This is a genomic window from Bifidobacterium merycicum DSM 6492 (assembly GCF_900129045.1).
GTDB lineage: Bacteria > Actinomycetota > Actinomycetes > Actinomycetales > Bifidobacteriaceae > Bifidobacterium > Bifidobacterium merycicum.
In genome coordinates, this window is the sequence record NZ_FQTX01000004.1 from 57,672 (window position 1) to 173,014 (window position 115,343).

At 60.3% G+C, this 115,343-nt stretch carries 93 protein-coding genes, 3 tRNA genes and 1 pseudogene (2 of these 97 cut by a window edge); 66 read left to right on the top strand and 31 right to left on the bottom strand.

From position 1 onward, the window contains the following. Positions 1–94: the final stretch of a DNA polymerase III subunit delta' gene (locus tag BUB29_RS06940; protein ID WP_033523293.1), read on the top strand. It extends 1,058 nt beyond the left edge of the window; the window shows 94 of its 1,152 coding nt (coding positions 1,059–1,152); its start codon lies off the left edge, out of view; it ends in the stop codon at positions 92–94. Positions 95–141: 47 nt separating this feature from the next. On the opposite strand, the gene BUB29_RS06945 is transcribed toward BUB29_RS06940, so the two are convergent. After that, positions 142–1,155, bottom strand: a complete 1,014-nt coding sequence (locus tag BUB29_RS06945) for a LacI family DNA-binding transcriptional regulator (protein ID WP_033523274.1) — start codon at positions 1,153–1,155, stop codon at positions 142–144. Positions 1,156–1,343: 188 nt separating this feature from the next. Then, entirely contained in the window at positions 1,344–1,604 is a 261-nt protein-coding gene (locus tag BUB29_RS06950) for an HPr family phosphocarrier protein (RefSeq protein WP_003827635.1), read from the bottom strand. Positions 1,605–1,891: 287 nt separating this feature from the next. On the opposite strand from BUB29_RS06950, the gene ptsP reads away from it, so the two are divergent. The 4 genes from ptsP (at position 1,892) to BUB29_RS06970 (ending at position 7,488) form a co-directional block, all read left to right on the top strand. Further along, positions 1,892–3,541, top strand: a complete 1,650-nt coding sequence (ptsP, locus tag BUB29_RS06955) for a phosphoenolpyruvate--protein phosphotransferase (RefSeq protein ID WP_033523273.1) — start codon at positions 1,892–1,894, stop codon at positions 3,539–3,541. 153 nt (positions 3,542–3,694) lie between these two features. Continuing rightward, positions 3,695–4,249, top strand: a complete 555-nt coding sequence (locus tag BUB29_RS06960; RefSeq protein ID WP_033523272.1) for a YbhB/YbcL family Raf kinase inhibitor-like protein — start codon at positions 3,695–3,697, stop codon at positions 4,247–4,249. Between the two features lie 78 nt (positions 4,250–4,327). After that, a complete protein-coding gene (locus BUB29_RS06965) occupies positions 4,328–5,920 on the top strand; it encodes a C69 family dipeptidase (protein WP_033523271.1) in 1,593 nt (530 codons plus the stop codon). A gap of 50 nt (positions 5,921–5,970) precedes the next feature. After that, positions 5,971–7,488: a formate--tetrahydrofolate ligase gene (locus tag BUB29_RS06970; RefSeq protein ID WP_033523270.1), complete on the top strand. Its 1,518-nt coding sequence runs from the start codon at positions 5,971–5,973 to the stop codon at positions 7,486–7,488. A gap of 496 nt (positions 7,489–7,984) precedes the next feature. Here BUB29_RS06970 and BUB29_RS06975 read toward each other — a convergent pair whose 3' ends face one another. Then, complete coding sequence (locus tag BUB29_RS06975; protein WP_033523269.1) at positions 7,985–8,332, bottom strand: phenylpyruvate tautomerase MIF-related protein; 348 nt, start codon at positions 8,330–8,332, stop codon at positions 7,985–7,987. Between the two features lie 165 nt (positions 8,333–8,497). Between BUB29_RS06975 and BUB29_RS06980 the strand changes: the two genes are divergently transcribed. Then, positions 8,498–9,034: a GtrA family protein gene (locus BUB29_RS06980; protein ID WP_033523292.1), complete on the top strand. Its 537-nt coding sequence runs from the start codon at positions 8,498–8,500 to the stop codon at positions 9,032–9,034. A gap of 139 nt (positions 9,035–9,173) precedes the next feature. Here BUB29_RS06980 and BUB29_RS06985 read toward each other — a convergent pair whose 3' ends face one another. After that, the gene (locus BUB29_RS06985; RefSeq protein WP_033523268.1) at positions 9,174–10,598 is read right to left on the bottom strand and encodes an MFS transporter; all 1,425 of its coding nucleotides are present in this window, start codon (positions 10,596–10,598) and stop codon (positions 9,174–9,176) included. Between the two features lie 254 nt (positions 10,599–10,852). Here BUB29_RS06985 and BUB29_RS06990 point away from each other — a divergent pair, with 254 nt between their 5' ends. Together BUB29_RS06990 and BUB29_RS06995 are read left to right on the top strand one after the other, a co-directional pair. After that, the gene (locus BUB29_RS06990) at positions 10,853–11,512 is read left to right on the top strand and encodes a histidine phosphatase family protein (RefSeq protein WP_033523267.1); all 660 of its coding nucleotides are present in this window, start codon (positions 10,853–10,855) and stop codon (positions 11,510–11,512) included. Between the two features lie 80 nt (positions 11,513–11,592). Beyond that, positions 11,593–12,429, top strand: a complete 837-nt coding sequence (locus BUB29_RS06995; protein ID WP_033523266.1) for a hypothetical protein — start codon at positions 11,593–11,595, stop codon at positions 12,427–12,429. Positions 12,430–12,627: 198 nt separating this feature from the next. Here the strand turns inward: BUB29_RS06995 and BUB29_RS07000 are convergent, their stop codons facing one another. Further along, a complete protein-coding gene (locus tag BUB29_RS07000) occupies positions 12,628–13,749 on the bottom strand; it encodes a DUF805 domain-containing protein (protein ID WP_052109191.1) in 1,122 nt (373 codons plus the stop codon). A 245-nt stretch (positions 13,750–13,994) separates the two neighbouring features. Between BUB29_RS07000 and gltX the strand changes: the two genes are divergently transcribed. The 4 genes from gltX to BUB29_RS07020 all read left to right on the top strand — a co-directional run bounded on the left by gltX (position 13,995) and on the right by BUB29_RS07020 (position 17,401). Then, positions 13,995–15,515 (top strand): glutamate--tRNA ligase, encoded by a 1,521-nt coding sequence (gene gltX / locus BUB29_RS07005; RefSeq protein ID WP_033523265.1) that lies wholly within the window; start codon positions 13,995–13,997, stop codon positions 15,513–15,515. Positions 15,516–15,832: 317 nt separating this feature from the next. Further along, a tRNA-Glu gene (locus tag BUB29_RS07010) sits at positions 15,833–15,905 on the top strand. Between the two features lie 38 nt (positions 15,906–15,943). Next, positions 15,944–16,018 (top strand) — tRNA-Gln (locus BUB29_RS07015). A gap of 87 nt (positions 16,019–16,105) precedes the next feature. After that, a complete protein-coding gene (locus tag BUB29_RS07020) occupies positions 16,106–17,401 on the top strand; it encodes a metallophosphoesterase family protein (protein WP_033523264.1) in 1,296 nt (431 codons plus the stop codon). Positions 17,402–17,530: 129 nt separating this feature from the next. On the opposite strand, the gene BUB29_RS07025 is transcribed toward BUB29_RS07020, so the two are convergent. Further along, a complete protein-coding gene (locus BUB29_RS07025; RefSeq protein ID WP_033523263.1) occupies positions 17,531–18,340 on the bottom strand; it encodes an IclR family transcriptional regulator in 810 nt (269 codons plus the stop codon). A 184-nt stretch (positions 18,341–18,524) separates the two neighbouring features. Between BUB29_RS07025 and leuC the strand changes: the two genes are divergently transcribed. The 15 genes from leuC to BUB29_RS07100 all read left to right on the top strand — a co-directional run bounded on the left by leuC (position 18,525) and on the right by BUB29_RS07100 (position 39,040). Further along, complete coding sequence (gene leuC, locus BUB29_RS07030; RefSeq protein ID WP_033523262.1) at positions 18,525–19,928, top strand: 3-isopropylmalate dehydratase large subunit; 1,404 nt, start codon at positions 18,525–18,527, stop codon at positions 19,926–19,928. Between the two features lie 45 nt (positions 19,929–19,973). After that, positions 19,974–20,663 (top strand): 3-isopropylmalate dehydratase small subunit, encoded by a 690-nt coding sequence (leuD, locus tag BUB29_RS07035; protein ID WP_003827660.1) that lies wholly within the window; start codon positions 19,974–19,976, stop codon positions 20,661–20,663. A gap of 325 nt (positions 20,664–20,988) precedes the next feature. Continuing rightward, on the top strand, positions 20,989–22,122 hold the full coding sequence (locus BUB29_RS07040; protein WP_033523261.1) for a beta/alpha barrel domain-containing protein: 1,134 nt from the start codon (positions 20,989–20,991) through the stop codon (positions 22,120–22,122). Between the two features lie 382 nt (positions 22,123–22,504). Continuing rightward, positions 22,505–22,774 carry a 30S ribosomal protein S15 gene (gene rpsO, locus BUB29_RS07045; RefSeq protein ID WP_003827663.1) on the top strand — a complete coding sequence of 90 codons (270 nt, stop codon included), beginning with the start codon at positions 22,505–22,507 and terminating at the stop codon, positions 22,772–22,774. A 244-nt stretch (positions 22,775–23,018) separates the two neighbouring features. Then, positions 23,019–25,715 (top strand): polyribonucleotide nucleotidyltransferase, encoded by a 2,697-nt coding sequence (locus BUB29_RS07050; RefSeq protein ID WP_034249561.1) that lies wholly within the window; start codon positions 23,019–23,021, stop codon positions 25,713–25,715. A gap of 320 nt (positions 25,716–26,035) precedes the next feature. Beyond that, positions 26,036–26,605, top strand: coding sequence for a LemA family protein (locus BUB29_RS07055; protein ID WP_033523244.1), 570 nt, complete (start codon positions 26,036–26,038; stop codon positions 26,603–26,605). Positions 26,606–26,796: 191 nt separating this feature from the next. After that, positions 26,797–28,989 (top strand): DUF2207 domain-containing protein, encoded by a 2,193-nt coding sequence (locus BUB29_RS07060; protein WP_033523243.1) that lies wholly within the window; start codon positions 26,797–26,799, stop codon positions 28,987–28,989. A gap of 231 nt (positions 28,990–29,220) precedes the next feature. Continuing rightward, complete coding sequence (locus tag BUB29_RS07065; RefSeq protein WP_033523242.1) at positions 29,221–30,084, top strand: aldo/keto reductase; 864 nt, start codon at positions 29,221–29,223, stop codon at positions 30,082–30,084. A gap of 108 nt (positions 30,085–30,192) precedes the next feature. Beyond that, the gene (locus BUB29_RS07070; RefSeq protein ID WP_033523241.1) at positions 30,193–31,767 is read left to right on the top strand and encodes a peptidase U32 family protein; all 1,575 of its coding nucleotides are present in this window, start codon (positions 30,193–30,195) and stop codon (positions 31,765–31,767) included. 68 nt (positions 31,768–31,835) lie between these two features. After that, the gene (locus BUB29_RS07075; RefSeq protein ID WP_033523240.1) at positions 31,836–32,834 is read left to right on the top strand and encodes a purine nucleoside phosphorylase YfiH/LACC1 family protein; all 999 of its coding nucleotides are present in this window, start codon (positions 31,836–31,838) and stop codon (positions 32,832–32,834) included. A gap of 120 nt (positions 32,835–32,954) precedes the next feature. Beyond that, positions 32,955–33,767, top strand: coding sequence for an IspD/TarI family cytidylyltransferase (locus BUB29_RS07080; protein ID WP_033523239.1), 813 nt, complete (start codon positions 32,955–32,957; stop codon positions 33,765–33,767). A 52-nt stretch (positions 33,768–33,819) separates the two neighbouring features. Beyond that, positions 33,820–34,476 carry a pyroglutamyl-peptidase I gene (locus BUB29_RS07085; RefSeq protein ID WP_033523237.1) on the top strand — a complete coding sequence of 219 codons (657 nt, stop codon included), beginning with the start codon at positions 33,820–33,822 and terminating at the stop codon, positions 34,474–34,476. Between the two features lie 148 nt (positions 34,477–34,624). Further along, positions 34,625–35,998, top strand: a complete 1,374-nt coding sequence (locus tag BUB29_RS07090) for a cell division protein (protein WP_033523236.1) — start codon at positions 34,625–34,627, stop codon at positions 35,996–35,998. Positions 35,999–36,226: 228 nt separating this feature from the next. Beyond that, on the top strand, positions 36,227–37,561 hold the full coding sequence (locus tag BUB29_RS07095; RefSeq protein ID WP_033523235.1) for a C1 family peptidase: 1,335 nt from the start codon (positions 36,227–36,229) through the stop codon (positions 37,559–37,561). A 339-nt stretch (positions 37,562–37,900) separates the two neighbouring features. Next, positions 37,901–39,040 carry a 3-deoxy-7-phosphoheptulonate synthase gene (locus BUB29_RS07100; RefSeq protein ID WP_033523234.1) on the top strand — a complete coding sequence of 380 codons (1,140 nt, stop codon included), beginning with the start codon at positions 37,901–37,903 and terminating at the stop codon, positions 39,038–39,040. A 159-nt stretch (positions 39,041–39,199) separates the two neighbouring features. On the opposite strand, the gene BUB29_RS07105 is transcribed toward BUB29_RS07100, so the two are convergent. Further along, positions 39,200–40,081: a glycosyltransferase family 2 protein gene (locus tag BUB29_RS07105; RefSeq protein WP_033523232.1), complete on the bottom strand. Its 882-nt coding sequence runs from the start codon at positions 40,079–40,081 to the stop codon at positions 39,200–39,202. Positions 40,082–40,169: 88 nt separating this feature from the next. Between BUB29_RS07105 and BUB29_RS07110 the strand changes: the two genes are divergently transcribed. The 11 genes from BUB29_RS07110 to BUB29_RS07160 all read left to right on the top strand — a co-directional run bounded on the left by BUB29_RS07110 (position 40,170) and on the right by BUB29_RS07160 (position 53,635). After that, positions 40,170–41,762, top strand: coding sequence for an AI-2E family transporter (locus BUB29_RS07110; protein WP_033523231.1), 1,593 nt, complete (start codon positions 40,170–40,172; stop codon positions 41,760–41,762). Further along, the gene (locus BUB29_RS07115; protein ID WP_033523258.1) at positions 41,762–42,985 is read left to right on the top strand and encodes a glycosyltransferase family 2 protein; all 1,224 of its coding nucleotides are present in this window, start codon (positions 41,762–41,764) and stop codon (positions 42,983–42,985) included. Before BUB29_RS07110 ends, BUB29_RS07115 begins: the two co-directional genes overlap by 1 nt. 108 nt (positions 42,986–43,093) lie before the next feature. Then, positions 43,094–43,888, top strand: coding sequence for an ABC transporter ATP-binding protein (locus BUB29_RS07120; protein WP_407640921.1), 795 nt, complete (start codon positions 43,094–43,096; stop codon positions 43,886–43,888). Further along, the gene (locus BUB29_RS07125; protein WP_033523229.1) at positions 43,885–45,507 is read left to right on the top strand and encodes a hypothetical protein; all 1,623 of its coding nucleotides are present in this window, start codon (positions 43,885–43,887) and stop codon (positions 45,505–45,507) included. Before BUB29_RS07120 ends, BUB29_RS07125 begins: the two co-directional genes overlap by 4 nt. A gap of 31 nt (positions 45,508–45,538) precedes the next feature. Continuing rightward, the gene (locus tag BUB29_RS07130; RefSeq protein WP_033523228.1) at positions 45,539–46,969 is read left to right on the top strand and encodes a D-alanyl-D-alanine carboxypeptidase; all 1,431 of its coding nucleotides are present in this window, start codon (positions 45,539–45,541) and stop codon (positions 46,967–46,969) included. Between the two features lie 77 nt (positions 46,970–47,046). Then, positions 47,047–47,610, top strand: a complete 564-nt coding sequence (gene hpt / locus BUB29_RS07135; protein WP_033523227.1) for a hypoxanthine phosphoribosyltransferase — start codon at positions 47,047–47,049, stop codon at positions 47,608–47,610. Next, a complete protein-coding gene (ftsH, locus tag BUB29_RS07140; protein WP_033523225.1) occupies positions 47,607–49,685 on the top strand; it encodes an ATP-dependent zinc metalloprotease FtsH in 2,079 nt (692 codons plus the stop codon). The genes hpt and ftsH overlap by 4 nt, the downstream gene beginning before the upstream one ends. 4 nt (positions 49,686–49,689) lie before the next feature. After that, positions 49,690–50,289 (top strand): GTP cyclohydrolase I FolE, encoded by a 600-nt coding sequence (folE, locus tag BUB29_RS07145; RefSeq protein ID WP_051914941.1) that lies wholly within the window; start codon positions 49,690–49,692, stop codon positions 50,287–50,289. 139 nt (positions 50,290–50,428) lie between these two features. Then, complete coding sequence (gene folP, locus BUB29_RS07150) at positions 50,429–51,301, top strand: dihydropteroate synthase (protein ID WP_033523224.1); 873 nt, start codon at positions 50,429–50,431, stop codon at positions 51,299–51,301. Between the two features lie 126 nt (positions 51,302–51,427). After that, positions 51,428–53,020, top strand: a complete 1,593-nt coding sequence (folK, locus tag BUB29_RS07155; protein WP_033523222.1) for a 2-amino-4-hydroxy-6-hydroxymethyldihydropteridine diphosphokinase — start codon at positions 51,428–51,430, stop codon at positions 53,018–53,020. A 78-nt stretch (positions 53,021–53,098) separates the two neighbouring features. Further along, positions 53,099–53,635 carry a DUF3180 domain-containing protein gene (locus BUB29_RS07160; RefSeq protein WP_033523221.1) on the top strand — a complete coding sequence of 179 codons (537 nt, stop codon included), beginning with the start codon at positions 53,099–53,101 and terminating at the stop codon, positions 53,633–53,635. A gap of 106 nt (positions 53,636–53,741) precedes the next feature. Here the strand turns inward: BUB29_RS07160 and BUB29_RS07165 are convergent, their stop codons facing one another. From BUB29_RS07165 to BUB29_RS07180, 4 genes are all read right to left on the bottom strand, one after another. Further along, a complete protein-coding gene (locus BUB29_RS07165) occupies positions 53,742–54,644 on the bottom strand; it encodes an acyl-CoA thioesterase (protein WP_033523220.1) in 903 nt (300 codons plus the stop codon). A 204-nt stretch (positions 54,645–54,848) separates the two neighbouring features. Continuing rightward, positions 54,849–56,528 (bottom strand): energy-dependent translational throttle protein EttA, encoded by a 1,680-nt coding sequence (ettA, locus tag BUB29_RS07170; protein ID WP_033523219.1) that lies wholly within the window; start codon positions 56,526–56,528, stop codon positions 54,849–54,851. Positions 56,529–56,800: 272 nt separating this feature from the next. Further along, a complete protein-coding gene (locus BUB29_RS07175) occupies positions 56,801–57,226 on the bottom strand; it encodes a peptide deformylase (protein ID WP_033523255.1) in 426 nt (141 codons plus the stop codon). A gap of 110 nt (positions 57,227–57,336) precedes the next feature. Continuing rightward, complete coding sequence (locus BUB29_RS07180; RefSeq protein ID WP_033523217.1) at positions 57,337–58,605, bottom strand: ATP-binding protein; 1,269 nt, start codon at positions 58,603–58,605, stop codon at positions 57,337–57,339. Positions 58,606–58,825: 220 nt separating this feature from the next. On the opposite strand from BUB29_RS07180, the gene BUB29_RS07185 reads away from it, so the two are divergent. Further along, the gene (locus BUB29_RS07185; protein WP_081888380.1) at positions 58,826–60,277 is read left to right on the top strand and encodes an amidohydrolase; all 1,452 of its coding nucleotides are present in this window, start codon (positions 58,826–58,828) and stop codon (positions 60,275–60,277) included. Between the two features lie 597 nt (positions 60,278–60,874). Here BUB29_RS07185 and BUB29_RS07190 read toward each other — a convergent pair. Next, on the bottom strand, positions 60,875–62,158 hold the full coding sequence (locus BUB29_RS07190) for an O-acetylhomoserine aminocarboxypropyltransferase/cysteine synthase family protein (protein WP_033523215.1): 1,284 nt from the start codon (positions 62,156–62,158) through the stop codon (positions 60,875–60,877). A gap of 228 nt (positions 62,159–62,386) precedes the next feature. On the opposite strand from BUB29_RS07190, the gene xylA reads away from it, so the two are divergent. Further along, positions 62,387–63,733: a xylose isomerase gene (gene xylA / locus BUB29_RS07195; protein ID WP_033523214.1), complete on the top strand. Its 1,347-nt coding sequence runs from the start codon at positions 62,387–62,389 to the stop codon at positions 63,731–63,733. 333 nt (positions 63,734–64,066) lie between these two features. Next, positions 64,067–65,764 (top strand): glycoside hydrolase family 43 protein, encoded by a 1,698-nt coding sequence (locus tag BUB29_RS07200; protein WP_033523213.1) that lies wholly within the window; start codon positions 64,067–64,069, stop codon positions 65,762–65,764. A gap of 131 nt (positions 65,765–65,895) precedes the next feature. Here BUB29_RS07200 and BUB29_RS07205 read toward each other — a convergent pair whose 3' ends face one another. Next, complete coding sequence (locus BUB29_RS07205) at positions 65,896–66,912, bottom strand: LacI family DNA-binding transcriptional regulator (protein ID WP_033523212.1); 1,017 nt, start codon at positions 66,910–66,912, stop codon at positions 65,896–65,898. Between the two features lie 357 nt (positions 66,913–67,269). Between BUB29_RS07205 and BUB29_RS07215 the strand changes: the two genes are divergently transcribed. From BUB29_RS07215 to BUB29_RS07235, 5 genes are all read left to right on the top strand, one after another. After that, positions 67,270–68,544 carry an ABC transporter substrate-binding protein gene (locus BUB29_RS07215; protein ID WP_033523211.1) on the top strand — a complete coding sequence of 425 codons (1,275 nt, stop codon included), beginning with the start codon at positions 67,270–67,272 and terminating at the stop codon, positions 68,542–68,544. Positions 68,545–68,644: 100 nt separating this feature from the next. Next, positions 68,645–69,688: a carbohydrate ABC transporter permease gene (locus BUB29_RS07220; RefSeq protein WP_033523210.1), complete on the top strand. Its 1,044-nt coding sequence runs from the start codon at positions 68,645–68,647 to the stop codon at positions 69,686–69,688. Further along, positions 69,688–70,581 (top strand): carbohydrate ABC transporter permease, encoded by an 894-nt coding sequence (locus tag BUB29_RS07225; RefSeq protein WP_033523209.1) that lies wholly within the window; start codon positions 69,688–69,690, stop codon positions 70,579–70,581. Before BUB29_RS07220 ends, BUB29_RS07225 begins: the two co-directional genes overlap by 1 nt. A 76-nt stretch (positions 70,582–70,657) precedes the next feature. Continuing rightward, positions 70,658–72,289, top strand: a complete 1,632-nt coding sequence (locus BUB29_RS07230) for a glycoside hydrolase family 43 protein (RefSeq protein ID WP_033523208.1) — start codon at positions 70,658–70,660, stop codon at positions 72,287–72,289. 86 nt (positions 72,290–72,375) lie between these two features. Continuing rightward, on the top strand, positions 72,376–73,296 hold the full coding sequence (locus BUB29_RS07235; RefSeq protein WP_234945707.1) for a hypothetical protein: 921 nt from the start codon (positions 72,376–72,378) through the stop codon (positions 73,294–73,296). A gap of 76 nt (positions 73,297–73,372) precedes the next feature. Here BUB29_RS07235 and BUB29_RS07240 read toward each other — a convergent pair whose 3' ends face one another. From BUB29_RS07240 to tet(W), 6 genes are all read right to left on the bottom strand, one after another. After that, positions 73,373–73,681, bottom strand: a complete 309-nt coding sequence (locus BUB29_RS07240) for a DUF4368 domain-containing protein (RefSeq protein ID WP_441138325.1) — start codon at positions 73,679–73,681, stop codon at positions 73,373–73,375. 24 nt (positions 73,682–73,705) lie between these two features. Next, positions 73,706–73,930 (bottom strand): plasmid mobilization protein, encoded by a 225-nt coding sequence (locus tag BUB29_RS09560; protein WP_456318596.1) that lies wholly within the window; start codon positions 73,928–73,930, stop codon positions 73,706–73,708. Between the two features lie 523 nt (positions 73,931–74,453). Beyond that, positions 74,454–74,639: a helix-turn-helix domain-containing protein gene (locus BUB29_RS07255; RefSeq protein ID WP_033523206.1), complete on the bottom strand. Its 186-nt coding sequence runs from the start codon at positions 74,637–74,639 to the stop codon at positions 74,454–74,456. A 20-nt stretch (positions 74,640–74,659) separates the two neighbouring features. Then, positions 74,660–75,082, bottom strand: coding sequence for a sigma-70 RNA polymerase sigma factor region 4 domain-containing protein (locus BUB29_RS07260; protein ID WP_002586616.1), 423 nt, complete (start codon positions 75,080–75,082; stop codon positions 74,660–74,662). A gap of 170 nt (positions 75,083–75,252) precedes the next feature. Continuing rightward, the gene (locus tag BUB29_RS07265; RefSeq protein WP_456318597.1) at positions 75,253–75,897 is read right to left on the bottom strand and encodes a class I SAM-dependent methyltransferase; all 645 of its coding nucleotides are present in this window, start codon (positions 75,895–75,897) and stop codon (positions 75,253–75,255) included. Positions 75,898–76,071: 174 nt separating this feature from the next. Then, entirely contained in the window at positions 76,072–77,991 is a 1,920-nt protein-coding gene (tet(W), locus tag BUB29_RS07270) for a tetracycline resistance ribosomal protection protein Tet(W) (RefSeq protein ID WP_033523205.1), read from the bottom strand. A gap of 671 nt (positions 77,992–78,662) precedes the next feature. Here tet(W) and BUB29_RS07280 point away from each other — a divergent pair. Both BUB29_RS07280 and BUB29_RS07285 read left to right on the top strand, forming a co-directional pair. Next, entirely contained in the window at positions 78,663–79,706 is a 1,044-nt protein-coding gene (locus BUB29_RS07280) for a sialate O-acetylesterase (protein ID WP_234945708.1), read from the top strand. A gap of 118 nt (positions 79,707–79,824) precedes the next feature. After that, positions 79,825–80,175: pseudogene (locus BUB29_RS07285) on the top strand (sugar O-acetyltransferase); the annotation flags it as partial. Positions 80,176–80,387: 212 nt separating this feature from the next. Here BUB29_RS07285 and BUB29_RS07290 read toward each other — a convergent pair. Next, on the bottom strand, positions 80,388–81,908 hold the full coding sequence (locus BUB29_RS07290) for a xylulokinase (RefSeq protein ID WP_033523203.1): 1,521 nt from the start codon (positions 81,906–81,908) through the stop codon (positions 80,388–80,390). A gap of 167 nt (positions 81,909–82,075) precedes the next feature. Between BUB29_RS07290 and BUB29_RS07295 the strand changes: the two genes are divergently transcribed. Then, positions 82,076–83,308, top strand: coding sequence for an ROK family transcriptional regulator (locus tag BUB29_RS07295; protein ID WP_033523202.1), 1,233 nt, complete (start codon positions 82,076–82,078; stop codon positions 83,306–83,308). A 172-nt stretch (positions 83,309–83,480) separates the two neighbouring features. On the opposite strand, the gene BUB29_RS10120 is transcribed toward BUB29_RS07295, so the two are convergent. From BUB29_RS10120 to BUB29_RS07305, 3 genes are all read right to left on the bottom strand, one after another. Beyond that, entirely contained in the window at positions 83,481–84,125 is a 645-nt protein-coding gene (locus BUB29_RS10120) for an EAL domain-containing protein (RefSeq protein ID WP_234945709.1), read from the bottom strand. A 14-nt stretch (positions 84,126–84,139) separates the two neighbouring features. Continuing rightward, a complete protein-coding gene (locus BUB29_RS10125; protein WP_234945710.1) occupies positions 84,140–85,798 on the bottom strand; it encodes a diguanylate cyclase domain-containing protein in 1,659 nt (552 codons plus the stop codon). Positions 85,799–86,019: 221 nt separating this feature from the next. Beyond that, positions 86,020–87,321, bottom strand: a complete 1,302-nt coding sequence (locus BUB29_RS07305; RefSeq protein WP_033523201.1) for a chitinase — start codon at positions 87,319–87,321, stop codon at positions 86,020–86,022. A 270-nt stretch (positions 87,322–87,591) separates the two neighbouring features. On the opposite strand from BUB29_RS07305, the gene BUB29_RS07310 reads away from it, so the two are divergent. Next, the gene (locus tag BUB29_RS07310) at positions 87,592–89,850 is read left to right on the top strand and encodes a glycosyltransferase family 2 protein (protein ID WP_143155179.1); all 2,259 of its coding nucleotides are present in this window, start codon (positions 87,592–87,594) and stop codon (positions 89,848–89,850) included. Positions 89,851–90,403: 553 nt separating this feature from the next. On the opposite strand, the gene BUB29_RS07315 is transcribed toward BUB29_RS07310, so the two are convergent. After that, positions 90,404–92,707 (bottom strand): InlB B-repeat-containing protein, encoded by a 2,304-nt coding sequence (locus BUB29_RS07315; protein WP_234945711.1) that lies wholly within the window; start codon positions 92,705–92,707, stop codon positions 90,404–90,406. After that, positions 92,632–93,123 (bottom strand): hypothetical protein, encoded by a 492-nt coding sequence (locus BUB29_RS10130; RefSeq protein WP_052109189.1) that lies wholly within the window; start codon positions 93,121–93,123, stop codon positions 92,632–92,634. The genes BUB29_RS07315 and BUB29_RS10130 overlap by 76 nt, the downstream gene beginning before the upstream one ends. Before the next feature lie 366 nt (positions 93,124–93,489). On the opposite strand from BUB29_RS10130, the gene BUB29_RS07325 reads away from it, so the two are divergent. Further along, positions 93,490–94,401, top strand: a complete 912-nt coding sequence (locus tag BUB29_RS07325; RefSeq protein WP_033523199.1) for an ROK family protein — start codon at positions 93,490–93,492, stop codon at positions 94,399–94,401. A 54-nt stretch (positions 94,402–94,455) separates the two neighbouring features. Here the strand turns inward: BUB29_RS07325 and BUB29_RS07330 are convergent, their stop codons facing one another. After that, positions 94,456–94,836 carry a hypothetical protein gene (locus BUB29_RS07330; RefSeq protein ID WP_033523198.1) on the bottom strand — a complete coding sequence of 127 codons (381 nt, stop codon included), beginning with the start codon at positions 94,834–94,836 and terminating at the stop codon, positions 94,456–94,458. Between the two features lie 138 nt (positions 94,837–94,974). On the opposite strand from BUB29_RS07330, the gene BUB29_RS07335 reads away from it, so the two are divergent. Both BUB29_RS07335 and BUB29_RS07340 read left to right on the top strand, forming a co-directional pair. Further along, positions 94,975–95,622, top strand: coding sequence for a response regulator transcription factor (locus tag BUB29_RS07335; RefSeq protein ID WP_081888381.1), 648 nt, complete (start codon positions 94,975–94,977; stop codon positions 95,620–95,622). An 86-nt stretch (positions 95,623–95,708) separates the two neighbouring features. Further along, positions 95,709–96,779 carry a sensor histidine kinase gene (locus BUB29_RS07340; protein WP_143155180.1) on the top strand — a complete coding sequence of 357 codons (1,071 nt, stop codon included), beginning with the start codon at positions 95,709–95,711 and terminating at the stop codon, positions 96,777–96,779. 18 nt (positions 96,780–96,797) lie between these two features. Here the strand turns inward: BUB29_RS07340 and BUB29_RS07345 are convergent, their stop codons facing one another. The 4 genes from BUB29_RS07345 to BUB29_RS07355 form a co-directional block, all read right to left on the bottom strand. Further along, positions 96,798–97,607, bottom strand: coding sequence for a TetR/AcrR family transcriptional regulator (locus tag BUB29_RS07345; RefSeq protein WP_033523195.1), 810 nt, complete (start codon positions 97,605–97,607; stop codon positions 96,798–96,800). Between the two features lie 111 nt (positions 97,608–97,718). Next, a complete protein-coding gene (locus BUB29_RS07350) occupies positions 97,719–98,537 on the bottom strand; it encodes an alpha/beta hydrolase (RefSeq protein WP_033523193.1) in 819 nt (272 codons plus the stop codon). Between the two features lie 152 nt (positions 98,538–98,689). Continuing rightward, positions 98,690–98,932 (bottom strand): hypothetical protein, encoded by a 243-nt coding sequence (locus BUB29_RS10135; protein WP_234356115.1) that lies wholly within the window; start codon positions 98,930–98,932, stop codon positions 98,690–98,692. After that, positions 98,889–101,192, bottom strand: coding sequence for a GH36-type glycosyl hydrolase domain-containing protein (locus BUB29_RS07355; RefSeq protein WP_456318598.1), 2,304 nt, complete (start codon positions 101,190–101,192; stop codon positions 98,889–98,891). Before BUB29_RS07355 ends, BUB29_RS10135 begins: the two co-directional genes overlap by 44 nt. Before the next feature lie 187 nt (positions 101,193–101,379). Between BUB29_RS07355 and BUB29_RS07360 the strand changes: the two genes are divergently transcribed. Then, a tRNA-Ile gene (locus BUB29_RS07360) sits at positions 101,380–101,453 on the top strand. 193 nt (positions 101,454–101,646) lie between these two features. Then, positions 101,647–102,003: a DUF2335 domain-containing protein gene (locus BUB29_RS09960; RefSeq protein ID WP_073117614.1), complete on the top strand. Its 357-nt coding sequence runs from the start codon at positions 101,647–101,649 to the stop codon at positions 102,001–102,003. Between the two features lie 335 nt (positions 102,004–102,338). On the opposite strand, the gene BUB29_RS07375 is transcribed toward BUB29_RS09960, so the two are convergent. Next, positions 102,339–103,934: a PucR family transcriptional regulator gene (locus BUB29_RS07375; protein ID WP_033523188.1), complete on the bottom strand. Its 1,596-nt coding sequence runs from the start codon at positions 103,932–103,934 to the stop codon at positions 102,339–102,341. Between the two features lie 145 nt (positions 103,935–104,079). Between BUB29_RS07375 and BUB29_RS07380 the strand changes: the two genes are divergently transcribed. The 11 genes from BUB29_RS07380 to BUB29_RS07430 all read left to right on the top strand — a co-directional run. Beyond that, positions 104,080–104,970, top strand: coding sequence for a carbon-nitrogen hydrolase family protein (locus BUB29_RS07380; RefSeq protein ID WP_173552823.1), 891 nt, complete (start codon positions 104,080–104,082; stop codon positions 104,968–104,970). 46 nt (positions 104,971–105,016) lie between these two features. Beyond that, a complete protein-coding gene (locus BUB29_RS07385) occupies positions 105,017–106,417 on the top strand; it encodes an APC family permease (protein WP_081888379.1) in 1,401 nt (466 codons plus the stop codon). Between the two features lie 100 nt (positions 106,418–106,517). Beyond that, positions 106,518–107,852, top strand: coding sequence for a 4-aminobutyrate--2-oxoglutarate transaminase (gene gabT / locus BUB29_RS07390; RefSeq protein ID WP_033523187.1), 1,335 nt, complete (start codon positions 106,518–106,520; stop codon positions 107,850–107,852). 95 nt (positions 107,853–107,947) lie between these two features. Continuing rightward, positions 107,948–109,087, top strand: coding sequence for a 4-hydroxybutyrate dehydrogenase (locus BUB29_RS07395; RefSeq protein ID WP_033523186.1), 1,140 nt, complete (start codon positions 107,948–107,950; stop codon positions 109,085–109,087). Positions 109,088–109,369: 282 nt separating this feature from the next. Beyond that, on the top strand, positions 109,370–109,582 hold the full coding sequence (rpmE, locus tag BUB29_RS07400; protein WP_003827752.1) for a 50S ribosomal protein L31: 213 nt from the start codon (positions 109,370–109,372) through the stop codon (positions 109,580–109,582). 188 nt (positions 109,583–109,770) lie between these two features. After that, on the top strand, positions 109,771–110,859 hold the full coding sequence (prfA, locus tag BUB29_RS07405) for a peptide chain release factor 1 (protein ID WP_033523185.1): 1,089 nt from the start codon (positions 109,771–109,773) through the stop codon (positions 110,857–110,859). A gap of 122 nt (positions 110,860–110,981) precedes the next feature. After that, positions 110,982–111,863, top strand: coding sequence for a peptide chain release factor N(5)-glutamine methyltransferase (gene prmC, locus BUB29_RS07410; RefSeq protein WP_033523247.1), 882 nt, complete (start codon positions 110,982–110,984; stop codon positions 111,861–111,863). A 176-nt stretch (positions 111,864–112,039) separates the two neighbouring features. Continuing rightward, complete coding sequence (locus BUB29_RS07415; RefSeq protein ID WP_033523184.1) at positions 112,040–113,236, top strand: ABC transporter substrate-binding protein; 1,197 nt, start codon at positions 112,040–112,042, stop codon at positions 113,234–113,236. A 60-nt stretch (positions 113,237–113,296) separates the two neighbouring features. After that, entirely contained in the window at positions 113,297–114,223 is a 927-nt protein-coding gene (locus BUB29_RS07420) for a branched-chain amino acid ABC transporter permease (protein WP_143155181.1), read from the top strand. 4 nt (positions 114,224–114,227) lie between these two features. Next, positions 114,228–115,295 carry a branched-chain amino acid ABC transporter permease gene (locus tag BUB29_RS07425; RefSeq protein ID WP_033523182.1) on the top strand — a complete coding sequence of 356 codons (1,068 nt, stop codon included), beginning with the start codon at positions 114,228–114,230 and terminating at the stop codon, positions 115,293–115,295. Next, positions 115,288–115,343, top strand: the 5' portion of a protein-coding gene (locus BUB29_RS07430) for an ABC transporter ATP-binding protein (protein WP_033523181.1). 739 nt of this gene lie beyond the right edge of the window; the window shows 56 of its 795 coding nt (coding positions 1–56); it begins with the start codon at positions 115,288–115,290; its stop codon lies off the right edge, out of view. Before BUB29_RS07425 ends, BUB29_RS07430 begins: the two co-directional genes overlap by 8 nt.

Genomic DNA, 115,343 nt, shown 5'->3' on the forward strand with positions numbered 1-115,343 from the left:
GCTCGATCAGGTCGCTCTTGCCCGCAAGCGCCTCAATGGCAATGGCAATCCGCTGCTCGTGTTCGAATCGTTGTTCTGCGCGTTGCTGCCCTGAATAGGGAAGGGCCGATCCGGTGCCGGGGTGAGGCGTGGGCTGCGGGGTCAGACCTTGGCGTACCCGGTGGATTCTCGTATCATGAGCTGCGGCGGCAGGGAGATATGGGCGGGCATGCCGGTTTCCGAGGCGATCAGGCGTAGGGATTCCGAAACGATCTGCTCGAAGGGCGGATGCACGGAGGTAAGCGTCGGCATGGTCGTGGCGGCGAGCGGGGAATCGTCGAAGCCGACGATGCGGACATCCTCCGGGACCCTCAGCCCTAAAGTGTGCAACGCTACCATTGCGCCGAACGCCACGGCATCGTCCGCACACACCAGCGCGTCGGGGCGGTTGTCCTTCGAGAACAGGCGCATCGAGCAGTCGTATCCCCGTTGCACCGTACGTTCCCCGAATTGGTTCCAATCCGTATGCGAGACAAGCCGGTACGAGCGTACCTGGGTGTGGAACATGGTGAACAGTTCGGCGGATTCGAAGGAGACTTCCTTGCCGGCCATGTAGGCCACGGCGTGCGATCCGCGTTCGACGAGATGCCGCATGATGAGTTCCATCGAGGCGCTTTCGTCGATGGAGACCATGGAGGTTTTGAACGACTGCTGATGGCCGCCGATCTGCACGATCGGCAGGGAGTCGGCGTGGCGGTCAAGCGTTTCGGTGAGGTCTGTTTCGGTGCCGGGTACGACGATGAGACCGTCCACATGGCGCGACAGTAGGGATTCGATGCGGTCGGTCTGTGCGGAGCGGTCGGCTCCGATGCCGATCAGGAGCTGCTGCGCGTCGGCGTCGATCGCGTATTCGAGTTCATCGAGCAGCTGTGCGCTGAACGATTCCGTGGCACTGGGGATGACCAATCCAATGGAGTTGGTCACGTCGCTGCGCAGCGAGCTGGCCGCGTAGTTGACGGAATAGTTGAGCTGTTCCGCCGCGGCGCGTACGCGTCTGGCGATGTCGTCGTTCTTGCCGCGCTTGCCGGACAGTACGCGCGACACGGTGGCGATGGACACGTTGGCCAACGCGGCGACGTTCGTGATGGAACTGCTGCGTTCGTTCTTGCCGGCCATGCTCTCCTCCGTGTACGTGATCTATACCGTGAATGGTGTGGGATTGTGGTTCCGCGGGATGCGTGATAGCGGACAAGGCGTGTGAAACAATTCGTGAAACGCTCGAACGCCAATGGAAACCACATCAAGAATAGAACAGCCGCCCGTCGAAAGGGCGGGCGGCTGGAGAAATCGTCGAAAAAACGGGGTCACTCGGCGTTGACGAGGATGTTGACCAGGTTGTCGGCGACGGTTTCGTCATCGGCGCCCTGCACGTCGATCACGACGGCGTCGCCCTGCTTGATGCCCAGACCCATGACGGACAGGATGGAGCCGGCCGGGACGGCGTTGCCGCCTTCCTTGGCGATGGTCACGGTGCAGCCGGAGGCGGTGACGGCCTGGGCGAACTGGGCGGCCGGGCGGGCGTGGATGCCGACGGGATCGTTGATGGTGATGGTGCGGGTTGCCATGATGACACTCCTTTGAGTCGATTCGATTCTGTTATTCGTAACAATCATGCGGCGACAGGTGTGCCGCTGAAAGTCAGTGTAACACTTTTTCACAAAACGTGGAAAACGTTTACCGTTTTTGTGTCGCGGGTTAAGAGGTGTATACTGGCATGAGGCTGAAAATGATTTACCGGCAACGACGGTGGGGGTCATTGCAGTAACCGTAACGCGTTGGTCACGTTATCCATCAGGTTTTTGCCAACCTCGCAGCAGGTGGTTGGAAGTAAATAAAGGAAAGGGAGTTCCTTATGATTATCAAGGGTGTCGGCATTGGCCGTGGGGTCGCCGTGGGCAAGGTCATCCGTATGGCCCCGCCGCTGGAAGAGCCGGCGGACGTCAGCCGTGACGCCTCCATCAGCGCGGTGGAGGAGAACGATCGCGTCGCCAAGGCCATGGCCAAGGTGAACGCCGAACTGAACCGCAAGGCCGAACAGGCCGCCAATGGCGACGAAGGTGCCAAGCAGGCCGCGCCGATCCTGCAGGCCATCGCCATGTTCGCCTCCGATCCCTCCCTCGCCGAGAGCATCAAGAACCTCGTCAACGGTGGCAAGACCGGCGAACGCGCCGTGCTCGAAGGCTTCGCGCAGGTCGAGGAGATGTTCAAGATGATCGGCGGCTATCAGGCGGAACGCGCCGCGGACCTGCATGATGTCGGCCAGCGCGTGATCGCCGAACTGCGCGGCGTGGCCGCCCCCGGTGTTCCGGAATCCGACGAGCCCTTCGTGCTCGTGGCCGAAGATCTTTCCCCCGCCGACACCTCCACGCTCGACCTGAACAAGACCCTCGCCATCGTCACCTCCCAGGGTGGCCCGACCTCCCACACCGCCATTCTGGCCCGCGCGCGCGGCATCGTGTCCGTGGTGTCCGCAGCCGAGGCGGAAAGCCTGAAGGACGGCGAGAACGTGATCGTCAACGCCGCCAAGGGCGAGGTCGTCACCGAGCCGACCGGCGAGGAGATCAAGGAAGCGGAAGCCGCCAAGGAACACGCCGCCAGGGCCAAGGAGCTGCGCGGTCAGGCCGGTGGCACCAAGGACGGCCACCATGTGCCGCTGCTCGCCAACCTCGGCAAGCCCGCCGACGCGAAGACCGCCATCGAATACGGCGCCGAAGGCGTGGGCCTGTTCCGTTCCGAATTCCTGTTCATCGGCAACTCCGAGCCACCGAGCGTCGAAGAGCAGACCAAAGCCTACACCGAGCTGCTGAGCCAGTTCCCTGGCAAGAAAGTTGTCATCCGTATGCTCGACGCCGGCGCCGATAAGCCGCTGCCGTTCCTGACCCCGGAAGACGAGCCGAACCCGGCTCTGGGCCTGCGCGGCCTGCGCACCCTGCGCGAGCACAAGGAAGTCCTGGAAGGCCAGCTGAAGGCCCTGGCCGCCGCCGACGCCCAGACCGACGCCGACCTGTGGGTCATGGCCCCGATGGTCGCCGACGAGCATGAGGCCGACTACTTCGTCAAGCTCGGCAAGAGCTTTGGCCTGAAGAAGGTCGGCGCGATGGCCGAGGTTCCGTCCATCGCCCTCATGGCCGACAAGGTCGCCGAAGTCGCCGACTTCGTGTCCATCGGCACCAACGATCTGACCCAGTACACCATGGCCGCCGACCGTACCCTCGGTTCCGTCGCCGGCTATCAGACCGCATGGCACCCGGCGGTGCTGCGTGCCATCAAGCTCATCTGCGACGCGGGCAACGCCAAGGGCATGCCGGTCGGCGTGTGCGGCGAGGCCGCAGCCGATCCGGATCTGGCCGTCGTGCTCACCGGTCTGGGTGTGAACTCCCTGTCGATGACCCCGGTGGCCCTCGACGACGTGCGTGCCCAGCTGGCCGAAGTCACCTTCGAGGAAGCCCAGGCCAAGGCCAAGGCCGCGCTGAACGGCGACTTCTACACGCCCGCCAACTGATTCGGCGCATAAACCGGCATCGCCGTCAACCCAAGGTCCCGCCAGTCCTTCCACGGATCGACGGGACCTTCCGCATTCCGCTCCCATTCGCTCCCGCCCGCGGAAATGAGCCGTAAGCGGGGGCGAACCACGGGGAGAGCTACACTGAAGCGTATGAAGATCTCCGCTGATTTCACAGTCGTGCCCGACGACTACGCCAAGGCCGCGGCATCGGAATACCGGGTGGAAGGCGTGCCGTCCATCTCCTTCCCCTTCTACATCGACGAGGTTGACCCCGAAGCACGGTATCTGCACTGGGCGTTCACCGATCCCGACTCCATCCCCGTCTGCGGATTCGAATGGATCCATTGGACGGTCGCGAACCTGCCCATCGATGCGTTGATGTTCGATTTCAACGATTCCCACGCGCTGGCCATTCCGCCGGACTTCTCCCGCCAAATGCCCGCCATGATCCCCGAGGCCGTGCAGGGCCGCAACTCCTCGGCATCGCATTTCGTCGGTCGTAACGCCGATCCCGCGCTCACGATGCGGTACAACGGTCCCCAGCCGCCCGACAAGGATCATGACTACTGCCTGCACGTGTGGGCCACGAAGCAGCCGCTGCCCGGATTGAACCAGGGCTTCTGGCTGAACGAGCTGCTCCGCGGACTGCGCGAGTCGGGGGAGAACCCCGATCAGGGCGTCATGTTCGTCACGGGTCGCGCCTGAACGGTTCCGCCGACGCCCAGACGCATAGATACTTCGCTCCCGCGGGGAGCGCATCATCCAAGAACAAGAAAGGAAACCATGGCCTGTACCACGATTCTGGTAGGCAAGGATGCGAGCTATGACGGCTCCACCATTATCGCCCGCAACGAGGATTCCGCGAACGGCGAATTCTGCCCCAAGCGATTCGTCGTCGTCAAGCCGGAGGACCAGCCGCGCACGTACCAGGCGGTCATCTCCCACGTCCGTATCGAACTGCCGGACGATCCCATGCAATACACCAGCGTCCCCAACGCCGATCTCAAGGAAGGACTGTGGGGCGAAGCCGGCGTGAACGAGGCCAACGTGGCCATGAGCGCCACCGAAACTTTGAGCACCAACGAGCGCGTGCTCGGCGCCGACCCCTTCGTGGAACTCGTCCCGACCAAGGGCAAGGAAGGCGAGGAGGGCTATGAGCCCGAAGTCGCCGGCGGTATCGGCGAAGAGGATTTCCTCACCATCGTTCTGCCGTACGTCAAAACCGCGCGTGAAGGCGTGGAACGCTTGGGCGCTCTGCTTGAGGAATACGGCACTTATGAGATGAACGGCGTCGCGTTCTCCGACGTGAACGAGATCTGGTGGATGGAAACCGTCGGCGGTCATCATTGGATCGCCAAGCGCGTGCCGGACGCCGCGTACGTGACCATGCCGAACCAGCTGGGCATCGACGAGTTCGACTTGGACGATGCGCTGGGCGACCAGATCGAGCACATGTGCTCCGCCGACCTGGGCGAGTTCATCGAACGCAACCATCTCGATCTGGCCGTCGAAGCCACCTCGCCGTTCAACCCGCGCGACGCCTTCGGCTCCCACTCCGATTCCGACCACGTGTACAACACGCCGCGCGCATGGTGGATGCAGCGTTTCCTGAACCCCTACGACGAGGTGTGGGACGGCCCGGACGCCGACCATCGCCCCGAAAACAACGACATCCCGTGGGCTCGCCAGCCGGAACGCAAGGTGACTATCGAAGACATCAAGTACGTGCTGTCCGGCCATTATCAGGGCACCCCGTACGATCCGTACGGCAAGCTCGGCGATGAGCATACGCGCCACATGTACCGTCCGATCGGCATCAACCGCCAGAGCCAGCTCGCCGTGCTGCAGCTGCGCCCGTACCGCCCGCAGGCGTACCGCGCGATCCAGTGGATGGCCTACGGTTCCAACCCGTTCAACACGTTGGTGCCGTTCTACGCCAACGTCGACGTCACGCCCGCATACATGGCCGACACCACCACGCGCGTGACCAGCGAGAACTTCTACTGGGAGAACCGCATCATCGCCGCGCTGTGCGACGGCGCCTTCGCCGACACCGCCAACGCGGTCGAACGCTACCAGGAGAAGACCGGCGCGATGGGCCACCGCATGGTCGCCGCCACCGACGAGCAGGCCGCGCGCTTGGATTCCGCCGTGCAGGGCGAATTCGACGCCGACAACATCGAAGGCGACGTCGAACCGATGGAACCGGAGGCGATCATCGCCGCCGTGCGCAACGGTGAGGTGCGCGACGTGCTCGCCGCGGCCAACCAGACCATGGCCGACCAGCTGAAGGAGGAAACCGACAAGCTTCTCGACTCCGTGCTGTACACGCGCAGCATGGCGATGAAGAACGGTTTCCACATGTCCGATTTCTAATTTTTCACCGCGCCAACCGCGAGAGGGAACACACAGAAAGGTATCAACGAATGACTTCCATCGAGGACTTCACCAGACAGTACGGTCTGGTTCAGAAGATCGACGCCTTCGGCTATCTCGATTATCTGAAGAACAACCCCGACGCCCCGCGCAAGCACGGCAAGGTCGTGCTCGTCACCGCCGACACCCCGCTGAAGGCGAGCCGCGGCGAAGGCAAGACCACCACCACCATCGCGCTCATCGACGCGCTGAACGAGCGTGGCATCGACGCGGCCGCCGTGCTGCGCCAGCCGAGCATGGGCATCACCGCCGCCGGTTCCAAGGGCGGCGCCTCCGGTGGCGGCAAGGCGTCCCTGACCCATCCGGAGCTGATCGACTGGGGTCTGTGCGGCGAGATGGGGGCCATCGAAGCCGCCCAGAACCTGCTAGTCTCCTTCGCCGAGAAGGCCGTGGACGAAGGCAAGCTCGACACCATCCTCGTGCCGCGCGTCTCCGAAGTGCCGTCCCGTTCCCTGCGCCAGATCGCGGTGGACCGTGGCAAGGGCGACGTGCCCGAGCGCGTGGTGCTCACCCCGACCTGCGAACTCATGCAGATCGTGGTGCTGTCCCGTTCCATGGACGAGATCGCCGAGCGCGTGTCCAAGATGATCGCCGGCACCAAGGACGGCAAGGGTGTGACCTTCGGCGAGTTCGTCGACCTGTGGCGCATCACCGGCATCCTGTCCGACGCGGTCAAGCCCGCCAAGACCGAAACCGTGAACGGTTCGCCCGTGTACGTGCATGGCGGCCCGTTCGCCAACGTGTCCATCGGCATTCCGACGCTGGTTTCCGTGGAAATGGCGTGTGCCCTGCATGACGTGGTCATCGTCGAAGCCGGTTACGGCACCGACGCCGGCGCCCAGAAGTGGCTCGACATCGCATGCCGCGAATTCGACGCGCAGTGGCCGTCCGCCGCCGTCGTCGTGACCCGCGCCTCCACTTGGCGCGACGATCCGGAGCTGGCGTGGCGTTACCCGTTCCACGTGCAGCGTCTCGAAGGCTTGGATATCCCGACCTTCCCGCTCATCAACCTGTGGGAGGGCGAGGACGATCAGGTGCCGGCCCTGAAGCAGACCGCCAAGGATCTGGAATTCCGCGAGCCGATCGTCGGCAACCTGTTCCGCGACGGCGGCGAGGCGCTGGCCCCGCAGCTGGACGCCTTCGTCGACGTGCTGCAGAACGCCGCAGCGCCCGCTCGCCCGAGCAGCCACAGCGGCATGTCCGTGATCGAGGATGCCAAGTGGGTCGCCGAACACGCGTACGGCGTGCCGGCCGACCGCATCCTGCTCAAGGACGGTTTCGTTGCCTCCCGCGACGAGGCCATCGCGCTGTGCGAGAGCGTCGGCATCGACATCACCAAGCTCGCGCTGGTCGCGGTGAAGTCCCCGGCCACCATGACCGACAACGATCGCGCTCCGGAGGATGAGCGTACCGTCACCTTGAAGAAGGTGGAGGTGCATGCCGGTGCTGGCCTGGTGCACGTGAACCTCACCACGTCGCTGACCACTCCGATGCCGAAGATCGTCTGATCTGGCTGCCGGAGGCTGAGCGGCCGGCGTTGTAGGTGCGGTCGACTGCGATTGTCAAGCGGGGCCCGTGCGGATTGAACCATCCGCACGGGCCCCGCTTTGTCTGTTTGCTGGGGGAGTTGGGGGCGTTGCGCGGGTGGGGGTATTGGGCGTAGGGAGGCGAATTGCCCCGCGAACGGGGACGGAAGGTGCTACTTCGCCTATATATGGCAGATTCCACCGGCTTGAATTTGCCAAGTGCCTTATATATGGCACCTCAACGAGGAAACCCCGGGTATGCGCGCTGGAATTCCAACGTGCATACCCGGGGTGTCCGTGCCGGAACGCCATATATAAGCCACTTGGTTCATTGCGATGGCCCGAATCTGCCATATACAAGCGAGATAACCGCGCGGTGGCCGTATATCGGGACCCGCCTGGGCCGCATCGGAGCCTGTGGCGGGCTGTCGAGGGCATGTGGTGAGCGTTGTGCCCTCTTAAGCCACTCGGCCTTTCGTCAGAAGTTGCCGCCGTTCCAGCCCCAGTCGGTGGTGGCCGTGTAACGGATGTAGGTGCGGTCCTGCGGAATGCTGAGCTGCTCGCTCAGCGCCGCCATGATCTGCTCGGTCAGTTTCTCCCAAGCGGAGCCGGGAACGGAACGGCCGAACACGTTCACCTCGACGTAGGCGGCGGGGCGGGAATCGTCACCGCCGAAATAGATGGGCATATTGTCCTCGAACGGGCACATCAGCCAGCCTTCGGACTTGCCGGGGACGGCGGTGATGGCCTTGCCGTACGCGGCCTTCAGGGCTTCGCGCTGCTCGGGGGTGGTGGAAACGGAAACGTGGGTGTGGATGACGGGCATGATTCCTCCAAAATCGGTGGATGATACGCATCCATCATAGGCGTCGCCAAGCACCGTGAAAATATAGACGGAAACACAGATTCTGTGGAGTTTCTTGGTTTGGCCCGCGTTACGTCGCAGCGCACATGTTAAATGTTCGATGTGAAAAAACTGATTGAACAGCTGATGAAGTTCGGTATCGTCGGTGTGATCGCCTTCATCATCGACTGGGGCATCCTGAATATTCTGGTCGGCGTCTTCCACATGCATAATGTGCTCGCCGCCACCATCTCCTTTATTATCTCCCTGATCTTCAACTATGTGGCCAGCATGAAGGTCGTGTTCAAGCATCGCGACGACATGGCCCGCTGGATGGAGATCGTGATCTTCGTGGTCGGTGCGGTGATCGGCCTGTTCATGAACGACGCCATTATCTGGATCTCCACGTATGGCATGAACCATGACGCCTACGTCTCGCAGGGCACCGAATACCTGATTCGCACCAATGTGGGCAAGCTCATCGCCACCGCCGTGGTGATGGTGTGGAACTTCGTGACGCGCAAATGGCTGCTCGACGACACGCATACCAATGCGATGAATCGGCTGAAGAAAGCCGAGAACCGCCTGAGCCCGGAAGAGCTGGAAGCCAAGTGGGAGAACAGCTTCTCGCACAAGCTCGGCCTGTGGTCGCTGGAGCACACGCCCAAGGGCTGGCCGAAGTAAACCGGCAGCCGTGCGGCGCTGATATGCGCTGACATACGACGATGGCGGGTGGATTCCCCATGGGAATCCACCCGCCATCGTTTTGTTCATTATGTTGTGTTGCGCGTTGTACGCCGCGCACAGTCACACGGACGGCAGGTCACGCGTCGATCTGCGTGAGCACGGGCTGTTCCGTCGAATCCTTGATCTGCTTGAAGCCGATGAACGCGATCAGCAGCGATGCCAACGCCAGCGTGGTCACCACCATGAAGCCGCCATGCGAGCCCATACGGTCGATGAACACGCCTGCAATGGCCGATCCCGCGGAGCCGCCAATCGAGTTCATCGCGCCCATCCACGCCATGCCTTCGGTGAACCGCGTGGGCGGCACGAGATGCAGCATCAGCTGGTTGCCGTTCACCCAGGTCGGGGCCTGGCATACGCCGATCAGCAGGTAGATGATCATGATCACCCACAGGTGCTTGGCGAACATGAACGAACCGACGCCCAGATTCACCACCGCAAGGCAGAAGTAGAAGCGCTTCCACAGTGGAATCGTCCAGTTTTTTGCGCCGTAGAACAGTGCGCCCATCAGCGAGCTGAACGAGAAGCACGCGAACACGAAACCGGTGTATTGCTTCATATTCGCTTCCGTGGCGAACGAGACAATCGAAATGCTGGCGGCGCTCTGGAACGCGCCCAAACCAAACCAGGTGACGCATACGGCGATCAGGCCGGGTCCCCAAATGGATTCCTTCCTGCCGGCGAGCGCGTCGGCTTCGGCCTTGTCCATAGCGGTGCTGATTTCGGCTTCGCTCTTGCCTTCGGAACGTGCCTTGTCGCGCGCGTATTCCACGGCAGCCTTGGCTTGCAGCACCTTGGCACGTGCGGCCTCATGCTCACGGTACTGCTTGCGGGTCATGCCCGCTTCGCGTGCCAGTTGTGTCTGTGATTTCGGTTCGGTAGACAGCTCAGTCAGGAACATCAATGCGCCGATGATCACGCACATGCCGGTGAACGAGAAGGCCAGCAGACCGGAGATCACGGCCAGCGTCGAGGCGAGCGGATTGCCGATCACCCACATGCATTCGTCGAATACGCCGCACAGCGATAGTGCGCGGTTGGTGCGTTCGGTGTCGCCTTTGAGCTGGTTCGTCCAGCGTTGGCGGCTCATCGCACCCCACGGCGGGATGGCGGCCATGAACGGGGTGATGCAGAACAGCACCCATTCCGGCGCGTGCGATTGGATGCTGGTGATCAGTGAGGTCGCGACGATGATCCACACGATGATGGTGGGGATCGACACCTGCCGTTGGCCGAACTTGTCGACCAGCTTGCCCAACACGGGGCTTGCGATGGCCAGGGCGATGGCCTGCACTGCCGACAGGGCGCCGGCGAGCGAATAATTGCCGTAGTAATGCTGTACGGCGATGGTGATGGTCATGCCCACCATGGGGAAGGGCATGCAGGCGATGACGGAGCCGATGGAGAATCGCGCGGTGTGCGGTATGTGTAGCAATTCGGCATAGCCGCCGAACACTTTGCGCCCGACGTCTCTCAAACCGGTCAGTACTTGATTGGACATAGCAGCATCCACGCTCCTTTCCGCTCCCGACTGGATGTCCCTCGCACTCAGGCGTTGCATGCGAAGCCCTCATCGAATGATGTGTTGATTGTCCATGGTCGCGCAAAGTTTGCGTCGTGCATATTGGCGTCACGACAACTGTAATCGTTTGACACGACGCAAAACGGGCATGACACGCGGAATACCCGCGGTACATTGGAGTGAGATTGTTCGCCTCCGTTCGGGGGCGGTCCCGGCTGCGGAAAGGAAGCGCTGTGAGCACGACCACGATTCACTTCGTCCGGCATGGCAAGGTGTATAACCCCGATCATCTGTTGTATGAGCGTCTGCCGGATTTCCATCTGTCCGATCGGGGCCGTCGCATGGCCGAGGCGACCGGCGCGTACATCGCCGCCGACCCGGATATGAACCGTTCCGTCGCGATCTTCTCCTCGCCGCTCGACCGTACCCGCGAAACCGCGGGAGCCATCATGAACGCCCTCAACCCCGTGCGTGAGGAGCGCGGCGAAGCCCCGCTGGAACTCGTCACCGATGAGCGCATCATCGAGGCACGCAACGAATTCCGCGGCAAGCGCATCGGCCATGGCGAAGGCGCGTTGTGGCGCAACGGCAACTGGAAGCTCGTCGCGAACCTGTACAAGCCGAGCTGGGGCGAGACGTACCGGCAGATCGCCGCGCGCGTGGGCGGATTCGCGGACGAGAAGGTGCGTGAATTCCCGGGCGAACACATCATCGTGGTCAGTCACGAGTCGCCGATTTTCAGCTATCGGCACATGTTGGAGACCGGGCACCCGGAGCATTGGATGTTCCTGCGGCATACCGCGCTCGCGTCCATCACCTCCATCACCTACGACAATGCGACCGGGCGCATGGTGTCGGTCGCATACGTCGACCCCGCGGCCGACGTGAAATAGGCGTGGATGCGGAAACTGGCACGGAACGCAACGCGGAATACGACGGAGTAACGTATGCGACGGGGAAGCGAGGATGATATATGACGTACGCATTGGATAAGGAAACCGTGGATCGCATCGCCGCCATGCCTGTGGTGATTGAAGCCGCGAAGGCCGCCGACGAGCTGACGGCGCTCTGGCCGTTGGATGGTGCGCTGCGCATGGATAACGACGCGAAATACACCGAGGATCTGCAGGTCCGCACCACACTCGCCTTCGCGCGCGTGCTGACCGGGTTTGACGTGACGATGGCCGATGCCGAATTCGTGTATGAGGGCGCCGATTCCATTCCCGGCCGCCCGCAGGAAGTGGTGGATGCGCTGCTCGCCGCCGACGAGGCCTACGAGATCATGGAGGATTACGCCCGTGACGGGCAGATCGATCTTGTCATCGAAGCCGCGCAAGCATTGGGGGCGAACTGGGACGAGGCCACCGCATGGGATGTGGAACAGCTGATTTCCGGCGTCGCCGGGCAGGTGCATGACATCGGCGAGCTGGATATGACGAAGCGTTTCGCCGTGGCGCTCACCGTATGCGACGCCCTGCTGGGTGTCGTCGCGCGTGATGCCGTCGATGCGCATGACGTGGCGGTGCGCTCGCTGCCGGTGATGTTGTACGTCAACGAGTTGCGTGAGGACTGTTCGGTGCCGAGAATCTGCCTGACCGGCGATCGGATTCTCGCTTTGATGGAACGCCGCGGGAATGCCGCGGATACGCTGACAGCCACCGCCGGGTTCATCGCGCCCCTGGCCGAAGCGGAGTGGCGCAGGCATCGTGAGGATGTGCTGTGGGACCCGGACGAGGCGAAGAAGCGTGCCAAGGAGGAGGATGAGCGCCGGAACAAGGAGGAGCTCGCCGCCAAATTCGCCGACAAATGATCGGAAGATAATCGACGAATAGTCGACGAACGACCGGTAGTGCAGGGGCCGGTGGCGCAGGGTGCGGCAGGTGGTTTGGCGATGCGTTCCACCTCTGATGGCGCAATGACACAGCGGGCGGATCCATCCGATGGGGATGGATCCGCCCGCTGTATGCGCTATCAGGGGAGGGCTACCTACCGGTGATGCCCGGCGGCGTCACTTGTCGGTGTTGGCCGTGTTACCGGTGCCGTCGGCGCTCGGCTCCTCGACCTGTGCCGGCTGGGTGGAAGCGTCGAATGGATTGGGTTCGGTGGTGTTCCACGGTTCGGCTTCCGGTGCGGTTTGTGCTGGTGCGGGCGCCGGTTCCGCAGCTGCGGGCGTGGCCGGCATGGTCTGCTCGGGCAGCGGCGTGGCCGGCATGGTCGGAATGGTCGGCACGGCGGGCATGGTGGGCATCTGATACGTCGGTGCTTCGGGTGCGGGCTGTGCGGCGGGCGCAGTGGGTGCGGCGGGTGCGGCGGGAGCCTGATAGGGCTGGAACTGCTGGCCGGTGGCAGGGGCCGTGGGGGCGGCGGGCATGCTGTAATCCGCGGTGCCGTAGGTCGGGGCGGCGTTGGCGGGAGGCATGTAGGTCGGTGCGGGAGTCTGCGGGAAGCGCGGATTCTCGTCGAAGCGCGCGCCTTCCGGCTTCGGACCGGTGGCCATGAACACGATGTACATGATTTCGAGCACGATGAGGATGAGCACGCAGATCATGAGCACGAAGCTGATTTTCGCGACGGTGTCGGATGAAACGCAGCTGCTCATGTCTCGTGGCATGATGCCATCGAGCATGGCGCCGGAACCGTACATGGCGATGGAGCAGTTCCGGTTGTAGTTGTACAGCGAACCGATGGCGCTAATCACGGCCGCGATGCCCGCGATGAAGGTCGCGAACACCAGGACGTAGTAACCGAACAGCCACCAGCCGGACCGGTTCGTGTCATGCAGTCGCCTGACGCCCAACGCGATGACCGGGACGACCGTCGCCAGTCCCCACAGGCCCGGCAGGAAGCTGAGCTGATCGATGGAATTCGCGATGGAGCCGAGGATGAACGTAATGATGAGGTTCGCCAGCATGAACCACCAGAACTCGCTGCGGGAGGCGCGTCCCTTGAAGACGGCGTATTTCTTCCAGAAACGGAGGAAGGCTTCGGTGAAGGAGCATCCGTAATACGGCTGGTTCAGCGGGACGGTGCCGGTCGGGGGGATTCCCGGGGTGTTGTACGGTGCGCCCTGAGCGTATTGCGGCGGTGCAACAGGCTGTTGAGGCTGAGGGGGTATGTTCGGGTTCGACATGGTATCTCCTTCGGTCGAATGGCCGTGATGGTGCAAACGTCTTCAATTGTACATGGTGCAAACGTCTTCAATTGTACAAAGGGAAAGGGTGCCGGCCGGCGTGGGAACTGGAAGCGGTTGGCGAGATTCCCGGATGATTGCTGGACGTTCGCTGGGAGTTCGATTCGGTGATTCGGCGGCAGGGTGGTGGATGCGCGTCGCATCCGTCGCCGCGCTCGTCCCTCTTGCGGGGCACAATGGAGCCTATGACTGAAGCTGAAAACAACAAACCAGAACTTCCTGAAAACGTTCGTGTGCGCTTCTGCCCGTCACCGACCGGCATCCCGCACGTCGGCATGGTCCGCACAGCCCTGTTCAACTGGGCCGAGGCGAGACATACCAAGGGAACCTTCGTGTTCCGCATCGAAGACACCGACGCCCAGCGCGATTCCGAGGAAAGCTACAACCAGATCATCGAAGCCCTGAACTGGCTCGGCATCGACTGGGACGAGGGCATCAACGTCGGAGGCCCCGACGGCCCGTACCGCCAGTCCGAGCGCGGCGACATCTATAAGGCCGTGGCTGCCAAGCTGCTTGAGGCCGGCTACGCTTACGAATCCTTCTCCACCCCCGAGGAGATCGAGGCCCGCAACGTGGCCGCCGGTCGTCCGAAGGCATTCGGCTACGACGGCTACGACCGCAACCTCACCGAGGAGCAGAAGGCCGCCTTCCGTGCCGAAGGCCGCAAGCCGGCGCTGCGTATCCGCATGCCCGACGAGGACATCGCCTTCGATGATCTGATCCGTGGCCGCATCGAATTCAAGGCCGGTTCCGTGCCGGATTACGTGATTGTCCGTCCGAACGGCGACCCGCTGTACACCCTGACCAATCCGGTCGACGATGCCATGATGCGCATCAACGTGGTGCTGCGCGGCGAGGATCTGCTGAGCTCCACCCCGCGTCAGATCGTGCTGTACCGTTATCTGATCGAGCTGGGCGTGGCCAAGGAGATGCCGCTGTTCGGCCATATGCCGTACGTGATGGGCCAGGGTAACAAGAAGCTTTCCAAGCGCGACCCGGAATCCAACCTGTTCCTGCACCGCGACAACGGTTTCATCCGCGAAGGCCTGCTGAACTACCTGGCGCTGCTGGGCTGGTCCATCGCCCCCGACCGTGACGTGTTCTCCATGGACGAGATGATCGAGAAGTTCGACGTGCGCGACGTGAAGGCCAATCCGGCCCGCTTCGACCTCGACAAGGCCATTTCCATCAACGCCGAGCACATCCGCATGCTTGAACCGCAGGACTTCCTCAACCGTGCCGTGCCGTACCTGCACCGCGACGGCGTGGTGTCCGCCGACTCCTGGGATGCGCTGACCGACCGTGAGCGTGAGGTGCTCACCGCCGCCGCTCCGCTCGTCCAGCCGCGCGTGCGCCTGCTGGGTGAGGTCGCCGGCATGGTCGGCTCCCTGCTGAGCGAGGTGGGCTACATCGAGCCCGCCGACGATGCCAAGAAGCAGCTCAAGGATTCCGCCCCCGAGGTGCTCGACAAGGCCATCGCCGCGCTTGACGGTGTTGCCGAAGCCGATTGGAAGACCGACAACCTGCATGAGACCCTGAACAAGGCGCTGGTGGAGGATGGCGGCTACAAGCCGCGTCTGGCCTTCGGCCCGGTGCGTGTGGCCATGTCCGGCCGCCGTGTGAGCCCGCCGCTGTTCGAATCCATGGAGATCGTCGGCAAGGCCGTTTCCATGGCGCGTCTGCAGGGGCTGCGCGAGCACCTGTGATTGGCCTCGTCCGGCTTCGATCGGACGTTCCGGCCGTATTCCGACCTGAGTGATGGCCGGCGAATCCCCGTGGTTCGCTGGCCATCACGCGTTTTCCCCATATTCCATAGCCGAGTCGCGGATCGTCTTGCGACGTTTCAGGCTTGGGTGAGCCTGATTCGGGGCCTGCTTGAGCGGTTCGACGTGCGGCTCATGTGATGAAAACCGTTGGAAATCAAGGCGACACGCCGTAAGTTGCGCACGTTCGGTAATCCGCGTATATTAATCACTCGTTGCGGTTCACACGGCACAGCCGAGAACCACAGCAAATAAATTAAGCCCCCATCGTCTAGCGGTCTAGGACTACGCCCTCTCACGGCGCCAACACCGGTTCAAATCCGGTTGGGGGTACGACGGACAACTTTTCGAAGTTGCCACGCCTGCCAAATTGGGATGTGGTGTAATTGGCAACACAGCTGATTCTGGTTCAGCCATTCTTGGTTCGAGTCCAGGCATCCCAGCCAATAGCCCTCGTGGAAACGCGAGGGTTTTTTGTTTCTCGCGGGAACTCGTATCGTGAGCCTATGCGGGGATGGGTTACAGTGGAGGACATGACGGAATCGCAGCACATGCTTGAAGGCCTGTCCAATACGCCGAGGATCAAGCCAGCGGAAGAAGGCGACAAGCGGCCGGTATCGGTGTCGGCGCGTCTGGGGCGGCTGCAATTCCATAATTCCGGCAAGTTCAGGGTGCTGCAGGTCTCCGATATCCAGGACGGCGCGAAGGTTTCGAAAGACACCATCGCGCTCATCGCGGTATCGCTTGATACCGTCCGCCCCGACTTGGTCGTGTTCACCGGCAACCAGATCGCCGGGTATGATTCCGCATTCGCCGAAACATTCGTCAAACGCCCGTGGAATGTGCAGGAGGCGGAGCGGGAAGCCGTGGAGCGCACCAAACAGCAGGTGCGCGGTGCCATCGAGCAGTTCCTGACGCCGCTGATCGAACGCAGCGTGCCATTCGCCGTCACCTACGGCAATCATGATGCCCAATGCGGGTTGACCAACGCGCAACTCGACGAGATCTACCGATCGTTCCCGGGCTGCCTGAATCCGGCTCCGTGTGATGCCGCGGGAGCTTCGGAAATGCAGGAACCGGGGGAGGGACTGCTGCCGAAGCAGACCGTCGTTCCGTTCGCTCCGGGCACCTTCGTGCTGCCCGTACTGGGATTGGAGGGGGCCACCAACGTGCTTGCCCTGGCGTTGCTGGATTCCGGCGGTTATGCGCACGGCGGCGGATTCGCAGCACCGGACGGCGAGGCATTGGCGTTCCTGAAAGCCGTGCCGCACCGCTTGGGTGTCAGGATGATGCTGTTCCAGCACATGCCGGTTCCGCAATTCTACGATCTGCTCAAACCGGCAAAAGCCAACGCGCCGTACGCCATGCAGGGGTATCGGGCGCATGCTGGCTGTTATTACGTGCTGGACGGCGAGCGAACCCAGGTGGGCGGATACCTGGGGGAAGGCATCAGCTGCCCCGACGAATCGGAGGAGTTCGGCCTGCTGCACGACGCTCTGATCGGCATCAGCGCCGGGCATGACCATCGCAACGGTTTCGTCGGCGAGCTCGACGGCACGATGCTGCTTGCCACGCCCACCTGCGGTTTCGACACGTACGGCCCGGCCCCGGACCATCGTGCGACGAGGCTCATCGAGTTCGACATCCGCCACCCGCACGAGCCGCGCACGCAGCTGTTGACCTTCGGCGAGCTGGTCGGCAAACCGAGTTCCAAAAAGGCGTACACGTATGCGATTAACGCCAAGCCGCCGCAGGATGGCGAGGGGGATGATCTGCTGCGCAAACCGTCCTTGGTGTCACGGCTGCTTGGCCTGTTCGGGCGCAAATGACGATGGTCCGTCGTGGGAGACGCGACGGTGACGATATGCGAAAGGCGTGCGGTTCCGAGTGGAATCGCACGCCTTTTGTTATGCGTTATGGCGCGATGTGTGCCGTGCGCGCATGAGACGCGGTGCGCCTCAGCGGCCGGCGGAGGCTTTGATCAACGCGTCGGTGAGATAACGGCCCGCGGCCATCACCAGCGGCGCGTAGCGGCGTCCGGGCGTGGTTCCCATGCGTCCGATCGGGCCGGAAATGGAGATGGCGGCGATCACCTGGCCAGAGGCGTTGCGAATCGGTGCCGAAATCGAGGCGACGCCCTCCTCACGTTCGTTGACGGATTCGGACCATCCGCGCTTGCGCACCTGTGCGAGCTTGGCGGCGTTGAACTTCGCGTGGCGCAGTCCCTGATGCAGGCGGTCGGAGTCCTCCCAAGCGAGCAGGATCTGCGCGGCGGAACCCGCCTCCATCGACAGCATGGCACCCACCGGAATGGAATCGCGCAGGCCGGAGGCGCGTTCGACGGCGGCGATGCACACTCTCTGATCGCCCTGACGGCGATAGATCTGTGCGGATTCCCCGGTGCGGTCGAGCAACGTTTGCAGAATCGGACCGGCGGCGGTGAGCAAACGATCCTCACCTGCGGCGGCGGCGAGTTCGGCGAAACGCGAGCCGAGCACGAATCGGCCGTGCTGGTCGCGCAGCACGAAACGATGACGTTCCAGCGCGATGGCCAGACGATGCGCCGTGGGGCGGGCGAGGCCGGTGGCGCTCACCAGCTGGCCGAGCGTGGACGGGCCGGATTCGAGAGCGTCGAGGATCTTGACGGTTTTGTCAAGCACTCCAACGCCGGAATGGATTTCATTGTCCTTCGGCGTGGCGGCCGACGCCTGATCGGCGGGCGCGAATTCGCCATTTTGCGGTGTGATATCGTTCTCAGCAAATGTCATAATAAGGTGATTATGCCATCTCACATAGTGAAATCGCAAATCGGGAAAAATCTCACTGTTCGGCCCTGCCTGGCATATCTCAATATCCGACCGCATTCGGGGCGATATGTGGAACGCACCATAGGCTAGTACCACGAACAAGAAGCAAACGCAAGAGTTAGTGTGAAAATTCAGGAGGATTTCCATGGGAACGACACTGGCCGAAAAGGTCTGGGCCGATCATTTGGTACGCAAGGGCACCGACGGCGCACCCGATTTGCTGTACATCGACCTGATGCTTATGCACGAAGTCACGAGCCCGCAGGCGTTCGAAGGCCTGCGACTGGCCGGACGCAAGCCGCGCCACGTTGACCAGCTCATTGCCACCGAGGACCACAACACCCCGACCGTCGACATCGATAAGCCGAACCCCGACGAGACCAGCTCGCTGCAGCTGACCACGCTCGAGAAGAACTGCAAGGAATTCGGCGTGCGCCTGCACCCGCTGGGCGACGCCGACCAAGGCGTCGTGCACGCCTTCGCCCCGGTGCTGGGCCTCACCCAGCCGGGCATGACCATCGTGTGCGGCGACTCGCACACCTCCACCCATGGCGCGTTCGGCGCATTGGCCTTCGGCATCGGCACCTCCGAGGTCGAACATGTGATGGCCACGCAGACCCTGAGCCTCAAGCCGTTCAAGACCATGGCCGTCAACATTGAAGGCGAGCTGCCGAAGGGCGTGACCGCCAAGGACATCATTCTGGCCATCATCGCCAAGATCGGCACTGGCGGCGGCCAGGGCTATGTGATCGAATACCGTGGCGAGGCGCTGAAGAAGCTCTCCATGGACGCGCGTATGACCATCTGCAACATGTCCATCGAAGCGGGTGCCCGTGCCGGCATGATCGCTCCGGACGAGGTCACCTTCGAATACCTCAAGGGGCGTCCGCATGCGCCGGAAGGTGACATGTGGGATAAGGCCGTCGAATACTGGAAGACCCTGAAGACCGATGATGACGCCGTGTTCGATAAAGAAGTCACCATCAAGGCCGAGGATCTTGAGCCGTATGTGACCTGGGGCACCAACCCCGGCCAGGGTGCCCCGATCTCCGCCACCGTGCCCGATCCCGAGTCCATCGCGGACGAGACCGAGCGCAACGCCGCCAGGCGCGCCATCGACTACATGGGCCTCAAGCCCGGCATGGCGATCAAGGACATCGCCGTCGACACCGTGTTCATCGGCTCCTGCACGAATGGCCGACTCGAAGACCTGCGCGTGGCCGCATCCATTATGAAGGGCCACCACAAGGCCGAGAACATCCACCGTGTGCTCGTGGTGCCGGCATCGTCCCGCGTCCGCCTGCAGGCGGAAAAGGAAGGGCTCGACAAGATCTTCAAGGACTTCGGCGCCGAATGGCGTAACGCCGGCTGTTCCATGTGCCTGGGTATGAACCCCGACAAGATGGTCGCCCGCGAGCGTTCCATCTCCACCTCGAACCGCAACTTCGAAGGCCGTCAGGGCAAGGGGTCCCGCACGCATCTGGCATCGCCGGCAGTTGCGGCCGCCACGGCCATCCGTGGCACGATTTCCTCCCCGGCCGACCTGTAAACCCATTGAGCCGTAGACCGAGATAGACAACCAAGGACTTTCGAAATGGAAAAACTTACCACTCTTACCGGCGTTGGCGTGCCGCTGCGCCGTTCCAATGTCGATACCGACCAGATCATTCCGGCCGTATTCCTCAAGCGCGTGACGAAGACCGGTTTCGACGACGCGCTGTTCTACGCATGGCGCCGCGACCCGGAGTTCGTGCTCAACAAGCCCGAGTACGCCAAGGGACAGATTTTGGTGGCCGGCCCCGAATTCGGCATCGGCTCCTCCCGCGAGCACGCCGTGTGGGCGCTGCATGACTACGGTTTCCGTGTGGTCATCGCGCCGAGCTTCGCCGATATCTTCTATGGCAACACCGCCAAGAACGGTGTGCTGGCCGCGATCATGCCGCAGGAATCCGTCGAGCTGCTGTGGAAGCTCCTCGAGGAGGAGCCGGGCACCGAGATGACCGTGAGCCTGGAGGATCGTACGGTGACCTGCGGCGACGTGACCCTGCCGTTCGAGGTGGGCGATTACGTGCGCTGGCGTCTGATGAACGGCTACGACGACATCGATCTGACACTGCAGCATGAGGATGACATCGCCGCATACGAGAAGATGCGTGCCGAGAAGTTCCCGTTCAAGCCGAAGACCCTACCGGTCAAGCAAGAGCCGGAACAGGCGATCGAATCCGCCCGTGAAGGCGAATACCCCAACTGGCAAGGCCCGTTGGCCGATCGCGGCATTATCTAGCCGCATCCGACGGATGGCTGTGGCATCGCCTCTGCCCCCCCTCTTCAAGCCCGGCATTCAAGCCGGGCTTTTTGTTTATCCTGGCATTGCTTCCTATCCCCTCCGCCGACGGCAAATTCCATAAACATAAAACGATGGTAAAACGAGCGGAAAGTCATGATTCGTTGAGCTGGCTTGGACTGAATGGTCCGAAACGACCTGTGGAAAGCCATGTAGGTGAGATGGGCCGGGTGTTCGGGGCTTATGGCGCGTTACAGTGGATACAACATCCCGCGCGTTCACATCGCACATCCAACATGACACGAGAACAACTTCGGAGAGCACTATGAGCCAAGGTTTCGCGCCGTTTTATGACGTCAATCGCACGTATGAAGACAACTATCTGCAGGGGCCGTTCGGCGCATTCGTCGAAGCGTTGAAGAACGATTCCGCTGCCGATACCTCCGAGCAGTCCACTCAATCCCAACCGTTCGATCAGGCGGAGGAATTCCTTGGCTTCCGCGTGAACCTGCCGTTTGGCATCCCTGCCGGTCCGCTGCTGAACGAGCGGTTCACCACAGCCGCCTTCCGCATGGGCTTCGATTTGGCGGTGTACAAGACGGTCCGTTCCCGCGCGTGGGGTTGCAATGCGTTCCCGAACGTGCTTGCCGTGCATCCGAAGAACGCGGACGGGTCGTTGGTTCCCGGAAGCGCCGAGTTGGACGAAGGCGTGCTTGCCGATACCCGATACGAGCTTCCGATTTCGATTTCCAACAGTTTCGGAGTGCCGTCACGCGATCCCGACGAATGGCAGCCGGACATGAAGAAAGCGATCGCCGAAGCCGGCGACGGCCAGCTGCTCGTGCCAAGCTTCCAAGGTTCCCGCGTGGACGGTATGGATCGCAAAGCGTATATCGCGGACCACGTCACCACCGCGCATCTGGTTGCGGAAACCGGAGCCGGACTGATGGAAATGAACACCAGCTGCCCGAACGAAGGCCACAATCGCCTGCTATGCCATGACCCGCATCTGGTGGGGGAGATTACGGAAGCTGTGAAAAACGAAATCGGCGATCGCCCGCTCATCGTGAAACTCGCGTACATTCCCAACGATGCCGATCTGGAAACCATGGTCAAGGAAACCGTTGGTCGTGGCGCTGTGCAAGGCTTCTCCACCATCAACACCATTTCGGCGCGCCTGGTGGACGCCAATGGCAATCAGGCCTTGCCGGGAGCCGGACGCGACCGTTCCGGCGTGTGCGGTAACGCCATCCGCGGAGCCGGTCTCGACATGGTCGGCAGGCTTTCCGCCATCCGTGAGAAACTCGGCGTTGACTTCGCCATTGTGGGTGTTGGCGGTGTGATTCGCCCCGATGACTACAAGGCGTATCGTGCGGCCGGCGCGAACGCAGTGATGAGTGCCACCGGAGCCATGTGGGACGCGAATCTCGCGCGCGAAATTAAGGAGACGCTGCGTTGAATTCCGTTTTGCGAACATGCTACACGCCTTAGGGCAACTGAAAGGCAGTGTTTCTTTAGATTTGGCCCAACAGCGGGTTGAAAGAGGTTCCCAATAAGTCGGCGTTGAGCATTGAGTGCAATGTCGCTAATGTAACCGGACAGCCGCAGCCATTTTCTCCAACATTTTTTCACCGGCACTCGCTTCACGCGGGTGCCGGTTTTGCTTTTTCGGCGATTGCCATGGGTGTGCGGAGTCTTCCTGTGTTTTGACTTTGCTGCCTCATGACTTCTTTTTTGGTCCGGCCATCGTGTATCATGTTCGTTTGGCGTGTTTCGCCCGCGGATAGAGAGCGCGTCGGCATTGGGCTGGCAGCACCGCGCAGCAATATAAGGAGGATGCCGTGGCACTGACGGCTGAAGAAAAGACCCAGATCATCAACGAGTTCGCGACCCACGAGGGCGACACTGGTTCCCCGGAGGTCCAGGTTGCCCTGCTCTCCAAGCGCATCGCCGATCTGACCGAGCACCTGAAGGAGCACAAGCATGATCACCACTCCCGTCGTGGTATGCAGATGATGATCGGTTCCCGCCGCAGCCTGCTCGATTACCTCAAGCGCACCGATATCAACCGTTACCGTGCGCTGATCGAGAAGCTTGGTCTGCGTCGATAATTCAGACTTCCGCCCGGGCGCCCATAGGCGCTCGGGCGTTTTACATACGCTGCCAACGGCAACAACGCAAACGAGGGCGATGAAAAGAATCAGGCCGAAGGAACAGGCCAGAACGGTAAGCCCGACTGAAGAGGTTGACACGAGGAACGCAGCCAAGGGGCTGTGAACATTGCGAATGTAAGAGCTTGCCCAGCTGAAGAGGGCTGTTTGAAGGAATATTAGGAAAACACAAAGGAGTAGCCCCATGGAGGGTCCTGAAATCAAAGCCGCAGAAGCCGTTATCGATAACGGCTCGTTCGGTAAGCGCACGCTGCGCTTCGAAACCGGTCGTCTTGCCCAGCAGGCTGACGGCGCAGTCGCCGCCTACCTGGACGACGACACCATGATCCTGTCCACCACCACCGCCGGTTCCAGCCCGAAGGAGAACTACGACTTCTTCCCGCTGACCGTCGACGTGGAAGAGAAGATGTACGCCGCGGGCAAGATCCCTGGCTCCTTCTTCCGCCGCGAAGGTCGTCCCAGCTCCGAGGCCATCCTCGCCTGCCGTATCATCGACCGTCCGCTGCGCCCGCTGTTCCCGCACACCCTGCGCAACGAGGTGCAGGTCGTCGAGACCATCCTCGCCGTCAACCCGCAGGATGCCTACGATGTGGTCGCGCTGAACGCCGCATCCGCCTCCACCATGATCTCCGGCCTGCCGTTCGAAGGCCCGGTCTCCGGCGTGCGCCTGGCCCTCATCGACGGCCAGTGGGTCGCCTTCCCGACTTGGGAGCAACGTGAACGTGCCGTCTTCGAGATCGTGGTCGCGGGCCGCGTCATCGAGAACGGTGACGTCGCCATCGCCATGATCGAGGCTGGTGCCGGCAAGAACGCCTGGCACCTCATCTATGACGAAGGCCAGACCAAGCCGGACGAGGAAGTCGTCGCCGGTGGCTTGGAAGCCGCCAAGCCGTTCATCAAGGTGATCTGCGAAGCCCAGAACGAGCTCAAGGAGAAGGCTGCCAAGGAAACCAAGGAATTCCAGCTCTTCCCGGAGTACACCGACGAACTGTACGCGCGCATCGACGAGATCGCGCACAAGGATCTCGATGAGGCCCTGACCATCGCAGAGAAGCTGCCGCGCCAGGATCGCATCAAGGAAATCAAGGAAGGCGTGAAGGCCACCCTCGCCAACGAGTTCGAAGATATGGACGATGCCGAGAAGGAAAAGGAAATCGGCAACGCCTTCAAGGAGCTGCAGCGCCAGATCGTGCGTCGCCGCATCCTGACCGAGGATTACCGCATCGACGGCCGTGGCCTGCGCGACATCCGCACCCTGTCCGCCGAAGTGGACATCGTGCCCCGCGTGCACGGCTCCGCCCTGTTCCAGCGCGGCGAAACCCAGATCCTGGGCGTCACCACCCTGAACATGCTCAAGATGGAACAGCAGCTGGACTCCCTGTCCGGCCCGCAGTCCAAGCGTTACATGCACAACTACGAGATGCCGCCGTACTCCACCGGTGAAACCGGCCGCGTCGGCTCCCCGAAGCGCCGCGAAATCGGCCACGGTGCCCTCGCCGAGAAGGCCCTGGTGCCGGTGCTGCCGAGCCGCGAGGAGTTCCCGTACGCCATCCGTCAGGTCTCCGAGGCCATCGGTTCCAACGGTTCCACCTCCATGGGCTCCGTGTGCGCATCCACCCTGTCGCTGCTCGCCGCCGGCGTGCCGCTGAAGGCCCCCGTCGCGGGCATCGCCATGGGCCTCGTGTCCGGCGATGTGGACGGCAAGCACATCTTCAAGACCCTGACCGACATCCTGGGCGCCGAGGACGCGTTCGGCGACATGGACTTCAAGGTCGCCGGCACTTCCGAGTTCATCACCGCCCTGCAGCTCGACACCAAGCTGGACGGCATCCCCGCCGACATCCTGGCCGCCGCCCTGCAGCAGGCCAAGGAAGCCCGCACCACCATCCTCGAGGTCATCAACGAGTGCATCGACGGCCCGGCCGAGATGAGCGAGTTCGCCCCGCGCATCATCACCACCACCGTTCCGGTTGACAAGATCGGCGAGATCATCGGACCGAAGGGCAAGATGATCAACCAGATCCAGGAGGATACCGGCGCCGAGATCGCCATCGAGGATGACGGTACCGTGTTCATCTCCTCCGAAGGCGGCGAAGCCGCCGAGAAGGCCAAGCAGATCATCGACCAGATCGCCAACCCGCATGTTCCGGAAGCCGGCGAAACCTACAACGGCAAGGTCGTCAAGACCACGTCCTTCGGCGCGTTCGTGAACCTGACCCCGGGCACCGACGGTCTGCTGCACATCTCCCAGATCCGCAACCTCGCCAACGGCGAACGCATCGACCAGGTCGAGGACGTGCTGCAGGAAGGCGACACTGTCGAGGTCGTCGTGCAGGGTGTCGACGATCGCGGCAAGATCAGCCTCGCCATCCCCGGCTTCGAGGATCAGGAATCCAACTCCGGCCGTGGCGGCCGTGAGGATCGTGGTGGCCGTGGCGATCGTGGTGGCCGTGGCCGCCGTGGCGATCGTCGCGATGACCGTCATGATGATCGCCGTGACGACCGTCGTGAGGATCGCCGTTCCCGCGACGATCGCGATTACGACGACCGTCCGCGCCGTGGCCGTCATGAGGATCGTGACAACGATCGCGACCGTGATTATGATGATCGTCCGCGTCGCCGTCGTTCCTACGATGACCGTGATGATCGCGACCGTGATTATGATGATCGTCCGCGTCGCCGTCGTTCCTACGACGACCGTGGCGACCGCGACTACGATCGCGACGATCGCCGTGGTGGCCGTGGCAGCCGCCGTGGTTCCGACCGCAACCCGCGTTACGCGACCGATGACAACTACGACGATTACCGTTCCGAGCGCGAAGAGCGCACCGAGCGTCCGCGTCGCCGCGTCCGTCGCGATTTTGATCCGTTCGAAGACTGACGTCTTCTCACGGATCCTTCGCAGCGGAGCTGCTCACTTCGCCTACAGGAAGCCCACCGGGCTTCCCGTTTGACGGCTCAGCATTCGAAGACTGACGTCTTCTCGCGGATCGGTGACGTACAGCGTCGCTAGCCGTAGCGAACGGCAATGATATCGGTATCGGGGCCGTCCACCGGAGCATTCTCCGGCGGACGGCCCCGATTCACTTTCCCGGGTTTGTTTCCCAAGGCATGGAATGGCGCGGTTCCCGCGGTATGGGTTTTCGTATCCGTATGCGATAATGAAATCGTTGTCTCGATTTCGCAAGGAGGAACTTGCCTATGAACATCGCCGTTATCATCGCAATCGTCGTTGTCGTACTGATCGTGCTGTGGGCGGTCGGCGCGTACAACGGACTGGTGTCGTTGCGCAACCGCGTGAAGAACGCCTGGTCGCAGATCGACGTGCAGCTCAAGCAGCGTGCCGACCTCGTACCGAACCTCGTGGAGACGGTCAAGGGTTATGCCGCCCACGAATCCGAGGTTTTCACCCAGGTGACGCAGGCCCGCAACAAGGCGGTCCAGGTCGCCGCCGATCCGAACACCGAACCGGCCCAGCGCATCCAGGCGGAGAACGACCTTTCCCGCGCCATCTTTAACCTGCAGGCCACCGCCGAGGCGTACCCGCAGCTGCAGGCCAACCAGAACTTCATGGATCTGCAGTCCCAGCTCAAGACGCTGGAGGAGAAGCTCGCCTACGCACGCCAGTTCTACAACGACGTGGTGCAGAAGTACAACACCAAGATCGAAACGGTGCCCACCAATATCATCGCCTCGCTGTTCCACTTCAAGCAGGCGGATTACTACCAGATCGCCGAAGCCGACCGTGCGGTGCCACAGGTCAAGTTCTGACGGTTCCGCTCGTATGATGCTCCAAGGCTTACGGGCATAGGCTCGGCCTTGGGAATCGGGTGCGACGCAAGGGGAGTCGCGTCCGACGGTGCCGGGCCGGTTGGCATCGGAAGACGGACGCGGGGAGGAGACGTCCGCCGTGATTCGGTGTACAAGGCCGCAGACCGACAACGCAAGGGAAGAGAAAACGGATGAGGAAGAGGCTTATCAGGGCGGTGGCCATCGCCATCGTCGCGGCATTGGCCGCGGCGGTCATGGTGGTGTTCGTCTGGCTCGACGGGAACGACGAGGCGACGGCGAGCTACCGTAGTTTGGATTACGATGTGACGGTGCAAACCAACGGCGATCTGAAGATCGTGCAGCACATCGACTACCAGCTCAAGGAAAGGGAGGACAACAGCTCCTCCAAATACTGGCGTCAGCTGTACTGGCAGTACACGTTGGACAGCACGAACCTGACCAACATCACCGACATCAAGGTCAGGAACGTCACCACGGGCGCGGAATACAGCCAAGTCAACCCGCAGAACCCCAACAGGGTGGACCAGTACACGTGGGATTCGAAATTCGCCAACCACTGGTACATCGCCGATGTGACGAATGGAAGCAGCTACCCCGAGCCGTTCGACACGCAGAACGACGGTCTGGATCCGAACGCGCGGGAACACACGAGGAAAAGCGTTGAAATCGGTTGGAACATCCCGTACACGGTCAAGGCCGACAGCATGAAATTCGACGTGGAGATGACCTTCCACGGCGTCTCCACGAAGTACAAGGACATCACCAGCTTCCAATGGGAGCCAATCAGTCCGACCAACACCTTCCCGGGCGCGAAGATGACGGGCGTCGTCCGCTTCCCCGATGGCATCGACGCGAAGAACTCGTGGGGGTGGCTGCACACCAAGAACGATTCCGAAACGGAACGCGGCAAGCAGGGCGAGCTGCGGTTCGCCGTATACAACCTGAAAGCCGAACAATACGTCGACGTGGTCGCCGCCTTCGACAGTGCGGTGGCGACCGATGTCGCCAGGACGGAACCGACCGATCACCTCGACACGTTGAAGGCCGATGAGACGAAGCAGGAGAAGGCCTGGCACGACAGCCAGCATCAGAAGGCCGTCGTCCGCGTCGTGATCTGGATCGTCTCGCTGGTCATCGGCATCGGTTCATGCGTCCTCGCGATCATCGCGGTGATCCAATCCAACAAGGCGGCGCGTTACCGCGGAGGATTGGAATACTGGCGCGATCGTCCGTCGCTGTCCCCGGCATCCGCCGCCCGCATGATCGACATCATCGGCGAGGCGAAGGGCACCCAGTCCTCCCGTTCCATGACGGCCACGATCCTGGCGCTCGCCGCCAAGCATGCCATCGCGATCTACCCCGGTCCGGCATCGAACTACAAGGGCATCGACATGAGCACCGCCGACCCTGTGCAGATCTCGCATATGATCGCGTCCGACGGCGTTAAGGCGCTTGCCTCGTCCAAGACGAGCACCATCGTCATCATGCCGGATGCGTTGCACAACCGCGAGACGCTGAATCTGAGCCAATCCGAGCAGAAGTGCCTGCGGCTGCTGGTCAGCATCTCGATGCGCGTCGGCTACCCGGTGTTCGACCTCAAGCAGATGAAGAATGCCTGCAAGGATTGGACTTCCGGCTATAAGGAGCTTGAAGCCTTCGAGACGGCCTGCGACACCGAATTCGCGATGCTCGGCGCCACCAGCCAGTCGGCGTGGCGGTACATGCTGCCGGGCAGCATCGCCGCGATCGTTGGCCTGATCATCAGCATCAACGGCTTCTTCATCGGCAATCTCGCGCTTGGCTTCCTCATCGGCATGCCGATGTTCCTGATCGGCGTGTTCTGCGATTGCGCCGGGGCGTCCGAGACGGTTACGCCTGCCGGTCAGGAGTACGCGGGCCAATGCCTCGGCCTGCGCAACTACATGCAGGATTTCTCCGACTTCTCCGACCGCGGTGCCGCCGACCTGACGATGTGGGACTGGTATTTGGTGTATGCGGCGGCGTTCGGCATCTCCGAGCAGGTGATGAGGGAACTTGCGAAGGCCTATCCGCAGGTGCGTGACCAGGAGTGGCTGGACGCGAACGGCGCCGGTTCCATGTGGTACTGGGGTTACAGTCCGATGCATTGGGGCTCCGGTTCCTCGACGCCGGGCACATCGTTCGGTGGATTCGGCGGCTCTTCGGGCGTGTTCGATATCGGCACACAGATCGATTCGGGCTTCTCCGCGGTGCGCAACACCATCAGCGCCGCGGCCCCGTCCAGCAGCGGCGGTGGTTTCGGCGGTTCGGGAGGCTCGTTCTCCGGTGGTGGATTCGGCGGATCGAGCGGCGGTTCCGGCGGCGGTTCGGCAGGCGCCCGCTGATTCTGCGGATGGTCGCCCGACCCCGGCTGTTCCCCGGTGCGGATGCTCCGTGCCGGGGAACAGCGCGTTTGAAAGGCGGAAAATGGGTGACAAACGGGTGGCAGACGGGTGATAAGCGGGTGATTGGGACAACGCGGGTCTTGGGCGTGACACGAATCGCGTGCCTTGGGTCGCAAGTATTCTGGAACACAGCGCATATCAACCGCCAACGCCTACCGTAAGGAGAATCCCATGACCCTGTTCCGAGATCTCGGACCGTTCCACACCACCGCCATCGGTCACGGCGAAATGCCCCTGACCATCGAGAACAACCGTGGCCATGATGTCGGCATCGAAACCCTGCACGCTTCGCTGGATGCGGGTTGCCGCCACATCGACACCGCATGGGCCTACTACACTCCGGGCGAGGAGGAGCAGACCGGCGAGAAGCTGGTGCGTGAGGCGCTCGACACGTGGAAGGGACCGCGCGAGGAAGTCATCGTGGCCACCAAGGTCGGCCTGCGTCGCGCGTGGGACGGCGACAAGCCGATCTGGCCGCGCGACGGCGAGCCGGAACATCTCATCGAATACGGCAAGCAGTCCGCGCAGGCGCTCGGCGTCGACTCCATCGACCTGCTGTACCTGCATCGCCATGATCCCGAAGTGCCATACAACGAATCCTGCGAAGGCATCAAGGCCCTGCTCGACCAGGGCGTGGCCCAGTGGGCGGGCGTTTCCAACGTCACCATCGAACAGCTCGACATCGCCCGCGAAATCCTGGGCGACAAGCTCGTGGCCGTGCAGAACCAGTATTCGCCGATTCATCTGGAGACCCAGGACACGCTCGACTACTGCCGTGAGCTTGGACTGGCGTTCGTGTGCTGGAGCCCGCTGGGCGGCTACCGTCACCCGTACGACGAGCACCTGTTCGACCCGTTCCGCAAGGTCGCGGCCGAGCATGGCGTGAGCTACCAGCGTGTGGTGCTGGCGTGGGAGCTCGCCAAGGGCGATCACATGTTCGTGATCCCCGGCGCGCACCGCCCCGAAACGATCCTCGATTCGCTCAAGGCGGACGAGCTTGAACTGAGCCCCGAGGAGCTGGAGTTCCTCGGCTGACCGTGTTTCCCGTGCGCCTCGGGTGGGGCGCACGGGCCAGACGGGGCCGGCACAGTGCTGTGCACTCCGATCCGTACAATGTTGAAGGTTTTACGTCGAGTACGAGGAATGAACGTGCATAGAAGAAACAAGCCCGAAGTGTTGGCCCCGGCAGGCAATCTGCGAGGACTCAAAACCGCCGTCGATTACGGTGCGGACGCCGTGTACTGCGGCGGCAAGGCGTTCGGCATGCGCAGTGCGCCGAAGAACCTGTCGCTGGCGGATTTCGAGGAAGGCGCACGCTACGCGCATGAGCGCGGGGCGCGTGTCTACGTGACCTGCAACGTGCTGCCGCGCAACAGCGAGGTCGAAGCGATCCGCGAATATCTCGGTCAGCTGAAAACCACCGGCGTGGATGCGCTGATCGTCAGCGATCTCGGGGTGATGATGACCGCGCGTGAGGTCGCGCCGGAACTCGAACTGCATGTGAGCACGCAGGCCGGCATCACCAATTATGGTGCCGCGCGCGCCTTCTACGAGCTTGGCGCCAAGCGCGTGGTGCTCGCCCGCGAAATGGATCTGCAGGCGGTGCGCGACATCCGCGCACGCATCCCCGACGACATGGACATCGAATGTTTCGTGCATGGCGCCATGTGCATGGCGTTCTCCGGGCGTTGCCTGTTCTCCAACTATCTGACCGGGCGAGACGGCAATCATGGCGAATGCGCCCAGCCGTGCCGCTGGAAGTATTCGATTGTGGAGGAGAAACGCCCCGGCCAGTATTTCCCCATCGAACAGACCGAGAACGGCGCGTACCTGTTCAACTCGCAGGATATGAACATGCTGGAGCATGTCGACGATCTGATCGATTCCGGCGCGATCAGTCTCAAAATCGAGGGACGATCCAAAAGCGCCTACTATATCGCCGCGATGACCAACGCCTACCGGACCGCGGTGGACCGCTACATGGTCGCGCGAGGCTTCGAGGATGCCGACGGCAACGAGCTCAAGCCGTTCCATGACGCCGTGATCCGCCCCGGCGACCCCGATTACGACACCGCCGTGCAGGACGATATCGCACGCAACGCGGACAAGGCCTTCGCGGGCGTGCCGGATGCCGAGGACGGCCAGGCCGCGCCGCAAGTCGGTGCCGCGCACGCCGTCAACATCGGCAACGCGGATGATGGCGATCTGAGCTATCACGCGCGCAGCACGCGCCGCAAATCCAACACCGCGGCGGAGATCCTTCCCGAAGGCTGGCATCATGCCGCCGTGCGTCCGGCCGAACACGTCGAACTGCCGGAATGGCTGAAGGAGGAGCCCTACAAGGTGGCGCACCGCGACTATTCCACGGGCTTCTACTACCCCGAGCACAAGGTGCAGCAGCGCACCGATCGCGCCGGGTACTTCCGTTCCTGGCTGGTGGTCGGCGAAGCGATTTCGTGGACGCCGGAGGAGGGAGGCAGGCTCACCATCATGAGCCGCAACAAGATCGAACCCGGTCAGGAAGTCGAATTCCTGCTCGCCGGGCAGCCGCCGCTTGCCTACACCATCCCCGAATCCGGGCTGCGTGACGCGGACGGCGCTCCGGTCGCCGCCATCAACAACCCGGCACACGTGTTCTCCATCCCCTGCCCGCACGATATCCCGGCCAACACCGCCATCCGTTCGCGCACCAAGCACGCCACGCTCAAGGCCGAGTAGCCTTCCCGCGCGTCCGCTTCCGGCGTATCCCATACCCATCTATCGTCATCGACATCAAAGGAACAAGCATGACCGAATACGACGACGCGATCCTCGACTCGTCCACCATCAGCTCCACGGACAAGGCCGGACGCCCGATCCCCGTCACCATCCCGATCGCCCTCGCCCAGGGCATCACCGTCACTTACACCACGCGACTCGGCGGCTTGAGCGCGGGGGAGTGGGGCAACTGCAACCTCGGCGGCAAGGGCGGCGACAGCGCCGAAGCCGTGCTGTCGAATCGCATCGCGCTTGCCGAAGCGGTCGGCGCCCCGCTGAGCATCATCTCGCAGGTGCATTCCGGCAAGGCCGTCGACGTGGATGAGGTATTCGGCAGGAACGCGCCGTTCGGCTACGATTTCTCCGGAACCCAGGACGATGAAGGCCACACGCCCGAAGGTGTGACGGTGATCGAAGCCGACGCGCAGGTCACCTCCCGCAAAGGCGTGGCGCTGGGCGTGTTCGCCGCGGACTGCCTGCCCGTGCTGCTCGCCGACCCGCAGGCCGGCGTGATCGGCGTCGCCCATTGCGGCCGCAAAGGCCTGCAGACCGGCGTGATCGGTTCCGCGGTCGATCTGATGACAACCAAGGGCGCCGTGCCGGAGCGCATCGTGGCGACGCTCGGCCCGCGCATCTGCGGCGACTGCTATGAGACCGGCGACGAGATCGCCGACGAATTCGACGCGCAATTCCCCGGCAGCTTCTCGCTGACCCGTTTCGGCGGCACCGGCATCAACATCGTCGCCGCCGCACTGAGCGAACTCGCCGAAGCTGGCGTGGTGGCCGACAATATCATCGAATCGCGTCCGCGCGTCAACGCCGCCACCCAATACCTGAGCGAGGACGCCGAACTGGCCGAACTGTGCGCCAACGACGGCGAAGGCCCCGCAAGCCTCGAGGAGCGTATCAGCGCGATCCACCGCAGCATGTGCACCGTGGAGAACCCGCTGTGGTATTCGCACCGCAGGGCTGCGCTCGCAGGCAAAACCCATGAGGGCCGCATGCTCGCGCTCATCCAGCGCAGCTGACGGTTGCGGTTGAACGGCCTGTTCGCACGGCCGAACGGCCACGCGAACCGACGGAGATTCCGTGCAGAACGAACGCCCGCGCCCGCCCAAAAGTTCCGGCGCGGCATAGGTTGGAGAACTATGCAAGAAGAAGAGAAGAAGCAGCAGACGGTGCCCGTGGTGGCCGTGGTCCTCGCGGCCGGTTTCGGCACCCGTTTCGACCCGGAGAACCCCAAGCAGCTGGTTTGCATCGCCGACAAGCCCATCGTGTGCTGGAGCATCGAGGCGTTCGAACGCAACAGCCGCGTCAGCGACATCGTGGTGGTGGTGAACCCGAAGGTGCGTGACGGCATCGAAGGGCTCATCGATGAAGCCGGGTACGGCAAGGTGCGTATGGTGATCGACGGCGGCGCCGAACGCGCCGACAGCACGATGGCCGCGTTGGATGTGCTGAAACAGGCGGGAATCCCCGAAAGCGCGAAGATCCTCATCCACGATGCCGTGCGTCCCCTCGTCTCGCAGGAGTCCATCGACGAGTCGATCGACGCGCTGGACGAGTTCTCGGCCGCGACCGTCGCCTTCGCCTCGACCGACACCATCCTGCTGACCCACGACGCGGGCGACCGTAAGGTGATCGCCTCGGTGCCCGACCGCGCCGACACGTTCCGTGCGCAGACCCCGCAGTCGTTCCGTTTCGGCACGATCCACCACGCTTACGAGCTGGCGGCGGGCGACCCCGACTTCCATCCGACCGACGACACCCGCGTGGTCGTCGACTACATGCCCGACGAACCGGTCGCCATCGTATCCGGCAGCGAAACGAACCTGAAGGTCACCACGCTCGCCGATCTGCCCACGGCCGAACGCATCGCGGCGAGCGTCATGCATCAGCTCACCAAGGAGGAGGCGCGGGAGCGCATGCACGCCATCCTGCGTGAAGCGATGGGTCGTTGAGAAACGACCGGGGAACGGCTAGGGAACGACTGGGGAACGGTAGACTGGGCATATGCAGCAGATCAGCGTGGTGATTTCCGGATTCGACCATTACGATGGCATCGATGTCAACCCATCCCATGAGGTGCCGAAAGCCCTGGCGGAGCATGGCATCGACGGACTCGACGGGGTGGACCTGTCGATCAGCGCGGTGAGTCTGCCGGTGAGTTTCGCCAAGGCATGGCCGGTATTGGAACAGACCATCGAATCCGTGAAACCGAACATCGTCATCGCCACCGGTCTGAAACGTGCCGCTCGTGGCGTGATGCTGGAACGGTGCGCCACGAATCTCATGGATGCCAACAAGCCGGACATCGACAACGCCGTGCCCAAGCTCGCGCCCATCGACCCCAGCGGCCCCGCCGCCTATTGGACCCGGCTGCCATTGCGTGCAATCCTCAGCCAGTTCACCCATGATTCCATTCCGGCCACGCTCAGCTCCGACGCCGGCACTTTCGTCTGCAACTCCCTGTTCTACAACCTGTTGAACTGGGCCTCCTCGCAGGAGAAGGTGCTGTCCGGCTTCGTAAGTCTGCCGCTGGTCAACGAGGAACCGCATCCGCAGCATGGTCTGCCATTGCATCAGCTGGTGCAGGCCGGCGCCGATGTGGTGCGCGAGAGCGTGGAATACTATATGCGCCCCTCCAGCGAGGACATTCTCATCGCCTGACCCGTTCCCTTCCGCCGGTATGCGGTCGAGGCTGTGTGAAAGTGCAAGACGCTCGCCGATTCTCGAGCACGTATACAGTAGAGTTTTACGTGGATAAAGTCGAGTAGGATATGTGCCACGAAGGTTTTTCGGCGGAAAGGATCAGAGCATGGAACAGTTCCCGGTTGTCTTGCGGGGATACGACAAGGATAAGGTGGACGCGGCGTTCGCTTCGGCGCAGAAGACGCTGGCGGACATGCGTGAGCAGATCGCGTCCAACGATGACATGATCCTTCAACTGCAGGCGCAGCTCGAACAGGAAAAGGCCCGTCAGAGCAAGTCCGGCAGCAGCTTCTCCTCGCTGGGAGCGAACGCGCAGCAGATGCTGTCCTCCGCCGAGCAGACGAGCGCCGAACTGCTCGAACGTGCCAAGAGCGACGCGGCATCCACCCGTTCCGCCGCTCAGGTCCAGGCACAGACCCTGATCAACAACGCCAAACTCGACGCTCGTCGCATCGTGGACGATGCCAAGGCCAAGGCGGACAGCATCCTGACCCGCGCCAACAACGACGCCGAAAGCCTGACCCGTTCCGCCAAGGAGGACGCCGAGCATCTGCGTTCCGAAACCACCAAGAACGTCACCGAGCAGCGCCAGACCGTGGAAATCGAACTGCGCAACGCCCGCGAGGAGCAGACGAAGAAACTCGCCTCCGAACGATCCACCCAGGAACGCGAAATCGCCGAAATGAAGGCCGACGCCGTCCAGCAGATCGCCGACCAGCGCAAGAGCACCAACGAGGAGCTCACCCGTCTGAAGAACGAGGCCAACGATCAGATCGAAGCCGCGCTTGCCGAAGCGAACAAGAATCTCGCCGACGTGCGCGAACAGGTCGCCAAGATGACCACCGACGCGCAGCGCAAGGCCGCCGAGATCACCGACGCCGCACAGACGAAGGCCCAGGAGATCACCGACGAGGCCGAAGTGCATCGCACCAAGACCATGAGCCAGGTCAGCGCTGAAGTCGAGCAGATCCGCAACGATATCGCCGCCCAGCAGGAGGAAGCCACCAAGAAGGTGGGCGAACTGCTCAAGAGCCTGGAACAGAGCCGCACCGAGGCCAAGAAGGAAGCCGATGAGCTGATCAGCCAGGCCAAGACCGCACGTCAGGAGGCCGACGAGTACGCGACCCGTAAGCGCACCGACACCGACGCCAAGGTCGATGTGATGCTGAAGAACGCGCAGGATGAGGTCGAACGCCAGATCGACGAGCGTCGTCATGCGGCGCAGGAGGAGATCGAGGAGCTGAAGAAGCGTATCAGCGACCTGCAGCAGCGCGAAGCGCAGATCACGCAGCGCGTGGGCGAGTTGCGCTCCATGTTCTCCAACGCGTTCGCCGGGTTCCTTGCCGGTGATGGCATGGACGCCGCCGCGCCTGCCGCCCAGGCCGCCGCCCAGCAGGGCGGGGACGAGCAGCCTGCCGCCGAAACCGCTGAGACCGGTGAACACGGCGATGGCGCCGAGAACGAAGGCGAACAGGAGTAAGTCCTCTGCCGCGCCAACGCCAGTAACGTTTCGAAAGCCCTTCACGCAACGCCGCATTCGGCCTGCGCGAAGGGCTTTTCCATAACCGACGGCCCTGCGGTGAAACGGTTGGTGGCGATGATGGTAGGCTGGGCATCAAACCATATCCATACATATGCATTCGGCGGCATCCGGCCCGGGTTTTCCCGCGTCCGGGTGCCGCGATGTTTTGAGTGAAGGAGCATTCATATGGCACAGATCACACCGTTGAGCGCCGAGGCTCTTGCCGGCCTGCGCGAAGGGTTCGAGGCTGGAGCCTCCAATCGCATGGCGATGAACGCCGTCACCGCCGCTGGAGTGGACAAGGTGGCGCGCAACTATGACCGCGCCCGTCTGCTGCAGCGCAGGTTCTCCACGGTCGTCGACAACGGTGAAGCCACCCATCAGGACCGTTCCGGCCGCTGCTGGCTGTTCAGCTCGCTGAACGTCGCCCGCTTCGTGGCCAAGAAGAACCTGGGACTCAAGGAGTTCGAGTTCTCCCAGAACTACGCCATGTACTACGACAAGCTGGAACGCATCAACTATTTCCTCAAGGACGTCGCCACACTGATCGAGGCCAGCGAACCCGCTGATTCCCGTCTGATGCAGCACCTGCTGCAGGATGTGATGGGCGACGGTGGCCAGTGGACTATGGCCATGAACGTCTACAAGAAGTATGGTGCCGTCCCCAAGGATCTGTTTCCGGAGACCGAATCCTCCAAGAACACCGGTGAGATGAACACGCAGCTGCGCCATATGCTGCACACCGCCGTGGCCCGCATGTACGCCAAGGGCGCCGATGTCGAGAGCATCATCGCCGAAGCCACTGCCGCCGGTCATCGCATCCTCACCATCCACTTGGGCGAACCGCCCGTCTCCTTCGACTGGGAGTGGACCGACAAGGATGGCGAATTCCACCGCGACGGCGAGATCACGCCGCAGGAGTTCTGGAAGAAGTACGTCGGTTCCGCCGATTTGGAAAGCTACGTGTGCCTGGTGGACGATCCGCGTGCCGAGCATCCGAAGGGCAGGAAGATCGCCATCGAGCATCTGGGCAACGTGGCCGGCGGCGACGCCACCGAGTATCTGAACGTGACGAACCAGTTCATGAAGGATTGCGTGAAGAAGATCCTCGTCGAGGAGGGCATTCCGGTGTGGTTCGGTGCCGATTGCCATCCGTTCATGGATCGTGAGAATGGCGCTTGGGCCACCGACCTGTTCGAATACGGCAAGCTGTATGGTTTCGATTTCGATCTGGACAAGGAGGAGCGCGTGCGCTTCGCCGACTCCGCCATGAACCATGCCATGGCCTTCGCCGGCGTGGACGTGGCCGAGGATGGTTCCACCCGCCGTTGGCGTGTGGAGAACTCCTGGGGTTCCAAGATCGCCGACAAGGGCTACTTCACGATGAGTGACGACTGGTTCACCGAGTACGTGTACGAGGTGGCCGTGCCGAAGGCCTTGCTGCCCGCCGAATATCAGGCCGCTCTGGACGAGCCCGCCATCTCCCTGCCCGCTTGGGATCCGATGGGCGCACTTGCATAGGGGGACGGCCCGGTGGGCCGTCCCGCGAGTGCGCCGAGACGCGGCGGTAGCCGCGTTCTCGGTGGGATGAGGTGCGTGTCTGGCTAATTCTGTTTCAGCGGGTTGGCTGGTACGCGCACTTGCATGAGAGACGGCCCAGTGGCCGTCATTCCCTCGTAGGGTGAACAGTCCCATCCGCCACCGCGGATGGGACTGTTGCGTTCCGGTAGGCGGTCGATGGTTATGTTCTGCGGAGCCTATGAACTATTGTGGTGAATTCGGTGCGTGAACGCACCATCGTCATATCAACGCATTGTGTAGCATTACAGGCATCGGAGTATGCGAGGAAGGAGAGTCGGCATGGCAGCGTTGCGCGGTCCGGATAGTTCCGAGGATAAGCGTCGTTTGGGGGAGCAGGCGGTCTTTCCCGAGACGGTGGATGTCAATATCCGTCAGCTTGATCCGATTCCTGCCCCGCGTGCGTTCCTGCGTGAACTGCCGCTTACCGAGGAGATGAGCCAGTTGGTGCGTTCGTCGCGTCAGGAGATCCGTGACGTGTTGCGCGGGCGCGATGACCGTCTGCTTGTCATTGTGGGACCGTGTTCCATTCATGATCCCAAGGCGGCGCATGAGTATGCCGAACGGCTTGCCACGGTGCAGCGCGAGCTGAATGATCGTCTGCTGATCGTCATGCGCGTGTATTTCGAGAAGCCACGTACCACCATCGGGTGGAAGGGACTGATCAACGATCCCGATCTTGATGGCCAGTTCAATATCCGTAAGGGCATGTGGGAGGCACGCAAGGTGCTGACCGACGTGTTGTCGCTCGGTCTGCCGATCGCCACCGAATGGCTTGATCCGATTACCCCGCAGTATATCTGCGACGCGATCAGCTGGGGTGCGATCGGTGCGCGCAATACGGAGAGCCAGGTGCATCGCGAGCTGGCGAGCGGCCTGTCCATGCCGGTCGGTTTCAAGAATTCCACGGATGGTTCCGTCAAGGCCGCGGCGGATTCCTGCTATGCGGCCGCGTTCGAGCATCATTTCCTGTCCATCAATCTGGATGGTCGCGTGATTTCCGCCGAAACGAAAGGCAATCCGGATTGCCATCTGGTGTTGCGCGGTTCGTCGAGCGGTCCGAACTATGACGCCGAATCGGTGAAGCGTGCGTTGGATGAGTTGCGCCGTTCGAAGGCTTCCGGTCCGAGCGAGCATGGTTTGATCATCGATGCGGCGCATGGTAATTGCGGTAAGGATGAGGTGCGTGAGGCCGAGGTGGTCGAGGAGATCGCCGCGCGTCTCGTCAAGGGCGAGCAGGGTATTCTCGGCGTGATGATGGAAAGTTTCCTGGTGGCGGGCAATCAGAAGCCTGCGCCGCTTGACCGGCTGGTGTATGGCCAGTCCGTCACCGATTCGTGCATTCCGTGGAATCGCACCGAGCAGTTGCTGCATACGCTGGCCGACGCGGTCGAGACCCGCAGGGCCGCCGCTCGCGCGTAGCACCCGCGTGCCGTGCATGTGCCGCCATCGCAGTGGCGAATAGGCATGTGAGCATAAGACATATGGGATGGGCCATGACGGAATCGTCATGGCCCATCTGTGTAATATCGACGGCATCGCACGGCATGATGTCATGCCGTCGCTTTGCGTCGTGCCGTATCACATGTCCTGCAGGTCGTCCTTTCCTTCAAGCTCGGTCTGCATGTCGAACCACATGCGTTCGGCGGGGTTGATGTCGCGTACCTCAAGCAGCTTCTGATACATGGGGTACAGGACGTGCAGCCACGGGTACATGATGTACAGCGTGTGCTCCGACTTGTGGTTGCGCCAATGCTCCGGATGCGCTTCGAAGGTGTTGCGGAAGCGTTTCATATAGTTGTGGAACGAGATGGGCGACGTGTACATGCGTCGCGCGGAGATGCCGCACACCATGCGTTTGGAGTACACGGTTTTCAGTCCCCGGCCCAGCAGGTGCAGTGATACGTCCACATCCTCGTGCATCACGTCGGATTTGTCGCGGCACACTTCGTCCCTGATCTGCTTCCATGCGGTGGCGCGCAACGCCATGTTCGAACCGAACAGCAGCACCTGGCCGTCGTCGGCGCGGTAGGAGTGGCGGCGCACATGGTCGTCGCCGCGCAACGCGATGCGGCGGGCGGGCATATCGTAGTAGCTTACCGGTCCGGTCGCGCCCATGGCTTCGTCGTCCTCGGTGAAGATGCCGGCCACGACTTCGACCCAGTCGGGTTTGAGCATGCAATCCGCGTCGATACGGCCGAGCACGTCGCCCGTGGCCGCGTCGAGACCGTAGTTTCTGGTGGGGATCAGTCCCTGTTCATCATTCTGATGCAGCAGTCGGATCGGCGCTTCGGGATGTTGCGCCATGAATTCCTCCACGATCGTGCAGGTGGAGTCGGTGCTGCGATTGTCGACCACCAGGATCTCGTGGGGCATTGCGGTCTGTCGGATGGTGTTGGTCAGGCAGTCCGCGATACGTTCCTCTTCGTTCCACGCCGGGATGATAATCGAGACATTCAACATACTTTCAAGAATAAATAGTCGTGCGTACACTATTCGTCGAACAACAGGGATACTGGCGGTACAGCCCTCATCGCTACAATGGGGTGCCATGAACGAACGCGCGAATGAATGCGATGAGACTGAAAACGGTAGGCGGGAGGGCTTGCGATGGGATTTGGGGACCTTGTTCCCCGCGAAGGGCGATGACAGGCGGCCACCGGAATGGTTCGGCAGAGCGTTGCTGTACGTCGCCATCGCCGTGGTTCTGTTCTCCTACTGCTGGCGGTCGTGGGGATCGGTCGCGTACCTGATCTACGACATCCTCATTTCGCTGTTCCTCGCACTCGCGATCGAACCGATGGTGAAGGGACTGGTGGTTCACGGTTGGAACCGCGTGGTCGCGGCGCTGCTGTCGTTCGCCGTGGTGATCGTCGCAGTATGCGTACTGCTGCTGCTGTTCGGCAACATGTTCATCCAGCAGGTGATCGCATTGATTTCGGGGCTTCCCGATATGTATGAGCAGGCGCGGACCTTCGTCGATCAGCGTTTCTCCTTCAACCTGCCGGAGATCAACAATCTTGGGCCGGAGATCCTGAAGAACATCCAAACCTCGTGGGTGTCCGACTTCGCCGGTCAGGCCATGCACACCGTTTCCGGTGTTTCCGCGGCGTTCATCGACATCACCACCATTCTGATGGTCACCTACTATATTTCCGCGGCGGGCCCCAAGTTGCGTCGTTCCGTTTGCCAGTGGTTCGCGCCTTCCGCCCAGCGTCGCATCCTCACCGTATGGACGGTCGCCCAGGATCAGATTTCGTCCTTCCTGTTCTCCCGTACCGTTCTCGCCGCGCTCAACGCCTTCTTCACCGGCGTTTTCCTGGTGATCATGGACGTGCCGTATTGGCTGCCGCTGGCGCTGTTCTGCGGTATCGTCTCGCAGTTCATCCCGATGGTCGGTACTTTCGTGGGCGGCGCCGCGCCGGTGCTGTTCGCATGGGGCAACAACGGTCTGATGGCGGGTATTGCCGTCATCGTGTTCATCACCATCTACCAGCAGATCGAGAACTTCATCTTCCTGCCGAAGATCTCGCAGCGCACCATGGATATTAACGAGGCCGTGGCGTTCATCTCCGTGCTGTTCTTCGGCTCGCTGTTCGGAGCCATCGGTGCGTTCCTCGCGTTGCCAATCGCCGCCTCCATCCAGGTGATCGTGCATGCGGGCACCCGCCGTTACGAACTGGTGGATTCGCCGTTGATGGATGATCCCGCGCCGAAGAAGAAGTCGAAGGTGGTCGAGGCCGGCGAAGCCTTCAACGAGCATGTGATCCAGCCCATCAACCATGCCATTCCGCGCGCGGTCAAGGGCACCGCGAACCGTGTGCACGTGGATGACGAGATCCGCCAGATGCAGGAGATCTTCTACTCCATGTCCGACGAGGAGCTGCGCGAGGGCATGGAGGATGAATCCGCTACGGTGGCGATTCCGAAGCATGTGCTGAAAAGCGCTGCGAGCGGAGCGGGGAATACGGGTAAGCCGGGCAAACCGGTGCTGAAGGGCGTTGAGGCCGACGACGAGGGATCCGCCGGATCCGCCGAATCCGCCGAACCTGTCAAAACGAACGAAACGAACGAAACTGACAAGGCATCCAAGTCCGGCAGCGGTCCGGATATATCAAGCAATCCAAGGAAGGGGTGGCGCTGATGGTATTGCTTACCGTACTTGATGTGCTGCTGTCCGTCGTGGGCGCGGTCGGTATGGTCTACCAGGGCGTGTGCATCGTGGCGTCGCTGTTCGCCAAGCCCGTGACCTTCCCCGAAGCGCCCATGGACAAGCGGTACGCCGTGCTCATCTCGGCACGCAACGAGGAGAACGTGATCGGCAACCTCATCACCTGCCTGCACGAACAGACCTACCCCTCGGAGCTCATCGACATCTGGGTGGTGGCCGACAACTGCACCGATGACACGGCCGGGGTCGTGCGCGACATGGGCTGCCATGTGGTCGAACGCCACAATCTGGAACTCGTCGGCAAGGGCTACGCGCTCACCTACCTGCTTGATTACATGATCGATGCCGGGCTGTCCGACACGTATGACGCGTATTTCGTGTTCGATGCTGACAACAAGCTCGACCGCCACTACTTCGAGGAGATGAACAAGGGTTTCCAATCCGGTTTCAAGATCCTCACCAGCTACCGCAATTCGGTGAATCTGGCCGACAACTGGGTGTCCTCCGGCTCCGCGCTGTGGTTCATCCGCGAATCGAGGTTCCTCAACAACTCCCGTATGCTGTTCGGCTCCAGCTGCCATGTGGGCGGCACGGGTTTCATGTTCTCCAAGGAGATCATGAAGCGCAACAAGGGGTGGAAGTTCCATCTGCTCACCGAGGATCTCGAATTCACCATGGATTCCGTGCTGCACGGCGATCGCGTCGGCTACTGCGGCAATGCGATCCTGTACGACGAGCAGCCCGTCACCTTCGCGCAGAGTTGGCGTCAGCGCCTGCGCTGGAGCAAGGGCTTCCTGCAGGTGTTCAGGTATTACGGCCCGCAGCTGATCCGTCGCGCGGTACGCGAACGCGACTTCTCCGCTGTCGATTTCACCCTGTTGCTGTGTCCGTTCACGGTGCTCGGCGTGATCCGCGTGGTCATGGGCATCATCTTCGCGGCCTGCGGTTTCGTCACCTGGCAGAGCCAGTTGGGTGCCGTCACCGGGTGGAGCAGCGGCATTCTGCTGTCCATAGTCGGCATGATGGCGCTCGCGGCTCTGACGATCATCGCCGAACGCAGGCAGATTGGCGCTACGAACAAGGAGCTGTTCGCCTATGTGCTCAGTTTCCCGATCTACATGCTCAGCTATGTGCCGATCTCCTTCCAGGCCATCTTCTCCAAGGTGCAGTGGAAGCCCATCGAGCATAAGGGCTGATTTCCGTACGCATATGGCGGTATAACACTCGTTGATTCGGGAGCGGAACGGTTTCATTCGACTGTTATCATTATCGCTATGAGTGGGAAAATGGCAGTTTCCAATGAAATGACAACTTCGCAGGGCAATGGTGTCGCAAATCCGCGGATGGCGGTGTCCATCCGCGGATTGGTCAAGCGATTCGGCGCCAAAACCGCGGTGAACAATCTGAACCTCGACATCCCGGTCTCATCCTTCTACGGACTGGTCGGCCCCAACGGCGCCGGCAAGACCACCACCCTGAGGATGCTCACCGGACTGCTGGCCCCCGACGCCGGAAGCGTTTCGATTTTCGGTCATGACGTGTGGACCGACGTGAACGCGGCCAAGCGCATGATCGGCGTGATGCCGGAATCGAGCCAGATCTTCGACAGGCTCACCGGCATGCAGTTGCTCGTCTACTCCGGCATGCTGCGCGGCATGAAGCGCAAGGAATCCATCGCCCGTGCGCGTGACCTCATCAAAGCCTTCGACCTGCAGGATTCGGCGAACGTCATGGTCGCCGACTATTCGACCGGCATGACGAAGAAGATCTGCCTGGCGAGCGCGATGATCCACAGCCCGCGCGTTCTGGTGCTCGACGAGCCGTTCGAAGCCGTCGATCCGGTGTCCAGCGCCAATCTCAAGGACATCCTCATCGAATACGCCGCGACTGGCGGTACGGTCATCATCTCCTCGCATGTCATGGCGCTGGTGGAGCGCATGTGCACCCATGTGGCGGTGATCGACAAGGGGCATGTGTGCGCTTCCGGCACCGTGGACGAGGTCGCCGCCGGTCAGGATCTCGAGGATCGTTTCCTGCAACTGGTTGGCGGTCGTCACGCCGCCGCGCATCTCGACTGGCTTGACGGTGGTGCCCGATGAGCGAAGTGCTGTCGATCATTCGTCTGCGCTGGACGATGCAGCGCTCGGCCATGCGCGCCAAGCCGGTGAGCATGGTGATGTTCGTGCTGGGATTGCTGTTCTCCATGGCCCTCATCGTAGGGACCGGCATTTGCTGCTGGTCATTGGGGTCCGTGGACACGTCGGAATCGAACATCCTGCATGCCGCCATGCTGCTGGTTGGTGCGCTGCTATCGTTCGGCGCGCTGCTGTTGCAGATCATGAGTCTCGGTCAAGGCACCGTGCTGAGCTTGTCGAAGTTCGAACTGTTCGGCATCCGTGACCGTGTGCTGTCCATCAGTTTGCTGTTGGCCAGCGTCTGCGGGATTCCCGGCATCACGATCCTGCTCACCCTGCTGGCATCCGGCTTCGCGTACCGTTCCACGAGTGTGGCGGTCATAGTGACAGCCGTGGTGAGTGCGTTCCTGGCGGTCATCACCATATTCGTGCTGACCCGCATCATCACCATCCTGCTGTCTTCGGTGACCTTCTCGAAGAAAGGCAGGAACATCCTGCATGTGGGCGCGTTCCTCGTTCTCATGGCCATCGGCCAGCTGCCCAACCTGCTGGGAAACGACTACCTCGAACTGCTGCTGTACGGTTCGGCGTCGCGTGGCGTGCTGGGCATGCTGGCATGGACGCCGTTCGTCGCCGCATTTCAGCTTCCCTTCGACGCGATGGCCGGGCAGTGGCTTTTCGTTGCGATTCGAGTGCTCGTCATTGCGGTGACCTGGGCGTTCTGCCATTGGCTGTGCATGTGGTATCTGCGCAAGGCTCGCCAATCCTCCGGCTCGTCCACAGTGAAGGTCGTCAGCGGCCAGAAGGGGCTGGGATTGTTCAGGTTCGTGCCGGACAATGCTTCCGGTGCCGTCAGCGCCCGTCTGGCGATCTACCTGCGCAAGGATGTCCGCCAGATCTCGATGCTCATCCTCCCGCTGCTGCTCGTGGTGATGGCGGCCTTCCGTGGCGCGAACGCATCCGACGCGGTATGGCAGGCGACGCTCGTCGGTCCGCTGCTCGTGATGATCTGCGAAAGCAATGGTCTCGCCTACGACGGCCGCGGCCTGTATATGGAGGCGATTTGCGGTGTGCGCGGATGGTATGACCGTATTGGCCGTATGCGCGTGAACGCCGCGATAATCGTGGTCTATGGCATGCTGCTTATGGTGATCGCCTTCGCCATCACCGGGTATTGGAAGACCCCGGAGCATATTCTGGAAGGATTAATCTACACGGTCGCTGCCATGTCGGTGGGATTGTGCAGCCTGGGTGTGGCCGAGGTTGTTTCCTGCACGCTTATGTATCCGGTGGCGCCGATGGATCGTCCGTTCTCGGCTCCGCAGGGGCGTGGCGCGACGCAGTTCCTGTTCCCCATCATCCATGTGGTCGTTTCGTTGGTGACGCTGCTGCCCAGCATTCTGGTCGTGGTGCTGCTGCTCGTCACCCATAATGCGGGCCTGATGTGGATCATGATGCCGGTATCCCTGATCAACGGACTGGCCGTGTTGTTCCTTGGTTCATGGCTGGGCGGTAAGCTGATGGATGCTCGGATGACGAAGATCCTGTCCACGCTCGACGATTTCGCCTCCCTGCAGCAGTAATCGAATAATCATGAAATGACTGGGAGGCAGCGTGGCATGTAGGGCATCGGCTCGCCGAAGCCGTCGCATCGTCGTCGTATCGGTGAGTGTGGTGGTGACGCTCGCCATCTGCATCGGATATACGATCGCGGATATTCACGACACGGTTCCGGGACTGCTCACCTCCAAGGCCGCGCCGACACGTACCTACACCGCCATCCCCAAGCCGGTGGCGGCAGGTGCCGTGGCCGGCAAGGCGGATCGTGACGTGGCGATCGACAAGACACGTGCCGAAGCGCTCATCGAACAGCTTTCCAAGAAGGACGGCGTGGGCGACGGCCTTTCCGTGGCCATCGCCTCCGCCGACGGTACGGTGGTGGCGGGGCGGAACGTCGGCATCGACCGTGAACCGGCATCCACGACGAAGACCCTCACCGCGTTCGCCGCCAGCGAGACATTGGAAATGAGCGGCACCTTGGATACCGAGGTCTATCTGACCCATGCGGACACCACGCCTACCATCGTGCTGCAAGGGCATGGCGACATGCTGCTCGGATCGGGCGAGAACGACCCATCCCACGTCAACGGTCGTGCCGGTCTCGCCACGCTCGCAAGCGACACGGCCGCCGCGCTTACGCAACGCGGCATCACGCAGGTGGCGCTCGCCGTGGACGATACGCTGTTCGGCAGTGATCGCACTTCCAGCGCCGTGGAACAGAACAACGAGGCGAGCGCGATGTACACGCCGCTGTCCAGCATGGCCGTCGATGGCGGTCGAATCCGTTCTGGCGAGAGCGTGGACCCCGATGCGTTCACCGATTATCCGACGCTCTCCCAAAGCACGGCAGCCGATGCCGCCGCCACGTTCAAGGCGCTGCTCGCCCAGCAGGGCATCACCGTCATCGATTCGTCCGATATCAGCGGAACCGAGGCTTCGGCCCGCATCGCCAAGGTCAGTTCGGCGCCGTTGAACGAGGTGATGGCGTTCATGCTGCGCCATTCCGACAACACGCTCTCCGAACTGTTCGCAAGGCTCACCGCATTGAAGCTCGGCTTGGGAAATTCGATGGACGCCGATATCCAAGCGGTCACGCAGGTGCTGCGCGAGCATGACATTCCCGTGGACGGCCTGCATCTGACCAGCTGTTCGGGGTTGGCGGCGGGAACGCATCTGCGCATCCCCACGCTGCTGGGCGTGCAGCGTCTGCTCGTCGCCGTCGATGGCGGCGGCACTTCGGAGCTTGAAGGGCTTTCCGTGCCCGGTCTGACCGGAACGGCCCGCGACAGGGCGGCATCCGAGGGTGTGAAGGGGCTTGCGAGAGTCAAAACGGGCAGTCTCACCGGGGTGCGCACCTTGGCGGGCAATGTTTCGCGCGAACATGGCGGCGTGCTGCTGTTCACCGTGCTCGTCAACGGCTCCGACGATCCATGGGCCGCGAACAACGCCATCGACGAATTCGTCGCCGGGCTCGCCAAGCTGTAAAAAACGCCCGGTTTCTCCCAGCTTCTCTTCAGGTAACGGCTAGAAACACGTCATTCGCCTGTGCCAATATAGTGCCCATGCGAATCGCTGATGTACAAGAAGATATCGACCACGAACTGGTCAGCAAAGAGGAAATCCACACCATCATCGCCAAGGCCGCAGCGCAGGCGAGCAAGGATTACGCGGGCAAGGATCCGCTGCTCATCGCGGTGCTCAAAGGCGCGATCAATACGTTGGCGGTGTTCTCGCAGGAGATGTCCATTCCGTGTCAGCTCGACTTCATGAGCCTGTCGAGCTATGGTTCGGGAACCAAATCGTCCGGTACCGTGACGATTCGTCAGGACCTGTCGACTGATGTTCGCGGTCGGCACATTCTCATCGTCGAGGATATTGTGGATTCGGGGCGCACACTTGACTGGCTGGTCAAGGAACTGAAGAGACGCGGCGCCGCGTCCGTTGAGATCTTCGCGTTGCTTGAGAAGCCCTCGCGCAGAGAGGTCGAAGTGGATGTGAAGTACCCGGGTCTGGAGATCCCCGACGAGTTCGTCGTCGGATTCGGTCTCGACTACGACGAACGGTACCGCAACCTCGACTCCATCGCAGTGCTGAAGCCCGAAGTGTATCAAGGAGAACAAGCATGAGCTTCCCTCAGGGACCGGGGCAGCCGAACAACAACGGCAACCCCTTCAACAATCCGTTCCGCCAGAACGGGAACAACGGCGGCAAAGGTGACAAGCCGAACCGCGCCAACGGCGGTAACAAGCCGTTCTGGCAGTCGCCATGGCTATGGGGAGCCGTGGTCGTCATCCTCGTGATCACGATGTTCCAGATGTTCACCGGCATGGGCACGCAGACCATTGACACCAAGGATGGTCTGGAACTGCTCAAGGACGGTCAGGTCAGCTATGCCAAGATCGTCGACAACAAGCAGAAGGTCACGCTGCAGCTGAAGAACGACTACACCAAGCGTGACGCCGACACAGGAAAGACGCATAATTACGGCAAGAACGTACAGTTCTACTATACGTTCGCGCAGGGGCAGGATATCGTCAAGGCCGTCGAAAAGGCCGACCCGTCCAAGGGTTGGAGCGCCGACATCGAATCCAGCAGCATGATGGCCTACCTAATCCAATCGATCCTGCCGTTCATCATCTTCTTCGCATTCGCCTGGTTCCTCATGAGCCGCATGGGCGCGGGCAGCATGCTCGGCATGGGCGGCAAGAAGAACAACGGCAAACTGCTCGACGGGCAGACGCCGAAGACCAAGTTCTCCGACGTGGCCGGTGAGGACGAGGCCCTCGCCGAAGTCGAGGAGATCAAGGACTTCCTCAAGGATCCCTCCAAGTACAAGGCGCTGGGCGCGCGTATTCCGCGCGGCGTGCTGCTGTACGGCCCTCCGGGCACCGGTAAGACCCTGCTCGCCCGTGCCATCGCCGGTGAGGCCGGTGTGCCGTTCTACTCGATGGCGGGTTCCGACTTCGTGGAGATGTTCGTGGGCCTCGGCGCATCCCGTGTGCGCGACCTGTTCGACGAGGCGAAGAAGAACGCCCCGGCCATCATCTTCATCGACGAGATCGACGCCGTCGGCCGCAAGCGCGGATCCGGCATGGGCGGCGGCCATGATGAGCGCGAACAGACGCTCAACCAGCTGCTCGTCGAAATGGACGGCTTCGACAACGATACGAACCTCATCATCATCGCCGCGACCAACCGTCCCGACGTGCTCGACCCGGCACTGCTGCGCCCCGGCCGTTTCGACCGTCAGGTGGGCGTGGCCGCCCCGGATCTGGAAGGCCGCGAGGCGATCCTGAAGGTGCACGCCAAGGGCAAGCCGTTCGTGCCGGATGTGGATCTGCATATGGTCGCCGTCCGTACGCCGGGCTTCACCGGCGCCGATCTGGCCAACGTGCTCAACGAGGCCGCGCTGCTGTGCGCCCGCGCAGGTGCCCAGTTCATCGACAACCGTGCCATCGACGAGGCCATCGACCGCGTTCAGGCCGGTCCGAAGAAGCAGTCGAAGGGCATGGCGTTGGAGGAGCTGCGCAACACCGCCTACCATGAGGGTGGCCACGCGCTCGTCGCCGCGGCGCTCAACGACACCGATCCGGTGACCAAGGTGACGATTCTGCCACGAGGCCGCGCGCTCGGCTACACCGCCGTCATGCCGACCTCCGACCGCTACTCCCAGTCGCGCAACCAGCTGCTCGACCAGATGGCCTACGCCATGGGCGGCCGCACCGCCGAGGAGATCGTGTTCCACGATCCGACGACCGGCGCCTCCAACGACATCGAAAAGGCCACGAACATCGCCCGCACCATGGTCGGCGAATACGGTTTCTCCGATCGCCTGGGCGCGATCAAGTGGACCGAGGACGATGACCAGAGCGACATGGGAGGCCTCGCCCCGCACAAGTATTCCGACCGCATCGCCGAAACCATCGACGAGGAGGTGCTCAAGCTCGTCGAAACCGCCCACACCGAAGCGTGGACGATCATCAACGAGAACCGTGACATCCTCGACGAACTCGTCCGCCAGCTGCTCGTCAAGGAGACGCTGAACGAGAAGGAACTGGCCGAGATCTTCGCGCCCATCAAGAAGGCGCCGAAGCGCAAGGTGTGGCTCTCCAACGAGAACCGCCCCGATTCGGACAAGCCTCCGGTGGAGATCCCCGAATCGCTCAAGCGGTCCGTCGGCATGAAGACTGAGGAGAAGTAACGGTATGACCGAACAGGAGCATGGCATCGGCGACGCCGTCAAGCCGTACGACGAGGAAGGTGTGCGCAGATCCGTGCGCCTGTTCCTGCAATCCATAGGCGAGGACCCCGACCGCGAGGGGCTGCTGGAGACGCCCGACCGCATCGCACGGGCGTGCCGGGAGATCTTCGCGGGGCTTGGCTCCTCGCCCGCCGACGTGTTGGAAAAGCATTTCGACGTGGACACCGACGAGCTCGTACTCGTCAAGGACATCGAACTGTATTCGGTGTGCGAGCATCATCTGCTGCCCTTCCACGGTGTGGCGCACGTGGGGTACATTCCCGCGAAGAACGGTGTGATGGGGTTGAGTAAGCTGGCCCGTCTGGTCGAAGTGTATGCCAGACGCCCGCAGGTGCAGGAACGCCTGACCCAGCAGATCGCCGACGCGCTCGTGGATTATGCGGGCGCACGTGGTGTGATCGTGGTCACCGAATGCGAGCATCTGTGCATGTCGATGCGCGGCATCAAGAAATCCGAGGCCCGCACGGTGACCTCCGCGGTGAGAGGGCTGTTGCGCAATCCGGCCACCCGAGCCGAGGCCATGAGCCTGATCCTCAACCACTGATCCAAGGCCCCGCCGCCGGCACGATGCGATCGCCGACGCGGGGCCGTTCCATAGCGCTGCACATCGCGGCCATCATATTTTCCGGATTCCATGTTTTCCATGTTTGTCAGATTTGTCGGTTTGTCAGGAAGGAACGACAATGGCTGAACTGCAATCGATCCGTGATGCCGGGCGCACGCTGGTTATGGGCGTGCTGAACATCACCGAGGATTCCTTCTCCGATGGGGGTCTGTGGCTCGATCCGGGCAAAGCCGCCGAGCACGGCCGCGATATGATGGCCACCGGCGCGGACATCATCGACATCGGCGCGGAATCCACCAGACCGGGGGCCAAGCGTGTGTCCGAAGCGGATGAGCTGGCCAGGATCAAGGGCGCGGTCGAGGCGCTGATCCCCGAAGGCGCGGTGCTGTCCATCGACACCACACGCTCGAGCGTGGCGGCCGGAGCGTTGGAACTCGGTGCGCAGATCATCAACGATGTGTCCGGCGGCATGCTCGACAAGGAACTGCCGCACGTCGTGGCCGATCACGACTGCCTGTACATCGTGCAGCATTGGCGCGGTTGGCTTGCCGGTTCGCACGGCTCCACGCCGGATGCCGACACCTCCCGTTACGAACATGGCGTGCTCGCCGACGTGCGTGACGAGCTCATGCGCCAGGTCGATGCGGTGATCGCCGCCGGCGTGGACCCCAAGCGGATCATCATCGATCCGGGCTTGGGATTCTCCAAACCCGGCGTGGAGCATAACCTGCCGTTGTTGGCCGGTCTTGATGCGTTCACCGGCACCGGGTACCCGGTGCTGATCGGGCAATCCCGCAAACGTTTCGTCTCCGCGCTGCTCGCCGATGCCGGGTTCGACCGGATCGATATGGACGAGCGTGACAATGCCACGGCGGCGATTTCGGCTCTGAGCGCCGAACATGGTGCCTGGGCGGTGCGCGTGCATGATGTGGCCCGTTCACGTGCCGCGGTTGCGGTCGGCGATGCCTGGCGGGACTACGCGAAGCGCTAAACGGCGTTCGACGGTGTTCGGCGGCGTTCGGCAATGGAACCCGCGACTTACATGTAGACGATTTCGGCAAAGCCCGGCGAAGTTTCCGGGCAAAGGCATGCGGGCGGCGCATGCGGAAAGGAATCCATGGATAGGATCGTTCTCACCGGCGTGCGTGCCAGCGGCAGGCACGGCGTGCTTGATTTCGAACATGAGCGTGCGCAGCAGTTCATCGTCGACGCCACACTGCATCTGGACCTGACGGCGGCCGGGGCGAGCGACGACCTGAACGATACCGTCGATTACGGTCGCGCCGCGAAGGAGATCGTCGCCGTCATCGAAGGCGAACACGCCGATCTCATCGAACATCTCGCGCAACGCATCGCGGACAGGCTGCTCGCCATCCCGCCGATCGCCCAAGTGGACGTGACCGTGCACAAGCCGCACGCGCCCATCACCGTGCCCTTCGACGACGTGTCCGTCAGCATCACACGTTCGAGGGCGAACACCGACGAGCATGCCGTGCGGCAACGCTCCGCGCAGGATTCCACGCGGAGCGTCCATCACGCGGTTATTGCCATCGGCGGCAATCAAGGCGACGTGGAAGCCACGATGCGTGACGCGGTCCGTCGCATCGACGGGCTTGCCGGCACGCAGATCACTGGTGTCTCGCCGCTGTACCGCACCTCCGCATGGGGTATGCCGGACGGTACGCCGGACTTCCTGAACGCCGTGGTGGAGGTGACCACCACCTTGGATGCGTACCGTCTGCTCGACGGCCTGCATGACATCGAAAACGACCATGGCCGCAAACGTGACACCCATTGGTCCAGTCGCACGCTTGATCTGGACATCATCGACTATGACGGCGTGGAATCGGAGGATACGGCGCTCACCCTGCCGCATCCGCGCGCATGGCAGCGGGCCTTCGTGCTGGTACCGTGGGCCGCGCTCGATCCGGAAGCCGATCTGCCGGGCATGCATGGCGGGCCGGTGGGCGAGCTTGCCGACGGTCTGCTTGACGAATCGGATGAACCGCCCGTCGAATTCGTGGCATCGGATTGGCTGAGCGGCGGTTCCGGCACGCGCGGTTCCAGGCATGGCATCGATCGCAAGGCCAGGCGCGGAGCCGGGCGCGATACGGGACGCGACACCGGTCATGGCGCAGAAGGAAACCGTCAACCGCGGCATGCCGTCACGAACGTTTCCGCATCCGCAGGCGCTGCCGCCGCATCGGGTGCGACGAGCGCGTCGGAGGGTCTGCAGAGCAGAACGGCGGTCATCTCGCTCGAATCCACCTCCACCGATGCCGAGAACCTGTTCCGCGAGGCGATTGTGACCATCGACGGCATTCCAGGCAATCAGGTCGAAGGCATTTCGCCCCTGTACCATGTGGGCAACCTCGACGGCCCGGACTCCATGAGCGCCGTCGTGCAGATCCTCACCAAACTCGGCCCGCGCGAACTCATCGAGGCTTTGGGCGCCGTCGAAGCCATGCATGGCAAAGTGGTCGATCTCGATCTGGTCGATATGCAGGGTGTCGTTTCGGATGAACCGGACTGCCGTGTGCCATGGCCGTCCGCGGGCAAACGTGCCGCGGTGCTCGCCCCGTGGATGGACATGGACCCCAACGCCACGCTGGGCGGCGACCCGGTATCCTTCCTGCTGGCGACGGCGCAGGACGCCGGACGTGTGGGCATGCTCAGCGATGGATGGATCTTCGGGTCGGATATGCGATGACGAGGTTTGGGATGGCTGAGCTTGGAATGACGGCAGCAACAGAAACAATGAAACCGGAAACGGGAAGGACGACCGACGATGAACGCGCATAGGACGCCCTGGTGGCACGCCGCCATCGCGCTGGTGCTCGGGTTGATCGCCGGCGCGGGTCTTGCGGTGTTGGGTGAAAGCACCGGCCTGACGCTGATCGGCACACCGTGGTTCGTGGCCGCGGTATTGGCCGTGATCGGAGTGGTGGCGCTGGTATTGGCCTTGAACGTGCACAAATACGCCACGACCGATCCGAAGAAACGTCCGAAAACCTTCGTGAACCCTTCGGTCGCGTTCAAGGCGCTCGTACTGTGCAAGTCGATGATCCTGGCGGGCGCGGCGCTCGCCGGATGGTATGGTGGGCAGATTATCCCCACGCTCGCCCATATCGAAGGCTCATTCTACGAGCATGCGGTGCTTGAATGCGCGGTGACCGCCGCGGTGTGTCTGGCGGATATGGTGATCGGCTTCGTGGGGGAGTGGCTGTGCCAGTTGCCGCCCGATGAGGGGGCCGAGCATCCCAAGATGCAGGAGCAGCAGCGTCAGGGCGGACTGGCCGGTGCCGCCGCCAAAACCGCGCGGTGAGCGTCGGCGCACGTGCACGAAACACGAAACACGGGAGGCAACGGACTGTCATATGACGAATCCGTTGCCTCCCGCGTTTCGTATGACTATCGTCTACGCTTCGGCATCACGCCTGAGGCACACGCAGCATGGCCTCCTGCGCGATCACCGCGACCAGTTCGCCATCCTGCGAATAGACCTTCGCCTCGCACAATCCGCGACCGTGCGCGGCGGTCGGCGTATCCTGCACATACAAGTGCCATTCGTTGATGTCCACGTCACGGTACCACCACATCGAATGGTCAATCGACGCATACGAAATGCCCGGTGTGGCGATGCTCAACCCCGCGCGACGCAGCACGGGCTCCATCATCACCTGATCGCAGCCGAGCGCGAGCAGCGCACGATGCATGGTCTGCGGCACATCCACTTTGCCGTCGCTGCGCATCCACACCATCTGCCTGCCGGAATCGGCTTCGGCGGAAGCCTTGTCTGGCTTGAGCATCACGGTCGGCGTGACATGGCGGATATCGAACGGCGACTGCTGCGCGTAGAAACGGGCGAACGGCGACTTGTCCGAAAACGGTTCCATCAGCTGCTTGGCGCTGGTCAGCGTCTCCGGATCCGGCACATCCTCCGGCATGGGATCGGCGAATTCCACGCCGGACTGGCCGGATTCCTGGAAGCTTGCGATTGCGGTCAGGATGGAACCCTCGGCCTGCGTGACATTCACGCGGCGGGCGGAGAACGAACGGCCATCCCTCAGCTTCTCCACGTCGAACAGCAGATCCTGGCGGATATCGCCGGGCGCCACGAAATAACCGTGGACGGAATGCGGCAAGCGGGACGGGGAAACGGTTTTGGCCGCGGCCATCAGCGACTGTGCGATGACCTGGCCGCCATACACGCGACCGGTGGGGAAGTACATGCTTTCACCGTTGATATACGTGTGGCTGCGGTATTCGGACGGGGTGCCGAGAGTCAGAACCTTCACGATATGCTCCAATGGGGTGAGGGTCTCTTGGGTCATGCTATCTCTCGATTCGACGTTGGTTCGATGGTTTGTTTCGATGCGGCCACTCTATACCGCACGTGTTACACGGTTCCGGTGCGATATGTTGTGGCGGTGTTACGGGTGCGGCGTTACAGCTGTTGTGCCGTTGCGTCCGCATATAGCCGAATGGCGGCCCTCCTCTGGGGAAGGGCCGCCATCCGCGAAGGCCGGAAGTGTGGCTCAGCCGCGCACGAGCTTCTTGTGCAGACGATGCGGACGTGCCGCATCCTCGCCCAGACGCGCGACCTTGTTCTCCTGGTAGGCCTGGAAGTTGCCTTCGAACCAGTACCACTTGGCCGGGTTCTCGTCATCGCCCTCCCACGCGAGGATATGCGTGGCGACACGGTCGAGGAACCAACGGTCGTGGGAGATGACCACGGCGCAGCCGGGGAACTGCAGCAGTGCGTTCTCCAACGATTCCAAGGTCTCCACATCAAGATCGTTCGTGGGCTCGTCGAGCAGCAGCAGGTTGCCGCCCTGCTTCAGGGTCAACGCCAGGTTCAAGCGGTTGCGCTCGCCACCGGACAGCACGCCGGTGAGCTTCTGCTGGTCGGAACCCTTGAAGCCGAAGCTGGCCACATAGGCGCGGGTCGGCACCTCGACGCCCGCCACCTCGATGAAGTCAAGGCCACCGGACACGGCCTCCCACAGATTCTTGTTCGGATCAAGGCCGGCACGGTTCTGGTCGACGTAGCTGATCTTGACGGTGTCGCCGATCTTGAGCTCGCCGCTGGTCAGCGGTTCGAGACCGACGATCGTCTTGAACAGCGTGGACTTACCGACGCCGTTCGGGCCGATCACGCCGACGATGCCGTTACGCGGCAGGGTGAAGCTCAGATCGTCGATGAGCACGCGGTCGCCGAACGCCTTGTGGATGTGCGTGGCTTCCAGCACCTGCGAACCCAGGCGCGGGCCGGCCGGAATCTGGATTTCGGAGAAGTCGAGCTTCTTGCTGTTGCGTGCCTCCTGCTCCATCTGGTCGTAACGCTCCAGACGAGCCTTGTTCTTGGCCTGACGGGCCTTCGGTGAGGAACGCACCCAGTCGAGTTCGTCCTTGAGGCGCTTGGCGAGCTTGGCATCCTTCGCGCCCTGGATCTCCATACGCTTGGCCTTGGTCTCCAGATAGGTGGAGTAGTTGCCCTTGTACGGGTACAGGTGGCCGCGGTCGACCTCGCAGATCCATTCGGCCACGTTATCCATGAAGTAACGATCGTGGGTGACGGCGATGACGGCGCCCTTGTACTGGTGCAGGAACTGTTCCAGCCACAGGATGGACTCGGCGTCGAGGTGGTTGGTGGGCTCGTCGAGCAGCAGCAGATCGGGGGCTTCGAGCAGCAGCTTGCACAGTGCCACGCGGCGGCGCTCGCCACCGGAGCACACGTTGACCGGGGTGTCCGGGTCCGGGCACTGCAGGGCGTCCATGGCCTGATCGAGCTGGGAGTCGAGATCCCAGCCGTTCGCGGCGTCGATCTCGGTCTGCAGCTTGCCCATCTCTTCCATCAGGGCGTCGAAGTCGGCGTCCGGATTGGCCATCTCCTCGCCGATCTGGTTGAAACGCGCGACCTTGTCCGCAATCGGACCGAAAGCCATCTTGATGTTCTCGCCCACGGTCTTGGTGTCATCCAGCGGCGGTTCCTGCTGCAGGATGCCCACGGTGTAGCCCGGGGTGAGGGTGGCCTCGCCGTTGCTCACGGTTTCCAGGCCGGCCATGATCTTCAGCAGCGTGGACTTGCCCATGCCGTTGGGGCCCACCACGCCGATCTTCGCGCCCGGCAGGAAGCTCAGGGTCACGTCGTCGAGAATCACGCGATCGCCGAAGGCCTTACGGGCCTTGATCATCTGATATACAAATTCAGCCATGTGAAGTAGTAATCCGTTCTGAACGTTGAAATTCCAGTGTTTTGTGTGCCCTGCGGTCTGCTATGCATGGAATGGGAGGACGTGTCCTGTTCGTCGCGGCCCGCGTCGCGTCATTCCACCTCAAGGCACGGCAAAGTACCTTGAGGATTATCCCACATGCCGTCTACACGCCGCCGATGGTGTGGCGGCGGGGCTTCGCCGCTGTATGGATATGGGAATGCGACGGGAAAGCGACGGGAGCATGACGGGAATCCTCGGTGGCGCGCTGGGCTTCAGATGATCACGCCGTCGCAGTGATCGATCTCATGCTGGATGATCTGCGCGGTGAACCCGGTGAACGCGGCATGATGCTCACGGAACCTGCGATCGCAATACGTGACCTCGATACGCTGATGGCGTACGGTCCGGCGCTCGCCCCTGAGCGACAGGCATCCTTCGGCGGTATCGTACGCGCCGTCCGCCGCCGTGATACGCGGATTGAACATGACGGTGATACGCCCGCCAAGCTCCTCATCCACGAACGCGATGATGCGCTTCGACACTCCGATCATATTGGCGGCCATACCGACGCACCCCTCGCGATGCGCGTCAAGCGTGTCCTTGAGATCCGCCGCCACCGCACGATCCTTGTCGGTGTCACGCGCATCCTCGGACGGCTGGCTCAGGAACGGGATCGAAGTCATGATTGCACGCTGCATGCGCATCCTTTCCATGGTGTCGCGGCGCTCAAACGCCGCACGGTTCCGACATCATCACATCCTATGGCAGGTTCTGGCCGTGGCCGGCGGACAAGAGCGCCCGGTCGCGGCTAGCCTGCCAGTCCGGAGGGGCAGGCGGGAATCGTGACACGGAACGAGTCGATTGAATTGTCGATCCGCGCGGCCGGCCGATGCTCGCTGCGCAGCATCGCCTCGATGCGGCGGTAGCCGGTGCCGTTGTCGCGCAACACCATGCCATCGCCCGGGTAAGGGACGGAACGCAGCAGGGAGAACAGGAACGGGTTGCGCGTGGAACTGGAGACGGGATGCTTCATCGTATGCTTCGTCACCGCACCGAACAGGCCACCCGGATTGGTGATTTCGATACGATCCGGGAACATGTCGACATGCACCGGCGTGCCCACCGCGTCAGGCGAGTAATCACGGTGGATGAGCGCGTTGGAGATGGTTTCGCGCAGCACCGCCTTCAGATACGGCGGACGTACGGCATCCACGCCGATCGTGCCGACGCTCCAATCCATAAGCGTATCGACCGCATCGGCGACCATGGTCGGAATCGGGCCCACGAACACCGCCGTACGCACCAGCTCACGCCCGGTGGAGAACACCTCATCACGCGAAATGCCGGGAAACAATGCGGCCGAAATATTCAATCTCGGGTAGCAACGCTGCGGATAGCGGCCGAGCGCGAGCAGACCGGCCAACGTGGGGCGTGTCGTCGAATCGTCATCGCGCCCCAGCACGCGCAGATCCAACAGCATCTCCTCATCGTTCAGGCCTTCGAATACGCGACGATGGGCGTTGCGCTCATTGCTAAGCAACGCCCGCACCAGATTAGGGGACAGATCCTCCGGCGTGGCATCCGCGACGATGACGACGTCATGCTCCGGTTGACGCTGCTCCTCCAACAGACGATCCACCTCATAGGTGGTCATGCGCCGATCGCCGTCGCCCGTACGGATATACGAACCGTTATATGGTCCGGCTGCGGTGAAATAGCAGGGTTTCTCGCGTGGCAGCATCTCATCGACCACGGCGAACACCAGATTCGCGCCCTCGAACGGGCACGTCACGATGATCGGGCGCACCGTGGGCGTGAGCTTCTCGCAAGCCTGGCTGAGCGCCTCCTGCATGGAACGCGCATTGAATCCCTCCACCGGCGTGAACCCGTTCTTCTCGCTCAAACCGAGGATGATATAGCCGCCGTTGCCGTTCGAAAACGCCGACAACGTGTCGGTGATGGTGGTGCTGATATTGTGCGCGCATTCCTTGACCTCGCACTGCTGCGTGTCGTTGCCGATGATGCGCATGAGGCGTATCAGCTCGGCCATCTTGGCCGTATAGTCATCATTGTCCATAATCCGCCGCCTTGCCGTATATATGTTCCCCAGCATACTGCGCCGCCGCGCGTGCGTGGCGCTCGCGGATTCCGCACTGTAGGAAGCGAACGGCGCTGCGCGGATGGGCGGCATATCATAGCACGTTGGAAGAGGAACCTGAAGAGAGGACCATGCGGTCGTGAACGAAGCGCTGTGCATCCGGAACGTGAAATCACTCGGTTCCGACGAGCCGATGGACATGGTGATCCGCGAAGGGCGGATCGAAAGTATAACGCCGGAAATCCCGGAAAACGGGCGTGATCTGCCGGTATTCGACGCCGAAGGCATGTGGGTCATTTCCGGCTTGTGGGACTGCCATACGCATTTTACGCAATGGTCGTACACGTTGGGACGGCTCGATCTGATCAGCGCCCGCAGTGCGCACGAGGCGATGGTGATGCTGCGGCGTCATCTTGACGATCTGCGTGCCGAGGGGCGGCTCAGCCCCGACCGTTATGTGGTGGGCATGCGGTTCCGTCATTCGCTGTGGGCCGATGACGAACAGCCCACGCTCGCCGCCATCGACGAAATTGCAGGCGATCAGCCCGTGGCGTTGTCCAGCGCCGACATGCATTGCGGCTGGGTGAATTCCGCCGCCGCACGCAAACTCGGCGTACAGGTGGTGGAGTCCGGGCTTGTGGGCGAGCTGGAATGGTTCGACGCCTACTGCAAGCTCGATGATGCGCCCGGAGCCACCGAAGAGTTGGATCGCTTGCTGCGCAACGCCGAACTCGATGCCGCGGGCAAGGGCGTCGTCGGCGTACGCGATTACGAGATGGCCGAGAACATCGACACATGGATCGGTCGATTCGGCAGGGGCATCAACGGTTTGCGCGTTCGGGCCGGCGTGTATCCGGAACGCCTGCAGCAGGCCATCAACGACGGTTGGCATACGGGTGACGAACTGCCGGGGAGTGACGGGTTGGGGCACGTCGGCGCGATGAAGCTCATTTCCGACGGTTCGCTGAACACCAGATCCGCCTACTGTTCCACGCCGTATTCGGGTATCGATCCGGAAACCTTCGGCACGATGAGCTATACGCCCGAGCAGATTGAATCCTACATGTTCGTGGCGGCGCGCCACGGTTTCGACATCGCCTGCCATGCCATCGGCGATGAGGCGAACACCATTGTGCTGGATTGCGCCGAACGTTCCAAGGCGCATGGCTCCATCGAGCACGCCCAGATGCTCAAGCCCACCGATATCCCGCGTTTGGCCAAACTGGGGCTTGCCGCGAGCATCCAGCCGCAGCATGCCATGGATGATCGTGATGTCATCGCCCGGTTCTGGGCGAATCCGGCTGGTGTTCCCTACGCGTTCAAGGCGCTGCATGACGCCGGCACGCGTCTGCTTATGGGCTCGGATGCGCCCGTGGCGCCGCTCGACCCGTGGATGGCCATCTCCGCAGCGGTGTTCGGCACGGAAAGTTCGGATCGTGAGCCGTTCCAGCTGGAGCAGTGCCTTGATTTCGATACGGCGTTGGCTTCGTCCACGGCTGTTGGCCGTACGGGGTTGGCGGTGGGCGATGCTGCCGATCTGGTGTTGTTGGATCGTGATCCGTCCCGAGTGACTTCACCTGAGGGGATGCAGGCGATGCCGGGGCATGTGCAGGCGACCATGCTCGCCGGGCGGTGGACTTTCCGGAGGTGAGCGCCGGAAGTGAGCGCCGGAGACGGGTGCTTATTCGTGGGCGGGCGAGCCGGTGGCTTGCCCGCCCACGCTGTTGCCGTTGATGGTGGCGCGGCGGATGACCAGGATATGTGGCTTATGGGCTTTGGCGGTTTTCCGATTGGCCCGGATGTCAGGTGCTGACGGTTGCCGGTATCCGGTCGTTGACGGTTGTCGGTAGCCGGGTGCGGTTGTGCGCGGGGCGCGTGCGAACTGCACGCAACCCGGCTCATTTCGGGGCGAGACCCATGCGTATGCAAGGGCGACGAGGTGCGGACGCGTTCAAAAAGAGGGTAACTCGCTTATATATGGCGGATTCGGCGACTCGGATTGTGTCAGGTGGCTTATATATGGCATGGAAAACGAAATATCCCGGGTATGAACCGCGCGGTTTCGCGGCTCATACCCGGGATATCCGGGAATGGGCGCCATATATAAGCCACTTGGTTGTTGCGCAACGGCTGAATCTGCCATCTATAAGCAAGATAGGCGGGCTAAGTGCGGCGCAAACGAGAAACCGCCTCGTCGCGCGCGGTGCGAGCGGCGAGGCGACGGGCTAAGGCGGCGGTCGAACGGCTTTTACTCCTGCACGGCGGCCAACGCCTGATCGAGATCGGCGATGATGTCATCGGCGTTCTCGATGCCGCAGCTCAGGCGCACCAGGTCGATGCCGACGCCGGCCTCCTCGAGCTGTTCCTCGGTGAGCTGACGATGCGTGGTGCCCGCCGGGTACAGCGTGCAGCTGCGCGCATCGGCCACATGGGTGGCGATGGAGACCATCTTCAGATGGTCGAGGAACGAGGAGACCTTCTCGCGTCCGCCGGGCACGCCGAAGGAGATCACGCCGCACGTGCCGTTCGGCATGTACTTGAGCGCCAGCTCATGGTATTTGTCGCCTTCCAGCCCGGGGTAGCTCACCCAGCTCACGCGCGGGTCGGCGTTGAGCCATTCGGCCACTTTCTGCGCGTTGGCGCAGTGGCGTTCCATGCGCACGCCCAACGATTCCATGTGCATGCCCATGATCCAGGAGTTGATCGGCGCGGGCGTGGACCCGAAGTCGCGCATGAGCTGCGCGGTGGCCTTGGTGATGTAGGCCGCCTTGCCGAATTCGGTGGCGTAGGTGACGCCGTGGTAGGACTCGTCGGGGGTGGTCAGGCCGGGGAATTTGCCGGCGTGGGCCATCCAATCGAAGTTGCCGGAGTCCACGATCGCGCCACCCACGCAGGAGCCGTGGCCGTCCATGTATTTGGTGGTGGCGTGGGTCACGATGTCGACGCCGTATTCGAACGGGCGGCAGTTGATCGGAGTGGGGAAGGTGTTGTCGACGATCAGCGGCACGCCGTGGCGGTGTGCGGCGTTCGCGAACTTTTCGAAGTCGAGCACGATGAGCGCCGGGTTGGAGATGGATTCGCCGAACACGGCTTTGGTGTTCGGGCGGAACGCGGCTTCGAGTTCCTCTTCGGTGCAGTCGGGGCTGACGAAGGTGCATTCGATGCCCATCTTGCGCATGGTGACATTGATGAGGTTGAAGGTGCCGCCGTAGATGGCGGAGGATGCGACGATATGGTCGCCGTTGTTGCAGATGTTGAACAGGGCGAAGAAGTTCGCCGCCTGCCCGGAGGAGGTGAGCATGGCGGCCGCACCGCCTTCCATTTCGCAGATCTTCGCGGCGACGGTGTCGTTGGTCGGGTTCTGCAGGCGGGTGTAGAAGTAGCCGGATTCCGAGAGGTCGAAGAGTCGGCTCATCTGTTCGCTGGACCGGTATTTGAAGGTGGTGGCCTGGATGATCGGCGGGGTGCGGGATTCGCCGTTGCCCGGCTGATAGCCGCCTTGCACGCAGGTGGTGTCGATGTGTTCGTTCATTGGTGCTCCTTTTGGGCTCTTCCTTGCGTCAGTGCTGCGGATAAAACACACATACTCTAGCATCAGTGTGTCGATTCGTTGATTTTCCCGGCGAAACACCGAAAGTAAAACGAATTGACAAAGATAGGTAATTCATTTTATTATGTATCGCAAGACGGGACGAACCCGCCGGAAGCACAACAGGCAAAACGCTTGCAAAGGTAAAGCCGTAAAGCAAAGGAGCAACCCATGGGTCTGTGGGACATTGACAAGATTCCGTACGTCGGCCGCGAACAGGGGCCGAAGGAAGGCTTGGCCTTCCACTACTACGATGCCGACCGCGTGGTCGCCGGCAAGAAGATGAAGGACTGGCTGCGCTTCGGCGTCGCCTGGTGGCACACCTTCGATCAGGAACTCGTCGATCCGTTCGGCACCGGCACCGCCCAGCGCCCGTGGTACGGCAAGTACTCCAACGCCGAGGACGAGGCTCTGGCCAAGGTCGATTACGCTTTCGAATTTTTCCAGAAGCTCGGCGTCGAGTACTTCTGCTTCCACGACCGCGACATCGCCCCCGAAGGCGACACCCTTCGCGAGACCAACAAGAACCTGGACAAGGTCGTCGACAAGATCGAGGAGAACATGAAGGCCACCGGCATCAAGCTGCTGTGGAACACCTCCTCCCTGTTCACCAACCCGCGCTTCGTCTCCGGCGCCTCCACCTCCCCGTTCGCCGACATCTACGCCTATGCCGGTGGCCAGCTGAAGCACTCCTTGGAGATCGCCAAGCGCCTGGGCGCCGAGAACTACGTGTTCTGGGGCGGCCGTGAAGGCTACGAGAACCTGTGGAACACCCAGATGAAGCGCGAGCAGGAGCACATGGCCAAGTTCTTCCACATGTGCCATGAGTACGCTCAGGAGATCGGCCTGGACGCCCAGTTCCTGATCGAGCCGAAGGCCAAGGAACCGACGATGCACCAGTACGACTTCGATGCGTCCACCGCCATCGCCTTCCTGAAGACCTACGACATCGACTTCATGAAGCTGAACCTCGAAGGCAACCACGCCAACCTGGCCGGCCACACCTACCAGCATGAGATCCGCACCGCCCGCGAAGCCGGCGTGCTCGGCTCCCTGGACGCCAACCAGGGCGACAAGCTCATCGGCTGGGACATGGACGAGTTCCCGACCGACCTGTACGAGACCTCCACCGTCATGTGGGAGGTCCTCGCCGCAGGCCAGATCGGCCCCCACGGTGGTCTGAACTTCGACGCCAAGCCGCGCCGTACCTCCTTCTACGCCGAGGATCTGTTCCGTTCCCACATCGCCGGCATGGACGCCTTCGCCGCCGGCCTGCTGGTCGCGGCCAAGATGCACGAGGACAAGTTCATCGAGAACCTGCAGGCCGAGCGCTACAGCTCCTACGATTCCGGCATCGGCGCGACCGTCGAGGACGGCACCGCGACCCTGGCCTCCCTGGAGGAGTACGCTCTGGACATCCCGCAGGCCAAGCTCATCGAGGCCACCAAGTCCGATCATCTGGAGTCCGTCAAGGCCACCATCAACAACTATATGATCGACGCATTGGCCGAGGCGTGAGTCGAAATCGAGCAATGGTTGGGTGCGCGTAGCGCTCCGAAATTGCCGGGGCGGGCGTGGCCCAACAAGGAGTTCTTCGCTAGGACTCCTGACTTATCGCTGGATTAAACAGCGAGGCTCGGTTGCACAAGGCTGAATATGGTGTGTCGGAGCGTCGGTGCTCCGGCACACCACATATTTTCACCTCATCCTTCCTTAAAGTTCCTTCGCATACAAGTCGTCTGCCGGCTATGTCGTCGGTAGGCGACTTGTATGTGTTATGAAAGCAAGTCGAGAATTCCAACTATTCGCAATGATACGATGTGGAAAAGCGTTTCTGAATAAGGTGTATTTATGACCGCGACTATTACCATTACCAATCCCATTCTTAGTGGAATGTATCCTGATCCGAGTTGGATTTGGGATGATGAGTTCCAGCGAATTGTGTTGGTGACTTCTACTTTTGAGCTTGTCCCAGGTCTTCCCATTTACGTTTCCGAGGATATGACGTGCTGGAAGCATGTGTCGAATGTGATAGATGCTGACTTGGCAAGGCGCCTGCTTATTCCTTTCGTGGATGATTCGGGCGGCGTCTATGCGCCGACGCTGCGCAGGATTCATGGCAAATATGTGATTGCATGCACCATTGCCCGTCTTGATGATCGCCGTGCTATGGAAGGTGGTTGCACAGAAAGCGAGCTGATGCGGTTCCACGCCGCGGAGGGCAATTTTATTCTTGAAGCGGATTCTATCGAAGGGCCATGGCGTGGCCCGTTCTGGATTGAGGGCGCTGAAGGCATCGATCCAGACATATTCGAGGACGGGGATGGCAACGTGTACTGGACCCAGACCCGTCCTGCGGTCAATCCGCAATGGGAAGGCCAGACCGAGGTCTGGACCCAACGCATTGATCCGGAGACTTGGACTTTTGTCGATGACGGTCTTCCTGCGGGATCGGGCAAGACGGTAATATGGCGCGGATACGGTGTGGAATCGGTGTGGGCTGAAGCGCCGCATCTCTATCGCGTGGGTGATTATGTGTATCTGATGACCGCCGAGGGGGGCACCAGTTTCGAACATAGTGAAATGGCCATGCGCATCTATGCGCCGCATGGACTGCTTCGGGCGTTCGAAGCTTACGAACGGGAAGCATCCGAATCGGGTGAGTGCATTCCGCAGGTTCGTGACGGGGAACGCTGCTATCTTGGCACCGCAATCCGTGCCTTCCATGCGGATAAGAAGAACCCGATTCTCACCCACCGACATCTGGGTTTGTCGGAACCGCTGCAATGCGTGGGACATGCGGACCTGTTGCTTCATCCGGAACTGGGATGGTGGCTGGTGTGTCTCGGCGTGAGGGAGACGCGGGGAAAGCATGACGGCGAATTATTGAGCTACTTGGGAAGGGAGAGCTTTGTCGCTCCGGTATCCTGGGAACATAATCCGGCCGATTGGAAGCTGGACGGCAACGGTGCATTAGATACGCATGAGGGTGACCCCGGATGGCCAGTGACTTGCGCTGGTCTTGGCCGCTTGGCCGACGAGATCACGGTTACTACTGAAGACGATGGCATCACCATCGAGCCTAGGGTGAAATCCTCACTCGCCGGTGACATGGAACCTGCGCTGGTGGATGTGGCTGATGGCTCGACGAACGGTGTGGTGGTGCGCGACGAGCGTGATGTCAGCTACCGCAGAATAGCGAAACTGCCGACGCTCATGCCGATTCCCATGTCCGGTTCTTTAGTGATCCGGCAGAATTCCACGCATTACGCGGTGTTTTCGATGCGCGGCACGGATGTGCGCTACGAGATGGTGAATGGAGACGATTCGCAAGCTGGGTCTGTTGCCGTCGTACAGGCTGACGGAGTGCGTCCGGCGGTACTTTTCGACGACAACCGCTTGTCGGTCATCGTGGCTGGCGTGCATGGTCCGGTTGATTCTGCGACGTTCGTGCGTCAGGGGCAGGTTCTGCTGAGTGTCGATGCTCGTTTCCTCAGCACCGAATGGGCCGGTGGGTTCGTCGGTTGCATGGCTGGCTTCAGGGCATAGATTCTACGGAGTTCCAGGATGGTTCACTGCTGGTGTTCCGACGGGCCGTCTTAGAGCGAGGTGAAAACGGGTCGAAAGGCTAGGAGCGCTGTGTTCTCCCTCCGGTTGTGCCTGTGAGTTTGCCCCGCTGATTAACCCTCGAGTTGCTGTGTGCTGTTGCGTACCACTAGCGATGTCGGCATGATGATGTGCGGTTGGATCACGTCGTCGGTGAGCGCCTCGACCAGCATACGTACGGCGGCCCTTGCCATGTCTTGGAGCGGCTGTCGTACGGTGGTCAGCGCCGGGCCGAGGAATGCGGCAGTCTGCACATCGTCGAATCCGACCACGGATACATCCTCGGGAATACGTAATCCCAGCTGCCTTGCCGCCTCGTAGACGCCCATGGCCTGCAGATCGCTGCCGGCGAAGATTGCGGTCGGACGATTCGGTCGTTCCAACAGGGAGATGGACTGTGCGTAACCGCCGGCAGTGGTGAAATCGCCTTCGGTGATAAGTTCGGGATCGGCTTCGATTCCATGTTCCGCAAGCGCTGATGTATATCCGTCCAGACGTGCTTTGGAACACATCATTTCCTCCGGTCCGGTGATGATGCCTATGCGGGTATGTCCGAGTGCGAGTAGATGCCTGGTGGCGATTACGCCTCCGGTCCAGTTGTCCGCATGCACTGACAACGTGTCCAGATCCGGATTTCCGAATGGGTCGAACAGAACGAAGGGAATGCCTCTAGAATGCAACTTGTTCCGTTCGATACGTGTCAGGTTCGAGAAAACGAGGATGGCGCCGTTCACCTGCCTGCGAAGCATGTTGTCGATCCAGGATGAGTCCGGGTGCTGCCGATTGCCACCTTCGGTGGTGATGATGCTCAGATCGTGTTGTTTGGCTTCGCGGATGGCTCCGCGTAACACTTCAAGAGCCCAGACATTATCGAAATCTTGGAACACGATTTCGATAATTCGTTGGTTTTTCGCGCCTGTCGCTTTACGGGAATACCCATACCGTTTCAACATCGTGTTGATGGTTTGCCGCGTCTCTTCGGAAACGTCGGCTCTGCCGTTGAGCGCCTTGGATACGGTGGAAAGGGAATAACCGGTCTCTTTAGCTATGTCAGAGAGTCGTACCGTAGCTTTCTTTGCCGTATTGCGCATGAGTCACTCCTTCTTCATGTTCATCATATCCGAAAATGCGAACGAAAGTTTCGGTTTGCGTTTTTCGAAACTTTCGATATGTTGGAAATGCTTAAAAACGTTGTAAAATCAACGAAAAATAATTAGTTTTCTGATTTTACAAAAAACTTGACTTTGTGTGATTTGTTTCGGTAGTCTATAGGTACAACGAAAACGAAATGGAAATTTTCGAAGGGAGTCAAAGGCTGATTCTCTGTCTGCCAGGGGAGCTGCAGCAGCATTCGTTGCGGTCATGCTCCCCGATTCGACCCATTCGAGAGAAATTCCTGTCGTTGCCAGCATTTTGTCGATGATGATTTGGTCAATAAGGAGAAGACAATGAAGTTCAAAACCATTGCAGCTGCCGCTCTTGCGGTGGCGACCATGTTGGGCATGGGTGCCTGCGGCTCCAGCACTGGTGCCAAAGACGATAAGACCATTACGTTCTGGCATAACGCAACAGCTGGTGAAGGCAAGCAGTATTGGGAGGATCTGGCCAAGGCGTTTGAGAAGAAGACTGGTGTCAAGGTTCAGATTCAGGCCATCCAGAACGAGGATTTCGAAGGCAAGCTGACTACCGCTATGCAGGATCCCGCCTCCGGCCCGGATGTGTACATGACCCTTGGTGGTGCCAAGACCAAGGACATGGTTGATGCCGGCCAGGTAATGGATATTTCTGATAAGATTAGCGATACCGTCAAAAAGCAAATGTCTTCCTCATTGGATTCCATGTCTTATGACGGCAAGGTCTATGCCGTTCCGGTCGCTGCCCAGCCTGGTGGCATCTGGTATTCCAAGGATTTGTTCAAGCAGGCTGGCATCGATGCCGCGCCGACCACTTTCAGCGAGCTGAAGACCGATGTGCAGAAGCTTCGCAGCGCTGGCATTGATCCGATCGCACTCGGCGGCAAGGATGCTTGGCCGGTCGGTCACTGGTACTACTGGTTGTCCATGCGCGAATGCTCTCCGAAGGCCTACGCCAAGGGCGTTAATGACAAGGACTTCTCCGACTCCTGCTGGGTCAAAGCCGGAGATGATCTGAAGGATTTGTTGGATGCGAATGCTTTTAACGAAGGATTCCTCACCACGACGGCCCAGCAGGGCGCCAGCTCGTCCGCAGGTCTGCTGGCCAATCATAAGGCTGCGATGGAGCTCATGGGCACATGGGAGCCTGGAGTTCTCAAGGACCTGACTCCGGACAAGAAGCCAATGGCTGACCTTGGCTTCTTCGCCTTCCCGACCGTGGACGGAGGAAAAGGCGAGGAAGGTGCTTTGATGGGCGCTGTGACCGGTTTCGCTGTCAATCCCGAGGCTCCGGACGCTGCTGTTGATTTCGTCAATTTCATGGCTGAGAAATCAAATCAGGAGAAATACGCCACTGCGTTCAGCACCATTCCGGCTTCCGTCGAAGCTTACGATGCGGTTACCGATGAAAATCTTAAGGGCATCATCGAAGCTATGAAAAAGTCCGATGGCATGCAGCTGTGGATGGATACCGCTCTCGGCGGAAATATTGGCAACGCTCTTAATTCCGGAGTGGTGAATCTGCTTTCCGGACAGGGGACTTCGGCTGACATCGTCAAGGCGATGAAGGACGCAGCGACCAAGGGCTGACAGTGAACATGGCTGGTTGAAGGCCAAAGGAGGGTGGATAGACAGATATTCATCCACCCTCCTTCCTATTCGAGAAACGTATCTGGTAGTGGAGAAAACCATGTCGAGTACAAGCAAAGACGCGGTGACGCTGCGCGCTAAGCGGTCCAAGAAACCGTCCGATGGCAAAACGCGTCGTAATGTTGAGATTTTCGTACTGTCCGCACCTGCGATTCTTCTGTTCGTCTGCTTTGTGATTCTGCCTATCGTCTTGGGTGCTTATTACGGCTTCTATCAGTGGAAGGGTTACGGACTTCCCTCCAAGACAGGTAAATTCGTTGGTTTCCAGAACTACATCACAGCGCTTAAGGATCCCGCGTTCCAGGCGGCAATTCTGCATACCTTCGAGGTCGTGATCGGCTCGTTGGTCATCCAGGCTCCGCTTGCCATCCTGTTCGCATTGCTGCTGAACCAGAAGTTCAAGGGGCGTGGTCTCATCCGCACCCTCATCTTCGTGCCGTATGTCGTTTCCGAGGTCATCGTCGGCACAGGATGGAGCCTGTTGCTACAGAAGAAGGGCGCCATCAATGAGATTCTGGCCAACTTCGGCATCAATGGTCCCGATTGGCTGGCCGACCCGAAAATCGCTATTTGGACGCTGCTGTTGCTGATCAGCTGGAAATACGTCGGTTTCGCCGTAATTCTGATGCTCGCCGGCATGCAATCCATTCCCGATGAACTGTATGAAGCAGCCAGAGTGGATGGGGCGAGTTTCTGGCAGATGCAGAAAAGCATCACGTTGCCGTTGCTTGCTCCGACGTTGCGGATCTGGGTGTTCCTTTCCATGATTGGCTCTCTGCAGCTTTTCGATCTGGTCTATATCGTGTGGGGCAAGTATGTGTCGACCACCGCTGGTGTGTCCACCATGGCCACCTACATGGTGCGTGAAGGTCGTGGAGCCGGCAACTATGGCTATGGTTCCGCCGTTGCTCTGATCATCTTCGTGATCTCTTTGATCATCGCACTCGTCTATCAGAAGTTCGTGCTGAACCGTGACTTGGACGGTGCTGTTACTGAACAGAAAGAAGCCGAGAAGCGTGCCAGAAAGCGCGCAAAAGAAGTGCAGCATCGTGAGGTTGCTGCCCTGGCAAGTGAGGTGAAGTGATGACTGCCGCAACAATCGCAGAACATTCCAACAAAAGCGAGTACAGCAAGAAGAATGGTTACCGTAAGTCATCCAAGACGCCATGGGGCAACCCAATCGTCTACTTCTTCTCCCTGGTGCTTGTGGCCATCTGCATCACTCCGGTGTTGTACATTATCTTCGGCGGTTTCCGTACCAATTCGCAGATCACCAACCATCCGTCCGGGATGCCGAACCCATGGGTCCCCGACAACTACAAGACGGTCTTCGAAAGTGATATCTTCTGGACGGAACTGAAGAATTCTACCATCGTGGGTATCGCCACCATGGTAGGCGTCGTGGTGCTTAGCATCATGGTGAGCTTTGTCATCGCCCGATACAAATTCCGCTATGCGCCGCTTATGTACGCGTTGTTCTCTGCTGGTCTCATGTTCCCGATGACCGTTGGCATTACACCTTTGTATCTGCTGATTCGCAATCTGGGTCTGGCCAACTCCCTGTGGGGTCTGATCCTTCCGCAAATTGCCTTCGGACTTCCTCAGACCATCATCATCTTGGTGCCGTTCCTACAGTCGATTCCTAATGAGCTTGAGGAGGCCTGTCTTCTCGATGGATGCTCCCGCCTTGGCTTCTTCTGGCGCATGGTCATTCCGCTGTCCATGCCTGGCGTGGCCACCACTGGAATCCTCACCTTCGTGGGAAGCTGGAATGCCTACATGCTGCCGCTGTTCGTGCTCAGTGATGCCAACAAGTACACATTGCCACTTGGCGTACAGATGTTCAGCTCCGAACACTCCGTTGACACCGCACAGGTGTTGGCCTTCACCTCTCTGGCTATGATTCCGGCCCTGATCTGTTTCACCATCTTCCAGAAGAAGATCGTCGGCGGCCTGACAGGTGCGGTCAAGGGCTGACGGAATGTGACAACCCACGCCCGGAAGATGTTCCTTTCCGTCTTCCGGGCTTCATCTCTTATGCAAGAGGTACATTATGAAGATTTCCAACCCGGTGCTCACCGGTTTTCACGCCGATCCTTCAATGATTCGCGTCGGTGATACTTATTACATTGCCAATTCCACTTTCGAATGGTTTCCAGGCGTTCGCCTGCATGAGTCCAAGGACCTGGTGCATTGGAACATTCTTCCAAGCCCGTTGAGCCGGTCCAGTCAGCTTGCTATGAGAGGAAACCCCTCTTCGGGAGGCATCTGGGCTCCTGACCTAAGCTATGCGGATAACAAATTCTGGTTGATCTACACTGATGTCAAGGTGGTCAATGGTGCATTCAAGGATTGCACTAATTATTTGGTCACCGCCGAGGACATCCACGGGCCATGGAGCGAGCCGGTTCGCATCAACGGGGTCGGTTTTGACGCCAGCCTGTTCCATGACGACGACGGCCGCAAATACCTGGTGCAGCAGACATGGGATTTCCGTGAATACCACCACCAGTTCGACGGCATCACATTGACGGAATTCGACGTCGACACCATGAAGCTCAAGCCAGAAACGGCCCGCACCATCTGGGATGGCACTTCGGTGAAGCTCACCGAAGGTCCCCACCTATACAAGAAGGATGGTTGGTACTACCTGTTTGCCGCAGAAGGCGGCACGGTGTATGAACATCAGGAATCTGTGGCGCGTTCCCGTACCCTTGACGAATACTCCTTCGAAGTTATGCCGAATGGCCCGTTCATCGGTAACTTCGACACTCCTGACACCTATTTGCAGAAGCAAGGCCATGGAGCGTTGGTGGACACCCCGTCCGGCGAGTGGTATTACGCCTCCCTATGCGGTCGTCCGTGGCGTCATGATACCGAACCGGCCCATGGCACCCGCGGATGGTGCACACTCGGACGCGAGACCTCCATCCAGAAAGTCGAATGGGATGAGGACGGTTGGCCGCGCGTGGTCGGAGGTCACGGCGGACAGCGTTACGTTGATGCTCCGAAAGATGCCATCGAGACTGTGGCCCCCGCGACGCGTGACGAACATGATGAGTTCGATTCCGGCGAGCTCGGGCTGAATTGGAACACTCTACGCGTCCCGTTCACCGACGCCATGGGCACGGTGGGTGGTGGCAAACTGGCATTGCGTGGTCAGGGCTCGCTGTGCAACCTGTTTGACTTGTCTCTTGTGGCTCGTCGCTGGCAGGCATTTGATTTCGACGCCGAAACCAAGGTGCGTTTCGATCCGAAGAATTACATGCAGATGGCAGGCCTGACCAACTATTACGATGACCTATGCTGGTCATGGGCGTTTATCACTTGGGATGAGAAACGTCACGCAAGGGTCATCGAAGTGGCTCAGAACGATTTCAACCAATATACGTCGTTCCTCAAGGATGACGCCATCGTAGTGCCCGAAGATGCTGAGGCGGTATGGCTGCGCACCAAGGTTCGCACGGAATACTATTCCTACGAATATTCCTTTGACGGAGAACATTTCACCGAGATTCCGGTCAAGCTCGATGCGAAGATCCTGTCCGACGATTACGTGAACCAACGTTACGGCGGCTTCTTCACCGGCGCGTTCGTGGGACTTGCCTGCGTCGATCTGTCCGGCTACGACGCGCAGGCCGAATTCGACTACTTCGACTATCGGGAGCTTTCCGATAACCAGTAGACAGTGCCGGCTGGCGACAGAGCGTCCGCCGTCAGCCGGCATACTCGACGGGATTGAATTCTATGGGCAATGAGGAGCGGACGAGCATGGTTTTGCAATTGCCGAAACTGCTTGACGACGGTTGCGTGCTGCAGGCCGGTGCGACCATACATATCTGGGGTGCCGGCGACCCTGGACGCGGCGTGCTGGTACGCCTCGATGGCAAGGATCGGACTACGCGGGTGGGGGACGACGGCTCATGGAGTGTGCCGTACGGTCCGATCAAAGCAGGCGGACCGTACGATTTGACGGTGCGTTATGAGGACGGAACCGAATGCATCTCGCGCCAATGCTATGCGGGAGAAGTGTTCCTGTGTTCGGGACAGTCGAACATGGAACTGCCCATGGCTTGGGTGCGTGCGGACTATCCGCTGGAGTGGAATCGTGAGCCTGACCCATTGCTGCGGCAATACAAAGCGATTCCCGATTGTGACTTCAACGGTCCTCGCAGCGATCATGACCATGCGTTCTGGCAGGGGTGCGATGCGGAAAACCTTGGAGATTTCTCCGCGCTCGCCTATTTCTTCGGACGCAGGATCCGTCAGTGGCTGAATGTGCCCGTCGGCCTGTTGAACGTTTCATTGGGTGGATCGCCGATTGAATCCTGGATGGATGCCGACGCATTGCGGGCGTTCCCCGAAGCGCTCGCTGATCTTGAGCCGTATCTTGGCGATGGCGTGGCGTCGAAGAAAAGCCGCGATTCCGTTGCCGAACGGGACCGGTGGTACCAAGCGCTTGGATACGAGGCTGTGGCCGATGCCCACCATGAATGGCTGCCATTGATCGCGTGGGACTGTCCGGAATCCAAGAATGTCGAGCCGCGCGACGTGGCATGGCATGACATACGCCTGCCTGGATGGTACAAGGATCGCGGACTTGCCGGTTTCCGCGGCGAGATTACCATGAGAAAAACCGTGTTCCTGCCTCCGTCGGATGCGGGGAAGCCCGCCCTATTTGTTTATGTGTGATAAAGAAGTAATAGAAGTGTAAAAAATTTTGCCGTTCCTATCCGGCACTTGCGCAGGGTGTCGGATAGGTCGGGCTTTATTCTTCGGGCAAGTCAATCTTGCCTACAAAGCTGTAATAAATATCAATGCGCTGGCGGCGTACTTCGTTCTCGTCATACTCACATTCATAAACAACGATTTTCTCCACCATTTCACGCAAAAGAGTGTGTGTCAGTTCTTCGATAGAAAGGTACTTGCGGACAACGCTCATAAACTTTTCAGCGTTTACCGTGGCTTCCTGTGCCTTGTCCAGTTCGCCCTGCAGGGCGGCGGCTCTGTCTTTCAGTTCCCGCTGCTCGGCTTCGTAGTCTGCGGACATTTGTTTGAATGTTGCCAACAGCTTCACCCACTTTCTGCAAGACTTCAAACTTCAAGGCGGCAAGGTCAGCTTCCCGACTGCGGCAAGCAGTTCATCATTGACCGGGGACACGGTAACAATGGGGCGTATGGTTGCCCGTGTAATGGCTTGCCGGATAAATTCAGACTGGCTCATACCATAAGGGGAAAGCCGGGCGGCAAAGTCGGCGTATTCTTCCTCGGTCAGCCGGGTTTTGATTACCCGGCTGCGGTGGGGCGTGTTGTATCGTTTCGGCATGGTTATAACCTCCTTTCGTTTGCCGCATGACAGCGGCAGGGATAAGCGGCAAAAGCCGCATAAGCAGGGTTTGGGGAAGGCACTCCCCAACAAGATTCCCGCAAGGACAAAATGAGCGAACAGCGAAATTTGGTACTGCGGTAGAATCTTGCTCTCCGTGACTGCAAACTTTCTCTCACTTCCGTCCGCCACTTTTTTGGAAAACTGCAACCACAAAAGTTTGTTTCTCTTTTTCTGCTACTACTAATCCTGTAAAGGGCATTCCTGCCCGCTTTCGCTAAAATGACACCGGACGCAGTGGTTTCTACCCGGTGTTGGAGAAATCCTTTCTCTTTGCCCTCTACTACGGGTAAATGCTCCAAATGCCAAACACCAGGGCAGAAAAATTCCCTCCTCGCTTACTACTACAACCGGCAGGGGGCAAAATGGCCGGGAGCGGAGCCGGACAACAAAAAAAGCAGTAAATCTTTTTCAAGACTTACTGCTTTCGCTGGCCGCGTCGGTGGCGGCTGGTATTCAGTTTTTATGACTTGTCCGGTGGTTCGTCAAGCCGGAACTTGAATTGACAGTCAATTAACCGCTGCTTTACATAGTCCTCCACCTCGGCGTTGACCTGCCCGTTCACTTTTGAGAAATAGCGGATATATCCGGCGTAGTGGAGCAGGACAGCGTTCACGGCTTCTGGGTCGCCCTCACGGGCTTTGAGGATTGTTTCATAGGGGGAGAAGTCTACTCATACCGGCTCACCCCCATTTCTTCGCGTAGCCGCTGCAAGGCAAGCTGGATATGCCGCCCCGCTGTGCTGCGTGACCGGCCAATACACGCGCCGATCACGCGCTGCGGCTGGCGCAGAAAGTAATAGCGCAGGATTTCTTCCCGCGTCTGCTCCGGCAAAACAGAGATCGCGTCGGCAAGGGCGGCGTTGCAGAGCAGGACGGTCTGACCGCAGACGGTAAATGGGTATTCCTCGTCCGGCTCCGACGCGGCAAACTGGACAAACTTCTCGTTCATCAGATAGTCAAGGGAAACTTGCCGTTCCCATTGCCGTTTAAGCTTCAAAATCTTGTCCAAGGCGGCACAGCGGATAACAGTCTTGCAAAAGGCGTTGTACCTGCGCTGGATATATTCTTGATAGGCTATCTGGTCGGTCATGGAAATTCCCCCTCTCTGAATAATAGTGCGGGGCGGCAGTACTCCTTGCTGTCGCCCCTTGATTGCCTACCAGCAAAGACGGGCGGGGCTGTCAACGACGGCGCGAAGCGGCGTTCATTTTATCGTTGACTGGCTCGGCTGGGTTTGCTATTTACCCGACAAACTTGAATTTATTTTAAGCTATCACGTTTTACCTTCTTAAGCCTTACTATCATTACCATAGGAATTTCTTTGTTGGTTTTGAAACATTCTTCATAAAATCCATCAATGACAAATCCAGCTCTAAAACAAAGGTTAAAAATATCTTGTATGGAACGATGATAATAAATCTGCTCTTTCGGTTGCCCTTCAATCGCTATATCATAGTAACTGTGCGGTGTCATATATTTTTCAGTCAACGTGACAAAACAAGGGTGTTGCGTTGCAAAGACAAAAATTCCGCTTTCCTGCAACAGTTCATAAACAGCCATAAGAAGTGGTTCAATGTCCGTAATATCCATAATTGCCATATTAGAAACTGCTTTCGTAAAGGCTCGATTTCTTTTTAATTCTAATATACTTTTTCTATCGGTCGCATCCGCCACACAAAATTCAATTTGTTTTGCATATTGTGATTGCCGTCTTTTAGCCAATTCTATCATTTTTTTGCTGTAATCAAAAGCGACAACCGAAGCGCCTCTTTGTGCAAGATACGAAGAATAATTTCCATTGCCACACGCAATATCCAAAATGTAATCCGCAGGATTAGGAGATAGAAGTTCCGTTACTTTGGGACGCACTACCTCTCTGTGAAATTCATTAGATTCGTCACCCATTGCATTATCCCAAAATTGTGCGTTCTCCTCCCAGATTTTTTTTACTTTCCTCTGTTCCCATGTTCTCTCCCACTCCCCAAATTTGCTTTTTTGCTTCCATTAAATCTTCCTTACTATATTCCATTGTTACCCTCCATAACTTCTGATTGTTGCCGTCTTGACGATTATGTATCTTTACATTACCTTCTGAAACATATGGCGCACCTTGTCCAGGCGGCTGTTTGGACGGCGGGGCTGGATGACCGGCTGACCGACAGCGGCCTGATATCCTTTCAGCTCTGTAAGGCATACGCTCTGCCCGTTGGTGTAAAAGGCCAGATCAGTACGGTATGCCTGTATACAGCGGGCGGGAATCTCGCCAGTAAAGACAACTTCATCCTTTTTTACCTGGACCGTTTCGATGGTGGCACAGTATTTCGGTGCATCATGATAAGCCCTGGAAAGATATTCCCGGGGCGCATAGAGGGTGAAGGAGAGATAAGGTTCCAGCAGTTGCGTCCCTGATTCCTTCAATGCCTGTTCCAATACAATCGGGGCCAATGAGCGGAAGTCCGCCGGCGTGCTGACCGGACTGTAATAAAGCCCGTATTCAAAGCAAATCTTACAGTCCGTTACGTTCCAGCCGAACAAGCCCTGCTCCAGCCCGTAACGGATACCATCCCTGACAGCGTTTTGAAAACTCTGGTTCAAGTATCCCAGCGAAACCCGGCTCTCGTATTGTACACCGGAGCCAAGCGGGAGTGGTGTAACAGACAGTCCGATGGATGCCCAAAACGGGTTGGGCGGCACCTCGATATGGATGGTGTGGCTGGCTGCTTTGAGCGGCCGCTCCATATAAATGACGGTGGGTTCCTTTACCACTGTTTCAAGCTTGTATTTTTCCGACAGCAAAGCGGAAACAACCTCCAACTGCACCCGGCCCAAAAAAGAAAGAATGATCTCATGGGTGATGGAATCCACCTCGCAGCGCAAAAGCGGGTCAGTATCCGCAAGTTGCGTAAGAGCGTCCAGCAGCCGTTCTCTTTGCGCTGCCGTTTTCGGCGCAATCGACGTCCGCAGCATGGGGAGGGGGTCCTCACGCCACCTTTTACGAGGGAGCCGGGTTGGGTCCCCTAATACATCGTTTAACCTCACGCTGTCGCTGGGAAGGATAACAATTTCACCCGGATAAGCGGTGTCTGTCCGAACAATTTCCCCTTTGGATGGAATACGCATCTCTGTGATTTTCAGCTTTTCTCTCCCGGCCAGGGCCACCGTATCCCGCAGGCGCAGCGTTCCGCTGTATAGCCGTAGATAGACACGCCGCTGGCCGCAATCTGTATACTCCACCTTGAAAACGCTGCCGCATAGGGCGGCGCTCCCCTGTTCCCCAATCGGTTGGAACAGCCCTGTCACCGCATCCATCAACGGTTGAATGCCAAGGCCCTTTTTGGCGCTGCCATAATAGACCGGGAACAGGGAGGCGTCTTGAACCCGCCGCTGTTCCTCCCGCACAAGTTTTTCCCGGCTGATTGGTTCTCCTGCGATATACTTTTCCAATAATTTATCGTTATTTTCGATGACCGCATCCCATGCTTCTATGTCGGTATTTTCCTCCAGGACTATTTCCGGGGACAGCGACACCGTCTGCTTGATGATAATATCGGCGGAGAGCTTATCCCGAACAGACTGAACCACGCTCTGCAAATCAACGCCAGCCTGGTCGATCTTGTTGATAAAGATAACGGTGGGAATGTTCATTTTCCGCAGGGCATGGAACAGAATACGGGTCTGGGCCTGCACGCCATCTTTAGCGGAGATCACCAAGATGGCCCCATCTAAAACAGCCAAAGAGCGGTACACCTCCGCCAAAAAATCCATGTGGCCGGGCGTATCCACAATGTTGACTTTACATCTGTGCCACTGGAAGGAAGTGACTGCCGCTTGAATGGTAATCCCACGCTGCCGCTCCAAAAACATGGTGTCCGTCCTCGTTGTCCCTTTTTCGACGCTCCCCGGTTCTGAAATGGCTCCGCTGGCATATAGCAGGCTCTCCGTCAAGGTCGTCTTTCCAGCGTCTACATGGGCAAGAATTCCAATATTGATTATTTTCATGTGATTGTACTCCCTTTACAGCCCCAAAGGGCATAAAAATCCCCAGCAGTAAAATACTTTTACCACTGGGGATTATAAGTTGCGGACATACACATATACAGCATACACCTGTTTGTGATTGCTGTTTTTGGGGATATGTCAAAATTGATAAGGCAAAAGTATTCTTAAATTGGGTACAAAAAACTAAGCCCCTACAAAAGGAGCTATCATAATCCTTTGTTCCCACTATTTGATTATAGTTTTATTTAAGAATACCTTGCCGCATATTTTTTACTCCTTTTCTGGATTAAATCATTGTATCACATCAGTTTTAGGAAAGCAAGTACCTAAAAGAAATTTTTCTTCCCCTTATATGTAACAATCATACCGGCTTCCTAGCGTTCAGAATGTTTTCTGCTGTCTGCTGTGGTGTTTGGTTGGAATTGTCCAACCAAAAGCCGATCCGTGGTGTTGTCTGCATTTTACTAAATACAAATTCAATGTATACAGAAAGATATAAGGAGTGGGAGGGATTCCGCCGTAGTTGGCATTGTAGGAAAATCCAAAAGTTTAGATTTTCCCACAATGCTTATCTTTTGGTCTTTGGTTCGGAATAGTGTAGTGCTGGCGGTCTATCTCTTGTTTTCGGTTGCTTGCTTCCTTACCGTACATGAGCATTGCGTCTGGGCACCATGAATGATGCCGACCATACGTGGGTCAATGGTGTGTTGGTCGGTGGGCGGAGCAATGTGTATGAGCCGCGGGACTATCCGGTCGCAGTCGGCGTGTTGCGCGCCGGCGCGAACGAAATCCGCATGCGTCTGGTCGTTGAACGGCCCGGCGGCCGTGTGACGCCCGGCAAACGGATGACACTGACCATCGGAGACGATATCTTCGACCTGTCCGGCATTTGGCAGTATGCCGTGACCGCCGAAGCTGACCGCGATTGCCCATTCGAGGATTTCGTCAGATGGAAGCCGACCGGCCTGTACAACGCCATGCTCGCCCCGTGTTTTCCATATGCGGTGCGGGCCGTGCTGTGGTATCAGGGCGAATCGAATACCGGCGATCGCGCCATGCAATATGGTGACGAGCTGAAGGCCATGATTCAATTGTGGCGCGTCAAATGGCATCAGCCGGATATGCCGTTTCTGATCGTCCAGCTTCCAAAATTCGACATCGACGCCATTGAGGATGGAGGCTGGCCGCTCGTCCGCGAACAGGAGTGGAACGTCGCAAACGAACTTGAAAACGTTGCGACAGTGGTGACGCTTGACGCCGGCGAGGGTAACGATCTGCATCCGTATGACAAGAAGCTCGTCGCGGATCGCGTGTTCAATGCCGCGATGGATTTGGTATACGGTCGCCAGGCTCAGCCTCAACCGGCCGTGGAAACCATCGAGGTCTGCGGAGATCTGTTGCGGATGCACTGTGTGTGGCGGAGTCGCTCGGACGAGCGGATCCGATCGGAGAGCCGCCGGCTGATGACGTTGGATGGTGACGTTCCCCAGGAAATCGAATTTCTATGGCGTGACTGCGCCACATCCGCGCGGGCCGAGGCATGGCTGGACGGCTGTGATATCGTGGCGCGCATGACGGCGCGCAGGCCAGATGAGGTGCGGTACGCGTGGAGCAACAATCCGGAATCCGGGCTCATCTGCGACGGCGACGGCATGCTGATTCCGCCGTTCCGCCTGACATTGCCCACGGACGATGATAAGGGGATTCATGCGTAGGCAGGTCGCGCTTCGACAAGGACTCGTCGATGGATTCTCCGATACGGACTTTTGTAATTACCCGTGGCATCCCCTATGCCAAGCCTTCCCGTTGGCGCATTACGATTTGTCTCGTGTCATGATTCGGTATTGGGCGAATTTCGCGGCGAAGGAGACGAAGGCGCTGATCGCGTCCGACGAGGATCCGACCAGGCTGTTCGCCGGCAAGTCGACGCAATACCGCAAATCGAAGTCGCTGCCGAAATTTACTGGCGAGGCCATGCGTACCTGCGCCACGATTAACCGCATCTTCTTCGACGATCCGGACGAGGCTTACCGCCTATTCCACGAGCTTGTTCCCGATGCGGGGGAGGGTGTGCAGTTCACTCCGCCGTTCAACGTCGACTACGGCATCGGATTGACCATCGGCCGTGGTACGTTCCTCAACAAGGATTTCATGGTGTGCGGCGGTGGATACGTGACACTTGGCGCCGTTGCCAGTGTGCCGTCTTTGAGGGTTGGATGAGACCGATTGCACCAGCCATGCGATGCAAGCGATGCAGGTGATCGCGTAAAGCCTCGTATGGAAGCTGTCGTTCATGTTGTCACCCGGTTGTTAAGAGTATAGCTCTGAATCAGTATAGGGCCGGGAAGCTCCGCCGTTAAGGAGCTTCCCGGCCCTATACTGATTCAGCGAATAGCTTAGCCGCGGGCCTTGGCGTAGGCCTCATACACGGCCTCGGTCGGCTCGCCGGTTTCCCTGCCGTCGATGGTGAGCTTCCATGCCGGAGGCTCAGTTTCGCCGGAAAGCACCCAGGCCGCTTGGCGTGCGGCGCCGATGGCCACATACTCATCGGTGGTCGGACGGGTCACGTCCATGCCGAAGATGCTCGGCGCCAGCGTGCGGATCGCCTCGGACTTCGCGCCGCCGCCGATGAGCAGGATGCGCTTGATCTGCGTGCCCAGGGAGCGAATAAGCTCCAGGCAGTCGCGTTGGGAGCACAACAGGCCCTCGACGAAGGCGCGGGCCAGATTCTCGCGTGTGGTGTTGGCCAGGGTTAGGCCGGACAGCGTGGCGGTGGCGTCCGGACGGTTCGGGGTGCGCTCGCCGTCGAAATACGGCACCAGCGTGATGCCGCCTGCTCCCGGCTTCGAGGCGAAGGCCAGCTTGGCCAGTTCGTCGTAATCGACGCCAAGCGCGGCGCGTCCGGCGTCGAGGATGCGCGAGCCGTTGATGGTGCAGGCGAGCGGCAGATAGTGGCCGGTGCAATCGGCGAAGCCGGACACGGCGCCCGTCAGATCATAGGTCGGATTCTCGGAGATGGCCGCGGCCACGCCGGAGGTGCCGAGGGACACGGAAACGTCGCCGACGCTCATGCCCAGGCCCAGCGAGGCCATGGCGTTGTCGCCGCCGCCCGGTGCGAGTGCGCAGCCCCCCTCGACGCTCTTGCCGGCGATGGCCGGATCGGCTTTGACCGGCGCCGCCTCTCGCGGGCCCAGTACAGTGGGTAGCACAATGGCGTCGGCATGCGCTTGCGCCGCTTCGGCGCCTTCGGCGGCTTCGAGCACCATGGCGATCAGATCACGACGGTATTCGTTACGGGCGGCGTCGTAGTAGATGGTGCCGGATGCGTCGGAGCGGTCGGTGAACAGGGCGTCGAGATGGGCGTCCTCGCCTTCGGCAACTGGCCCGTAGCCGGCGATGCGCCAGCTCAGCCAGTCGTGTGGCAGGCAGATTGCTGCGATCTTCTTGGCGTTTTCGGGTTCGTTTTCGGCGACCCATGCCACCTTGGTCAGCGTATAGGAGGCGACGGGGGAGGATCCCACGGCCTTGACCCAGCGCTGCTTGCCGCGGGTGATCGGGTCTTCCGGTTCGCCGTTCTGTGCCGGAGCGGCGCCGAGCTTCTCGATCAGAGCGGCAGCCTGCGGGGCGGAGCTGGTGTCGTTCCACAGCATGGCGTCGCGAATCACGTTGCCTTGGCCGTCGAGAATCACCATGCCGTGCTGTTGGCCGCCCACGGCCAGTGCGGATACGTCGTCCAGTCCGCCTGCCTGCTGCGCGGCCTCCTGGAACGCATCCCACCAGTATGCGGGGTCGATGGACGTGCCGTTCGGGTGCTTGGCTTGGCCGAAACGCACCAATTCGCCGGTTTCGGCGTCTGTTACGCGTACCTTGCAGGACTGCGTCGAGGTGTCGACGCCAGCCACCAGAGTCTTTGCCATGGGTTGTGTTGCCTCCTTGCATATGCCGCTCGTCGATGGCGCACGGCTAATAGTTAGACGAATAAACTATATTATAGTAGTGTAGCATCAGGAAAGGCTCCGGAACGTCGGTTCGGGGAATTTATGCGATATGGCAGCGTAGGAACAGGGCAGGGACGGGACTAGCTATGACATCTCTTCGCAGAATCAATCAGGATGATCTACGCAATCACAATCTTTCCGTGGTGATCGACACGCTATTGCGCGCCTCCACGCCGATGAGCCGGGCCGCTCTCGCCAAGGAGACCGGTTTGACCAAGGCAACGATGTCGTTGCTGGTGTCGCTGCTGATTGAAGCGGGCATCGTCAAGGAAGGCGAGCCGCAGAACTCGTCCAGCTATGGGCGTCCATCCACGCCGCTCGCGCTGGGTGGCGGCAAGATGTGCGGCATCGGCATGCAGGTTAATACCGACGGATACGGCTGTGTGGCGCTGGATATCAATCGCGATACGCTCGCGTACGAGTGGGTGGATGCCGATATGAGCGGCGTTGCCCCGGAGGATGTGTTCGACAGACTCGACACCATGGTCACGGCTATGGAACGCCAGCTCAAGCGCAAGGGGTGCACTGTTGCCGGTGTCGCTTGTGCGCTGCCTGGCTTGGTCACGTCCAAGAAGCAACTGCTTATGGCACGCAATCTTGGTTGGGAAAATGTCGATCTGATGCAGTTCGAGGTTATGCGTCGCTGCGACGTGCATTCCGGCAATGAGGCAAAGATGGCGGCTATTGCGCAGATCCCCGGCTATGCATGCGCCCGTGCGGATTTCCTCGATGCCGTGGACTGCACTGACTCCTTTATTTATCTGTCCTGCGATATCGGCATCGGCGGAGCCATTGTGCGTGACGGCGAGGTAGTGACGGGATCTCACGGGTTCGCCGGCGAAATCGGTCACACCTCGGTCTCGTTGGATGGTCCGGTGTGCCGGTGCGGAAGAAAGGGCTGCCTGGAAGCATATGCCGGTCGCCGTGCGCTGGTGGAGGCGTCTGGTGTGGCAAGCGGCAACAATGCCGCCAGTGTCGCAGCGTTGGATAGGTTGCTGGATGCGTGGCATGCCGATGACGCGCAGGCGGTGAAGGCCGTTGAACGTGGCATCGATGCGCTGGTTTCGGCCATCGCCTCGGCGGTGAACCTGGCTGACGTCGATACCGTACTGTTGGGCGGTTGGTGGATCAATTTCGGCCAATCGTTCTATGAGCTGCTTGAGTCCCGTCTGCAGGAGCAGGTGCTGGGCGCTTCGGATATGCAGGTGAGCGTGTCCATGCCGCCTGTTGCCGACCATCCTGCGCTGTATGGTGCCGCGGAGGTCGGACTGCGCAGGTTCATCGACAATCCGCTGGCATTCATCGCCGACAGGGTGTGATACCCGCGAACGAAAAACGGTTCTTTGTGAATCCGTGACGGCTTACGTGCGATTCGCGCAATCATCGGGTTTGCGTGGAATGCTTTCGCTGTTCAGTCATGTGCGTTCACGAAGGCCCGGCGAGAGTGGCGGGCCATGCGTGCTAGGGGAACAGGGGTGCCAATGCTCAGATCTATGCCTGTTCTGCTTGCGGCAATGCGGCATCGGGCAATACCGTACCCATAGTCTCAAGACGCATCAGGAACTCGTTGGCGCTCATCGCATTGCACAATAGCGTGCCTTCGACAAGCGAGCCTCCGATGGAACGGATGAAGTCCACCTGCTCCGGCGTTTCCACACCGTTGAACACCACTTGGTACGCGCCATTGTCGCGCGAAATGTTCAACGCGTGCTGCATGATCTGCATGGCACGGGGCACACGGAATTCGCGGACCATCGTCTCGTCGAATTGCGCGAAGTCCAACGGCAGACGCGCAAACGCGGCGATTTCGGAATACGTGGTGCCGGCATGGATCAGCCCAAGCTTGACATTCGGCAGTGCGGCGAGATCGGTGACTTCGTCATCCGCTTCATCGTGTAACACATGAATAGCATGCGATCCCATCTGCAGCCCGAAACGCAGATGCGGCTGCTCATGGGTCAGCTGTTCCAATCGCTCGTGGAATCTGGAATTGGTCAACTCGGAACCGTTCATGTAGATACCCACGATGTCAAGCTCCGGGGCCACCTTGCGGAAATCGGTCATGTCCTTCACGCAGGTGTCCAACACGTCGAGCGTCAGCTGCGCGCTCATGCCGAGTCGGTACGCTTCCGCCATCACGAAATAGGGCGTCAGCGTGCGCCTTTTTTATCGTGCACGCGCACGATCGTGTCCAACGAAACGATGCGTTTGGTGTTCACGTTGAAAATCGGTTGGTACAGCACGGAAACGGTATTGTTCTCGATTGCACTGCGAAGCACATCGGACGCGTTGAAGTAGTCGCCGGAACCGTTTTGCATGGCCAGGACGGCCTCGGCGTCATCGACGACGGACAGATTGGCGCTTTCCGATTCGTAGATATGCGCATTCGCGTCGGCGAACAACACCGAGAATCCGTCGGTCTCGTTCGAGAACGAGATGCTGCTCGACACATCCACGGAAACTTCGCCTTCTTCGGTATATACCGGCATGACGGCGAGATTGCGCATGCGCACGGTCAATTCCTCCACGTCGTCGGTGGACGTCACATTGGTGATGATCATGGCGAATTCCGCGCCGCTGACACGTGAGAGCGTAGCGTTTTCCGGCATCAGCCGGCTCAGACGCATGCTCACGGATCGCAGCACGGTGTTAGCGATTCTGCGTCCGTAATGTTCATTGACGGCACGAAGATGCTCCACGCCGAAGTACACCACCGCAACCAGATTGTGCACGTTCTCGGTCTGCAGACTCTTGAGATGCCCGATGAACGCACGGTAGGTGAGCGCTCCGGTCAGCGCATCCGTTTCCGCTTCGGTGCGCAGCAGCTTCACCGTCTTGCCCACGCGCAACGATTCGGTAAGTATTTCGCCGCAGGTAAGCAATATCGTCTCGTCGGTCGACATGAACGGACGGTTCCATACGCTGCGTTCTATCGCAAGGTAATACTGCCTGGAGCCGGTGGAAATCGGTTCGGAGTATCGGTAGGAATGCCATCTCCTATTGAGATCATTCGTATCACTGACGAAACAGCGCATGCTGATGAGCCCGCGGTTGATGCGACGCACGACGGTTTCCTCAGGCGCCTGGTCCGGCAACGGCAACGCGTCGCTCACGTTCGCGATGCTTTTCAGCGCGTTCTTGGATCGTGCCAGCCGGTTCAACGTGTTGATGGCCATCAGCAGCAGCGAATAGGCGATCAGCATCAGTATGGATACCGAAAGCACAGTTGCGGGGCTCGTGCCGATATTGGCGAACTGCAGGATATCGGGAATCCATACGATCGCCATGAGATCGGCCAACATCATGGCAAGCGTATGCGATAGTGAATACTCGTGTATGGCTTTGCGGATTGGGATCTGCGCGAAAAAGAACGTGACGATATCGCAGATAAGGCGGATGGTCGGCACCGCGACGGTCATGATTAGCAGAGGAAGCAACCAATGTCGGAATTGGTAGGTACTGAGTGCCGCGTTGATGGAATGCGGGCTGATGCTGGTTCCCAGCACCTGTGGCGTATCGGCGAACAGCCCTTTGATGAGAGGGACCGGTGCAAGCGTGGTTCCGGCGCGTAGGATGCCGACGGTGATGCTGCGTGCGGTGAAGATCGACGTGATGATAACGGCGATGATCACGAACAACGCCACGTCGGAGAAATAGCCGGTCACCAGCAGCATCACGGTCAGCAACGGTAGCGTGGTGTGCTCCGCCGACACGGGATACGTCGAGCGTTTCTTGTGATAGGTCAGACAGAGCAGGAAACACACCGACCATATGCCGATGAGTACTGGCTGCTCCGCGAATCGCCGCATGCCTTCTTTCGCATGCGCGATGATCGTAACTGTGAGAAACAGCGTGTAGATAACGACCAGGATGGTAAGTCTGGTTGACTTTCTGACACCCCCCTTGCAGATATTTGTTGTTGGCTGCTCGATGCTTCGCTCGCATGATTGCCCGATTCCCTTCCTTTGCTGTGAAATGCCGGTCGGTCTGTGATCACGGTCTGCCGGTTGTGTCCTCTCCGACGTGCTTGCTACAGCACGGGGCCGACGATGCGCCATGGCGCGTTAGTGCCTTCCTCTGCGCTGTCCGGGCGCTCGTTTTCGTTGTTGCCCAACGACTCGTAGATGTTACCGTTCCAGATCACCTTGTCGCCCTGCCTGTATAGCGTGCCGGGATCCCACGTGGGGTAAGCCTGCTTGGAGGAATTCCAATTCGCGTTGTCGAAGTCGACGATTGTGCCCGGAGTACCCCGGAATCCCGATCCCAATGTGCTGGCGAATTCGCCGTCCGTCTGCTTCATGCCGCTGCAGAACGTTTTGAGCGTGTTCGTGTTCGTGTAGTTCTCACCGCACTGCTGGTCGCGGTTCAGTGACCACATGCTTAGGCGCCCTAGGCTCGTTTCCAGCGCGAAGGTGTTGATTCCACGCGCATTGTCAAGCGTGAAGTATTCGTTTTTGGTGTCATTCTGGCCGATGAGCACGGTCGCTCCGAGCAGTTCCCAGATCTGGTGGTCGCTGAACAGTTTGCCGCGCCTGTACAGCAGTGTCTTGTATTGCGCCTGGGCCGCGTTCAATGAGCTTTTGATGAGGGTGGATTGCGTGATCGACGTGGAGGCCACGTTGAAATCCATGGTCATGAGATTCACGGAGGACAACGTCACTCCGGCATCAAGAAATGCTTCCACGGTTTGCATGCCTTGCAAAGTCATGCCTCGGGCATCCGCCGGTAGCGTCAGGCTTATGGTCAGATTGGAAGCGTTTCCACCTTTGCTTTTAGTTTTCTCATTGGCGATAAGCTTCGCCACCGCTTGTGCCCGTCGGGTCGCGGCTTCGCTGTATCCGTCGAGATTCGAGCCTTCGATATCGAAATCGAGCGAAGTGACGTGATAGCGGTCGATCACTTGCTGATAGGCCTTGGCGAGCGAATCGACGTTGGGGCAGGCGGTGGCCAGTTCGGTGCCGCGTTGCCCGCCGAAACTGATGGTGACCGTGCGGTCCGTCTTGTAGGTTTGCGCGATGCGGCTGTCGAGATCAAGCAAGGATGCTGCCCCATCAAGGCTGTAATAGCCGCCCCAGCTGGGCTGGCACCCATTCGCGGTGACGAATCCGAGGATCATGTTGCGGTAGACATTGCCTACCTTGGATTCAAATTCGTACGATGGCGTCGCGGTCACATCCACGTAGCCGCCGAACCAAGGTTCCGGCAGCTTTTCCGATGCGGTTCGCGTAAATGTGAGCCATGACCAGGTGCCTGCCGCGATGAGCGCGGCGCAGGCGATGACTACAAGCAATCGGGGGAAGGAGAATCGCCTTCCCGGGAATGGGGTTTTCATCGCTTCCCCTTTCGTGGATTGTGTCTTGTTATCCGTGAGGCTGCGATAAATGGACATGCGGTTTATCTCCCGTTTGGCATCATCGCGTGTACGGTGGGACTTATACCCCCTATTGCGGTGGGATTTATGCCCCCTACTGCATGTCGTTTTGGCATATCCTGCCTACAGTGGAAAGTGTAATTCATGGTCAGTACGGCAATCCCGGCAATGATATACATTTCCTTGTGATACCACGGGAGAGAACGGTTCCGATAACGCAAAGGCGGTCTGGTGATAAGAGCAGGGAGCAATAGGGGGAATAAAAGTGGTGATCGTAAGTACCAGTGGGGTGCGGAAACCTCCACGCGTCCGCTTGCCATCATGCACGCCCAACCGTCGCCGGTGTGTATCGTGTTCGGTTACATCGCGATTGTCTGCACCGTTATTTCGTGGCTGGTATACATGATCACGATGATTCTCTCGTTGTTCATCAACAATCCTTCGCTCACATTACGTTTCGTGGTGGAGGGCGTGCTGTACATGACGATCGTGACTACGCTGATCTTCAGTGCGCTCGTATATTTGGTGACACGACAGGGGGCAATGTACCGTTTCCTGCGGCATGAACGTGTACCGCGAGCCATGCTTGACGATCATTTCTCGCGCAACTATGACAAGGGCATCACCGTGCTGATCCCGTCGTATGTGGAACAGCCGAAGGTTGTCGAGAAAACGATTTGGTCGGCCGCATTGCAGGAATTCCCCGATCTTGCCGTTGTACTGCTGATCGACAATCCCCCGCATCCGAAGAACGACGAGGCGCGTGCGATTCTGAAGGCCAGCCGTGAGCTGATGCCGAAGGTGTTAACCGAGCTTGCGCAACCGGGCAAGCGTTTCACGCAGGCCCGTGACGAAGTCATGGCGATATTATCCGACCAGATGGATGCGCGATGCAGTGTGGCCGCGCGTTGCGCCGAGGATTATCGCGCGGCCGCGCGATGGTTGGAACGTAAGGCCGACATGTGGCCGGTGGAGGACCATACCGACGACTTCTTCTGTGATCAGGTTCTGCGAGGCCTTGCCCGTGACCTGCGTTTGACGGAGCAGGCGCTCAACGATTCGATTACCCTGCAGCAACATGTCGATGCAAAACGTATCCTACAGCTCTACGAACGTTTGGTGCGTATCTTCACTGCAAAAGGATGGTCGTTCGAGCGCAAGCTGTATGCATCGACATCCCGTGAGGGCAACAAGGCCATGAATCTGAATTCCTTCATCGGATTGATGGGGCACTCGCTGAAGCGTGTGGAGACATCCGATGGGGTGATTCTGCGTGACGTGCGTGAGGGTGAATCCGCCGATTTCGTCATGCGTAATTCCGAATACGTGTTGACGTTGGATGCCGATTCCATGCTGTTGCGTGATTATTGCCTGCGTTTGGTATACCAGTTGGAACAGCCGGGCAACGAGCGTGTGGCCGTGATCCAGACCCCGTATTCCTCGTATCGCGGTGCACCCACCCGAATCGAACGCATCGCGGCCGCCACCACCGACATCCAGCACATGCTGCATCAGGGTATGACCTACTATGACGCCACGTTCTGGGTGGGTGCGAATGCGGTGATCCGCAAGGCCGCGCTCGACGATATCTGCGTGGTATCGACCGAGGACACTCGCACGGTGAAAACGTATATTCAGGATCGTACGGTGATCGAAGACACCGAATCCAGCATCGATCTGGGGTATTTCGGCTGGCATCTGGTCAATTATCCGGAACGGTTGAGCTATAGTTCCACGCCTCCGGATTTCGGCTCTCTGGTGGTGCAACGGCGGCGTTGGGCGAATGGTGGCCTGTTGATCATCGGCAAATTCTTCCGCATCGTGCGTGCCCGTCGTCAGCGTGGCGACGATGTGAAGTTGGGGGAGTGGGCGCTTCGCGTGAACTATACGGCCTCGATCGCATGGTCGAGTTTCGGTCTGATGTTCCTGCTGGCGTATCCGTTCGACCAGCGTCTGCTGAGCCCGTGGGTGGTGCTCGCTTCGCTGCCGTATTTTGCCACCATGTCGAGCGATTTGAAACGCAACGGATATAAGCACTCCGACATCTTCCGCATCTACGGTTTCAACATCGTCCTGCTGACCGTGAATCTTTCCGGCACCCTCAAATCGATTCAACAGGGCATGACGAACACCAAGATTCCGTTCGCGCGAACACCGAAAGTCAATAACCGAACCGCATCGCCGGCGTTGTACGTGGCCATGCCGTGGGTGATCATCATCTACTCGAGCATGGTGTTCTACGCCGATACGCTCTCGCATAACTGGGGCAATGCGGTATTCGCCGGATTCAACGCGATCGTGACGTTCTGGGCGTTGATCGCGTACATTGGCATCTGGCATTCCCTGCAGGACATGGTGGTTGGTCTGATTCGTTGGCTTTTCGTGCCGATTAAGGAGCCGCAGCAGCAGGACGGCCGCAAGAAGACCTCATGGCGTGACGCCCTTTACTTCGGCGATCGTCAGATGATCTATGAATCCCGGCCATTGTAGGGTCGGGAGGAGCGTTCTGCGTGCCTTGGAATCCAGATTCCATTCTGGGGTGCGCAGGCCATGCCGGTTGTCCGGAAACGTTTATTCGTAGGTATTGGCGTAGGCGGATTCCTTGCTCGCCCATGCCGTCGTAGTGCTTGATTCCCCAATGACCCGATCTGTGAGGACGTCGGCACCCGGTACATGCTGGGCGATGATCTGCTCGTTGCGATCTCATCGCAACGATTTCCGCTGGTTCGTCCATCCGTTCGTGTGTTTTGCATGGATTTCTGCTGTGCCGACGGGAGTCGTTCTTCATGGGAAGTCGTTATTGATGATGAACTGGGGCAAAACGAGACGGATTGAAATACAAAGGGAGATCAAGAGACTGTGCCCGGAACATGCGTAAGCGTTGGGGCGGGCGTATGGCAGTAAAGAGAAGAGACAGGAAGGCCGCTGCCCGTAAGGGCAGCGGCCTTCTCATGTATCAGCCGTATCGGCTAGCCCGGTGTGGGCGGTGGCGAGACCCCTTCGTTCCACTATTGCGGATTGAAGGCGGCCCCACCGCTTGGCGTCACGCCTGCTTCTTCTTCAGCATGATCGCCGCACCGAGCAGCAGGGCGGTGGCACCGGCGATCACGATGGCCGCGATGGGCGCACCGGTGTTCGCGGTGGAATCCTGCTTGGTGGTCTTATCGGCGGCGGGCTTCGTGTTCGTGCCCGGATTCGACGGTTCGACCGGCGCATCCGCTTCGAACACGGCCTGGACGGAGACGCTGCCGTCAGGCATGGTGAAGGCGTTGTCGGCGATGGTGATATCGCCCTTGAGCACCTTCCACTCCTTGAAGTGGTAACCCTTGTCGGCGGTGGCGGTCAGTGTGACCGTATCGCCCTTGGCGGCCCTTTCGGCGTTCGCGGAAGCGGTGCCGCCCTTGGTGGCGGACACGTTCACGGCGAACTGCGTGTTGCGCACGCGCCACAGCTGGGTGCCGTAGAACGGGTTCGCGGTGCCGATCACCATGTAGTCATCGGTGTCGCAGAAGATGCGCAGACCGTGGTTGAACGGGTCGCCGAAGCCTTCGTCGGTGACGGTCTTCACGTTCACCTTGCCGCTGTCGGAGATCTCGAACAGGTTGAAGCCGCGCTTGGACTTGGCCAGATACGGCAGAGCCTTGGCGTAAGCCTTCAGGTTGGCCTTGGAGGTCAGCTTGACGAGGGTCTCGTACAGGCCCTTGAACTTGTCCGGGATCAGATCGCCGATGCCGGAGAACGCGTCCACGATCTCGCCATAGGAGTCGGCGAAGTCGGCGGAACCCTTGCTGGAGAGCTGGGAGCCGAGAGCGTCGAGCTCGTTGTTGATGTCGAAGAGCTGGGCGATGTCGGAGGTGGAGGCCAGGCTGCCGGGGACGATGCTGCCGTCCTTGATGCCGTCGACCAGTTCCTTGGTCTGCGCCTTGGTCAGGATGATGGCTTCGGCGGAGGCGGAGGAATCGGCGTCGGCGGACTGCGGCTGGGCCACGGAGGCGTCCTTGGCGGCTTCGGAACGGGCCCAATCGACCAAGGCCTCAGGGTCGTCGGTGGACGGCATGGACTTGGATGCCTGATCGTCGGCGCTCTGCGTGGAGACGGCGGAGGCCGGATCGGTCGGGCCCATGCCCCACAGCAGGCGCAGGAACACGCGCAGGTAGCGGACGGTGTTGTTCCAGTCCTTTTCGCTCATGTTCAGGATGTCGCCGTTGGTGAACTGGGCGACCGGCTCCAGCAGGGTGGTGGTGTTCATAGTGGACAGGTACATCTTGCCCTCATGAACGGTGGTCTGCCAGGTGTACTGGTTCATGTGGTTGTCGTAACCGCTGCCGAGACCGGTGGTGCCGCCGTTCGGGAAGGTGCTGTTGGCATCGCCCACGAGCATTTCGACGTTCTCGTTCTTGTTCATGCGGTACAGGTTGACGGACTGCTCGAGGTTGGTGGCCTGGGTCACGAAATTGCTCTTGGTGACAAAGCCCTGGAGCGCGCTGCTCACATCGTTGTAGTCGCCGATGTACAGGTAGTCGCCGTAGACCTGCAGGGTGCAGGCGCCGGCGCTCACGCGGCTCTTGTCAAGACCGTAGTAGTACTTGGCGCCCTTGGCGGTGTCGCCCACGAGTGGACGCCAGGTCCAGTCGGCCTTGTTGGTCGGGTCGCCGTTGTTCTCGCCCACGTAGATGGCGAAGGAACGCATGGTGCCGGTCTTCTCGTTCAGGGTGCTGGTGTCGCCGGAGCAGATCACCACGTACAGCTTGCCGTTGAACTCCTGCACCTGGTAGATGCCGCCGCCGTTGACGTCCTGGCGGTGGATGGCGGGCAGGTTGTCGAAGCTCGCCATGTCGGCGATCACCTTGTAGGAGTTCGGGTCGGATGGGGTGTTGGAGGCCACGAGCTGGGCCTTGCCCTTGCCGTCCGCGGTCGGCTTGAGATCGCCGGCGATCAGGGTGTTGCCGAAGGAGCCGATGGCGCGGGTGGAGGTGAACACGTTGCCGTTGACCAGGGAGCGGAAGCCATTGACGTCGACGCTGTCATAGACGCGGGTGAGCTTGTCGCCGTTCTCCGGATCGACCTCGTAGACGCAGGGGAAGCCGTTCTGGTAAGCCATGGCGGTCTGGATCTCCTGCTGGGTGAGTTCCTTGTTGTTGGTGTCCATGATCATGCCTTCGAAGTACAGCTTGCCGTTCATCTTGAACGTGCTGCGGAAGGTCGGGATGATGCCCTTGCCGCCTTCGATGCCGGTGCTCTTGGACATCAGGATCTTGGTTTCGCCGGTCTTCACGTTGAACTTGAAGAGCATGCCGCCGGCGCTCTTGCCGTCGGGCTCGCCAAGGTACATGTTGCCCGCGTACATGGTCTGCATAAGCGCGGTGGCCTCTCGGTGGTCAGGCCCATGTTGCTGGAGAAGCCGCGCGAGAGGATGTTCTGCACACCCAGACCGCCGTACATGGTGCCGATGTACACCCAGTCGCCGTAGGATGCGGCGGCGTAGCTGTAGGACTGGCCGCGGTCGCTGTTGCCGGTGGCGCTCAGTCCGGAGGTGTAGGGGGCGATGGTGCCGTTGCCGGTGTAGTCGACCACGCCGTCGGCCTGCTGGAGGTCCTGGTCGGCGTGGCTGACCTTTTCGAAGGTCATGCCGTTGCCGGCGTTATACGTGTAGGTGGGATTCAGTTCGGTTGCTTCGCTTGCCATGGCGGTGCCCGGGATTCCCGCGAGCGTCATCGCACATGCGGCTATCGCGCCAATGAACGCGATGGCTTTGTTTCTCATCTATTTTTCTCCTTAAGTGACGAGACGTGAACACGTCATCGACGGGGAGGCTGGGCGTTCCGTCATCAGTGGCGGAATGTGTGCCACGAGGAAACCACAGAGCCTCTGTCAACAACGTATCGGTAATTGTTGACAAGACGTCATGGTAAATGTCTTGTGAAAACCGTTGAAAATAAAAGCTTTTCAATGCATACGTTTGCTTTTTACAGAAGGGGTATTGTTGTCAACAGTTTTGTCGACAATGTGATGTTGCCGGGAGAAAACGGGGGTATAGAAGGGGGTTTGTGGCGTGGGTATTCGACGGTGAAGCGGCGATATACTATGCACAGGTTCGATTTATTAATTAAAGACAGGTTAGATAGCGATATGACTCCGAAGAAGCGCATCCTTGCATTCGAAATCGGCACGTTCTTCACCAGGTACGTCGTATTCGAAAACGGGCGCATGGGCATCCCCGGCACCATCGCGACGCCGACGGACGACATCGAATCCTTCTATCAGGCGCTCGCGCATATCGTCAAACGCCAACGCCAGCCCATCGACGGCATCGCCATGAGCGTGCCGGGCTTCATCGACGTCGACAAGCAGATCGCGGTCACCGCCGGTGCGCTGGGCATGCTGCATGGCCGTGAGATCGGCAAGGAACTGCAGGAATATCTCGACCAGCCGGTGCCCACGTGGATGGAGAACGACGCCAACTGCGCGGCCATGGCGGAGAAACTGAGCGGCAACGCCGTCAAGCTTGACGATTTCGCGCTGATCACCATTGACAGCGGCGTGGGCGGCGCATTGTTCCTGGACGGCAAGATCCGCCGCGGCAAGGACTGGCGTGCGGGCGAGCTTGGCATGATGATCCCGAACTACGAGAAGGGCGGGTTCCTCACCATGCAGAACTACCTGTCCACCATCGTGCTGGCGGAACGCTACGCCGAGGAATTCGACGTGCCGGTCGGCAGCATCGTGCCCGCCACACTGTTCCATCGTCTCGACGAGCCCCGCGTGCGCAAGATCGTGGACCAATGGATCGACTACCTCGCCATCGGCATCTTCAACATCGTGGTCGTCGCCGATCCGGAATGCGTGCTGTTGGGTGGCGGCATCTGCCGTGAACAACAGCTGCTGCCGCTGGTCAACGAGGCATTGAAGAAAATCCAGTCGTGGAGTTCGTTCCGTACGGTCATCAAACGCTGCCGTCACAGCAACAACGCCGGTCTGATCGGCGCATACTACGCCTTCGAAACCGAGATCGACGGCCTCACCGACGTGCCGATCCGCTGAAACAATAAAGCCGGGCCGGCATCAGTGCAACGGTCCGGCATCTTCGAGCGCCCATCAGGCACCGGCACGATAGCCGGTTCCGTAGAATCCGCGATTACTGCCGTTACGGAACGTCAGGCACACATCCGTGTTCCGGCAAGGGGTGCGCGTGCTGTTCATCACGGCGATCTGGTCCTCTTCGCTGAGCGGTTCCACGCTTGCAAGCCGGCCGTCGACATAATCCACCTGCACATAGCCTTCCAACAGCCGTTGCGTCAGTTGTTCGCTGGTGGTGACGCCAAGCGAGCTGTCGATGCGGACGCCGTCGATGATGACATAAGTGTTTTCCGCGGTCATGGCATGTTGTGGAAAAGCGAAGGACAGCGGCAGCAGCAGAATGACGCATAGCGCGGCGAATCTGCGGCTTCGACTGGTTCTTTTCAGGAATTCTCTCACTGGAATATCCTCCTTGTGACACATGATGATGGGTTCAGAAGGCAACGGTATGAACGTTCATCGGATTTTTCCACCGTATGTCACGATTTTCTTGACAAGGTCGAGACCATATGGTGCCGCCGGCGTATCATGACCGGCATGGGGAATGGCACTATCGGCATCGCGTTGGTCGACAACGACATCTGGTCGGCGCGAATGCTTTCGCAGTGGATCGAACAGGCTTCCGTCGATTTCCGGATGCGATGGTGCACCCACTCCAGTGCGGACGCCCTGCATCGCTGTCTGTTCGGCCGGAACGCGCCGGATGTGCTCATCGTGGATATGGCGTTGAACGATATCAGTGGCGACGTGGTCTGCAAACGCATACGGCGGCGAAACGACGATATCGGGCTGCTCTGCATCACGGCTTATCCCACGGAACGCTATGAGCGGGATGCCATCGAAGCCGGTGCGCAGGGATTGCTGTCGAAGGAATGCCTGGTGAAGGAGCTGCCGGCGGCGATTGTGCGTGCGGCCCGGGGGCTGCCCATGGATGACCGGTTCTTGGATGCCGCTGCCGCGCATGAGATGATGCAGCGTGGCGAAGCCATGCGGTCCATGTTGAGTGATCGCGAACGCGACGTGCTGCGGCGGTATATGCGAGGGGACGCCACGGCTCAGATCGCAGTGGCGTTGCGTGTCAGTCCCAATACGGTGTTCACCTATATTCATCGCATATTGAGGAAACTGCATGTTTCCACGAGAAATGAGGCCATGGCGATATGCAGAAAATACGATCTGGTATGACGGCATGCCTACGGTCGGCGGACCGTGGCGCGGTGAAATCATACGATGATGTGCTTGTTCTTGTGGTGAGGGTCCTGTTCATAGGGATGCTGATCGTTCTTGTAGTGGACGAATGCGCGTTTCGGACGGTTGGCTCGGATACGGTTCGCCATGTAGTGTTCAGCATCGGCGAAGCGGCTGTATTGCTGCTCGCGGCATGGAAGCCTGCGGCGGGGAGCTGGCTGATCGTGGTGTGCGGTCAGGCCGGTGGCCTGCTGTCGTTCGGCGCATCGTTGGTATTGCTGTTCGCTTGTCTGCTGGGAGTGGCGGTATTGGGATTCCGCGCCGTTGCGCAGGGATGCTTGGCGACGGTGATATGCGTCTGCGAATACATCATGGTGAATTCGACTGGCGGGAAACCGTTGGTGCTGGTGAACGTCGCACTGTACGCCATGACCGTATTCGTCTGTGCGCTCGCCGGTGCGCTGTTGTGCCGGTCGTTGCGTGATCTGACGGCGGCTCAGCGTCAGGCGGTCAGCAGGAAACGGGAACGGTTGGCGCTCACCCTGCATAACGAAACCTGTAACGACGTGGTCTACATCATTCGTCGCATCGATGAGATTCGCGGGGATTCGCAGTCGATGGACGATCATGATATGGCGGAATTGCGTTCGGTCCTGGAAAACGTGTTGAGGCAGACACGGTCCGTGGTGTCCATCATGGCGAATGATGCGGATGACGATACGGCGGGTGGAAGAAACGGCGTTGTCGCTGATCGTGCGGTTCGCGGGAGGGAACGTCAGCTGCGTTCGATTGCGACGAAATACGAGGAGCGTTTGCGTCGGCTGGGATTCGAAGGCGAGACCATCATTGATATTCAGGACGGTGGCGTCATGACGGACGACGACTATGCGCTGATTTCCGCCATGCTGAGCGAACTGTTCTCGGATATCGTCAAGCATGCCGATGCGGAAGGCGGGTATTTCGTCACCATCGGTCTGACATCGGCTCGATTCTCCCTCTCGGCATGCGACAAGCCCTCCGGGAAAGACTCCGTTGCCGTGCCGACAAGGATGGGACTGCAACGCTATGCCGATCAGGTCGAGTCCCGTGGTGGAACGATCGGTATCCGCTCATCACAGGATCGGTGGATCGCGGACATCGACCTGCCGTTGTGATCGTTCCGCGGAAACGGTTCAGGCTCGCACGGACAGCGTCAACGGCAGCATGCAATCCGTTTCCTGCTTCGGATCATGCTCCGAAGGGTCGAGGAATCCTTTCCACTCGCTTTCGGGGAAGATGATGTCGGACAGGCTCATCCACTGTTCCAGCAGATTCATCGAATCGTCGCCCAGCCAACGGTATTGCAGGCCGTCCATGGCGCTCATCGCCAGAGTGTACAGGTCGTAGAAACGATCCTCGGTCATGCCTGGTGGAAGCAGCCAGTTCACCGAGCAGATCATCTCCCACTGGCGCATATGGCGTCCGATGAAGAAATGATGCGCCGGATGCTCCGGGTCCAACGCCTCGCCGTTCAGTACCGAATACAGTTGCACGAGCTCCGGGCGTTGAAGGTTGTACAGCACGATGTTCAGGCAGTAGCGCGGGTAGCAGTAGATGCGGTGGCCGTCGGCGTCCACGAATCCCGCGGTCACCGCGTTGTATTCATCCTCGTCCGGGGTGTCGTAGCATTCGGGCAGCACCATGTTGAGCAGGTCGTCCTTCGAGGAGATGTAATGGTACAGCGCGGCTTCGGTGATGCCCAGCTCATCGGAGATGTCCTGCAACGACATGCCCCAGAACCCTTTGGTCGCGATGATCTTGACGGCGGCCTGCAGGATTTGCAGGTGGCGTTCCTCCTGGCTCATGCGCTTGCGTTTGATGAAGGTCCTGTCGCCCAACGTGTCCCTGGCGGTGGTCATGCTGCCTTTGGACGCTTCGGCGCGGGATGCCGCGGGCCAGTTGTCCTGATCATTCAGAAAACCATCCCATGCCGCCGCGCCCATATTGTGCTCCTTGATTTCATGCGATTGTGTGTGTTTCCCCAATCCGGTGTGGTCTTTGGGGAGCTGCCCGTAAACCTTTTCATGATAGTACGAGCCGCTGATGGTCCAGCCTTAGGCGAAGACCCGATTCAACCATGCGATGGCCGTGTCCGGCCACTGTTGGACGCAAGGTTCGATGCCATCGGTTCCGTTCCACGCCGTTTCCGCGGTGCCCAACGCCAAACCGTGGCCGCCATGCGGGAACAGGTGCGCTTCGACAGGAACGTCGGCCTTCGCGCAGGCGTCCACCAGCATCAGCGTGTTCTCATACGGCACGCAGTCATCGGTGACGGTATGCCAGACGAACACGGGCGGCGTTTTGCCGTCGATATGCCGTTCGATGGATACGGATTCCAAGGCTTCGCGGTCGCTTGCCTCATCGCCGAGCAGGCAGTCGAAGCTGCCGCGATGGGCGAGCGGGCCGGAGGTGATCACCGGATAGCCAAGCATCAACGCGTTCGGACGAACCGCATCGGGGTCGTAGCCATGCCCGCGCATTACGTCATCGCTCGCGGTGGTGGCCAGATTGGCCGCAAGATGCCCGCCGGCGGAGAACCCGATCACCGCGACCCTGTCGGGGTCGCAATGCCATTCGTCGGCATGGGCGCGAATGCGCTTCATCGCCTCGGCGGCTTCCAGCAGCGCGACGGGGAAACGTGATGGCGCGACGGAATAGCGCAATACGAACGCGTTGAAACCGGCAGCAAGGAAACGCATGACGATCGGCTCGGCTTCCCGGTCGGAGGTCATGGCGTACCCGCCGCCCGGAATCACCAGCACGCCCGGACGGCGACGCTTGGGGTCGATTTCCTCACTGTTGTTATGGATGTAGCCGACGAATGCGGCCTCACTGCCGTCGATGCCGGCGATCACGTCTTCGAAATATCGCATGCCGTTAACCTTATCGGAATTCGATGGGACTGTACCGAAACGTGGCGGTTCCCGATCAATGGATATCGGGAACCGCCACGTTTCGGGGAAACAGGGAGGCGAAGCGGCGGAAGGCCTTCCCATACGAAAGCCTTCCGCCGCTTCGGCATGGATCAGAACGTGACCTCGACCTCAACGATGCCGCCGTCCGCCACGGCCGGCACCACCTTGCCGTCGATGCGCTCGCCGTTCACGCTGACGGAGCGCTCTCCGGTGCGCTTCATGCCGATGCGATAGGTCGTGCCGCGGAACACGCGGGTCACCGTAAGATCGGTGAATTCCGCCGGCAGATGCGGTTCGATGGCCAGGCCGTCAAGCGTCGGGCGCACGCCCAGCAGGTACTGCGAGACGTCCACGAAGGTCCAGGCGGCGGTGCCGGTCAGTCAGGAGTTCTTGCCTTCGCCGGGCGTCGCGGCTTCGGGGCCGGCGACCATCTGGCAGTACACGTACGGTTCCACCTTGCGCACGTCGGACTTGTCTTCCACGTACGCGGGGCAGTTGCGCTTGTACACGGCGAATGCCTCGTCGTCGTTGTTGGCCAGGGCGTTGGCGATGGAGATCCACGGGTTGTTGTGGCAGAAGATGCCGCCGTTCTCCTTGTAGCCGCGCGCATAGGAGGAGATTTCGCCCAGTTCGATGCGGTAGATGGAGTAGGCGGGGGGCGAGGATGGCGGTGCCCCAGTCGCAGGTCAGCTTGTCCTTGACGGATTCGAGCGCCTGCTGCGCCTTGCCGTCGTCCAGGCCGATGCCGGCCATGACGCACATGCCCTGCGGTTCGATGTAGATCTGGCCTTCGGTATCCTCATGCGTGCCGACCTTGCGGGAGTAAGCGTCGTGGGCGCGCAGGAACCATTCGCCGTCCCAGCCGGCGGTTTTCACCGCGTCGTTCACCGCTGCGATTTCGTTGCGCATGGCGGCCGCTTCCGCAGTCGTCTGTTCGTCGGTCATGCCCGTGGCTTGGCCGTAATGTTCGATGATGTCGACGTACTGGCCGCCGTACAGCACGAACATGCCGCCGATGAACACGGATTCGGCGACGCCGGTGTCATTGTTCTCCACGGTCTGGAAGCTTTCGCCCGGAGTGTCGGAGAAGCAGTTGAGGTTCAGGCAGTCGTTCCAGTCGGCGCGGCCGATCAGCGGAATGCCGTGGGGTCCCTTATGGGTGACGGTGAAGTTCACCGAACGGCGCAGATGCTCGAGCAGCGGGACTTCGGAGCCTTCCACGTTGTTGAACGGCACGGGTTCGGTCAGGATGCTCACGTCGCCGGTTTCGGCGAGGTAGGCGTAGGTGCCGGCGACCAGCCACAGCGGGTCGTCGTTGAAGCTGCCGCCGATGTCGGCGTTGCCCTTCTTGGTGAGCGGCTGGTACTGGTGCCAGGCGGAGCCGTCCTCCATCTGGGTGGAGGCGATGTCGATGATGCGCTGGCGTGCGTGCTGCGGAACCAGATGCACGAAGCCGAGCAGATCCTGGTTGGAGTCGCGGAAGCCCATGCCACGGCCCATGCCGGACTCGTAGTAGGAGGCGGAGCGGGACATGTTGAAGGTGACCATGCACTGGTACTGGTGCCAGATGTTGACCATGCGGTCGAGCTTCTCATCGCCGGATTCGACGCTGTAGGTGCTCAGCAGGTCGGTCCAATAGGCGTTCAGTTCGCTCAGCGCGGCCTCGACCTGTTCGACGGTGACGAAGCGGCGGAACAGGTCGTGCGCCGGCTTCTTGTTGATGATGCCGACCTTGGCGGGATCATCGGGATCCTCCCACTTCTGGTCCTTGGCGACCTCGATGTATCCCAGCACGAAGACCAGCGACTTGGTTTCGCCGGGCTTGAGTTCCAGGCGCACGCGGTTGGCGGCGATGGGGAACCATCCGTGCGCCACGGAATCGTGGGCCTTGCCTTCGGCGATGACCTGCGGGGTGTCCCAGCCGTTGAACTGGCCGAGGAATTCGTCGCGACTGGTGTCGAAGCCAATCGTGGGGGAGTTCACCGCGAAGAACGCGTAATGGTTGCGGCGTTCCTTGAACTCGGTCTTGTGGTACAACAGCGTGGCGTCGTTTTCGTGTTCGATCTCGACTTCGCCGGTGGACAGGTTGCACTGGAAGTTCGAGGAATCGTCCACCGCATTCCACAGGCACCATTCCACGGATGCGGTGGCGTCGATGACGACGGGTGCATCGGTGGTGTTGGTCACGTCGAGTCGGTTGATTTCGGCGTTGGTGTGCAGCGGTACGAAGGCGGTGAGCTTGGATTCGATGCCCCTCTTGGACGATTCGAATACGGTGTAGCCGATGCCCTGGCGGCAACGGTAGGAGTCAAGCGGGGTCTTGGCGGGCAGGAAGGTCGGGGACCAGGTTTCGATGGGCTTGGCGTCGGCGTCGGCGGAGTCCATGAGGCTCAGGTAGTAGCAGCACGATCCGTTGTCGCCCGGCACGTTGTTGTAGCGGTAGCGGGTGATACGGCGCAGTTTGGCGTCCTTGTAGAAGGAATAACCGCCGCCGGTGTTGGAGATCAGGGAGAAGAAGTCCTCGTTGCCGAGGTAGTTGATCCACGGCAACGGGGTGGCCGGGGTTTCGATTACGTATTCCTTGGCGGCGTCGTCGAAATGACAGTAACGCATGGGTGTCCTTTCATCGGTGAAATGGCGCTGGTTGGACGTATGCTGACCGTGTTCGTCCATTGGTCTTACTAAATAGGGTAACACGTTATTTATAAACCTATAAATAAAATACTGCAAGCGTGTTGCCGTGTTGTTCCGGGCTGAAATGTCGCCAATATTCCGCGGTCGGGATATACTTCCTCCAGTTGCCCTCGTAGCTCAGTCGGTTAGAGCAGCACCCTTATAAGGTGTTTGTCCTGGGTTCAAGTCCCAGCGAGGGCACAGCAGCGAACCCGCCGAAACCGGCGGGTTCTCCCATATCAGGCCATGTTTCGCAGATTGAATCGCATGGTCGAATCACATGGTCGAATCATGCAATCAGCTGTCGGCGCAGAAAGCCGTCGATGGTTTTTGCAGGTTGTCTGTGTAAGATATAGCTCTGTCAACGTAATTCCAACATGTAATCGGAGGGGGCATGAGCAATGGGCAAAACGGCAATGACCGGTCGCAAGGCGGCGATTTCCAAGGGGATGCGCATGGGCCTGAAGGTGGGATTGACCGGCCGGGTGGTTCGTCGGCAGATGCCAGCGGTTTCAACGTCGGGAGAATTGCAGGCAATGGCTTGGAAGCGAACGGGGAACGCGATTCGGAAAGCGTTAGAGACTCAACGTTAGGTCATCGTGTTTCGATGACGCACATGGAAGTGACGTCGGGGCCACTTCCTCCAGCTGCGGAGCTTGAACGTTATGAACGGATTCTTCCCGGTGCCGCTGATCGAATCCTTTCCATGGCGGAGCGATCATTGCAATCCGAAATCGAGGGGGCAGCGTGATGTCCGCAGAATATACGCCGAAGGCAGAAGGGCGGAAAACTGGTGTCTGAAGTTCACTAGTGCGGTGTTCTCTCTGCTTGTTGTGGCGGTGTTCATAGTCACGGTGGTGTTCTGGGCCATGGGCATGAATGCTCAGGCGATACTCAGCGCGGCATGCTTTGTTCTTTGTCTGCTTCCGCGAGTCATTGATGCAATTAAGGGGCATAAGACCGGTGACAATATGGCGCCGCCATCCGATGGCGGAGATGCCTCTGCTGAATAGTTGCGGATGCCGTTAAGGCTTCTTGCTCTATCTGAATATGGTCTACATCTTGTTGGGGGAATGTTCCGGTTCATCAGACGGATTCCGGTTGCGCCAAGGTGTGCCCGAAGCGCGAGAAACGGCAGGCGTACCACAGTTCGGCGGTGATGCCGGGGTCGGCAAGGTCGACGTGCAGTGCTTTGGCGATGACGCCAAGGTATTTGGTCAAGGTATGCCGATGCATCCCGGTCATGCGTGCGGCCTCCTCCGTTCTGCCGCGACTGCGCAGCCACGCCCACAGCACATCCACCGCGCGGATGGTCGTGTCCGCGCCGGATTGCGCGGTGTGGGGGCCGGTGGACAGGTCGAACGTCAGATCGGCGATCGGCGCGAGTTTCAGATCGGCGAACGCCCGCATCAGCGAAGGTTCCACCACGCTTTCCAACGTCGCGGCGCTGCGGTCGCTGCCATATCGGATCAACGGCACGCCTGATGTCAGTGCCTCCGCTCCGGCCTGATACGCTTCGTGCCGTGCGCGGGGCATGTCGGGCCAGGTCACGCCCGACGATTGCCCTACGGTGAGTCGTCCGTCGTGGGTCAACTGTTCGGTACAGCTTCGTGCATTCGACTGTGAGACGATGGCCCACATATCGCCGTCCACCATGCCGAACACTGCGAGATTCGTGTTCTTGGCCAGTGTGCGGCGGAACGGTTCAAACAGTCGCCCGGCATCCTCCAGCGCATCCTGACGGCCGATGATGCGCAATGCCACCAGCGGCTGCACCGGCATGCCGTTCCATACGTCATCGGCGAACCGTCGTACCGTATCGGCATCTCCCTCCAAACACAGCCGGGTCATGGTCGACCGCAGGTTGGCGAGGGAACGGTTGGAATCGGCGGTGCCGGTGACGGCAAGCGACAGCAGGCTTGCAGCTTCGGCCACCAGCGGATGATCGATGCTGCCCTTGTTCCCCTTACGCCCCGAAACAAGATATCCGAGCGTTTGCTTGGTGGAGGAGGCGATGTGGAAGATCGCGATATCGTAGCCTTTCGCCACGGTGAATTTCGCCTCGCCGAGCACACTGAAGGCCAGGGCGTCGGCCAGCGAATCCATGTCGACGGGGAGCGCGTGGTGCGAGGATGCGACAATCGACCCCACAGGATTCAGCAGCGCCGCCCATCCGCCGATGAGCTCGGCCAGGCGGGAGACGATCGTGCTCACCGGGTCGAGCGTGTGCACGCTGCGCAGCAGACGTTGCTGATTGCGGTACATGCGGGCGAAATTCTGGCCGGTATTGTCCGAGATGCCGCGTGCCACCGCCTTGGAAATGGCGATGAACGGGGTGGCGAGGGGCACGCAGAACAAGGGGAGTCCTGTTGCCTCACACTGGTAGACCAGCCATTGCGGTATGGCGTCATGCTGCACGCCGATGCCGAATCCGATGCCGCGCACGCCGGCGTCGACCAAGCGGGATGCGAAGGGGCGATGCCGTTCATCCGGGGCGTTCGCCGGCATAAGCAGACCGGTGGTCAGCAGGATCTCGCCGCCCTCAAGATACGGCGTCGGGTCGGGGGATTCCGAAAAATGCATCCAGGAGATCGGCGCATCCAAGTCGCCGGCATCACCTTCCGCAACCAGTGACAGGTCAAGGGAACGCTGCTCCAGCAACGTGTTCAAGGTCATCGCCATACGGCCAATCTAGGCGGTTCGCATCGAATCATGGACGATTCGGCCACATATCGGCCATATTTTCAACACAACGTCCATATCATCAGCGTTCGTGCGTCCCTATGGTGAAAGCCAACAACAACGGAACATAGGAAAGGAGCACAGGATGACCACCCGCGGCGCACTCACCATCGCATTGGCCCAGATGAGCCAGATGCCCATCGGCAAGCCTCTCGGCGCGTTCGAGAACGATGTCCGCCGCGTGGCCTCCATGCGCAGCGGCGAAGGGCTTCGCCCGGAACTCATCGTCTTCCCCGAAATGCACTTGTATGGCACCGGCGAACTCGATGACGAACGCTCCTACCGTGCGCAGTGCGCCTCGGCCACTGACCTGCATGACGGGTTGGCCGCCAAACTCGGCGGCATCGCCCGTGAACTGGGCGTCTGGCTCATCCCCGGCACCGTCGCGGAACGCAATCCCGCGGGAGGCATCTTCAACACCGCTCCCGTGTTCTCCCCGAAGGGTGAACTCGTCGCCTCGTATCGCAAGATCTGCCCGTGGCGTCCGTTCGAACGCTACACACCCGGAGACTCCTTCACCACGTTCGATATTCCGGGCAAGGGACGTATCGGCATCATGATCTGCTACGACGCCTGGTTCCCCGAAATCAGCCGTCAACTGGCATGGCAGGGCGTCGACCTCATCATCAACCCGGTGCGCACCACCACTCCTGATCGGGTGCAGGAACTCATCCTCGCCCGCGCGAACGCCATTGTCAACCAGACCTTCGTGGCAAGCCTGAACGCGCCCGCGCCGCAAGGCGTCGGGCAGTCAACGCTCGTCGACCCCGAAGGCGCCGTCATCGAATCATCCGAAGGCGACGGCGAACAAGTCATCATCCGCACCATCGACCTCGACGCCGTACGTCTGGTCCGTGAGCGGGGCACCGCCGGCAGCAACCGCATGTGGGAGCAATTCCATCCCGGCGAACCGTCCATCCCGCTTCCCCTCTACGGAGGCGCCATCATACCGGAGCGGTGGCGCATCCAGGACTGATCGCCACGAACCGGCACCGATGCACAACGTTATGAAAGGAACCGACATGACAGCACAGATAGTCAACGGCCCAGCCGCCGCGTGTCCCGTCGCACAACCCGTCGAGGGCGAAGGCACGTTGAAGCGCACCATGGGATTGCGTTCCGTGGTGTTGTTCGGACTGGCCTACATGACGCCGATCATCGCGCTCGGCACGTTCGGTGTGATCGCTTCCACCTCGCATGGCGCCGCGGCGATGTCCTATCTGGTGGCCACCGTCGCCATGATGTTCACCGCGGGAAGCTACGGACGCATGGCCGTACTTCACCCGCAGGCGGGCAGCGCCTACACCTATGTGGGCAAAACCATCGGGCGCAAGGTCGGATTCCTCGTCGGATGGGCAATGCTGCTCGACTACATGTTCCTTCCCATGGTGGTATGGCTGATCGGAGCCTCCTATCTGAACGCGCAGTTCCCTTCGGTCCCGATCCAGGCATGGGTGATCGGCTTCATCGTGCTCACCACCGCCATCAACATCATCGGACTCAACGTGGCGGACAAGATCAACTATGCGCTGATGCTGTTCCAGGCCCTCGTCATCGTCCTCTTCCTGATGCTTTCCATCCGATCCGTCCTGGGTGGTGCCGGCACCGGCACGCTGTTCAGCACGCTGCCGTTCACGGGTAACGGCTCATCGCCATCCGTGATCGTGGCGGGCGCGGCCATCGCCGCTTACTCCTTCCTCGGATTCGACGCGGTTACCACGATGAGCGAGGAAACCCGCGACGCACGTCACACCATCCCCAAGGCGATCATGCTGGTCGCGCTCATCGGCGGACTGATCTTCGTGGGCATCGCCTACGTCACCCAGCTGGTGCACCCAGGCGGCATGTTCGACGACGAATCGTCCGCCGCCTACGAGATCGCCACCCAGGTCGGCGGCAACCTGTTCACCTCCGTGTTCATCGCGGGACTGTGCTTCGGCCAGTTCACCTCCGGCATCGCCACCCAGGCCTCCGCATCCCGCCTGCTGTACGTGATGGGTCGCGACGGCGTCCTGCCCAAGCGGATCTTCGGCAGGCTCGGCAAGCGTTTCGGCACGCCGGTGCTCAGCATCATGCTGATCGCCTTCGTCGGACTGATCGCCATGTTCCTCGACGTCGCCACCTCCACATCCTTCGTGAACTTCGGCGCCTTCACCGCCTTCACCCTGGTCAACGTGTGCGTCATCTGCGCCTACGCCAAAGCCGATGCGTCCGAACGCAAGGAATATTTCCGAGGGGGAGTGTGGCTCAACGTGGTGGCCCCGGCTGTCGGAGCCGTCTGCTGCGCCTACCTGCTGATGCATCTGGACGGCCATGCGATCGGACTGGGATTGTCCTGGCTCGCCATAGGCATCATCGTGCTCGCGGCGATCACCAAGGGATTCCGCCGCAATCCTCCGGAATACGGCGACCGCGGCGAATAAACCAAGGCCACCTGTTCCGGTCACCCACCAATAACCACCAACAACCACCAACAACCATCCAAGACTTTTCGAAAATCACCAACAACGAAAGGAAACACCCATGTCAGTCCCACAGGTCGCACGCAAGATCGTCACCGCCATCCCCGGACCGAAGTCCCAGACGCTGGAAGAGGAACACAAGAAGTACGTGAGCGCCGGCGTCGGCCAAGGCATGCCGATCTTCGCGCAAAGCGCCTCCGGCTCCACCATCACCGACGTCGACGGCAACCGTTTCATCGACCTCGCCTCCGGCATCGCCGTCACCGGTGTCGGCAACTGCGCTCCGGAAGTCGTCAAGGCGGTGCAGGACGAAGTCACCAAGCTGACGCACACGAACTTCGCCACCACCCCGTACGAGAACTACATCGACGTGTGCAAGAAACTCGCCGAACACACCCCCGGCGACTTCCCCAAGAAGAGCGTACTGGTCAACTCCGGCGCCGAAGCGGTCGAGAACGCCATCAAGATCGCCCGCCGATACACGGGCCGCTCCGCCATCGTCGTGATGGAGAACGCCTTCCACGGCCGCACCAACCTGACCATGGCCATGACCACCAAGTCCATGCCGTACAAGCAGGGCTTCGGCGCATTCGCCCCCGACATCTACCGTGTGCCGTTCTCCTACCCGCTGCGCGACGCCTTCGGCGCGGACGGCGCCGCCGCCGCCAAGGCCGCCACCGACAAGATCGAACTGCTGGTCGGCTCCGCCAACGTGGCCGCCATCATCGCCGAACCGATCCAAGGCGAAGGCGGCTTCATCGTCCCGGCCGAAGGCTTCCTGTCCGGACTGGCCGACTGGGCCCACGCACACGACGTGCTGTACATCTCCGACGAAATCCAGGCCGGCTTCTGCCGTTCCGGCAAGTGGTTCGCCTGCGAATACGACGGCGTCACCCCCGATCTCATCACCACCGCGAAGGCGCTCGGCGGCGGCATGCCGATCGCCGCGGTCACCGGTCGCGCCGACATCATGGATGCCGTGCAGCCCGGCGGCATCGGCGGCACCTACGGCGGCAACCCGGTATCCTGCGTTTCGGCGCTCGCGGCCGTGGGCATCATGGAGAAGCTCGACCTGCCGGCGAAGGCCGCGCATATCGGCGAAGTCGTGGACGGCCTGCTCAAGCCGCTCGTCGGCGAAGTGCCGACCGTGGCCGAAGTGCGCGGACACGGCGCCATGATCGGCATCGAATTCGTCAAGGCCGGTACGATGGAACCGAACAAGGAACTTGTCGGCCGCATCACGAAGCGCACGATTCAGGAAGGTCTGATCATGCTGACCTGCGGCATCAACGGCAACGTGATCCGTCTGCTGCCGCCGCTGGTCATCACCGATGATGAGCTGACCGAGGCCATCGAAGTGCTCAAGGAGATCATCATCGAGGAAAGCGCCAAGTGACCTGCCCGCGCAGATCCCGCATCAGGCACATGGAATAGGCGTATGCCGGCCCCTCCTCAAACGGGGCCGGCCTTCGCCGGAAAGGAACGAAACCGATGAAGCTGCTTACCGTCGGACCGGACATCATCCATTCCTTCGCGACCGTCGAGGAATTCGCCGAATCCTTCCAGCTGGGACCCAAGGATCTGCTGGTGAGCATCGAGGCGATCTACTCGCGTTTCCTCGAACCGTATGCGAACGGCGCGAACGTCATCCTGGTCGACAAATACGGCGCCCAGGAGCCCACCGACGTCATGATCGACGAGTTCATCAAGGATGCTTCGGCGTTCGACTATGACCGTATCGTCGCAGTCGGCGGCGGCGCGGTGATGGACATGTCGAAGGTCGTCGCCGTGGCCGGTGGCGCATCCATCGACGAGGTGATCGACCATCTGCCCGATTTCAAGCGCAAGGTCCGGCTCGTGCTCGTACCGACCACCTGCGGCACTGGTTCCGAGGTCACGGAGATCGCGGCCGTCAACCGCACCAGGCTCGGCTGCAAGGCCGGTATCGCCGGTCCGGAGATGTTCGCGGACGACGCCGTGCTGATCCCTGAACTGCTGTACGGTCTGCCGGATCACGTGTTCGCCACCAGCTCGCTCGACGCCCTCGTGCACGCCGTGGAATCAACCTTGTCGCCGAACGCCACGCCGTACACCAGGATGTTCGGCTACGAGGCCATGACGATGATCGTCGGCGGCTATAAGGCCGTGGTCGAAGCGGGTCCCGCCGGTTCACCGGAACGCCGCGCCAAGCGCAACGAGCTGATGGGTGATTTCCTCATCGCCTCCGATTATGCGGGCATCAGCTTCGACACCGGCGGCTGCGCGGCGGTGCATGCCCTAAGCTACCAGCTCGGCGGCAAATACCATGTGCCGCATGGCGAATCCAACTACGCCATGTTCACCGGCGTGCTGCTCAACTATATGGAGATTAAATCCGATGGCGAGATCGCCAAGGTCAACCGGCATCTCGCCGGAATCCTCGGTTGCGATGTGGCGGATGTGTACGACGAGCTGGAAACGCTCATCAACCAGCTGCTGCCGAAGAAGGCTTTGCATGAGTACGGCGTGGCCAAGGAGGATCTGCCCGAATTCGCCGATCGTGTGATGACAACCCAGGAACGCTTGATGAGGAACTGCTTCGTGCCGCTCGATTACGATCGAGTGCTCAAGATCTTCACCGAGCTGTATTGATCGTCGGTCGGATTCCGGCCGACTTGTTGGTGAGGGAATCGCCCGTTCATACCGCACGCCACGCTCACGGGGCCGCGCCGCGGAAGGACGGGCGATTTCTCATGCCATTGCTCCGATCCGCGTCATTCCGGCTTCGTTCCCGTACCGCTGCGCGTGCCGTCCCGCGGCATCCCTTCCACGGGCTGCGGTGTCCCAGCCATCGTCTACCCTTGCTGAGGTTCCGGTTCACGCCCGCCAACGGGGCGAGGCGACCCGGGTCACCTGAATTCCCTAGGAGACACTATGAAGCAGGGTATCCATCCCGATTACCATGCCGTCGAAGTCCTGTGCTCGTGCGGCAACACCTTCGTCACCCGTTCCACCGCCAAGGGCGACCACATGACGGTCGACGTGTGCGCGAAGTGCCACCCCTTCTACACCGGCAAGCAGAAGATCCTCGACACCGGTGGCCGCGTTGCTCGCTTCGAGAAGCGCTACGGCAAGAAGAGCAAGTAGCTTATCGAACGCCAGCCCGTTTCCGTTCCGGTGCGTGCCAACGCATCCGGCTCCGGAGGGGGCTGGCGTTTTCGTATCCTCAAGGGCCCGTGCGCCCATCGCGGCCAAGAGGCCGTGTTCCGGCGATCGCGAAACCGCAATCGCGGAACCGCAACCAACGTAATCATCCGTAATCATCAAGGAAGCACATGGCAGACGAACAGTTCCCCGCGGCGCAATCCGCGTTGAAGGAATACCAATCGCTCGAAGAGCAGATGGCCAGCCCCGAAGTGGTGACCGATCCGAACAAGATGCGTAAACTCGGCCGTCGTCATGCCGAACTGGGCGGCATCGTCAACGCATACAACGCGTATCTCGCCGTGAAGAACGACCTTGAGGCCGCCAAGGAAATGGCCGGCGAGGACCCGGATTTCGCCGCCGAAGCTAAAAGGCTCGAAGGCGAACTGCCCGAGGTGGAGGAGAAGCTGCGCACCGCGCTCATCCCGCGCGACCCGGACGATGCGCGCGACACGATCATGGAAATCAAAGCCGGCACCGGCGGCGAAGAAGCCGCGCTATTCGCGGGCGACCTGCTGCGCATGTACACCAGGTACGCCGAAAAGCGCGGGTGGACCGTCACCGTGCAGTCCGAGAACACCACGGAACTCGGCGGCGTCAAGGACGTGCAGGTCGCCATCCGCGCCAAGGGCACGCCCGCGCCGGAAGACGGCGTGTGGGCATCGCTGAAATACGAGGGCGGCGTGCACCGCGTGCAGCGCGTCCCCGTCACCGAATCGCAGGGCCGCATCCAGACATCCGCGGCGGGCGTCATCGTGTTCCCCGAAGCCGACGACGACAATGATGAGATCGACATCGATCCGAAGGACCTCAAAATCGATATCTTCATGAGCTCCGGCCCGGGCGGCCAGTCCGTGAATACCACGTATTCGGCCGTGCGTATGACGCACATCCCCACCGGCATCACGGTGAACATGCAGGACGAGAAATCCCAGATCCAGAACCGCGCCGCCGCGCTGCGCGTGCTCAAGTCCCGACTGCTCGCCATGAAGCATGAGCAGGAGGCCGCCGAAGCCGCCGACATGCGCCATTCGCAGGTCCGATCGCTCGACAGGTCCGAACGCATCCGCACCTACAACTTCCCGGAGAACCGTATCGTCGACCATCGTACGAACTACAAGGCGTACAACCTCGACGCGGTGCTCGACGGCGACCTTCAGGCCGTCATCGACTCCGACATCCAGGCGGATGAGGCCGAAAGGCTCGCCCACCAGCAGTGAGCATACGAATGCCGTCCTCGCCCGGAAACGGGCAGGACGGCGTTTTTTCATGGATTCATGGAAGAAACCGTGACGGTATGAGAGAAGCCGAAACGGCAGAGGGAAAAGGAAACGGAAGGATGATGGACGAAACCATCGCAACAGCGGCAGCCACCCTGAAGGAAGCGGGAGTGGATACACCGGAGCATGACGCGAAGATCCTGCTCGCCGAAGCCGCGGGATGCGAGCTGCGCGACGTGGACAAGGCCATGCTCATGGGAGATGGGCTCGAATACGATGCCGTGAAATTCGACGCGATGATCGCCAGACGAGCGAAACGCGAACCGCTGCAGTACATCGTGGGGCACGCGCCGTTCCGGTATCTCGACCTCCAAGTCGGGCCGGGCGTGTTCATTCCACGTCAGGAAACCGAACTCGTAGTGCAGGAAGGCATCGACTGGATCACCAGAAACGGCCTATACAATCCGCGCGTGGTCGACCTGTGCGCGGGATCGGGAGCCATCGGCCTCGCCATCGTCACCGAAGTGCAGGGCAGTCACGTCTGGGGTGTGGAAATCAGCCCCCAAGCCGTGGCATGGACCCGTAGGAACATCGAAGCCACCATGCGACGCTGGCCCGCGCTCGCCTCCAACTACGAGCTGGAAATCGGCGACGCCACCAGCCCCACCACGCTCGACAAGCTCGACGGCACCATCGACATGGTCATCACGAACCCGCCGTATGTGCCGCAAAGCGACATCCCCACTCAACCCGAGGTGCGCGACCATGATCCGGAACTCGCGTTGTACGGCGGTAGCCTGGACGGCACCCTCATCCCCGAGCGCATCGTCAGGCGTGCTGCGGCGCTGCTGAAACCTCAGGGCCTGTTCGTCATGGAACACGACATTTCGCAAGGCGACAGACTCGCCGCGTTCGCCAGTGCCAATGGCTTCGGCGAGGTGCGCATCCGTAACGATTACACCGGTCGGCCCCGGTATCTCGTCGCCGTGCGCTCCGGCGACTGACGGTTGATTCCGGCGTATGCCCCACGTGAACCAGCTGTACGGGAATCATGCCCGGCGAGTCCGCCATGTAGAAGATATTGCACGGGCCATCGGGAGTTCGCATATGATGAATGGCTGCATCAAGGTCAGAAAGGCCGCAACTGGTTGGAAAGGCCATACAGAGAGGAAGAACGGCAATGAAACGCAAATTTGCCGGAAAGGCCGCGGCGCTAGGCATGGCCGCGGCCATGATGTTGTCGTTGACGGCATGTTCCGGCGGCAACATGTACGCGACAAGCGAAGACAGCATGAAACTGTCCGATAACGACGTCATCACGTTGGGATCGGTCACCACCAATTCCGGCGCAGCCGCCGCATACGGCGAAGCCGAAGTCAGTGGATTCAAACTGGCGGTCAGCGAAATCAACGCGGCCGGCGGCATCTTCGGCAAGAAAATAGAACTCAAATCCATGGACGACAAAGGCGACGTGATCGAAGCGTCCAACGCCTTCAACCGCCTCGCCGGCGAAAAGAAAGTCATCGGCATCCTCGGCCCCACCATCTCGTCCACCACGGGCGCGGTGGCGCCGCTGGCCGATCAGAACCAGCTGCCGTCCATCGCCCCCGCCGCCACATCGGACTCCATCGAAACGGGCGGATACCTGTTCCGCACCTGCTTCAAGGACTCCTATCAGGGTGAGATCGCGGCCAAGTTCGCCGCCGAGGAATTGAAGGTCAAGAAGGTCGCCGTACTGTACGGCACCGGCGACCCGTACTCCTCCGGCGTGGGCAAAGCCTTCGTGAACGCCGCCAAGAAAGCCGGACTGGACGTGGTGGCCGAAGAGAACTCCTCCAGCGCCGACGACACCGAATACTCATCCCAGCTGCAGAAAGTGCAGGCGGCGGGCGCGGAATTCCTGTACGCGCCGTACTACTACTCCGCAGCCGGTCCGTACATCATCCCGCAGGCCCGTTCCGTCGGCTACGACGGGTACATCATGGGCCCCGACGGCTACGACGGCCTGCAGATCACCGGTGCCAAATCGCGTTACAACAAGGTGCTGTACACCACGCACTATTCGCCCGACGACACCTCCAACAAGAAGGTGCAGAAGTTCATCAAGTCGTACAGGAAGGCCAACAATAACGCCATGCCGAACACGTTCACCGCGTTGGGCTACGACTCCGTCTACATGTTCAAGCAGGCCATCGAAAAAGCCGGCCCCAACGCCAGCCGAGCGGACATCCGCAAAGCCATCAGCGGCATGAGCTTCTCCGGCGTCACCGGTAAATTCACCCTCGACTCACACGGCTCCCCGAAGAAATCCGTCATCGTGCTCGAAATGAAGAACGGCGAACCCACCTATCGCAGCACCATCGAACCGGCCAAGTGAACCGCCGGTCCTCAACACCCGTAACAGCAACGAATCAACCTCTATAAGAAGGGGGGAATGATGAGCAATCAGGTCATAATGTTTATCAGTCAGATCTTCAACGGTCTGAAAATCGGCAGCGTGTACTCCCTCGTGGCTCTGGGATACACCATGGTGTACGGCATCATTCGTCTGATCAACTTCGCGCACGGCGACTTCATCATGGTCGGCGCTTACGTGCTCATGCTTACCATTCCAGCAATCATCGCCTGCGGCATGCCCGCATGGCTCTCCGTGATCCCGGCGATCCTCGTGTGCGTCGCGGTCGGCGTCATCGTGGAAAAGGCCGCATACAAGCCGGTCCGCGAAAAAGGCAACAACATGACCGCCCTGATTACCGCCATCGCCATGAGCCTGCTGCTTGAAAACGGCTCCCAAGCCATTTTCGGCGCCGACTACCAGACCATTCCCACGATCATCCAGATCCCGTCCATCGCCATCGGCGACCTCAAAATCGACGGCGCGACGATCGTGACCGTGCTGCTCGGCATCATCATCATGATCGCGCTGCAGCTGTTCGTCTCCCGCACCAAGCAAGGCAAAGCCATGCGTGCGGTTTCAGAGGATAAGGAAGCCTCCATCCTCATGGGCATCAACGTGAACTCCACAATCACCCTGACCTTTGCCATCGGCTCCGGTCTGGCCGCGGTCGCCTCGCTCATGTATTGCATCTCCTACCCGCAGGTGTCTCCGATGATGGGTGCCATGCTGGGTCTGAAAGCCTTCGTGGCGGCAGTGCTCGGTGGTATCGGCTCCATCCCCGGCGCCATGGCCGGTGGTCTGGTAATCGGCGTGGTCGAAAGCCTCACCAAGGCCTACATCGGCACCATCACCGGAGGCGTCATTACCTCCGCATTCGCGGACGCCATCGTGTTCGGCATTCTCATCATCGTGCTGCTGGTCAAGCCGTCCGGCCTGATGGGCGAACCGGAAAGCGAAAAGGTGTGATCCCATGAAGAAATCAATGCTTTCCATCAAGCAGTCCTACATCGTCTGCGTCATCGGCATCGTCGTACTCTTCGGCATCCTCATGGGCGTGTGCGAAACCGGCATGGTCTCGCTGTATGTCAAAGGCATCATCATGACCTGCTGTATCGCGGTCATCATGACCACCTCCCTGAACCTCACCATCGGCGTGCTCGGCCAATTGACCTTGGGTTGCTGCGGATTCGAAGCCATCGGCGCATACTCCGCGGCACTGCTCAGCAAACTGCTCATCGCCAACGGCGTCGTCATGAACGACACCCTGCGATTCCTGCTTGTCACCGTCGCCGGCGGCCTGGTCGCCTGCGTATTCGGCGTGCTCATCGGCATCCCCGCCCTGCGCCTGCACGGTGACTACCTCGCCATCATCACGCTCGGCTTCGGCGAAATCATCCGAGTCGTCATCCAGAACCTCAAGATCGCCGGCGGCGAAGGTCTTGATAAAGGCCAGCAAGGCCAGGCGCTGATCGGCATCGACCGTCTCGCCAACCTGTACGTGGTCTTCTGGATCACCGTCATCACCGTGGTGCTGCTGTTCATGTTCGCGCGTTCCCGTTACGGCCGTGCCGTCAAAGCCATCCGCGACGACGAGATCGCCGCAGGCGCATCCGGCATCAACATCACCTACATGAAGGTGCTCGTCTTCGCCATCTCCGCGTTCTTCGCGGGCATCGCGGGCGGCATCTTCGCGCAGTACATCGGCGCCCTCACCCCGAGCATGGCCGGATGGCTGCAGTCCATCAACTACGTGATCATGGTGGTGTTCGGCGGCATGGGTTCGCTGACCGGTTCCATCGTCTCCGCCGTCGGTCTGACGATCCTGCCGGAACTGTTGCGCGCATTCTCCGACTACCGCATGCTCGTCTACTCGGTGGTGCTCGTGCTCATCATGATCTTCCGCCCGCAAGGCATCTTCGGCAATTGGGAGTTCTCGCTGCCGAAGGCGATCAACCGCATCTTCTATCCGAAGGGCAAGAAGGGCGCCAAGGCCGACACCACGGAAACCGCCGAAGCCAAGGAGGCCAAGCATGAGTGAACCGATCCTGAAAGCGGAGCATCTCGGCATCACCTTCGGTGGTCTGAA

Excerpts from the sequence above, each read along its gene's own strand:
- BUB29_RS07060 (WP_033523243.1), top strand. The coding sequence starts at position 26,797 with ATGAGGAAGAGGCTTATCAGGGCGGTGGCCATCGCCATCGTCGCGGCA.
- xylA (WP_033523214.1), top strand. The coding sequence starts at position 62,387 with ATGGGTCTGTGGGACATTGACAAGATTCCGTACGTCGGCCGCGAACAG.
- BUB29_RS06965 (WP_033523271.1), top strand. The coding sequence starts at position 4,328 with ATGGCCTGTACCACGATTCTGGTAGGCAAGGATGCGAGCTATGACGGC.
- BUB29_RS07290 (WP_033523203.1), bottom strand. The coding sequence starts at position 81,908 with ATGGCAAAGACTCTGGTGGCTGGCGTCGACACCTCGACGCAGTCCTGC.
- BUB29_RS07345 (WP_033523195.1), bottom strand. The coding sequence starts at position 97,607 with ATGGGCGCGGCGGCATGGGATGGTTTTCTGAATGATCAGGACAACTGG.
- BUB29_RS07085 (WP_033523237.1), top strand. The coding sequence starts at position 33,820 with ATGCAGCAGATCAGCGTGGTGATTTCCGGATTCGACCATTACGATGGC.
- BUB29_RS07190 (WP_033523215.1), bottom strand. The coding sequence starts at position 62,158 with ATGAACGAACACATCGACACCACCTGCGTGCAAGGCGGCTATCAGCCG.
- BUB29_RS07235 (WP_234945707.1), top strand. The coding sequence starts at position 72,376 with ATGGTTTTGCAATTGCCGAAACTGCTTGACGACGGTTGCGTGCTGCAG.
- folE (WP_051914941.1), top strand. The coding sequence starts at position 49,690 with ATGACCGAACAGGAGCATGGCATCGGCGACGCCGTCAAGCCGTACGAC.
- ftsH (WP_033523225.1), top strand. The coding sequence starts at position 47,607 with ATGAGCTTCCCTCAGGGACCGGGGCAGCCGAACAACAACGGCAACCCC.
- BUB29_RS09960 (WP_073117614.1), top strand. The coding sequence starts at position 101,647 with ATGAGCAATGGGCAAAACGGCAATGACCGGTCGCAAGGCGGCGATTTC.
- BUB29_RS07125 (WP_033523229.1), top strand. The coding sequence starts at position 43,885 with ATGAGCGAAGTGCTGTCGATCATTCGTCTGCGCTGGACGATGCAGCGC.
- prfA (WP_033523185.1), top strand. The coding sequence starts at position 109,771 with ATGGCAGACGAACAGTTCCCCGCGGCGCAATCCGCGTTGAAGGAATAC.
- BUB29_RS07120 (WP_407640921.1), top strand. The coding sequence starts at position 43,094 with ATGACAACTTCGCAGGGCAATGGTGTCGCAAATCCGCGGATGGCGGTG.
- BUB29_RS07070 (WP_033523241.1), top strand. The coding sequence starts at position 30,193 with ATGAACGTGCATAGAAGAAACAAGCCCGAAGTGTTGGCCCCGGCAGGC.
- BUB29_RS07080 (WP_033523239.1), top strand. The coding sequence starts at position 32,955 with ATGCAAGAAGAAGAGAAGAAGCAGCAGACGGTGCCCGTGGTGGCCGTG.
- BUB29_RS07025 (WP_033523263.1), bottom strand. The coding sequence starts at position 18,340 with ATGACATTTGCTGAGAACGATATCACACCGCAAAATGGCGAATTCGCG.
- BUB29_RS10125 (WP_234945710.1), bottom strand. The coding sequence starts at position 85,798 with ATGCGGCGATTCGCGGAGCAGCCAGTACTCATCGGCATATGGTCGGTG.
- BUB29_RS06985 (WP_033523268.1), bottom strand. The coding sequence starts at position 10,598 with ATGTCCAATCAAGTACTGACCGGTTTGAGAGACGTCGGGCGCAAAGTG.
- BUB29_RS07215 (WP_033523211.1), top strand. The coding sequence starts at position 67,270 with ATGAAGTTCAAAACCATTGCAGCTGCCGCTCTTGCGGTGGCGACCATG.
- BUB29_RS07115 (WP_033523258.1), top strand. The coding sequence starts at position 41,762 with ATGGTATTGCTTACCGTACTTGATGTGCTGCTGTCCGTCGTGGGCGCG.
- BUB29_RS07340 (WP_143155180.1), top strand. The coding sequence starts at position 95,709 with ATGCTGATCGTTCTTGTAGTGGACGAATGCGCGTTTCGGACGGTTGGC.
- BUB29_RS07205 (WP_033523212.1), bottom strand. The coding sequence starts at position 66,912 with ATGCGCAATACGGCAAAGAAAGCTACGGTACGACTCTCTGACATAGCT.
- BUB29_RS07265 (WP_456318597.1), bottom strand. The coding sequence starts at position 75,897 with ATGGGTGACGAATCTAATGAATTTCACAGAGAGGTAGTGCGTCCCAAA.
- BUB29_RS07200 (WP_033523213.1), top strand. The coding sequence starts at position 64,067 with ATGACCGCGACTATTACCATTACCAATCCCATTCTTAGTGGAATGTAT.
- folP (WP_033523224.1), top strand. The coding sequence starts at position 50,429 with ATGGCTGAACTGCAATCGATCCGTGATGCCGGGCGCACGCTGGTTATG.
- BUB29_RS07000 (WP_052109191.1), bottom strand. The coding sequence starts at position 13,749 with ATGTCGAACCCGAACATACCCCCTCAGCCTCAACAGCCTGTTGCACCG.
- BUB29_RS06975 (WP_033523269.1), bottom strand. The coding sequence starts at position 8,332 with ATGCCCGTCATCCACACCCACGTTTCCGTTTCCACCACCCCCGAGCAG.
- BUB29_RS07225 (WP_033523209.1), top strand. The coding sequence starts at position 69,688 with ATGACTGCCGCAACAATCGCAGAACATTCCAACAAAAGCGAGTACAGC.
- BUB29_RS06970 (WP_033523270.1), top strand. The coding sequence starts at position 5,971 with ATGACTTCCATCGAGGACTTCACCAGACAGTACGGTCTGGTTCAGAAG.
- BUB29_RS07090 (WP_033523236.1), top strand. The coding sequence starts at position 34,625 with ATGGAACAGTTCCCGGTTGTCTTGCGGGGATACGACAAGGATAAGGTG.
- gltX (WP_033523265.1), top strand. The coding sequence starts at position 13,995 with ATGACTGAAGCTGAAAACAACAAACCAGAACTTCCTGAAAACGTTCGT.
- BUB29_RS07415 (WP_033523184.1), top strand. The coding sequence starts at position 112,040 with ATGAAACGCAAATTTGCCGGAAAGGCCGCGGCGCTAGGCATGGCCGCG.
- rpmE (WP_003827752.1), top strand. The coding sequence starts at position 109,370 with ATGAAGCAGGGTATCCATCCCGATTACCATGCCGTCGAAGTCCTGTGC.
- BUB29_RS07315 (WP_234945711.1), bottom strand. The coding sequence starts at position 92,707 with ATGTACGCGGGCAACATGTACCTTGGCGAGCCCGACGGCAAGAGCGCC.
- BUB29_RS07020 (WP_033523264.1), top strand. The coding sequence starts at position 16,106 with ATGACGGAATCGCAGCACATGCTTGAAGGCCTGTCCAATACGCCGAGG.
- BUB29_RS07175 (WP_033523255.1), bottom strand. The coding sequence starts at position 57,226 with ATGCAGCGTGCAATCATGACTTCGATCCCGTTCCTGAGCCAGCCGTCC.
- BUB29_RS07375 (WP_033523188.1), bottom strand. The coding sequence starts at position 103,934 with ATGGCGATGACCTTGAACACGTTGCTGGAGCAGCGTTCCCTTGACCTG.
- ettA (WP_033523219.1), bottom strand. The coding sequence starts at position 56,528 with ATGGCTGAATTTGTATATCAGATGATCAAGGCCCGTAAGGCCTTCGGC.
- BUB29_RS07280 (WP_234945708.1), top strand. The coding sequence starts at position 78,663 with ATGAATGATGCCGACCATACGTGGGTCAATGGTGTGTTGGTCGGTGGG.
- leuC (WP_033523262.1), top strand. The coding sequence starts at position 18,525 with ATGGGAACGACACTGGCCGAAAAGGTCTGGGCCGATCATTTGGTACGC.
- BUB29_RS06950 (WP_003827635.1), bottom strand. The coding sequence starts at position 1,604 with ATGGCAACCCGCACCATCACCATCAACGATCCCGTCGGCATCCACGCC.
- gabT (WP_033523187.1), top strand. The coding sequence starts at position 106,518 with ATGTCAGTCCCACAGGTCGCACGCAAGATCGTCACCGCCATCCCCGGA.
- BUB29_RS07180 (WP_033523217.1), bottom strand. The coding sequence starts at position 58,605 with ATGGACAATGATGACTATACGGCCAAGATGGCCGAGCTGATACGCCTC.
- BUB29_RS07230 (WP_033523208.1), top strand. The coding sequence starts at position 70,658 with ATGAAGATTTCCAACCCGGTGCTCACCGGTTTTCACGCCGATCCTTCA.
- BUB29_RS07105 (WP_033523232.1), bottom strand. The coding sequence starts at position 40,081 with ATGTTGAATGTCTCGATTATCATCCCGGCGTGGAACGAAGAGGAACGT.
- prmC (WP_033523247.1), top strand. The coding sequence starts at position 110,982 with ATGGACGAAACCATCGCAACAGCGGCAGCCACCCTGAAGGAAGCGGGA.
- BUB29_RS07425 (WP_033523182.1), top strand. The coding sequence starts at position 114,228 with ATGAAGAAATCAATGCTTTCCATCAAGCAGTCCTACATCGTCTGCGTC.
- BUB29_RS06995 (WP_033523266.1), top strand. The coding sequence starts at position 11,593 with ATGACGTACGCATTGGATAAGGAAACCGTGGATCGCATCGCCGCCATG.
- BUB29_RS07110 (WP_033523231.1), top strand. The coding sequence starts at position 40,170 with ATGAACGAACGCGCGAATGAATGCGATGAGACTGAAAACGGTAGGCGG.
- folK (WP_033523222.1), top strand. The coding sequence starts at position 51,428 with ATGGATAGGATCGTTCTCACCGGCGTGCGTGCCAGCGGCAGGCACGGC.
- BUB29_RS07165 (WP_033523220.1), bottom strand. The coding sequence starts at position 54,644 with ATGACCCAAGAGACCCTCACCCCATTGGAGCATATCGTGAAGGTTCTG.
- BUB29_RS07355 (WP_456318598.1), bottom strand. The coding sequence starts at position 101,192 with ATGCGTTACTGTCATTTCGACGACGCCGCCAAGGAATACGTAATCGAA.
- BUB29_RS07385 (WP_081888379.1), top strand. The coding sequence starts at position 105,017 with ATGACAGCACAGATAGTCAACGGCCCAGCCGCCGCGTGTCCCGTCGCA.
- BUB29_RS09560 (WP_456318596.1), bottom strand. The coding sequence starts at position 73,930 with ATGCCGAAACGATACAACACGCCCCACCGCAGCCGGGTAATCAAAACC.
- BUB29_RS07100 (WP_033523234.1), top strand. The coding sequence starts at position 37,901 with ATGGCAGCGTTGCGCGGTCCGGATAGTTCCGAGGATAAGCGTCGTTTG.
- BUB29_RS06960 (WP_033523272.1), top strand. The coding sequence starts at position 3,695 with ATGAAGATCTCCGCTGATTTCACAGTCGTGCCCGACGACTACGCCAAG.
- BUB29_RS06945 (WP_033523274.1), bottom strand. The coding sequence starts at position 1,155 with ATGGCCGGCAAGAACGAACGCAGCAGTTCCATCACGAACGTCGCCGCG.
- BUB29_RS07305 (WP_033523201.1), bottom strand. The coding sequence starts at position 87,321 with ATGAAAACCCCATTCCCGGGAAGGCGATTCTCCTTCCCCCGATTGCTT.
- BUB29_RS07220 (WP_033523210.1), top strand. The coding sequence starts at position 68,645 with ATGTCGAGTACAAGCAAAGACGCGGTGACGCTGCGCGCTAAGCGGTCC.
- BUB29_RS07335 (WP_081888381.1), top strand. The coding sequence starts at position 94,975 with ATGGGGAATGGCACTATCGGCATCGCGTTGGTCGACAACGACATCTGG.
- leuD (WP_003827660.1), top strand. The coding sequence starts at position 19,974 with ATGGAAAAACTTACCACTCTTACCGGCGTTGGCGTGCCGCTGCGCCGT.
- BUB29_RS07050 (WP_034249561.1), top strand. The coding sequence starts at position 23,019 with ATGGAGGGTCCTGAAATCAAAGCCGCAGAAGCCGTTATCGATAACGGC.
- BUB29_RS07075 (WP_033523240.1), top strand. The coding sequence starts at position 31,836 with ATGACCGAATACGACGACGCGATCCTCGACTCGTCCACCATCAGCTCC.
- BUB29_RS07185 (WP_081888380.1), top strand. The coding sequence starts at position 58,826 with ATGGTGATCCGCGAAGGGCGGATCGAAAGTATAACGCCGGAAATCCCG.
- BUB29_RS10130 (WP_052109189.1), bottom strand. The coding sequence starts at position 93,123 with ATGAGAAACAAAGCCATCGCGTTCATTGGCGCGATAGCCGCATGTGCG.
- BUB29_RS07295 (WP_033523202.1), top strand. The coding sequence starts at position 82,076 with ATGACATCTCTTCGCAGAATCAATCAGGATGATCTACGCAATCACAAT.
- BUB29_RS07260 (WP_002586616.1), bottom strand. The coding sequence starts at position 75,082 with ATGACCGACCAGATAGCCTATCAAGAATATATCCAGCGCAGGTACAAC.
- BUB29_RS07395 (WP_033523186.1), top strand. The coding sequence starts at position 107,948 with ATGAAGCTGCTTACCGTCGGACCGGACATCATCCATTCCTTCGCGACC.
- ptsP (WP_033523273.1), top strand. The coding sequence starts at position 1,892 with ATGATTATCAAGGGTGTCGGCATTGGCCGTGGGGTCGCCGTGGGCAAG.
- BUB29_RS07350 (WP_033523193.1), bottom strand. The coding sequence starts at position 98,537 with ATGCGATATTTCGAAGACGTGATCGCCGGCATCGACGGCAGTGAGGCC.
- BUB29_RS07065 (WP_033523242.1), top strand. The coding sequence starts at position 29,221 with ATGACCCTGTTCCGAGATCTCGGACCGTTCCACACCACCGCCATCGGT.
- BUB29_RS07055 (WP_033523244.1), top strand. The coding sequence starts at position 26,036 with ATGAACATCGCCGTTATCATCGCAATCGTCGTTGTCGTACTGATCGTG.
- hpt (WP_033523227.1), top strand. The coding sequence starts at position 47,047 with ATGCGAATCGCTGATGTACAAGAAGATATCGACCACGAACTGGTCAGC.
- BUB29_RS07095 (WP_033523235.1), top strand. The coding sequence starts at position 36,227 with ATGGCACAGATCACACCGTTGAGCGCCGAGGCTCTTGCCGGCCTGCGC.
- BUB29_RS06980 (WP_033523292.1), top strand. The coding sequence starts at position 8,498 with ATGAAGTTCGGTATCGTCGGTGTGATCGCCTTCATCATCGACTGGGGC.
- BUB29_RS07040 (WP_033523261.1), top strand. The coding sequence starts at position 20,989 with ATGAGCCAAGGTTTCGCGCCGTTTTATGACGTCAATCGCACGTATGAA.
- BUB29_RS07325 (WP_033523199.1), top strand. The coding sequence starts at position 93,490 with ATGACTCCGAAGAAGCGCATCCTTGCATTCGAAATCGGCACGTTCTTC.
- BUB29_RS07160 (WP_033523221.1), top strand. The coding sequence starts at position 53,099 with ATGAACGCGCATAGGACGCCCTGGTGGCACGCCGCCATCGCGCTGGTG.
- BUB29_RS07420 (WP_143155181.1), top strand. The coding sequence starts at position 113,297 with ATGAGCAATCAGGTCATAATGTTTATCAGTCAGATCTTCAACGGTCTG.
- BUB29_RS10120 (WP_234945709.1), bottom strand. The coding sequence starts at position 84,125 with ATGGCGGAAGCGTACCGACTCGGCATGAGCGCGCAGCTGACGCTCGAC.
- BUB29_RS07380 (WP_173552823.1), top strand. The coding sequence starts at position 104,080 with ATGACCACCCGCGGCGCACTCACCATCGCATTGGCCCAGATGAGCCAG.